The sequence below is a fragment of the Bacteroidales bacterium genome (assembly GCA_029210725.1).
GTDB lineage: Bacteria > Bacteroidota > Bacteroidia > Bacteroidales.
Window position 1 is genome coordinate 57672 of sequence record JARGFM010000007.1, and the last position, 85963, is coordinate 143634.

The 85963-nt window shown below is 51.1% G+C and carries 79 protein-coding genes and 1 tRNA gene (1 of these 80 running past the window's edge); 45 read left to right on the forward strand and 35 right to left on the reverse strand.

Annotation, left to right across the window (positions count from 1 at the left end; all coding sequences use genetic code 11):
• The 3 genes in view from P1P86_05500 to P1P86_05510 are tightly spaced (each overlapping or abutting the next) and all read left to right on the forward strand, a layout consistent with a single transcriptional unit that may run on beyond the window.
• Positions 1-894: the 3' portion of an alanine/glycine:cation symporter family protein gene (locus P1P86_05500; GenBank protein MDF1574629.1), read on the forward strand. 501 nt of this gene lie to the left of the window's left edge; 894 of the gene's 1395 nt are visible here — the last part of the coding sequence; the start codon falls outside the window, past its left edge; the stop codon is at positions 892-894.
• On the forward strand, positions 881-1519 hold the full coding sequence (locus P1P86_05505) for a glycosyltransferase family 39 protein (protein ID MDF1574630.1): 639 nt from the start codon (positions 881-883) through the stop codon (positions 1517-1519). The genes P1P86_05500 and P1P86_05505 overlap by 14 nt, the downstream gene beginning before the upstream one ends.
• Entirely contained in the window at positions 1516-1875 is a 360-nt protein-coding gene (locus P1P86_05510) for a hypothetical protein (protein MDF1574631.1), read from the forward strand. The genes P1P86_05505 and P1P86_05510 overlap by 4 nt, the downstream gene beginning before the upstream one ends.
• Here the strand turns inward: P1P86_05510 and P1P86_05515 are convergent.
• Positions 1872-3263, reverse strand: a complete 1392-nt coding sequence (locus P1P86_05515; GenBank protein MDF1574632.1) for a TlpA disulfide reductase family protein — start codon at positions 3261-3263, stop codon at positions 1872-1874. The two genes, P1P86_05510 and P1P86_05515, sit on opposite strands and share 4 nt — an antisense overlap.
• Positions 3264-3360: 97 nt before the next feature.
• On the opposite strand from P1P86_05515, the gene P1P86_05520 reads away from it, so the two are divergent.
• Positions 3361-4368 (forward strand): fatty acid desaturase, encoded by a 1008-nt coding sequence (locus P1P86_05520; protein ID MDF1574633.1) that lies wholly within the window; start codon positions 3361-3363, stop codon positions 4366-4368.
• Here P1P86_05520 and P1P86_05525 read toward each other — a convergent pair.
• Positions 4365-4910 carry a hypothetical protein gene (locus P1P86_05525; protein ID MDF1574634.1) on the reverse strand — a complete coding sequence of 182 codons (546 nt, stop codon included), beginning with the start codon at positions 4908-4910 and terminating at the stop codon, positions 4365-4367. The two genes, P1P86_05520 and P1P86_05525, sit on opposite strands and share 4 nt — an antisense overlap.
• Positions 4911-5020: 110 nt before the next feature.
• Here P1P86_05525 and P1P86_05530 point away from each other — a divergent pair, with 110 nt between their 5' ends.
• The 5 genes from P1P86_05530 to P1P86_05550 are packed head-to-tail and all read left to right on the forward strand — an operon-like array spanning position 5021 to position 11106.
• Positions 5021-5836 (forward strand): DUF1080 domain-containing protein, encoded by an 816-nt coding sequence (locus P1P86_05530; protein ID MDF1574635.1) that lies wholly within the window; start codon positions 5021-5023, stop codon positions 5834-5836.
• Positions 5837-5876: 40 nt separating this feature from the next.
• Positions 5877-6116 (forward strand): acyl carrier protein, encoded by a 240-nt coding sequence (gene acpP, locus P1P86_05535; protein MDF1574636.1) that lies wholly within the window; start codon positions 5877-5879, stop codon positions 6114-6116.
• 25 nt (positions 6117-6141) lie between these two features.
• The gene (locus P1P86_05540) at positions 6142-8286 is read left to right on the forward strand and encodes an acetate--CoA ligase family protein (protein MDF1574637.1); all 2145 of its coding nucleotides are present in this window, start codon (positions 6142-6144) and stop codon (positions 8284-8286) included.
• Positions 8287-8302: 16 nt separating this feature from the next.
• Positions 8303-9121: a glucosamine-6-phosphate deaminase gene (gene nagB / locus P1P86_05545; GenBank protein MDF1574638.1), complete on the forward strand. Its 819-nt coding sequence runs from the start codon at positions 8303-8305 to the stop codon at positions 9119-9121.
• Positions 9118-11106 (forward strand): DUF4954 family protein, encoded by a 1989-nt coding sequence (locus tag P1P86_05550; GenBank protein ID MDF1574639.1) that lies wholly within the window; start codon positions 9118-9120, stop codon positions 11104-11106. Before nagB ends, P1P86_05550 begins: the two co-directional genes overlap by 4 nt.
• Positions 11107-11172: 66 nt before the next feature.
• Here the strand turns inward: P1P86_05550 and P1P86_05555 are convergent, their stop codons facing one another.
• Positions 11173-12492, reverse strand: a complete 1320-nt coding sequence (locus tag P1P86_05555) for a hypothetical protein (GenBank protein MDF1574640.1) — start codon at positions 12490-12492, stop codon at positions 11173-11175.
• Between the two features lie 23 nt (positions 12493-12515).
• On the opposite strand from P1P86_05555, the gene P1P86_05560 reads away from it, so the two are divergent.
• Positions 12516-14402 carry a hypothetical protein gene (locus P1P86_05560; GenBank protein MDF1574641.1) on the forward strand — a complete coding sequence of 629 codons (1887 nt, stop codon included), beginning with the start codon at positions 12516-12518 and terminating at the stop codon, positions 14400-14402.
• 5 nt (positions 14403-14407) lie between these two features.
• Here the strand turns inward: P1P86_05560 and P1P86_05565 are convergent, their stop codons facing one another.
• Complete coding sequence (locus tag P1P86_05565; protein MDF1574642.1) at positions 14408-14869, reverse strand: hypothetical protein; 462 nt, start codon at positions 14867-14869, stop codon at positions 14408-14410.
• A 60-nt stretch (positions 14870-14929) separates the two neighbouring features.
• Between P1P86_05565 and P1P86_05570 the strand changes: the two genes are divergently transcribed.
• Positions 14930-15295 (forward strand): hypothetical protein, encoded by a 366-nt coding sequence (locus P1P86_05570; protein ID MDF1574643.1) that lies wholly within the window; start codon positions 14930-14932, stop codon positions 15293-15295.
• Positions 15296-15382: 87 nt separating this feature from the next.
• Here P1P86_05570 and P1P86_05575 read toward each other — a convergent pair whose 3' ends face one another.
• Complete coding sequence (locus P1P86_05575) at positions 15383-16243, reverse strand: DUF4382 domain-containing protein (GenBank protein ID MDF1574644.1); 861 nt, start codon at positions 16241-16243, stop codon at positions 15383-15385.
• Between the two features lie 188 nt (positions 16244-16431).
• Here P1P86_05575 and P1P86_05580 point away from each other — a divergent pair, with 188 nt between their 5' ends.
• Positions 16432-17244, forward strand: coding sequence for a hypothetical protein (locus P1P86_05580; GenBank protein MDF1574645.1), 813 nt, complete (start codon positions 16432-16434; stop codon positions 17242-17244).
• A 341-nt stretch (positions 17245-17585) separates the two neighbouring features.
• Here P1P86_05580 and P1P86_05585 read toward each other — a convergent pair.
• A tRNA-Val gene (locus tag P1P86_05585) sits at positions 17586-17660 on the reverse strand.
• 96 nt (positions 17661-17756) lie between these two features.
• Here P1P86_05585 and P1P86_05590 point away from each other — a divergent pair.
• Positions 17757-19472 (forward strand): amidase, encoded by a 1716-nt coding sequence (locus P1P86_05590; GenBank protein ID MDF1574646.1) that lies wholly within the window; start codon positions 17757-17759, stop codon positions 19470-19472.
• Here P1P86_05590 and P1P86_05595 read toward each other — a convergent pair.
• The 6 genes from P1P86_05595 to P1P86_05620 form a co-directional block, all read right to left on the reverse strand.
• A complete protein-coding gene (locus P1P86_05595; GenBank protein ID MDF1574647.1) occupies positions 19469-19957 on the reverse strand; it encodes a DoxX family protein in 489 nt (162 codons plus the stop codon). The genes P1P86_05590 and P1P86_05595 overlap by 4 nt on opposite strands.
• Positions 19958-19975: 18 nt before the next feature.
• Positions 19976-20731: a putative DNA-binding domain-containing protein gene (locus P1P86_05600; GenBank protein ID MDF1574648.1), complete on the reverse strand. Its 756-nt coding sequence runs from the start codon at positions 20729-20731 to the stop codon at positions 19976-19978.
• Positions 20718-21560, reverse strand: coding sequence for a DUF692 domain-containing protein (locus P1P86_05605; protein ID MDF1574649.1), 843 nt, complete (start codon positions 21558-21560; stop codon positions 20718-20720). Before P1P86_05605 ends, P1P86_05600 begins: the two co-directional genes overlap by 14 nt.
• A gap of 125 nt (positions 21561-21685) precedes the next feature.
• Positions 21686-22066: a hypothetical protein gene (locus P1P86_05610; GenBank protein ID MDF1574650.1), complete on the reverse strand. Its 381-nt coding sequence runs from the start codon at positions 22064-22066 to the stop codon at positions 21686-21688.
• A 97-nt stretch (positions 22067-22163) separates the two neighbouring features.
• Positions 22164-22472, reverse strand: a complete 309-nt coding sequence (locus P1P86_05615; GenBank protein ID MDF1574651.1) for a hypothetical protein — start codon at positions 22470-22472, stop codon at positions 22164-22166.
• Between the two features lies 1 nt (position 22473).
• A complete protein-coding gene (locus P1P86_05620; GenBank protein ID MDF1574652.1) occupies positions 22474-23064 on the reverse strand; it encodes a sigma-70 family RNA polymerase sigma factor in 591 nt (196 codons plus the stop codon).
• A gap of 77 nt (positions 23065-23141) precedes the next feature.
• Here P1P86_05620 and yedF point away from each other — a divergent pair, with 77 nt between their 5' ends.
• From yedF to P1P86_05640, 4 genes are read left to right on the forward strand one after another with little or no spacing between them, the layout of a single operon-like run.
• Complete coding sequence (gene yedF / locus P1P86_05625; GenBank protein ID MDF1574653.1) at positions 23142-23744, forward strand: sulfurtransferase-like selenium metabolism protein YedF; 603 nt, start codon at positions 23142-23144, stop codon at positions 23742-23744.
• Between the two features lie 10 nt (positions 23745-23754).
• Positions 23755-24801, forward strand: a complete 1047-nt coding sequence (gene selD, locus P1P86_05630) for a selenide, water dikinase SelD (protein MDF1574654.1) — start codon at positions 23755-23757, stop codon at positions 24799-24801.
• 28 nt (positions 24802-24829) lie between these two features.
• Positions 24830-25501 carry a hypothetical protein gene (locus P1P86_05635; protein ID MDF1574655.1) on the forward strand — a complete coding sequence of 224 codons (672 nt, stop codon included), beginning with the start codon at positions 24830-24832 and terminating at the stop codon, positions 25499-25501.
• Positions 25502-25510: 9 nt separating this feature from the next.
• Positions 25511-26659 carry a hypothetical protein gene (locus P1P86_05640; GenBank protein MDF1574656.1) on the forward strand — a complete coding sequence of 383 codons (1149 nt, stop codon included), beginning with the start codon at positions 25511-25513 and terminating at the stop codon, positions 26657-26659.
• On the opposite strand, the gene P1P86_05645 is transcribed toward P1P86_05640, so the two are convergent.
• Genes P1P86_05645 through P1P86_05655 form a run of 3 tightly spaced genes read right to left on the reverse strand, consistent with a single transcriptional unit; the run spans position 26656 to position 28894 of the window.
• Complete coding sequence (locus P1P86_05645) at positions 26656-27051, reverse strand: (deoxy)nucleoside triphosphate pyrophosphohydrolase (GenBank protein ID MDF1574657.1); 396 nt, start codon at positions 27049-27051, stop codon at positions 26656-26658. The two genes, P1P86_05640 and P1P86_05645, sit on opposite strands and share 4 nt — an antisense overlap.
• Positions 27052-27055: 4 nt before the next feature.
• Entirely contained in the window at positions 27056-27550 is a 495-nt protein-coding gene (locus tag P1P86_05650) for a histidine phosphatase family protein (protein ID MDF1574658.1), read from the reverse strand.
• A complete protein-coding gene (locus P1P86_05655; GenBank protein MDF1574659.1) occupies positions 27551-28894 on the reverse strand; it encodes a PhoH family protein in 1344 nt (447 codons plus the stop codon).
• Positions 28895-29049: 155 nt separating this feature from the next.
• On the opposite strand from P1P86_05655, the gene P1P86_05660 reads away from it, so the two are divergent.
• From P1P86_05660 to P1P86_05680, 5 genes are read left to right on the forward strand one after another with little or no spacing between them, the layout of a single operon-like run.
• A complete protein-coding gene (locus P1P86_05660; GenBank protein MDF1574660.1) occupies positions 29050-29580 on the forward strand; it encodes a nitroreductase family protein in 531 nt (176 codons plus the stop codon).
• Positions 29577-30878, forward strand: coding sequence for a bifunctional folylpolyglutamate synthase/dihydrofolate synthase (locus P1P86_05665; GenBank protein MDF1574661.1), 1302 nt, complete (start codon positions 29577-29579; stop codon positions 30876-30878). The genes P1P86_05660 and P1P86_05665 overlap by 4 nt, the downstream gene beginning before the upstream one ends.
• Positions 30879-30912: 34 nt before the next feature.
• The gene (locus P1P86_05670) at positions 30913-31710 is read left to right on the forward strand and encodes an inositol monophosphatase family protein (GenBank protein MDF1574662.1); all 798 of its coding nucleotides are present in this window, start codon (positions 30913-30915) and stop codon (positions 31708-31710) included.
• Positions 31707-32744 (forward strand): glycosyltransferase family 2 protein, encoded by a 1038-nt coding sequence (locus P1P86_05675; protein MDF1574663.1) that lies wholly within the window; start codon positions 31707-31709, stop codon positions 32742-32744. Before P1P86_05670 ends, P1P86_05675 begins: the two co-directional genes overlap by 4 nt.
• A 41-nt stretch (positions 32745-32785) precedes the next feature.
• Positions 32786-34501, forward strand: a complete 1716-nt coding sequence (locus tag P1P86_05680) for an AMP-binding protein (GenBank protein ID MDF1574664.1) — start codon at positions 32786-32788, stop codon at positions 34499-34501.
• Between the two features lie 6 nt (positions 34502-34507).
• Here the strand turns inward: P1P86_05680 and P1P86_05685 are convergent, their stop codons facing one another.
• The 4 genes from P1P86_05685 to P1P86_05700 form a co-directional block, all read right to left on the reverse strand.
• Entirely contained in the window at positions 34508-35179 is a 672-nt protein-coding gene (locus tag P1P86_05685; protein ID MDF1574665.1) for an inorganic pyrophosphatase, read from the reverse strand.
• A gap of 37 nt (positions 35180-35216) precedes the next feature.
• The gene (murF, locus tag P1P86_05690; GenBank protein MDF1574666.1) at positions 35217-36518 is read right to left on the reverse strand and encodes a UDP-N-acetylmuramoyl-tripeptide--D-alanyl-D-alanine ligase; all 1302 of its coding nucleotides are present in this window, start codon (positions 36516-36518) and stop codon (positions 35217-35219) included.
• A 72-nt stretch (positions 36519-36590) separates the two neighbouring features.
• Positions 36591-38075, reverse strand: a complete 1485-nt coding sequence (locus P1P86_05695) for an SUMF1/EgtB/PvdO family nonheme iron enzyme (GenBank protein ID MDF1574667.1) — start codon at positions 38073-38075, stop codon at positions 36591-36593.
• A 69-nt stretch (positions 38076-38144) separates the two neighbouring features.
• Complete coding sequence (locus P1P86_05700; GenBank protein MDF1574668.1) at positions 38145-39134, reverse strand: PorP/SprF family type IX secretion system membrane protein; 990 nt, start codon at positions 39132-39134, stop codon at positions 38145-38147.
• Between the two features lie 408 nt (positions 39135-39542).
• Here P1P86_05700 and porU point away from each other — a divergent pair, with 408 nt between their 5' ends.
• The 5 genes from porU to P1P86_05725 all read left to right on the forward strand — a co-directional run bounded on the left by porU (position 39543) and on the right by P1P86_05725 (position 45760).
• The gene (gene porU / locus P1P86_05705) at positions 39543-43088 is read left to right on the forward strand and encodes a type IX secretion system sortase PorU (protein MDF1574669.1); all 3546 of its coding nucleotides are present in this window, start codon (positions 39543-39545) and stop codon (positions 43086-43088) included.
• A gap of 124 nt (positions 43089-43212) precedes the next feature.
• Positions 43213-44451: a type IX secretion system outer membrane channel protein PorV gene (gene porV / locus P1P86_05710; protein MDF1574670.1), complete on the forward strand. Its 1239-nt coding sequence runs from the start codon at positions 43213-43215 to the stop codon at positions 44449-44451.
• Between the two features lie 10 nt (positions 44452-44461).
• A complete protein-coding gene (gene ispF, locus P1P86_05715) occupies positions 44462-44941 on the forward strand; it encodes a 2-C-methyl-D-erythritol 2,4-cyclodiphosphate synthase (protein ID MDF1574671.1) in 480 nt (159 codons plus the stop codon).
• 116 nt (positions 44942-45057) lie between these two features.
• The gene (locus P1P86_05720) at positions 45058-45426 is read left to right on the forward strand and encodes a CoA-binding protein (GenBank protein ID MDF1574672.1); all 369 of its coding nucleotides are present in this window, start codon (positions 45058-45060) and stop codon (positions 45424-45426) included.
• Complete coding sequence (locus tag P1P86_05725) at positions 45416-45760, forward strand: thioredoxin family protein (protein ID MDF1574673.1); 345 nt, start codon at positions 45416-45418, stop codon at positions 45758-45760. The genes P1P86_05720 and P1P86_05725 overlap by 11 nt, the downstream gene beginning before the upstream one ends.
• Here the strand turns inward: P1P86_05725 and P1P86_05730 are convergent.
• Together P1P86_05730 and P1P86_05735 are read right to left on the reverse strand one after the other, a co-directional pair.
• Positions 45739-47766 (reverse strand): urocanate hydratase, encoded by a 2028-nt coding sequence (locus P1P86_05730; GenBank protein MDF1574674.1) that lies wholly within the window; start codon positions 47764-47766, stop codon positions 45739-45741. The two genes, P1P86_05725 and P1P86_05730, sit on opposite strands and share 22 nt — an antisense overlap.
• A 212-nt stretch (positions 47767-47978) precedes the next feature.
• Complete coding sequence (locus P1P86_05735) at positions 47979-48374, reverse strand: DCC1-like thiol-disulfide oxidoreductase family protein (GenBank protein MDF1574675.1); 396 nt, start codon at positions 48372-48374, stop codon at positions 47979-47981.
• 135 nt (positions 48375-48509) lie between these two features.
• On the opposite strand from P1P86_05735, the gene P1P86_05740 reads away from it, so the two are divergent.
• The 4 genes from P1P86_05740 to P1P86_05755 are packed head-to-tail and all read left to right on the forward strand — an operon-like array spanning position 48510 to position 51463.
• Complete coding sequence (locus P1P86_05740) at positions 48510-49100, forward strand: LemA family protein (protein MDF1574676.1); 591 nt, start codon at positions 48510-48512, stop codon at positions 49098-49100.
• 17 nt (positions 49101-49117) lie between these two features.
• The gene (locus tag P1P86_05745; protein ID MDF1574677.1) at positions 49118-49564 is read left to right on the forward strand and encodes a TPM domain-containing protein; all 447 of its coding nucleotides are present in this window, start codon (positions 49118-49120) and stop codon (positions 49562-49564) included.
• 15 nt (positions 49565-49579) lie between these two features.
• Positions 49580-50374, forward strand: coding sequence for a TPM domain-containing protein (locus tag P1P86_05750; protein ID MDF1574678.1), 795 nt, complete (start codon positions 49580-49582; stop codon positions 50372-50374).
• A 21-nt stretch (positions 50375-50395) separates the two neighbouring features.
• Positions 50396-51463: a CapA family protein gene (locus P1P86_05755; protein ID MDF1574679.1), complete on the forward strand. Its 1068-nt coding sequence runs from the start codon at positions 50396-50398 to the stop codon at positions 51461-51463.
• A 13-nt stretch (positions 51464-51476) separates the two neighbouring features.
• On the opposite strand, the gene P1P86_05760 is transcribed toward P1P86_05755, so the two are convergent.
• The 7 genes from P1P86_05760 to P1P86_05790 form a co-directional block, all read right to left on the reverse strand.
• Entirely contained in the window at positions 51477-52235 is a 759-nt protein-coding gene (locus P1P86_05760) for a C4-type zinc ribbon domain-containing protein (GenBank protein ID MDF1574680.1), read from the reverse strand.
• Between the two features lie 3 nt (positions 52236-52238).
• Entirely contained in the window at positions 52239-53336 is a 1098-nt protein-coding gene (locus tag P1P86_05765; protein MDF1574681.1) for a Nif3-like dinuclear metal center hexameric protein, read from the reverse strand.
• Complete coding sequence (locus P1P86_05770; protein MDF1574682.1) at positions 53333-53662, reverse strand: MerR family transcriptional regulator; 330 nt, start codon at positions 53660-53662, stop codon at positions 53333-53335. Before P1P86_05770 ends, P1P86_05765 begins: the two co-directional genes overlap by 4 nt.
• A gap of 33 nt (positions 53663-53695) precedes the next feature.
• Positions 53696-54907 (reverse strand): CapA family protein, encoded by a 1212-nt coding sequence (locus P1P86_05775; protein MDF1574683.1) that lies wholly within the window; start codon positions 54905-54907, stop codon positions 53696-53698.
• Between the two features lie 15 nt (positions 54908-54922).
• Entirely contained in the window at positions 54923-55888 is a 966-nt protein-coding gene (locus P1P86_05780; GenBank protein ID MDF1574684.1) for a M23 family metallopeptidase, read from the reverse strand.
• Positions 55889-55916: 28 nt separating this feature from the next.
• On the reverse strand, positions 55917-56879 hold the full coding sequence (locus tag P1P86_05785; GenBank protein MDF1574685.1) for a M23 family metallopeptidase: 963 nt from the start codon (positions 56877-56879) through the stop codon (positions 55917-55919).
• Positions 56880-56978: 99 nt separating this feature from the next.
• On the reverse strand, positions 56979-57971 hold the full coding sequence (locus P1P86_05790) for a M23 family metallopeptidase (protein MDF1574686.1): 993 nt from the start codon (positions 57969-57971) through the stop codon (positions 56979-56981).
• 148 nt (positions 57972-58119) lie between these two features.
• On the opposite strand from P1P86_05790, the gene alaS reads away from it, so the two are divergent.
• A complete protein-coding gene (gene alaS, locus P1P86_05795; protein MDF1574687.1) occupies positions 58120-60750 on the forward strand; it encodes an alanine--tRNA ligase in 2631 nt (876 codons plus the stop codon).
• Positions 60751-60818: 68 nt separating this feature from the next.
• Here the strand turns inward: alaS and P1P86_05800 are convergent, their stop codons facing one another.
• Together P1P86_05800 and P1P86_05805 are read right to left on the reverse strand one after the other, a co-directional pair.
• Positions 60819-61760: a hypothetical protein gene (locus tag P1P86_05800; GenBank protein MDF1574688.1), complete on the reverse strand. Its 942-nt coding sequence runs from the start codon at positions 61758-61760 to the stop codon at positions 60819-60821.
• A gap of 307 nt (positions 61761-62067) precedes the next feature.
• Positions 62068-63531, reverse strand: coding sequence for a sodium:solute symporter (locus P1P86_05805; GenBank protein ID MDF1574689.1), 1464 nt, complete (start codon positions 63529-63531; stop codon positions 62068-62070).
• 57 nt (positions 63532-63588) lie between these two features.
• On the opposite strand from P1P86_05805, the gene recR reads away from it, so the two are divergent.
• The 8 genes from recR (at position 63589) to P1P86_05845 (ending at position 74907) form a co-directional block, all read left to right on the forward strand.
• Complete coding sequence (gene recR / locus P1P86_05810; protein ID MDF1574690.1) at positions 63589-64257, forward strand: recombination mediator RecR; 669 nt, start codon at positions 63589-63591, stop codon at positions 64255-64257.
• Positions 64247-65482 (forward strand): diaminopimelate decarboxylase, encoded by a 1236-nt coding sequence (gene lysA / locus P1P86_05815; GenBank protein MDF1574691.1) that lies wholly within the window; start codon positions 64247-64249, stop codon positions 65480-65482. The genes recR and lysA overlap by 11 nt, the downstream gene beginning before the upstream one ends.
• A gap of 9 nt (positions 65483-65491) precedes the next feature.
• A complete protein-coding gene (locus tag P1P86_05820; GenBank protein ID MDF1574692.1) occupies positions 65492-67471 on the forward strand; it encodes a glycosyltransferase in 1980 nt (659 codons plus the stop codon).
• A gap of 38 nt (positions 67472-67509) precedes the next feature.
• Entirely contained in the window at positions 67510-69672 is a 2163-nt protein-coding gene (locus P1P86_05825) for a hypothetical protein (GenBank protein ID MDF1574693.1), read from the forward strand.
• A 67-nt stretch (positions 69673-69739) separates the two neighbouring features.
• Positions 69740-71542 (forward strand): OmpA family protein, encoded by a 1803-nt coding sequence (locus P1P86_05830; protein MDF1574694.1) that lies wholly within the window; start codon positions 69740-69742, stop codon positions 71540-71542.
• Positions 71543-71560: 18 nt separating this feature from the next.
• Positions 71561-73030, forward strand: a complete 1470-nt coding sequence (locus P1P86_05835) for a tetratricopeptide repeat protein (GenBank protein ID MDF1574695.1) — start codon at positions 71561-71563, stop codon at positions 73028-73030.
• 1 nt (position 73031) lies between these two features.
• Positions 73032-73571, forward strand: coding sequence for a GNAT family protein (locus P1P86_05840; protein ID MDF1574696.1), 540 nt, complete (start codon positions 73032-73034; stop codon positions 73569-73571).
• Positions 73555-74907, forward strand: coding sequence for a polysaccharide deacetylase family protein (locus P1P86_05845; protein MDF1574697.1), 1353 nt, complete (start codon positions 73555-73557; stop codon positions 74905-74907). The genes P1P86_05840 and P1P86_05845 overlap by 17 nt, the downstream gene beginning before the upstream one ends.
• Here P1P86_05845 and P1P86_05850 read toward each other — a convergent pair.
• The gene (locus tag P1P86_05850; protein ID MDF1574698.1) at positions 74904-75353 is read right to left on the reverse strand and encodes a type I restriction enzyme HsdR N-terminal domain-containing protein; all 450 of its coding nucleotides are present in this window, start codon (positions 75351-75353) and stop codon (positions 74904-74906) included. The two genes, P1P86_05845 and P1P86_05850, sit on opposite strands and share 4 nt — an antisense overlap.
• Positions 75354-75433: 80 nt before the next feature.
• Here P1P86_05850 and P1P86_05855 point away from each other — a divergent pair, with 80 nt between their 5' ends.
• The 4 genes from P1P86_05855 to P1P86_05870 are packed head-to-tail and all read left to right on the forward strand — an operon-like array spanning position 75434 to position 78345.
• Positions 75434-76204, forward strand: a complete 771-nt coding sequence (locus P1P86_05855; GenBank protein MDF1574699.1) for an AMP nucleosidase — start codon at positions 75434-75436, stop codon at positions 76202-76204.
• 11 nt (positions 76205-76215) lie between these two features.
• The gene (gene holA, locus P1P86_05860; protein MDF1574700.1) at positions 76216-77220 is read left to right on the forward strand and encodes a DNA polymerase III subunit delta; all 1005 of its coding nucleotides are present in this window, start codon (positions 76216-76218) and stop codon (positions 77218-77220) included.
• Positions 77221-77230: 10 nt separating this feature from the next.
• On the forward strand, positions 77231-77848 hold the full coding sequence (locus tag P1P86_05865) for a rhomboid family intramembrane serine protease (protein ID MDF1574701.1): 618 nt from the start codon (positions 77231-77233) through the stop codon (positions 77846-77848).
• Entirely contained in the window at positions 77845-78345 is a 501-nt protein-coding gene (locus P1P86_05870) for an HAD family hydrolase (protein ID MDF1574702.1), read from the forward strand. Before P1P86_05865 ends, P1P86_05870 begins: the two co-directional genes overlap by 4 nt.
• Here P1P86_05870 and P1P86_05875 read toward each other — a convergent pair.
• Positions 78338-78925, reverse strand: a complete 588-nt coding sequence (locus tag P1P86_05875; GenBank protein MDF1574703.1) for a YqgE/AlgH family protein — start codon at positions 78923-78925, stop codon at positions 78338-78340. The genes P1P86_05870 and P1P86_05875 overlap by 8 nt on opposite strands.
• 100 nt (positions 78926-79025) lie before the next feature.
• On the opposite strand from P1P86_05875, the gene nhaC reads away from it, so the two are divergent.
• Complete coding sequence (nhaC, locus tag P1P86_05880) at positions 79026-80531, forward strand: Na+/H+ antiporter NhaC (GenBank protein MDF1574704.1); 1506 nt, start codon at positions 79026-79028, stop codon at positions 80529-80531.
• 242 nt (positions 80532-80773) lie between these two features.
• Here nhaC and P1P86_05885 read toward each other — a convergent pair whose 3' ends face one another.
• The 3 genes from P1P86_05885 to P1P86_05895 form a co-directional block, all read right to left on the reverse strand.
• Positions 80774-83182 carry a thiamine pyrophosphate-dependent enzyme gene (locus P1P86_05885; GenBank protein ID MDF1574705.1) on the reverse strand — a complete coding sequence of 803 codons (2409 nt, stop codon included), beginning with the start codon at positions 83180-83182 and terminating at the stop codon, positions 80774-80776.
• Between the two features lie 76 nt (positions 83183-83258).
• The gene (locus P1P86_05890; GenBank protein MDF1574706.1) at positions 83259-83429 is read right to left on the reverse strand and encodes a hypothetical protein; all 171 of its coding nucleotides are present in this window, start codon (positions 83427-83429) and stop codon (positions 83259-83261) included.
• 132 nt (positions 83430-83561) lie between these two features.
• Positions 83562-85550, reverse strand: a complete 1989-nt coding sequence (locus P1P86_05895) for a nucleoside-diphosphate sugar epimerase/dehydratase (protein MDF1574707.1) — start codon at positions 85548-85550, stop codon at positions 83562-83564.
• Positions 85551-85963: the final 413 nt, after the last annotated feature.

Here is an 85963-nt window from a genome sequence, read left to right on the forward strand (position 1 = left end):
CTGCCCATGTTCCAGGTGAACCAGCTGACCCAGGTAGTCAGGGATGTGGTTTTGATCCCCAATGCGGTGGCAGCGGGATTTACCTCTGATCTGATTTCGGGACTGATCGTGGCACTCCTGGTGGGCGTGGTGATTTTCGGGGGTATCAAACGGATCGGAAAGGTAAGCGGACGGATGGTGCCCCTCATGGTTGCCCTCTATGTGTTGCTGGTTCTCTATATTATCTTCTCCAATCCATCCCGTATTCTTCCCAGCTTTGCCCTGATATTCCGGGATGCCTTTAGTGCCCAGTCGGTACTGGGCGGATCGGTGGGGGCCCTGGTGATCACGGGGGTGAGACGGGCCGCCTTTTCGAATGAAGCGGGTATCGGGACAGCCCCCATGGCCCATGGTGCAGCCAAAACCAACGAACCGGTGCGCGAGGGACTGGTAGCCATGCTCGGACCCGTGGTCGATACCATCATTGTCTGCACCATGACCGCCCTGGCCCTGATTGTAACCGGTGTCTGGAATGCCGGCCAGTCGGACGGGATCACCATGACTGCCGATGCTTTTGAACAGGCCATGCCGGGGGTAGGCCCCTACCTGCTGACCATCTGTGTGGCCGTATTTTCAATCTCCACCATGCTCTCCTTTCCCTACTACGGAAGCAAATGCTTCTCCTTCATTTTCGGGGCAAAACACAGCTACATCTATAAGTGGTTTTATCTGGCCACCATTCCCCTGGGTGCTACGGCCACCCTGGGTACGGTGGTAGGTATTTTTGACGGCGCTTACGCCTTGATGGCCTTCCCCACCATGATCTCTGCCCTGTGGCTCTCCCCGCATGTACTCAGGGCTTCCAAAGACTATTTCAGACGACTGAAAAAAGAAAGCAGCCATGGAAAAAATTAAATCCTGGATAAGAGAATACCGGATAATCCTGCTTTTTGCCCTGGCCAAACTAATGGCGCATATACTTACAGCCACCAACTATGGCTTTCAGCGCGATGCCTACCTCTACATGGCCCAGGCAAAACACCTGGACTGGGGCTATTTCAGCACCCCTCCCCTGGTGGCTTTTGTGACCCGCCTTCACACCACCCTGAGGGGCGACAGCCTGCTTGCGGTCAGACTGCTGCCGGCACTGACCGGGATCGCCTCGCTCTTTATGGCCGGATGGCTGATCAAACAGCTGAGAGGAGGAGTTTTGGCCCAGGTCATCGGGCTAACAGCCATCTTACTCTCCCCTGCCTTTCTAAGGACCGCTTCCCTGCTGCAGCCGGTGGTTTTTAACCACCTCTTCTGGCTGCTTTCGGCCCTGGTGATTAGCAATGGAATATATGCCCTTCCGCTCAGTCTGCCGATTTACAAACCCGATCGCCTGGTGGAGTATGGGAAAAAGCAGGCTGAACTGGGACTTGACGTGATGTTTATGTGGGAGGACGGGAAAATCCATGAGCTTCCCCAGGATTTTGCCGATATGGTAGGCTGGGACAGAAGGTCTGGTCCTTTTATGAAGGCCTGGACGATTCCGTGAAAGCTGCAACCCTGGTTTACGGGGAGTCTTATGGCTATGCAGGGGCCATGGATTACTTCCGCCCGGAAGGAGGCTACCCGGAGGTATTCAGCCTTAACGATGCCTATATGGAATGGGTCCCCAGGGAACCCGAACTGGAATACATGATCTATGTGGGCTATTCGGACCGTCTTCCCCTGTACTTCCAGAAAATACAAAAGGTGGGTGAAGTGGAACATCCTTACTTCCGGGAGAGGGGCCTGCCCATCTGGTTCGGAAGTTTTCCCACGCCAAAACTTTTTTACGACTGGGAGGAGGCCTGGCAGGAAAGCCAGGGACGGTTCACCCGGGAAAAAAGCAGAGAATCAGAGCGCTAGGGGCTCAGCTTCCTGATGGCTCTTTGAAACTGCCGGAAGGTTCTGGGTCTGGCCAGAATGGTCTGTTCACTATCCAGCAGGAATAAACCCGGAGTGGCATAGATGTGGTAAGCGGACGGGACTTCCCCATTCCAGCCACGGGGCTCATGGACTGTGATCCACTGCGGATCGAGCTCATCCACAAAGCGCCTGAAATCAGCAGCAGAGCTGTCCAGGGATATGGCCACCACCTCCAGTCTAAGGCTGTTTTCAGTCAGGTACCAGTGATGCAACTCGGGCAGCATTTCCCGGCAGTGTTGACAGCTGCTGGCCCAGAACAGGACCAGCACATAGGAGGCAGAGAGGTCCGACAGGTCCTGGCTTTGCCCTTCTATATCCCGGATCTCAAAATCAGGGGCGGATGTTCCGGCAGCCATCTGTTTATCCGCCTCCATCCGGGCCTGGATCAGCTCCACCAGATCCGTTTCACAGGCCTCATCCAGGTAGTGATCCAACAGGTAGGCCTGCACCACATCCATATCCAGCATCTCAAATCCCTCCAACAAAAAATCCACCACAAAACTGCGAAGTTCCTCCTGTTCCGGTACATGGAGCATGATCTGGTCCACAGCCTTTATAAACTGTTCCTCCTGCTCCTCCTTCTCCAGTCTTAAATCCTTATAAAGAGACAGATAGTCGATCAGTTTAAAGGGATAGACCGGGGCCGTAAGCAGCTGGGGATCATCAATGGCTGCCTGGTCAAAAAAACACTGCTTCAGGGTGTCAATACGCTGTATATGTGACATCTCCCCGGGGATCACCGGCGCCCTGAAGGCATTCATGATCCGGACTGCATAAAGATCCGGGTAAAGCTCCGTAATGGAGTCCATATACCTGTTTCGATCGATTTGCAGAGAATCGTAGGCTCTTACGGCCGCCTTTTCGTCCTCCTCCTGACCAGTCCCGAAGGGGTATAAATCCCCATAGACATCCATCAACTGCGCTTCATACGCCAGTTCGAAGTCCAGAAACCCGGCGTAAACCTGGTTTTCCAGGGAAGCGTCAAAGTCTGGGACCGGACCCAGTTCCGTGGAGGCTGCCAGGATCTCCACATTTTCCCTGTTAAATATGAATTCTACAAATCTGTTCTGGCTCCTGACTTCACCGGCACGTTCGGTATAAATAATCCGGTATATGCCGGCAGGGGCCTCTTCCGAAAGCAGGAAATGGAACGATCCCATGCGGGTATCCACGCTGTCAAGCACCCGGAAACAGTCGCCATAGAAGGAGGCCAGCTCCACCTTTCCTGCTTCACAATTTTCAATAGTCCCCTGGATGAGCCAGGGCTGAGCCTGCAAGGGAGCCAGGCTTGCCAGGAGCAATCCGGAAAAAAACAAGAGCTGTCGCATTCTGTTCGTTTTCAGCATGAATTTAATAAAATGTATGCTGCTTTCTTTCTAAAAACAACGGCAAGAACTATTTATTAGTCTGAATTGTTTAATAATTATGGTAGAAATACAACGCAAAAATCCTGCCTGGATAGAGGTGATCAACAAATACAACCAGCCAGATCTTAAGAAGAGCCTCTGGCAGCTTATCAATTCCCTGGGGCCCTATATAATCCTTTGGATCGCCATGTACTACAGCCTGGCCATATCCTACCTGCTAACCCTGGGACTTGCTATTGTTGCTGCAGGATTCCTGGTCCGCATGTTTATTATTTTTCATGACTGTGGTCATGGCTCCTTTTTTCGCAGTACCAGGGCCAACCGGATTGTTGGAACCATCCTGGGCAGCCTGGTATTCACTCCCTATGACTACTGGCACCGCGAACATGAGATCCATCACAGAACGGTTGGCAACCTCGATAACAGAGGAAGCGGGGATGTCTGGACCCTGACCGTGGAGGAATACAACAAACTCCCGCCGGCAAAAAAACTGTTCTATCGCCTCTACAGGCACCCCGTCTTACTGATCGGGATCGCCCCCCTGTTTCTTTTTGTGATCTGGTTCCGGGTTCCCCGGAAAAGCATGAGCAGGGAGGGCCGCAGAAGTATACATGTGACCAACCTGATCTTACTGGTATACGGTTCCGCACTGATCCTGCTGATGGGCTGGAAAGCCTTTCTGATGATCCAGCTGCCGGTAATCTATATAGCTACCGTTGCCGGGGTCTGGCTCTTCTATGTACAACACCAGTATGAAGATGTGATCTGGAGCAGGCAGGAGGATTGGGATTATAAGAAAATGGCGCTGGAGGGCAGCTCCTATTTGAAGTTCCCCAGATTGTTGCAATGGTTTTCAGGAAATATCGGCTTTCACCATATTCATCACCTGAGCCCGAAGATTCCCAATTACAAGCTGGAAAGATGCCACAGGGAAAATCAGATGTTCCGGGAGATCAAGCCCGTGACTTTTGTACCCAGTCTGCGTACCATGGGCCTTCGGCTCTGGAACGAGAAGACGGGCCGGCTGATCAGCTTCAGGCAGCTGCGCAGGAAATCCCCGGCCTAAAACTGATAACGGATCCCCGTGTGAAGCAGCAAGGAAATGGGGATGGCACTTCCAAATACAGGTTCAACCCTGAAACCAAGGGGTATCCTGATATGATCTGTGGGCTCCAGTTCGTAACCTGCAGCCAGTACTAATCCCAATACCGTTCCTGAACCATCATTAAAGATATGAAAGCCCGGGCCCGCCTGCAGATACATGGACTCACCCAACATCCTTTTGAAACTCATCCCGATGTTGGTGGTCCATTCCGAACGCCAGCGGGAGCCTGAATAATACCCGTCCGTCCATCGGTATTCCCAGTAATAGAGACGGTTCGATCCAATTTCTCCCACAAGAAATAATCCGGGTTTCAGTTCATACTCAGCCACCGCCTTGATAATAACCCCGGTATTGTCCCACTCCTCCAGGGGACTGTAGTTGATGGCATCTTCTATGTCCACCATGGTATACCCCGCTCCGGCCACCAGACCTGCCGACCTGAACTGGGCGCCGGCCGCGGAGAGGGTAAGAAGACCGGCCAGAATAAATCCAACTCGTTTCATAATAAGCATATTGATTCCAGTAAATGTATGCAAATGGCGCAATTAAGTCAAGCTGGACTAATTGATACTCATTTCGTATCTTGCAACAAACAACCCTGAAAACTAAACTCATGAAAAAGATCTGTATACTCCTTTTCCTTCTTTCTGTTCTTTGTTCCTGCAAGCAGAATCCGGGCAACAACAAGGTGACTCAAAATGTCAAAGCTGCCGAAGCTCAGGAATGGATCCAGCTGTTTAACGGCCAGAACCTGGATGGCTGGGTCATTAAAATGACCAAACACCCCCTGGGTGAAAATTACAACAACACCTTCCGGGTGGAAGACGGGATGATGGTAACCCGCTACGACCAGTATGAATCCTTTGACGGGGAGTACGGACATATCTTTTATAAAACCCCTTACTCCCACTACAGGCTTCGCGTCGAATACCGGGTGGTGGGGGAACAGGTGCCCGGCGGAGCCGGATGGGCCATCAGGAACAGTGGGGTCATGTTTCATGCCCAGGCGCCCGAAAGCATGCTGGTGGACCAGGAGTTTCCGGTAAGTATAGAGGCACAGTTTCTCGGCGGACTGGGCGATGGTCCGCGGCCAACGGGTAATCTCTGCACCCCGGGGACCAATGTGGTAATTGATGGCCAGTTGATTACCGACCATTGTATCAACTCCGGCTCGGATACCTTTGACGGTGAAGAGTGGGTTTACTTTGAACTTATTGTCCATGGAGACAGCATTATTCACCATCTGGTGAACGGGGATACGGTGCTCAGCTATATGAAACCTCAGATTGGCGGCGGCAACGGTCCGGAAGATTATCCGGTTCCCTTGGGAACCTTGATCAGCTCCGGATATATCGCCCTGCAGGCCGAGAGCCACCCCTTCGATTTCAGGAAAGTGGAACTGCTTGACCTCTCACTTGTTCCGAATTGAAAGTTTTTATATCTTATCAGCTTACTTAAATTTTCTCATAATGGAAAGAAATGAAATCCTGACGCGCGTCAAGGACGTGGTAAGTAGTGTGCTAAATGTCGACAGTTCCGAGATCACCGAGAAATCCAACTTTATTTTCGACCTGGGAGCCGATTCCATGCAGAGTATTGAGCTGGTGGCCGGATTTGAGGAGGAATTTAATATCGAGATGGACCAGGACAAGGCACTTGAAGTTCAGAGTATTGACGATGCAGTAAATTTCATTGCCGGATATCTTTAATCAAACCGGACCCTGACCCAGCCCCATGGAAGATTTAAGACAACTGCGCCAGCAAAACCTGGAGACGATTTTTCATCCGAAATCGGTAGCCATTGTTGGAACGAATAAAGTAAAAGGTACCGTTCCGCACGACATCCTTGACAATATCCTGAAAGCTGACTTTAATGGTATTGTTTACCCTGTAAGCCCGGGAGAAAAGAGCATCAAAGGAATCAAAGCCTATAAATATGTGGTGGATATCCCCGACGATGTGGACCTGGCCATCCTGGTATTTCCAAGCTCGGTTTGCCATATGGCCCTGGAACAGTGCGGGCAGAAGGGCATCAAATCCGTGATCATCATCTCTGCAGGATACAAGGAGGTAGGTGAAGCGGGACTGAGAAGAGAGCAGCAGCTGGTAGAGATTGCCAGGAAATATGATATTTCCTTTATCGGCCCCAACTGCCTGGGAGTCATCAATACGGCTCCCGGCACCATGCTGAACGCCTCCTTTGCCAGAGAGATGCCGGAACAGGGCAATATCGGGTTCCTCTCCCAGAGCGGGGCTCTCTGCACGGCGGTGCTGGACTATGCCAGTGCCAAGCATATCGGTTTTTCCAAATTCATCAGTTTTGGGAACAAAGCGGATATCAGTGAGATAGACCTCCTGTACTACCTGATGAATGACGAAGAGACCAAAGTGATCCTGATGTACCTGGAGGAGGTCAGCGATGGCACTGCTTTGATGCAGGCAGCCCGCGATGTAATTGAGAAAAGCGGAAAACCCATTCTTGTGATTAAATCGGGACGGACCGACGAAGGGGCTTCAGCTGCCGCCTCTCACACAGGGTCCATGACCGGTAAGGATGAGGTCTGTGATGCAGCCTTTGAACAGGCCGGGATCATTCGTTGCAATAACATTGAAGAGATGTTTAATAAGGCCATTGCCTTTGCCTATCAGGCTCCCCCAGCTTCGGAAAAAGTAGCCATTATCACCAATGCAGGAGGACCGGGGGTACTGACCACCGATGCAGCGATCACCACCGGACTGAAACTGGCGAAGTTCTCTGAAAAGACCACTGCCATACTGAAAAAAGCTCTTCCGGCTACCGCAAACATCCATAACCCGGTGGATGTGATCGGAGATGCCCGTTCGGATCGCTATCTGGCGGCCATCCAGGCAGCCTTCGAAGATCCGGACGTAGCCGGTGTCTTTGTGATCCTGACCCCGCAGTCCATGACAGATATCGATGCCATTGCGGCGGATGTGGCCAGGATTGCACATGCTCAGACCAAGCCGATTTACACCTCCTTTATGGGTGAAAAGGATGTGGCCTCCGGAATCGACCTGCTTCAGAGGCACAGGATTCCTCACTATATCCTGCCCGAATCCATGTGCACTTCCTGCCAGGCCGTATATCATTTTCATAAGAATATAAAAACACAAGTGCGCCGGCTTTCCGCCCTGACAAATATTCAGGAAGATCTGGCCAGGAAGCTGATGGATAAAGTGCACTCCAATGGCAGGAGCTATATCCCGGAGGTGGAGAGCATTGAATTACTGAAAACCTACGGCCTGCCCGTTCCCCGGGGAAAACTGGCCACCTCAGCCAGTGAAGCAGTTAAGATTGCGGAAGAGATCGGATACCCGGTTGTTTTGAAGGTGGTCTCCGACGACATCGTCCATAAATCGGATGTGAAGGGAGTGGAACTCAACCTGGGCAATGCCGGCGAGCTCACAGCTGCCTGGGACAGAATTCACAAACAGGTGGAAAAAACCATGCCTGATGCCTCCATTAGCGGCCTGTATGTCGTCAGGATGATCACCGGAAGCGAGGAGATCATCCTGGGAATTAAAAGAGATCCTTCCTTCGGCCCCGTTCTGATGTTTGGACTGGGAGGGATCTTTGTGGAGATATTCCGCGATGTAAGCTTTGGCATTGCTCCCCTCAGCCGGGAGGAGGCCAGAAAAATGATAGAGCGGACCCGGGCCTTTAAGATCCTCAGAGGAACCAGGGGCAGGAATCCCAGAGATATTGAATCTATCGTGGATGCACTGCAGAGACTGGGACAACTGGCTCTGGACTTCCCTGAAATAGAGGAGCTGGATATTAATCCGCTTTTCGTTATGGATGAAGGACAGGGCAGTGTGATAGGCGATGCAAGAATGATACTGACTAAAAGCAATTAACTAAAACTGAAACACTATGAGAATTGTAATCAAAGACACCCGAAAGGAAACAGGAAAATGGACCGCCGACTATATATGGAAGAAGATCGAAGCATTTGGTCCCACGCCCGAAAAACCCTTTGTGCTGGGGCTTCCGACAGGTTCCTCTCCCAAGCCTGTTTACCAGGAGTGGATCAACATGTACAAAGCAGGCAAAATCTCCTTCAAAAACGTGGTAACCTTTAACATGGATGAGTATGTAAAAATCCCCGAGGACCACCCGGAGAGCTATCATTCCTTCATGTATGAAAATCTCTTTAATCATATTGACATTCCCGCTGAAAACATCCATATCCTGAATGGCAACGCGCCCGATCTGCAGAAGGAATGCAGGGAGTACGAAGAGAAGATAGAAAAATACGGAGGCATTGAACTGTTTCTCGGGGGGATCGGACCGGACGGGCACATTGCTTTCAACGAGCCGGGATCGTCCCTGGCTTCCCGTACCAGGGTAAAAACCCTCAGCTACGATACCATTCTGGCAAACTCCAGGTTCTTTGATAACGATATGTCAAAGGTTCCCACCCAGGCGCTGACCGTGGGGGTGGGTACCGTGATGGACGCCAGGGAGGTGGTCATCATCATTACCGGCTTCAATAAGGCCCGGGCGGTCCGGGAGGTGATTGAAGGCGGAGTGAGCCATATGTGGACCGTTTCCATGCTGCAGCTGCACCAGCATGCAGTGATCGCCATGGACGAACCTGCCACCATGGAGCTGCAGGTCGAATCTGTAAAATACTTCAAGGATATTGAAGAGATTGCCGGTGATAAAATGCCCAACCATAACCAAGAATGAGCTATCGTCCTTTAAACAATTCCGAAATAACAGCCCTTCAGAACCAGGGCTGTTTTTCTTCCGATTGGTCCAGGATTGAGGTGGCCGAACCCTTCTCTGTCGAATCCATATACCAGGTCCGGTTTATGGGGGCGGTCCGACTGGGAAGACTGGGTGGCCTCATTGAAACCAGTACGGGAGAGCATCTGAGCTCGGGTCTCTACCACTGTAAAATCGAAAACTGTGAGATCGGTAACGATGTCCTGATCGACAATGTACAGGTATTGAAGAACTACCGGATCATGGATCGGGTGATCATAGAGCATACACATTCCCTTTCTGTAAACGCTGCTTCCTCTTTCGGGAACGGATTTGAGATTGAAGTGCTCAACGAAGGCGGAGGAAGGGAATTGAAGATCTTTGACCGGCTCTCTTCCCAGCTGGCCTATATGCTGGTTTGCTACCGGCACGACACCGCTTTTATCGAAACGGTGAACAGCATGATTGATGCCTATGCAGCGGAGTGCCTTTCGGGGACCGGGACCATTGGAACCGGAACCAGGATCATCCATGCCGGCACCATCTCGGAAGTAAACATCGGGGAACACGCTTTGATCCACGGAGCCACTCTTCTGAAAAATGGCACCATCGCCTCCAAAGCAGAGGCTCCTGCCATCGTGGGAGAAAATGTGATCGCGAAAAACTTTATCCTGCTGTCCGGTTCCAAGGTTGATGGCGGAGCATTGATAGATAAGAGCTTTGTGGGACAGGGGGTGGAGATCGGCAAACAGTTTTCAGCCGAAAACAGCCTCTTTTTTGCAAATTCTGAAGCCTTTCACGGCGAGGCGGTCAGCATCTTTGGCGGGCCCTACACGGTCTCTCACCACAAATCCTCTCTCCTGATTGCCGGCATGTACTCCTTTTACAATGCAGGCAGCGGTACCAATCAGAGTAATCACATGTACAAACTGGGACCCGTGCATCAGGGCATCCTGGAGCGGGGCTCCAAAACCGGCTCCTTTGCCTACCTGCTCTGGCCCTGCCGCATTGGTGCATACTCGGTGGTAATGGGCAAGAACCTGGCCAGTTTCGATGCCAGTGATTTTCCCTTCTCGTATATCAACGTGGATCACGAAAGGAGCATCCTGACACCCGGGATGAATCTTTTTACGGTGGGAACCCGCCGGGACAGTGAAAAATGGCCCAAACGGGACAAGCGGAAGGATCCGGTGAAGTATGATCTGATCAATTTTGACTTCCTGAGTCCCTATATAATTGAGAAAGTCCTGGCTGCGCTGGACACTCTGGGTGAACTGTACGAGAAAGCGGCCAAGAAACAGGAGAGCGTTTTTTACAAAGGGATCCGGATCAAACGGCTGATGCTAAAATCGACCCGGAAGTTCTATGAAATGGCGGTAAACATCTTCCTGGGGAACCAGTTAATCCGGAAACTGGCCCTGGCCGCTGAGGCTCCTGACCTGGAAAGCATACAGAAACTGCTGGCACCCGGTCCGGGCCCCGTTCCGGAGAAATGGCTGGACCTCTCCGGGATGATCGCTTCGGAGCAGGCTGTTCAGCAACTGCTTGCGGATATCCAGTCGGACCGGGTGAATACCCTGGATAAGATCTCCACCGCCATGGAACATATACATGCGGCGTATGAGGACCAGGCCTGGACCTGGACCACCCGTATACTCGGAGAACGCTTTGGGGTGAATGTCGAACAGATTAACGCCGCTGAGCTCCTGAAGCTGGTGGAAAGCTGGGAGAGTGAAACCATCAAGCTGGACAAAATGATCCTGAACGATGCAGGCAAGGAGTTTGATAACAGCAGCAAGATCGGATTCGGACCGGACGGGGATGAGGAGGTGCGCGACCTGGACTTCGAAGCGGTCCGGGGAGTCCCCGACGAAAACAAGTTTATTATCGGTATCAGGGAGGAGATCAGGCAGACGGAGCGCAAAGCCGCTGTGCTGAAAGAGATGATTCAGGGACTGACGGATTAATTCCCTTCTGCCGGGTATCCCGGCAGTATGGAACGAAGTCCTGCTCTGATGGTGAATTCCTCTTTTCTACCTTCTTTTTGACGGTTCTGCAGACCGGCCGGGGGCTGACCTGGACGGCGCTGCTGAGCGTGTGGAGGGTTTTGTCGCAGCGGGCCTGCTCGGCTGGTATTGCGGTTTGCTGCGCTGGTATTGCTGCGACCTGGCCGCTCCCTGGCTTCTGGAGTTATATTCCCTGTTCAGAATGCTGGCCGGTGATGAAGCAGGCCGGGTATAACTACTGGTGGAGCTGTTCGCCGGCGAAGCTTGCTGCCTGGTGGCGGGCTGTTGACCCACCGGGGGCCTGACATTCTCAGGGGAAGTCCTGTTATCTCTCTGGATAGCACCACGTCCATTATTCACCCGGTTCCAGTCGTTCCCGTCCTTGCGGTAAACATTGCCCTGGCGATCGGTATAGACGTTGTTGGGGGTATTGGAGGGCCTGGCCACAGGCCTGCTTGAATAAGCGGCCGTTGAAACTCTGTTGCCCGTCCCTGGATCATAGACTTTGTTCCCGGTCCTTCTGACCCCCTGGGCCCGGTTATTATAGACATTGCTGGTCGGCCTTGCTCTGTAGGCATAAGGGGCGGGCCTGCCAGAGGAAGACCGGCTGCCCTCATAATATCCTGCCCGGTAGCCACTGGAATAGCTATGGCGGTATCCATAGTGATAACCGGACCTGTAACCGATGGGACCCCACCAGCCTCTGTACGGCGATCCCCATCCATAGGTCATCCAGTTGTAGGAGTATCCAAAGGAAAATCCCCACCCTGTGTACGGATTCCAAAAAGCCCGGTAGCCGTAGGTAAGCGGTCTGGAATAGTAACGAACCCCGTACCAGGGTCTGTAATAGTATCCTGTTCCGTAATAAACACAGCCCCTGTAGGCGTAGGAGTGGATGTAGCCTGGCGTATATCCCACATAAACCACCTCGGGCGTCGAATCGTAGATATAGACATACTTCACATTGTAAACCGGCGATTCCGGGGGAATCTCCTGAACCATGGCCGGAACCTCGGTACTAACCATCCACGGGCCCAGGGCAGAACCCGATTCAAACCAGATCGCGTTGTCGCAGCAATAATAGAGCTTGTCAATCTGGAGAACGGACTTATCCGTATTCACGGCATAATTCATCCGGGTATTCCCCACCTGCTCAAACCTGGGTTGTCCATCATAGTTCACATCCAGTCTGGCCTCCCAGCGATCCACCTCAGCAGTCTGGGGGATCTGGTTCTCCAGGATCGCCTCTTTTGCCTCCCTGGTGCCTGCAATACTGGAACGAACCGATCCCATATCCGAATCGGCTGGTATACTGGTAAATCCTTCCGGGATCTTATCGGGATCCACAAAGGTCCACGGTCCGTTTGTAAGTGAATTTGACCGGTACCATCTTCCTGATGCCAGGATATAGTATTCCTGTTAAGGGAGAGATCCTGAATCAAAAGGGAGCCGTGGTAGCCACCTTCGACACGGGCTATAAAGGGATGGGATCGATCCTCTTTGAACCGGTCCCGGGAGAATCCTACCAGATCAGGATACCTGGCTATCCCACTTTTCACCAGGACATTAAGGGAATCCGGGAAGAGGGGGTCAAGCTGGAGTTTTGTGAAACTTCGGAGGAGGAGCTGTTATTCCGCGTTGCCAGTAATTCCCGTTCAAACCTTGGAAAAAATTATCTTTTTGCCATTTTGCACCGTGGATCGGTGATTTTTCAAAAAAACTTTACTTTAAAGGAAGATGAATTTCCGGTCCGAGTTTCTCCTCTGGCCCTCCCGGCCGGTATTAACCGTTTTGTGTTGCTGGATGAGGCTCTGATTCCGGTATCGGAGCGCTTATATTTTTCAAACAAGCTGAATATCCATGAGATACAGATTGAGCCTGACCGGGAGACTTACAGCACCCGGAGTCCGGTCACCCTCCGCCTGAGCGCCATAGAGGACCCGGGAAGTGTGTCCTGGTCCAGTCTTTCCCTGAGTGTCGTAGCTTCAAATGCTGTAGATGATCAGAAAACGAATATGGATATCCGCTCCTGGCTGCTGATTAACTCGGAGCTGAAAGGTCACCTGGAATCACCTTCGGAGTTCTTTGAGGACGATCAGAAGCGAACTTCAGAGGAGAAACTGGAGCTACTGATGTTAACCCAGGGATGGAGCTCTTACCTTTGGAACTCCATACCACAGGAGGAGCTGCCCTTGGATATGGAAAAAACAGCCGGTATCACGTTGACCGGAAGCGTCCGGAAAGCCTTCAGCAAGAATCCGGTGGTGGACGGACTGGTATTTTGCCACCTCTTCAACAGCCAGGGATATTACAGCGAACAGACCTCCACGGATGAACAGGGAAGATTCTCCTTTCAGGGGCTCAATTTTCCTGATACGACCCGACTGTTTCTCCAGGGATATAACAGCAGGGGGAAGCTTTATACCGAGGTCTTCCTGGATCCGGTGAAGCAAAAGGAGGCAGCTGTTCATGATTCCTTTCTCCCCGTATCCAGGCAACCAGGTGATTTCCCGGTCAGGCTCTACCAGCAAAAGTATTATAACGAACAAGCGCTGCGTGAATACGCCTTTAAGACAGGCTCCATCCTGCTGGAAGAGGTCACTGTGAAAAACAGATTCACTCCCGTCAGTGACGGTCATTTCCGGCTATATGGAAAACCCAGGGACTCTTTTCTGATCACCGAAAAGGATTACCAGTATCATCATGTTTTTGACTTTCTTCAAGCCCATGTTGGCGGCATCGTAAACCCTACCATAAGCTTCACAGGGGCATCTTCAGGTTATCTCCTGTTATTGGATGGATTTCCTGCTGAACTAGATATGATTCAGTCCATCCCCATGAGTGATATAGATGTGATTGAATACGTCAACCACTTTAATGTTACCGCAACAGCTATGTATGGTAGCAGGGGCGCCAATGGCATCATCTCGGTATTTACAAAGAAAGGGGGTATCCATCTGGGAATGAAAACCTATGTCCAGGGCACCCTGGCCCGTCATATTATGGGATTCTCCTCCTATCGCGAATTCTATTCCCCGGTTTACACTCCCAGGAACAAAGATTCGGAACAACCCGACCGCCGGATCACTCTTTACTGGGACCCTGAAATTGAAATCACAGATGGAGAATTAACGGTCTCCTTCTTTACTTCTGATGATGAATCCGGCTATAGTATTATCATAGAGGGGATAAGCAGTACCGGGCAAATTTGCCTGGGAAGAGCCAGGTTCCGGGTAAGCAGTCTCTCTTCATTATAAGGACCTTATTCAAACACCAGTTCTGCGGAAGCACTGATCCAGTCCGGACTTCTTTTATCCCGGATCCGGACCATACAGCTCACCGGGTTTGCTATTTGTGATCCTGTAAGTATGAAATTGGAAGCCACCTGAGTATGCACATCCTCCATGCTCAGAGGGGAATCTCCCAGCAGATCGGCCTCATCCAGGATCACATTCCCATCTGCATCTTTTACCACCATGCTCAAACCCAGGAGAAGCTGCCCGGCATCCGCAGAAAAACCTTCCAGCCCTTCAAAGAGAAGATAGATATTCTCATTAAAAGCTGCCTTGCCATCCGTAATGGTATGCTCCCGTTGCTGAGAAAAAAGATAGATCTCCCTGGCGGTGACCTTCCCTCCGTTTACCTGGATCCGTTCATCCCTGATTATGGAGAAATCAAGCGTCGCTCTGAAGGTTCCATCCCCCTTTTTATCTTTAATGTTCACAAAAAGGGTCTGATTTTACCTCTGCTATTAGGAAGCTGTGTCCCGGAAAAAGCCTCTCCCATGGAGGGCGCCTGGAAACTGGCTTATGAATATGAAGTGAGCGGAGACCAGACCACTCTTTTGTTCCCGGGCGAATCCAGAGGCAGTGAAATTAAGATGTGGACAGGAGACAGATGGGCCCTGGTGGGTGTGTTTATAGAGGACTCCACGCTTACAGATAACTTTGGCGGAGGAAAGTTCACCCTGGATGGCACCGACTACCGGGAGATTGTGGAATATCACAGCGCCCCGGAATACCTGGGCCAGACCGTAAAACTATTTCTGGAAATCCGGAACGACACCCTGACTCAGATCTGGCCGGTGGATGAACAGGGAGTACCCGTTCAAAGTCACTATTACATGGAGAAATGGGTAAGATTTGATTAGCTGGCCCCTATCATCCAAAAGGGGCTGTACCTTATGATACAACCCCTTTGATAAAGATCCGTAAGTTTACGCTTGCTATTCCCCGGTTTACTCTTCAGGCTCTTCCAGCCTGGTAAGGGTAAAGTCCTGAACGGTGAGGTTTCCGGCTGTAATTTCCAGACCTTCTACACGGACCGTATCAAAACCCTCAAAAGTAGCCGATAAGGTATATAATCCAGCTGGCAGTCCGGGTATGGCATAATAGCCCTCCTCATCGCTATAGGCAGTGGTAATCACTTCTTCCTGCTCAATCCAGACCGAAGCATTATGAATAGCTGTGTCTGAATTTATTACCACTCCTGCAACCGTTCCTGCTGTAGTATTATTTACTGCCCTGATCACCGGTTTGAAATTAAAGCCTTTAATTCCTGCAGGCGACTGGGTGTTTCCTTTGAGTATAAAGGAACTGTCTACATTAAAATCCAGTAACACGTCCGTGCTTAATCCTCCCGCCACCTGCAAGGCAGGTTCCATGAAGATCTTAATCCCCGTCTGCGCGCCACTGGGTACCTTAAGGCTGTATTCCTGCCCCCCTGTGACTACGATGCCAGCCTGGTCGACGTAAAGCCGGATCAGATCATAATTACCCGGCTCAATTTCTATTTCAAGCAGATCGGCAGTAACCCCATTTCTCAACTCAAGAAGATTGAAGCTGGCCGTATCATTTTCAAACAGGGTAATAAAGGGATATTCCAGTTCTGTTCCTTCACTCAGCTTTCTGATTTCCACCTTTACGATATCCACCGTTGCGGCCTCCACCATATCAATGGGGAATGGCGCGTCGGTTAATTTAATGACCAGCTTACCGTTCTGATCACTAATACCGTCATTCTCCATATCCTGACATCCCGCAAAAAAGAGTATTCCCAGAATAGCAATAATTCCCGGTAAAAGCTTTCGTTTTTTCATATCTATCATTTTTAGGTTAATAAGAGCTTTAATAACGTTACCGCACGAGAGAACCGTTACCCTACCATAAAACTGTCTTTTTTTTCACTTAGAACAGAAAACACCTCTCTCCATCCGAACTTTCCGGGATACAAAGATATCCTGTCGTTTCTATTGGTCTTTTGGCCTGCGGGTCTTAACTTGCAGACATGAAGCCTGTTCCCATCCCCGGTAAAATCAGTCTCCTTCTGAATGACCGTGAATCCGGATCGATTGCCCTGCTCAAGCGCTTAATTGCCGCACTGGAGGAAGAAATGCATGGTCCGGATCTGAATGCGGAGGCTTTTGGCAATCTGCTGCTTCATATACGAGAAAAACTAAATCACTTTGCTGCCATTGATAATTTTCTGGCATCGCTGATTTTGCATGCCGGGCAGAAGGATGCCTTTCCCGGGGAAACCCTCAGGTATATCAAGGATTACCGCCTGTACTGGCAGGATAGTGCCGGGAAGATCGCAGAAAATTTTCTGAGACAATGCAACCCGGTCGGCCTCACCCTACTCACCCACAGTCACAGTGAAACAGTTATCTCTCTGCTAAAAAAACTGCATGTAAGGCAGATTCCGTTCCGGGTCCTTCAAACCCTTTCCTCTCCCGGGGAAGAAGGAAAAATATCGCATGAAAGAATGCTCCGGATGAAGCTCCGCGCCGATTTAATTGATGAGGCAAACATCACAGAGGCTGTCGGTCAAAGCGATCTTGTCCTGATGGCTTGTGATGCCCTCCTGTACAACGAATTCCTGAACAAGACCGGAACCCGCGCCATCCTCGAGCAGGCCAGGATACTCCGGAAACGCTCTTTTTTGGTCACAGAATCCAGAAAAAAAATCACCCGCCCGGACTGGCAACAAGAATGGACTGAGCAAGCCTTATTTGAGTGGGTACCCCTTAATCTGATAGACGGGATTGTTACTGAAACGGGTTTCTCTGCTTACTCTGCTGGGGGTATGAGAACCGGATAGTCTGTTTTCAATAAATCCGGATGTAACAAACTGATTGCTTTTCTCAGATTTGTTACATTTTCGTTTTAATCCAAAGTTTTTGATTCCGCTATAACAAATTGAATAACAACATTATAAAAGTAAATAAACAAATATGCAATTTTGACCTGTGTGTCAGATACTTGTTAAGATGTTGCAACTTTGTTATATGCCAAAAATCCGAAAAGAGGATATGCTCTTTTGTCAGATTTGATGGAACTCGTAGTCCATAAAGGCAGACTCCTTACAAGAATAAATTCCTGACGGACCCTCATAAAGCACAAAGCCCGTCCACTTGCATGGACAGGCTTTGTTTTGTGGAGTGGGGACTGCTGGATTCGAACCAGCGACCCCCTGCTTGTAAGGCAGGTGCTCTGAACCAGCTGAGCTAAGCCCCCTTTAGCGGCTGCAAATATAGATGATCTCGTTGAATTCCCAAAAAAATGAATTGCTTTTTTTGTATATTACAGCTGTTTAAGCCAAAACCTGTTGCTATGTCCGAACTTTGCCTGACTCACAGAGGGATACGAGTGTTCCTCCTCTCCGTTTTTGTACTGCTGACTGCTGCTTCCTGTCAAAATCACGGCCCTGAGAGGGGCGATGGACCTGAAGTTCTGGTGGAGATCGACTCCAGCTACCAGGCCATGAATCCCATGGACCTGCATTTCGATTCCCTGGAACAGGTGATGATTGATTCCGGGATGGCAGAACTGATCGATGCCTACCGGGCCATCAGGGCCTATGACCTTCCCAACACCACCCCGCCGGCCATCCAGTTTAATCCCCTGCCCTACGGCTTTCAGATTCCCCGGCCAACACCAAAGCTGACCTGGGACATTCCTGAAGGAGTGACCCGGCCCACCTGGGAAGCCGACCTGGCTTTCATGTCCATCCCCGAGCTGGCTTCTTTGCTGCGTTCCGGTGAAATATCATGCCTGGCCCTTACCGAGTTTTTCCTGAACCGGCTGAGGAAATTCGACCCGCAACTGCACTGTGTGCTTACACTTACAGAGGAATACGCCATTGAACAGGCAAAAAAGATGGATGCTGAACTGGCGGCAGGAAAAGACCGGGGGATCCTTCACGGCATCCCTTATGGTGCCAAGGACCTGTTTTCTTTCCCGGGATATCCCACCACCTGGGGAGCCGGGGCCTACAAGGAGCAAGTGCTGGATGAAACGGCAGGGATCATTCAGAAACTGGAAGAAGCCGGAGCTATCCTGGTGGCAAAAACCACCCTGGGAGCCCTGGCCATGGGGGATGTCTGGTTTGCCGACACCACCCGCAATCCCTGGAATCTGGAAGAGGGCTCCAGTGGTTCCTCTGCAGGTTCGGCTTCTGCAACGGCAGCCGGACTGCTGCCCTTTGCCATAGGAACGGAAACCTGGGGCTCCATTGTCTCACCTTCCACGCGCTGCGGCACCACCGGATTAAGGCCTACCTACGGCAGGGTGACCCGTTCCGGGGCCATGGCCCTGAGCTGGAGTATGGATAAGGTGGGGCCTGTCTGCCGGAGAGCTACCGACTGTGCCATTGTGTTTGATGCCATCCGGGGATTGGACCCGGCCGATAAGACCCTGCTGGATGCCGGGTTTACCTACCCGGGAAAGGTGGATCTCTCTGCTCTCAGGATCGGCTACTTCGAACGAGCTTTTGAGGAGGAATACGGGGTTTCCCGGTTTGATAAACAGACCCTCCGGGTGCTGAAAAAACTGGGGGCCGAGCTGATCCCGGTGGAACTGGAAAACGAGGAACTCCCCTATTATGCCCTGTCCATCATCCTGGAAGCCGAAGCTGCAGCCGCATTTGATGAGCTTACCCGATCCAACCGGGATACCCTGCTGGTGAGGCAGCACCGCTATGCCTGGCCCAATTTGTTCCGGACTGCCAGGTATATTCCTGCGGTTGAATACATACAGGCCAACCGGATCAGGCACGATCTGATCGAAGACTACCACAGGCGCCTGAAGGAGTTCGATGTGATAGTCACACCCTCCTTTCAGGGAGGGAACCAGCTGCTGGCCACCAACCTTACCGGTCACCCGGTGGTGGTCCTGCCCAATGGATTTAAAGATTCAGGTTCCCCCACCAGTATCTCCTTCCTGGGAAATCTGTTTGATGAGGGAACCATCCTTGCTGTGGCAGCTGCCTACCAGGAGGCCACCGGCTTCCATCTGAAACGGCCCGGGACCTTCAACAGGGCAGATTAGCCTTCAGTGACCATCTCTGGCTTAGCTTCTTGCTGTACAGGATGCTTCTGAGCCTGCTGTTTCCGTTCCAGAAGGAAATCCAGGCTGAACTTCCCTGATCCGTAAGCCACCAGGGCCAATAACATCAGGAAATAATACAAGGGGATCTCAAAGCCGTTATCGCCGGCAGCAAAGCCGTTGGAGATATGGGTGGTAAAAACCGCCACTACCATCACAAACATCAGGGGCAGTGCAATGATCCTGGTCCCAAGTCCCAGGGTCAGCAACACGATTCCCAGTACTTCGGTGGCCATGGCAAGAAAGGCACTGACCATAGGGAAAGGGTAGCTCATGCTTTCAAACCATTGGGCTACTCCTGAAAGGTTCTTTACTTTCATCATGGCCGGACTGAAAAAGCCGATGACCAGGATCAGGCGGAATAAAAGCAGCTGTAAATCGCGCAGCTTCTCCGCTCTTTCTACAAATTTTCTGTACAAAGTTCTCATTTTATGTATGTTAATTGATTAATTCCGAATAAATCCAAGAATCAGTTTACGCTTTAGCAGATCCTTGAGAAAGACCTCCAGTGCTTCGTCGAGGCATCTGCTGCTCTCAATACCTGAAACCAGGGAAATCTCATTTTTAATGAAGTTCAGGGGCACTTTCTCCTCATCCAGACGTGTAATAAGGTATACATTCAGGGCAGAAAGGGCCAGGAACTGTACATGGCCCGTATCTGGCATGCGGTACAGAAGGGCATAATACTCCCCTTCCATATCAAGGGCCTCCGCTGCCGGATGTGTATGTACCGGGTACCGGAGTTTCAGGATTTCATACTCGGGATTAAAAGCCAGGGGGTCCCTGAACAGGTCCCCCTCTTCCGTAAAATCCGGACAGGGCCTGTCCGGCATGGTATGAATCTCAATCTCCATCCACTCAAAATAGAGCAGATCATCCAGAAAAGGCAGGCCTGTCTTTTTCCCGGTCTCCCTGGCCGCATGGTACTGGCAGAACTCAAGGGGCAGCTTCCAAACCTGCGGGGTTTGAGGAATTCCTTCCGCGAAAAAATCCTGAACCAGCAGATTCCACGGCTCCTCACCCAGGGCGGCCATGGTGATCGGGAAAGCCGTACGGAGTGTGTCAGACACCACATTGGAAACAAGGCGGCGGTAATGATGAATCCTGCCGGGGGTAAGACCTGGCATTTTTGCTTCCACACCGGTCCTGCAGTATTCCCCCAGCTGCTCCTGTATCTGTATGGTCTCTTTACGCAGTGGCATGTTTCACCTCCCAGTGCCTGTTTAATATGGTCTTAATCCGGATGAGCTCGCCCTTAATCTGCTCCAGATCCTGAAAATTAAAATCCCTCTCCAGCAGGACAGGTACCGGATCCATCTTTTGGATAGTCCACTCGAAAAGCTCATAAACCGGGTCGATGATGGGCTGGCCATGCGTGTCGATAATCAGGTCGGGTTCCACCTGTTCATGGCCGGCCATATGGATATATGCGACCCGGTCCAGGGGGATGCCCCCGATATACTCCCGGGGATCGTAACGATGATTAAATGCATTGACAAACACATTGTTTACATCCAGCAGAAGCTTGCAACCGGCCCGTTCCACAATTTCGTTTACAAATTCGATTTCTGACATCTCGGCAGCTACCGGGGTGTAGTAGGATACATTCTCAATGGCCAGAGGCCTTTCCAGGTAATCCTGTACCCTGCGGATCCGGTCGACCACATGGTCGATGGCATCCCTGCGAAAAGGGATGGGCAGCAGGTCATAAAGGTGGGCATTCCGGCTTTTGGTATAGCTCAGATGTTCCGAATAGATACTTACCCGGTTATCATTCAGGAAGGCTTTCAGTTCACGGATAAACCTCCAGTCCAGTTCCTCCGGACTGCCCAGTGACAGGGAGAGGCCATGACAGGTAATGGGAAAACTTTCCACGGCCCGGTCCAGGACCCGTTTCCAGGCGCCTCCCATTCCCATCCAGTTCTCCGGCGCAAACTCCAGAAAATCCGGAGTAAGGATCCTGCTGTCCAGAATCTCCTCAGCAATATCCCTTCGGAGTCCCAATCCTACTTTAACTCTCTTGCCTTCCATCTTCTGATATTTTTAAAGAGGAACCCCGGAAAATCCGGGGTTCCTTCCGTTCCGGCTCAACCAAATTGATAACAAGCTACTCTGATCAATCCACTAACCCTGCCGGTCCGAACTCCTGGTTCCAATTATTTTTTTTCACTTTTCTTTTTAGTTGACTTCTTCTCACCTTCTCCACATTTACCTTCTCCGCATTTGGCCTCGGTGCTTTTTGATTCAGTGGCTTTTTCCGAGGTGGACTCACTCTTTTTAGCGTCCGCTTTCTTATCGCCTTCGCCGCACTTTCCTTCGCCGCATTTCAGTTCTCCGAACTTTACCGCAGAGGCTTCCAATGGATTTACCTGCATGCTGTTCATATCGATCAGGTGACTGCGGACCTGTGCACCGGAACCCAGGTGATTATAGGCCAGGATATCAGCACCAAAGGAAGGTGAAGCCGCCAGGCCGGTGGTCAATAAAGCTCCCGCAAGCATAGTAGCGGATTTTAAGATCTTTTTGTCTGTTTTCATGATATTACGAATTTTGATTAATATTGAATCTGGGAGTTTTGACGAGGGCGGGAAGATATCCTTACAAGAATTCTGAAGGATGCCGGAATTTTAACACCTATTTAGCATTTAACCTGCGGCCTATCTCCCGGCCGATTCTGGAGCCGGCTTCCGCCGAGAGATGGTGGGTGCACGACTGCTCGCTGCAATGATCACGGTATACTTTCATGCTGAGATTTAGCTCACCAATCTGATGGGCATACTTCCTGCAGAGATGACAGGTCAGCAGGTGCATGTTTAACTGCCACCATTGCTTTAGGCTCAGGCGCCGGTCTTCGCGTAAGGAGATCAGAAAACTCGACTGGTCGCAGGCGATCATCCGCTTACTCATATATACCATTATTCTGTAGCCAGGTCCCTTTTTCATATCACTTCAACCAGTTTTTTTCCAGACAATCTCTCATTTTCAGCCTCGCCCGGTGGAGCATAACCCATAAGTTAGACGGAGTGATCCCAAGCTCCTTACAGATGCTGTCCGACTCCTCCTCATCGATCATCTTCATGCTGAAAGCAAGAGCCAGTTGCGGTTGTAAATGCTCCATGCAGAGCCTGATGTATTCCATAAGTTCGGCCTGCTCCAGCTCTCCTTCCGGTAAGAGCGAGTGCGAATGGGGGCCCCTGCCCTCCAGCCAGTGTCCCCTGAAAGGTTCTTCACTGCGGTAGAAGTCCCCGTCAAAAACGGTTTGTTCATGCTCCCCGAAAGAGCTCTCCCTGGAAGAATACTTTTTTCTGTAGGTATCAACGATCTTCCTTCTGAGAATGGAGGTAAGCCAGGTTCTTTCGGTACTCTCCCCCCTGAACTGCTCCTGCGCTTTCAGTCCTGCCAGAAAAGTCTCCTGAACCAGATCCTCTGCTTTACCGTCATCATTGACCCTGACAATGGCATAGTTATACAGATAGTCCCCGTATTTTTCAAGCCAGCGATTTGGATCCAGTTTATGATCTTTCGCCTTGGACATGCATGATACCTTAGAAAGAAGCCCTTACAAGATAGAAAAATATACCTTGATTCATGCGGATTGTGTATTTTTGCGGAATGAAAATACTAGATACCACAGGACTGCTTTGCCCACAACCCCTCATTTTGCTTAAGGAGGCACTGATGGAACTGGAAGAGGGTGAACAGCTGCAGGTGGAGACCGACAACAAAACCTCGCTGAAAAACCTGCTCAGCTATCTGAAGGACCAGGGTGTGGAGCCTGAAGTAAGCACGAAAGGTAAAGTACATACCCTGGTTGCTGTAAAACCGGAAGAGGATCTGACCGCCTCCGATCCCGCCCTCTACTGCAGCACAGAACGGCCCGCCGCTTATGTGGTATGCATTAAAGGCGAGCTGATGGGTGAGGGCGATCCCGAACTGGGGAGGCTGCTGATGGAGACCTTTGTAAATAACCTGAAATTGCAGGAGAAACTACCCTCCCATGTGGTACTTTATAACTCGGGAGTAAAACTGGCCATGAAACAATCGCCCGTGTGCAGCTCCCTGACCGAACTGGAGGAACTGGGGACCCGCATTATGCTGTGCGGCACCTGCATCGACCACTATGGCTTGCAATATGATATCGCCGTGGGAATGATCTCCAACATGGTGGTCATTACCGAAACTCTGGCTTCGGCCGGACATGTCCTTACTCCCTGAGTCCGGGTAAATGAATAAGAAATTCGATCTGTTGTCCACTATCGAGTATGGTGGTTGCTCCGCAAAACTGCCGGCCGGCCTGCTGTCGCAGGTCTTACGTGAACTGCCGCTTGCTGCAGATCCCCGGCTGCTGGTGGATGTGGATACCCACGACGATGCCGGGGTCTACCAGATCAACGGGGAGACAGCCCTGATCTTTACGACGGATTTCTTTCCGCCCATCTGTTCGGACGGATATGAATTCGGGGAGATTGCAGCAGCCAATTCCCTTTCGGATGTATATGCCATGGGCGGAACACCTCTTATAGCACTGAACCTGATGATGTTTTCATCGGAAAAAATTCCTCTGGAGGTATTTGGAGAAATTCTTAAAGGCGGGAATGACAAGGTGAGAGAAGCGGGAGCCCTGATCGTGGGCGGACATACCATCGACGACCACCCTCCCAAGTATGGGCTGGCAGTAGTGGGAACAGTGCATCCCGACCGTCTGATCACCAATGCCGGGGCCCGGCCCAACGATCTGCTTGTGCTGACAAAATCCATTGGGACCGGGGCGCTGGTTTCCGGGGAGAAGAACGGGCTTTGCAGTACAGGCGATTACAGGCGGGCCCTGAAGCAGATGAAACATCTGAACAGGGAGGGAGCAAGCCTGGCTGTGAAATACGGGATACGAAGCATGACTGATATCACCGGATTTGGACTGGCAGGACATGCCCTGAAGATGGCAGAAGCCAGCAAAGTGAGCTTCCGGATAAAAAGCACTCAAATTCCCCTGCTCCCGGGAGCTTACCAGGTATATGAAAAGGGCAGCATACCGGGAGCAACTTTCAGGAACCTGGAATTTACCGGACAGCAGCTCCATTGCCTGCGCGGGGTGGATTATAATCTGAAGATGCTGGTTCACGATGCGCAGACTTCGGGCGGACTTCTTATGTCGGTGAATCCCGATCATGCCACAGCCCTTGTCGGGGAGTTAAAGCAGATCGACCCGGGGCTTAAGGCTGCAGTGATCGGTGAAGTTTTACCCGAAAGTCCCCGCCGCATTTACCTGGAATAATTCAAAGCGTTTTTTATACCTTTAAAGCATGAACAGGCACCGTTCCTACAGTATGATATACAGGCTGCAGCGTATTATCCTGCTGGTTTTTTATACCACCACCTGCATGGCCCTCGCCATACTCCTGGCCCTTCTGGTCATGAAACTTTTGCCCGGTCAGCCTTTCGCCCTGGTGATCACCCTGCTGATCTACATCATCCTGGTGATCATCGCAGGATCTATGATCCATGTGATCAGCTACATACCTTTTAATCTTTCCACCGCATTCGATCCCATAAAAAACGACATAGCCTCAGGCCGCATAGCCAGTTTGGAGGAGCTCGCAGAACGCATTACCCGCTTTACCGTGGAGTTTTACAATTTCTCCTTTCTCGACATCTCTCATGCCTTTCTGGAGACCGAAAAGAGTGGTGTGATCGGATTTGAGAATAACAACCAGGTGGATAAAGTGCTCAGAGACCAGGGGATACTTCATCAAAGCAAAGTGCTGGAGGAAATCAGCCCGGCTGGCAAAATTTCCCTTCCGGAACGGGACTACCATCTCTATATCCTGCCCCTCCGGATGGGAGAAACCTGGCTGGGATATATGGCCTTACTCTCCGAAAAACGAATCAGCCGCTTTTTCCTGCGCTTTCTGGAGGAATACGAAGAGAACTTTCTTGACGATCAGATTTTGCATCTGGTCAAATTAAAAAAATAGCCGGGAAAGATGCTCTTATCACTCCTGTATATCTCCATCAGCTGTCTCATCATCTGGCGCTCATCAAACGGCTTTGAGCTTGCTTCTGACTTTCTGGGCAGAAAAATGCCCCTGGGCATCAAAGGAGCTACCATCAATGCCGTAGCCAGTTCTATGCCCGAGTTTCTGACCACCATTTTCTTCCTGTTCTACCTGCGGGATGCGGAAGGATTTTCGGGCGGACTTGGCGTCAGTTCGGGAAGTGCCCTGTTTAACCTTCTGATTATTCCTGCCCTGGTGGTACTGATGCTTTTCAGTGGCGAAAAGCGGAATAGAATTGAATTAAACAAGAAAGTGCTCCTTCGTGAAGGGAGTGTACTTCTTATCACACAACTCATCTTTGTCAGTTTTCTCTTCACCGGGGAGCTGCTGGGCAGGCACGGACTGGTCCTGGTCCTGGTCTACCTGTTGTACCTGGGAATGCTCTATGTCATATACAGAAAGCGCCCGAAGACCACGCAAAATTATGTAAGGCCCCTCTCAGCCCCGAAAAAGAACATCCTGCGCACCCTGCTTTCCCTGGATATGATCGCGCTGGTGTTAAATGGCAGGAGGATCACTCCCCTGAGGGCATGGATGCTGCTGGGAGTCAGCACGCTGGTAATGACCTTCGGGACCTGGCTGCTGGTCTATGGAACCGATCTGTTCGGCGAAGCCACCCACATCCCGCTGATCTTCGTGGCCGTGGTCCTTTCGGCGGCAGCCACATCGGTGCCCGACACCATTATTTCCGTCAAAGATGCCCGGAAGGGAAATTACGATGATGCAGTGAGCAATGCCCTGGGCAGTAATATTTTCGATATTGCGTTTGCACTGGGCTTTCCCCTGCTTCTGTACAATTTGATCTACTCGGAAAGTATAACACTTAAACAGGATCTTCTAGCCTTTACCCAGGAAGTATGGGTCTTTCTGCTCCTCGCCACCTTTCTGGCCCTGGCCATTATGCTGACCGGAAAAAGTTTTACCAGGGTAAAAGCTTACTTCCTGCTGGGCATCTACCTGATATTCCTTTTATTTGTAGGGACCCAGGTAAATGAAGAATTGCGCCAGGGCATCGGGGGGCCCGTTGGTCAGTTTCTGAAGAATGTGGCCAACTGGATCGGACAAGTGCTCAACTAGTGGTAACGATTCAGCGATTCAAGGACCTCCATATCTGCCTCCAGCCAGTCGATCTGTTTCAGTTCTGAGCGATGCACCCAGCGGTATGAACGGTGTTCCGAAAGGCTTATATCTCCCTGCCTGATGGTACAGACAAAGGGGATCAGTTTAATACGCATGTGACCGTAGTTATGGAGAACGGAAGGAAGCAGTTGCCTTACCGTAATTTCCACCCCGAGTTCCTCACTGATCTCCCTGATAATACAGGTCTCCGGAGTCTCTCCTGCTTTCATTTTCCCTCCGGGGAACTCCCATTTCAGAGGGTGAGGCATCTCCGGACTTCGCTGTGTGACAAGAACCATTTCCCCGTCCATAATGATAGCACAGCTAACTTCTGTCAGCGGCTTCACCATCCCCCTATCTTCTTTTAGGGTAGTCCACATGGGCCTCTCTGACATCTCTTCTTCCAATTCCGCTCCAGCTCTCCGAATCCAGCGTCACCACCACCACCCCCGCAGTAGTAAGGTTGTCCAGGGGGGATGCCAGAAACTGATTGGCAAACAGGGTGAATGAGGGATTGTGACCAAAAACAGCCAGCTTCCTGATCTCCGGAGGGACACCCGCTATGACCTGCTCTATCTCCCCGGTGCCGGCCGAATACAGGGATTCATGAATCTGTAGGCTGCCGGGCGCGAGCTCCCAGACCTTTGACATAAGCAGGGCCGTATTCAGGGCCCTGCTGGCCGGACTGCTCAGGATCAGCTCAGGCACCAGATTCAGTGCCAGCAGTCGTGCTGCCATCTCCCCGGCATTCCGGGTTCCACGAGATGCAAGGGGACGGTCGATATCGGCCAGGCCCTCATGGTCCCAGCTCGACTTTCCATGCCGTATGATAAATAGTTTCCGTTCCATCTATAACAGATTACTGGCCAGATCGGCCAGGTAGCTCCTTTCTCCTTTAACCAGGTGAACATGGGCAAAAATATCCTGTCCCTTCATGCGATCGGCCAGATAGGTGAGCCCGTTGGATTTAGTATCCAGGTAGGGTGAATCGATTTGTTGTATATCCCCGGTGAAGACCATTTTTGTTCCCTCTCCTGCCCGGGTAATAATGGTCTTAACCTCATGGGGAGTCAGATTCTGGGCCTCATCCACAATAAAGAAGACCCTGGACAGGCTTCGGCCCCGGATATAGGCCAACGGGGTTATCAACAGCTTCTCGGTCTGCAACATTTCTTCGATGCGACTGTATTCTTTGCTCTGAAGCTTAAACTTCTGCTTGATCACCGAGAGGTTATCAAAGAGGGGTTGCATATAAGGACCGATTTTTTCACCTACATCCCCGGGAAGGTAACCGATATCGCGGTTACCAAGCGGAACAATCGGCCTGGCCAGGAAGATCTGCGTATACATTTTCCGCTGGTGTATGGCTGCTGCAAGAGCAAGCAGGGTTTTCCCCGTGCCCGCTTTCCCTGTCAGGGCAACCAGTTGTACTTCAGGCCGGAGAAGCGCATCCAGGGCGAAAGTCTGCTCCGCGTTACGCGGATCAATGCCATAAGTCCTGGTCTTCTCCACACGGTTCACCATTTTATTAAAGGGATCGTAATGCCCCAATCCACTTTTGGAATTGTTCTTAAAGATAAAATACTGGTGAGCCAGGGGTTGCTTTGTGAGACCGAAACGCTTCACCGGAACACCCTCCGTGGACTCATACATATCGGAGATTACCGTGTCGTCGCTTACCTCGCTTGATTTTACATTCTCGAAAATATCATCGATATTCTGCACCATATCGTTGTGATAGTCCTGTGCCATGATCCCCAGCGATTTGGCCTTCATTCTCAGGTTGATATCCTTGGTGATCAGGATCACGGGCCTGGCCGATCCGTTCTTCTGGTGCAGGTAATCGGCGATGGCCAGTATCCGGTGGTCGGGTGTGTTTTCGGGGAAGGAAGCGGTAAGCTGACCGGAGGGTTTCTGGCCGGTGCAGATACTCAGTTTACCCTTTCCCCTGCCCAGCGATAATCCGCCGTTAAACAGTTTATCCCCACTGAGTTTATCCAGCTCCCTGGTAAATTCCCGGGCATGAAAATTGATAATATCGTTGCCCTTTTTAAAGCGGTCCAACTCCTCCAGAACTGTAATGGGTACTACGATATCGTGCTCATCGAAGTTATGGATGCATTTGTAGTCGTGGAGCAGGACGTTGGTATCCAGAACGAAGATTTTACGAATTTTTTTCTCAGCAGTTGCCATATTTCCCCTCTCATTACACTAACTTTACTTCAGTTGAGATTCATCTGAAGTTATTATTGTATCTGGCTTCAAAAATAGGTTTTTTTGCCCCTGCCGGGGCATCAAATTATTCACATTGAACCAAGTTTTACACACAGTTATGAACCGCTGCTGAGATGGAAAAACTGGACTATATACTGGATAGAAGAAGCATCCGCCGCTTTACCGGCAGGAAGATTGAAAGAAGTGAGATAAAAGCCCTTCTTACTGCTGCTATGTATGCCCCTTCGGCCGTCAACAGGCAACCCTGGCATTTTGTGGTCATCGATGAGCCCCGCCTGATGGAAAAGATCATGGAGATCCACCCCCATGCCCGCATGCTGCAAAGCGCTTCCCATGCCCTGGTGGTCTGCGGCGACGAGCAGCTGCAGCACGACGACGGATACGGGGTGGTAGACTGCGGTGCAGCCACTCAAAACATCCTGCTGGCGGCCCATACACTGGGCCTGGGTGCATGCTGGGTGGGACTTCATCCCAGGGAAGAGAGAAAGCGGTCTTTCTCCAGGCTGCTGCAACTTCCCTCCCATGTCTTCCCCTTTGCCATGGTTGCCCTGGGATATCCGGAAGAACAAAAACCAAGGCCGGAACGTTTTCATGCTGAAAAAGTAAAATACAACAGCTGGGACTCAGCCTATTTCCAGGAATGACCTACCAGGAAGCCATAGAATTTCTTTTCACTTCCCTGCCCATGTATCAGCGACTGGGCAAAGCGGCCTATAAAGACAATCTGGACAACACCCATAAACTGGATCAGGCCCTGGGGCATCCTCACCTTTCCTATCCCACCATCCACGTGGCAGGAACAAATGGCAAGGGATCGGTGAGCCATATGATCGCATCGGTCCTGCAGGCTTCCGGGTTAAAAACCGGTCTCTACACTTCGCCCCACCTGCTTGATTTCAGGGAGCGGATCCGGATCAACGGCCGGTGCATTCCCGAAAATGAGGTCACCGGCTTTGTCTCGGTGAACCAGGAGACCATCCGGAAGATCGAACCCTCCTTCTTTGAGATGACCGTAGCCATGGCTTTTGACTATTTCGCCAGGGAGCAGGTGGATGTGGCAGTGATCGAGACCGGACTGGGCGGCAGGCTGGACTCCACCAATATCATTACACCCGTCCTTTCCGTGATCACCAATATCTCCATGGATCATACAGAATTCCTGGGAACTCATCCCACCTCCATCGCCAGGGAAAAAGGGGGGATCATCAAGGAAAAAGTGCCGCTGATCATTGGGCGGGCCGAGTCGCCCACAGAGGAGGTATTGCTCTCCATGGCCAGGGAACGGAAGGCGGAGGTTACCTGTGCCAACCGGATCTACGAACCGCGGTTCAGGACTCTGAATAAGGATGGCAGCATGCAGCTCCGGATCGGAAAACCCATCAATGCCAGCCTGAGAACCATTAGCTGCGATCTGACCGGCGAGTACCAGCAGGAGAATATTATCACCGCACTTACAGCCCTCGAACGGCTACAGAAGCTGGACTGGAAGATCAGCGAAGCTCATTACCGGGAAGGATTCGCCTCGGTCACAAGCTCGACAGGGATCAAAGGCAGGTGGCAAACCATAGGCTACAACCCCAGAACAATCTGCGATACAGCTCATAACGTGGACGGAATCGCAACGGTGATCCGGCAGATCAAAGAGCTCCCGTGGCTCAGGCTCCATATGGTCTGGGGCATGGTTAGCGGTAAAGATCTGGATATGATTCTCCCCCTCCTCCCCGAAGAAGCTACCTACTATTTCACTCCTTCCTCCGTGCCAAGGTCCATGGATGCCCTGGAGCTCTCCCGGCGGGCACGGGAATTTGGTCTGAAAGGAAATCACTATTCAAAGGTGACAGAGGCCTTCGGAGCCGCGAAAACAGCGGCCGGCGTCAATGATTTGATCTTCATCGGGGGAAGTACCTTCGTGGTGGCGGACCTGCTGTTAATGAAAATTTAACTTACTTTGCCTCGCAAATCAGTGGGTGAGTCCTATGCCATATAAAGAGATATGCTTCAGTGCCATGGAGGCGGTCAAAAAGGCAGCTGCCTATGTCAGGGAGCAGCACGAAAACCGGGCGGATCTGACCATTGAAGTGAAGGGAAGACAGAATTTTGTCACTGAAGTGGATAAAAAGGCCGAAGAGATCCTGGTATCGGAACTTTCGGATTTGCTGCCCGAGGCGGGATTCATCGCCGAAGAAGGGACGGCCAGCAGGCAGGGGGACAGGTACAACTGGGTGATCGACCCCGTCGATGGTACCACCAACTTTATTCATGGCGTTTTCCCTTTTGCCATAAGCTTGGGACTCACCGAGTACGGGGAAGTGGTAGCCGGGATCATTTACGAATTTGGCCTGGATGAATTCTTTTATGCCTGGAAAAACGGAGGAGCCTGGCTCAATGGATCCCCGGTCCGGGTAAGTGCGGTGGACCTGGTGGATCAGGCGCTTATAGCCACAGGTTTCCCCTATACCAATTTCAAGTACCTGGAGCAATTTATGCGGAGCATGGAGCACTTCATGAAAAACTCTCACGGGCTCCGGCGACTGGGTTCCGCGGCCACGGACATGGCCTATGTGGCCTGTGGCCGTTACGACGCTTTCTACGAGTACGGGCTCCATCCCTGGGATGTGGCCGCCGGCATCCTCCTGGTCAAAGAAGCCGGCGGGGTGGCCTCCGACTTCACGGGCCAGGGGGATCCGCTGTTCGGGGAACATCTTGTTTGCAGCAACCAAAAGATATTCAAAGAGTTCCAGTCGGTCATCCAGAAAATTATGCTGTCGCCATGAAATTAGTATCCATTGTTATCCTGAACTGGAACGGAAAAAGATACCTGGAACAGTTTTTACCGGCTCTGGTGCAGCATTCTTCTTATCCCGGGGCCGAGATCGTTGTGGCCGATAATGGTTCGGACGACGGCTCCCTCTCCTTCCTGAACAAAGAGTATCCCGCCATCCGGATCATCGAACTGGGGAAGAACTTCGGATTCAGCGGGGGATATAACCGGGCGCTGGAGCAGGTCGATGCCAGCTACGTGCTTCTGCTGAACTCCGATATTGAGGTCACCGAAGGCTGGCTGGAACCATTGCTGGAGCAGATGCAAGGGGATTCGTCCGTGGCAGCCTGTACCCCCAAGATCCTGGATTTCAAACGAAAAACCTTTTTTGAATACGCCGGCGCTGCAGGCGGGTATCTGGACAGGTACGGCTACCCCTTCTGCCGGGGACGCATCTTCGACCACCTGGAGGAGGACCGTGGCCAGTATAACCATGCCAGCGATATATTCTGGGGGTCCGGTGCCTGCCTGATGATCCGGACAAATCTGTACAGAGAATCGGGGGGACTGGATGAACAGTTTTTTGCCCATATGGAGGAGATCGATCTCTGCTGGAGGCTCCAGCGGATGGGGTACCGGATCCGTTTTGTTCCCTCCTCCCGCGTATACCACGTGGGCGGAGCCACCCTTCAGCGGGAAAATCCTTTCAAAACCTTCCTCAATTTCAGAAATAACCTGCTTCTGCTCTATAAAAACCTTCCCGCCCAGGGCCGGGGCAGAACGCTTTTTATCAGGATGGTCCTGGATGGCATTTCGGCCCTCCGCTTCCTGTTCCGGGGAGCATTCAAAGACTTCGGGGCCGTAGTTCGGGCTCATCTGGCCTTTTATGGGATGAAATCTTCCTATAAAGGGATGAAAAACAAGAACAAATACAAGGAAAATCGCGTTATTGTTAGCGGAATCTATCCGGGTAGCATCGTGCTGGACTTTTTCCTGAAAAACAAAAGAAAATTTAGTGATCTGGACCAGCAGTTCAGATCCCTTTAACCTGCAGAACTGCTTCCAGATAAAACGAATAAAATGACTTGATGGACGCTTATAAAAAATACATACCGGAAGAAGTTACCAATCTTCCCCTGATGCTGAAAAACAGTGTAAAACTCTATCCGTCCCGTCCGGCCCTGACCAGCGTGGATGGCACCTCCTATAGCTATGAGGAGCTGGACGTCGCGTCTCAGCATGTGGCCGTGATGTTGAAAAGCGCCGGTGTCAGCAATGGTGACAACGTGGCTATCCTGGCCGAGAACAATCCCCACTGGGGAATCGCCTATTTTGGCACCCTGATCTGCGGGGCAACCACCGTGCCCATCCTTCCCGATTTCCAGGCCTCCGAAGTGCGTCCCATCCTGGAGCATGCCGCGGTAAAAACAGTGTTTATTTCCGGAAAACTGATCTCCCGGCTGAACGAGGGACTGCCTCCGACCGTGGAGATGGTGATTAATACGGACGATTTTCAGCTGCTGAGTATTCAGAAAGGGGTGGTTTCAGATGCTTCAGGAAAACCGGGTAAATTAAAAAAACTGAAGGAAGAGACCAGGATTTCAGCAGGACAGAAAGGCTTTTATGAGGCTGAAGGAGAGGCGCTGGCATCCATCATCTATACTTCGGGAACTACCGGGCGCTCCAAGGGAGTGATGCTGACCCACACCAATATTCTGAGCAACGCGGTGCAATCGGGCACCGTCCACCAGGTGGTGTACGAGGATCGCTTTCTCTCCGTACTGCCGCTGGCACATACCTATGAATGTACCATTGGCATGATGGTTCCGCTGCTCAACGGAGCTTTGGTCCAATACATCGACAAGGCCCCTACCGCTGCCGTGCTGGGTCCGGTATTGAAAAAGCTGAAACCGACCACCATGCTGACGGTTCCGTTGATTATTGAAAAAATTTACCGCTCCACCATCAAACCCAAACTTACCAAGTCGGCCCCCATGCGCCTGCTTATGAAATTCGGGCCCACCCGGAAGTTGCTCTCCAGAGCGGCCGCCTCCAAGCTAATGGCTTTCTTTGGCGGAGAGCTGCGTTTCTTTGGCGTAGGGGGCGCTCCCCTGGCTCCTGACGTGGAAAAGTTCCTTCTGGAAGGTGGTTTTCCCTATGCCATCGGCTACGGACTTACCGAAACATCGCCCTTGGTGGCGGGATTTAGTCCCGCCAATGCGGTCTTCCATTCGGTCGGGAAAGCGATGGAAGGGGTGACTGTCCGGATTGAAAATCCCGATCCTGTTACCAAAGAGGGTGAAATTGTGGTACGTGGCTCCAATGTTATGAAGGGCTACTATAAGGATGAAGAGAAGACCCGCGAAGTATTCACAAAGGATGGATATTTCCGCACGGGCGATCTGGGCATCATCGATAGCAAGGGTATTATCTATATCAAGGGACGTTCCAAAAATATGATCCTGGGCCCCAATGGCGAGAATATCTATCCGGAGGAGATCGAAGCGGTACTCAACAGCAGGGAGATTGTCAGTGAATCACTGGTTATGGAATACAAAGGAAAACTGACAGCCAGGGTGCACCTGAAGATGGATGCACTTGAGGAGCAGCTTCATCACCTGAAAGAGAATGCGGGTGAATTTCAGAAGCAACTTCAGAAAAAAGTCGACGAGGTGCTGAACGAGCTGAGGAACCATGTCAACCAGCATGTAGCCCGAAACTCAAAACTGCACATGATCATACAGCAGGTGAAACCCTTCGAAAAGACTGCCACTCAAAAGATCAAAAGATTCCTTTACAAATAGAACTTTCTATACCGTTGAGAGCAGATTATCGAGGTTTTCAAAGCGGGTCTGATAATCGTCCATGGATCGCCGAATCAGATCCATGGCCTCTTCCCTCCCATAGACGTGGGTAATCTCCACGTCGGCAGGATTACCCGGCAGGTCCTTATAGGTTAGAAAATAGTGTCTGAGCCTGTTGACCACCTTTGGAGGCAGATCCGATACATCCCGGTAATCCTCGTAAAGTGCATCGTTATTCATCACGGCGATTAACTTGTCATCGGCCTGGTTATTGTCGATCATCCGGAATCCGCCTATGGGGCGGGCCCTGACCAGGATATCCCCGTGAGAGATCTGTTTTTCGGTCAGCACACAGATATCCAGGGGATCCGAATCGCCCACAATCATCTCATTCCCGGTCTTTTCCCGGCTAAGCTCTGCCACCCGCTCACCACTGAAGGTCTGTGGAATAAAGCCATAGAGGGCAGGAACAGAATTGGAGTATTTCTGGGGCCGGTCGATTTTCAGATAGCCCGAGACCTTGTCCACCTCATACTTTACCGTATCGGTGGGTACCATTTCAATAAAGCTTATCACAAGCTCGGGGGCATCCGGCCCGATCTCCACTCCGTGCCAGGGATGACTCTTGTAACGCAGTCCCATCAGCTTTCCGATGGGATCCATCAATTTGTTCGCCATAATAGTATTTGTTTGCCTGCCATGCAAGCCTCGTTCCTTATTCGGTAAGCAGTGATCTCAAAGCTTCCAGTTCCATAACCCGGCTCCCTTTTAGCAGGATATGATATCCTTCGGGTCTCTCCTGCCTGAGACTTTCCTCCAGTTCACTTCTCCTGCGAAAAACAGACAGCTTGCCGGAAGGTTCACCCGCTTCGTAAAAATTTGGTCCCACCAGCAACACCCGGTCCACCTTCAGGGTAGCAATCCACCTCAGCAAATCCTGGTGTTCGGACAGGGAGGCCTCACCCAGCTCAGCCATATCTCCCAGGATGAGCATCACCGGAGAGGTGGCAAACTCCAGCAGCCCCCCGATGGCCTCCCTCATGCTGCTGGGATTTGCATTGTAGGAATCCAGAATCACCTGGTTTCGCCCCCCTTCAAGCATCTGGGATCTTTGATTTTCAGGGATATAAGCCGAAATGGAATCTGCAATGGCAGCTCCCGGGATTCCAAAATATAAACCGGTACCTGCTGCATAAAGGATGTTCTGCAGGTTGTAAGCCCCCACCAGCCGGGTAGAGAAGGAGTAGATCTGATCCCCGATCACCAGTTCCACTTCCAGAAAGGGGTTCTGCTTCACCAGCTTCACCTCCACAGGCAACTCTCCGCCTGGAGCAATCACTCTGCGCTTCACACCCATCTCCTCCGCCCGGCGGATCAGGTCCTTGTCTCCACCATCGATAATGGCATCCCCCCCGTGTCCGGCCAGGTAGGAATAGAGCTCACTCTTGGCATCAAGAACCCCCTGCAGGGAACCAAAGCCCTCCAGATGCGCCTTGCCCACATTGGTAATCAATCCGACATCCGGAGCTGCAATCCTGGCCAGTTGTGCAATCTCTCCCGGATGATTGGCCCCCATCTCCACAATGGCCAGCTCCTCCCTGTCCAGTGTAAGCAGTGTAAGCGGCACACCGATATGATTATTCAGATTACCCCGGGTGGCTATCAGGCTATAGCCCTTCGACAGCACGGAAGCCAGGAGCTCCTTCGTTGTTGTTTTCCCGTTGCTGCCTGTAATGGCTACCAAGCGGGGTGCACGATGCTTTCGATGGTACCAGGCCAGTTTCTGAAGCTCCAGAAGAACAGATGGCACCAGCAAAACCCGGTCCGATCCTTCTAAATCATCCCGCTCCGTGACGGCCAGCCTGCACCCCTTACTCAGTGCCTCTTTCACAAAAATATTCCCGTCAAACTGCTCCCCCCGGAGTGCAAAGAAGATAGATCCTTCGGGATTCCTGCGAGTATCGGTACATATACCCGTGGATTCAAGAAACGCCTTATAAATGTTCTCTGTGGACATCTTGTTGTGATCATAAAAACGGGGGCTGCTTTTCGAAAAAACAGCCCCCGGATCTCTTTGATTCAAGTATCTTTAAAACCCTGTTGGCGTTCCCACGCGGATCATGGCGCACCGGAATCCAAGATCATCTCTGGATTCTGTTTCTACCAGGAAGCGGCGCTCGCCGGGACTCAACCAGTAGGCCCTGTCTCTCCACGATCCTCCTTTATATACCCGGGTCTGGTCGTTCAGCAAGGACATTCTCTCCGATTCCGTATTGACGTACATGCTGCTTGAACCATCGTATTCTGCCTGACTTCTCTCCCCCTGCTCAAATACCGATTCCTTGTCTCCGTCCCTGTAGTTCCGGTAATCTGATTTACGGTAGTTCATACGTCCCTGGAGGTCTGCCTCTTCAACGGGCTCCCTTTGTATATGTCCAAGACTGTCAATCATGGGAGATCCGTTGGCATCCAGAGCTAGCTGATCGAACTGATTTCCTCTGTAGGGCCTGAAATCCGAAACATCCTGGGAGGAGAGCGGACGATATACATCCTGAACCCATTCATTTACGTTCCCTGCCATACAGTAGAGCCCGTAATCATTGGGCCAGTAAGACTTCACCGGAACGGTGATAGAACCTCCGTCGTTCAGGCTTCCTGCTATACCCATCATATCTCCCTTGCCCCGAACGAAATTTGCTCGCATTTTTCCCATATCCCTGGGATTATCATTCCTCAGGTTATGTCCGTTCCATGGGTAGGTTCTGCGCTCCCAGAGCAGTTCATCCACGGTGTTCCCGACAAGTCCAAGGGCGGCATACTCCCACTCTGCCTCGGTTGGCAGCCGGTACCTGGGAAGCAGGATTCCATCTTCCATATTGATCAGCCTCGACTCCACGTTGGGATTCAGGCTGGGCTGGGGATTAATGATATTGGGAGTGTAGAGCCCATAAATATAGGCCTCCGTATTAAAGTTCCTTTCATCCTGCTGGTCGGTCGATAACTCAATATGACCCATATCCACCAGGAGCATTTCATTGACCCGGTCGGTCCTCCAGATGCAGTAATCCTGTGCCTGGAGCCAGTTAACCCCCACCACCGGATACTCATTAAATGAAGGATGGCGATAGTAGTACTCCACGTAGGGCTCATTAAAAGCCATGGGATCGCGCCATACCAGCGTATCGGGCATGGCAGCTCTTACTACCTGGGGATTATTCATCCCGAAAACACGACTTAACCAGTTAACATACTCCCTGTAATCCACATTGCGTACTTCTGTGATATCAATGTAAAAGGAACTTATAGTCACCCTGCGGGGCATATTGTTCCATTCAAACAACACATCATCCTGGGTCTTGCCCATGGTAAAAGTACCTCCTTCAATGAGGGTCAGGCCCGGGCCAGTCTCTTGTTCTGCGGCAGTTTTAACCTCGAATCCTCCGTTTTCCGGATCATTATAATCCCATCCGGTGGTTGTCGAGACATTGCCTGATGAGGTCAGATCCTTTCCTCCACATCCCCAAAGCATCAGTGCAATTAGCAATACAGGGAACAGTCTCATCATCATTTTCATGGCTTCTTGTTTTTCAATTATAACTTTACTACAAATTAACTTTCAAAAAAAAACTTCTAACAAAACTAACTAAATTTTAGGACATTTTATTGCCCTGTGTTTCGTCGATTTGTTAAGGTTTTCAAATATAACCACCATCGATAATTCATGCGCCCCAAGCGCCGGAATATGCAAATCGGGTGGTGAGAGTTTGGCATCATAACTGTACCGGATCCTGAATTGTCCGTTACCATAGCCTGCAGAGAAGATTACGGTGCCATAAGAGAACAGAAGGTCCTGCCTGAACCAGGCACCTAAAACAAGCCCCCTGTAAAGTACTTCCAATCCATAATTCAATTGTTGATAAATATCCTGTTGAATGAAAACCAGGTTGGGTGACAGCTCCAATATTTCTTTCCCCAATCGTCTTTCATATACCGGAATCAGAGCTCCGAAATGAGCCGTATATCTTCTCGACAACCTGGTGTTTGGATCCTCTGAAGGAGAGGAATAGGGCTCCAGAAGATGATGAACAGCCACGCCTCCGAAAAAACTCTTGTAAAAAGCACCAAAACCCAGGGCAAAATCCGGAAATAATTTTGAATACGGGGTAAGTATCGTGGTTCCTGCTCCGCTCAGATCCGAAGGCAGCACCAGATCTGTGGGATCCATGTTCCTCTGCCCCACCGAAGCCTGAAATCCTCCGCTAACCATCAGAGCAGAAGAGACTCGAAGGTGATAGGCATAAATGGCATCCAGCGAAAGCGTATTGAATACTCCACCTCCCTGACGGTCGTTGTTCAGATGGACTCCGACCCCGCCCTGCAGGGCTTCTATATATTTATCAAAGGATGCATGGTAGGTCACATAGGGATTGGTGGCTCCCGGCCATTGATTCCGGTATCCCAGATACACTTTTGCAGGTCCCTCTACCCCTGCCATGGCAGGATTCATATAAAGTGGATTGGCATAGAATTGCGAAAAAGCAGGATCCTGAGAATCGGCATCGGTGTAGAGCATGATCAGGATTCCTGCCATCCATATCCATAAACCTTGTTCTTCTGCAACCTTTCTCACCATTAATCTGTTATAAACTACAGGACTCAAATTTCCTTATGATCTTCCATTCTATCATGCTTTCAAAACATACATCCGGCCTGCTATCTTGTAAGGTTCATATACTATCAACGTCAGAATCACCGTTTAAATACATATTTTAGCAGCTGTTTGCACTTTTTTATGAGAAAACTCTTTTTCCTCATACTTTTTCACCCTGTAATCCTGCTCTATTCTCAGTCTGAAACTATTAATATTCAGTGGAATAGAGAGGATGCTTCCCCAAGCTTTCCCTTTGCATTATACGAGGAATGTGAGAATACGTTACCATATTTCACAAGAAAAATCAATTGGACTGCCCCGGGAATGCTTCCAAAGGTTGATATAAGGGTTGAGAAAACCACTAAAATAGAGGAAACGATCCTCGGCCAAATGGATATATCCCATCTGACCGAGCGTCCGCTGCTGGAGTATTCCCTGGTCAGGGAAGCCGGGTTTCCCCGGGTAATTATAAAGGTACTGCCATTTGTGAGGATGGCCGACGGTAGCGTGCACCGGGTCGACTCTTTTGAGATCGATCTGGAGCAGGAAGCTGCCCTGGCACCTCTGAAGAGTGCCAGGGCCGGAAGCTGGGCAGAACACTCCCTGCTGGCCTCGGGCAGGTGGTTCCGGGTTTCGGTCGGGGAAAGCGGCATTCATAAATTAAGCTATGAACAGCTCCTGGAAATAGGGCTCGACAATCCCGCCTCGGTCAGGGTATTTGGTTCTGGTGCCAGTTTGCTTCCGGAGCAGTATTCGCTGGGCTGCACAGACGACCTGGAAGCGGTTCCCCTCCATATCCACAAAGGGACGGATGGGATATTCGGACCCGGCGATCATATTCTCTTCTACGCTACAGGGCCTGTGCACTGGCAGTATGATGAAATGAGCGGCATGTACCTGCACCACCTGCACAGCTATTCCCGGAAAGGTCATTATTTCCTGACCGACAGCCAGGGAGCCTCTGCTCCTCCCGAAGATGCTGAACTGAGTACCGGCGCATCCACCCATACAGTAAGCTCCTATGATTACCGTGATTATCACGAAGAAGAGACCTATAACCTGATTCAATCGGGCAGAGAGTGGTACGGTGATGTATTCAGTGTAAACCTTTCCGGGCTTTATCCCTTTCACCTGGAAGGAAGGATGGAAGGGGAGCCGGTCCGCATCCGGACCGTTGCCGCTGCCCGGTCGGGGGTCAGCTCCACCTTTTCCATCAGCGCACACAATGAATTACTGGGAACCATTTCCGTGAGCGGTACAAACCTGAGTCATTATACTTCCACCTATGCCTATGAATCGGCCGGAACCTTCAGCTATCTGCCCGAATGGGATGAGCTGGACGTGAAAGTAAGCTACAACCGTCCCGATTCCAACTCGGAGGGCTGGCTGAACTCCATCTGCATCAATGGCCGGTCGGAGCTGTCATTCTCAGGCAGTCAGCTTGCCTTCAGAGACTCCCGGAGCGCCGGGCCCGGAAATATCAGTCAGTTCCTGCTGGACGAAGCCACAGAAGACATCCTCATCTGGGAGATCACCGATCCGCAGCACCCGAAAAACATTGGCTATGCCCTGGAGGGCTCTGTGGCCCGGTTTACCATGGAAACCAATGATCACAGAGAATTTATTGCTTTCAGGCCGGAGGGAAATTATCCGGTCCCTGACTTTACAGGTGACGGGCTGGGACTGTTGGGAAACCAGGACCTCCACGGATTGAGTCACCCGGAAATGGTCATTCTTACACCGGAGCTGTTTCTTGAAGAGGCAAACAGGCTTGCCATGTTCCGCAGGGATAACGACGGGATGGAGGTGGCGGTAGTCACACAGCAGCAGGTATTCAATGAGTTCTCATCAGGAACGCCCGATGTGACGGCCATACGTAATTTCATGAAGATGTTTTACGACCGTTCCGGAGCGACGGGCAACAGCTGCCGTTATCTCCTCCTGCTGGGCGACGGATCCTATGACAACCGTGGCAGTGATGAGAAACAGTACAACACCAACCTGATTCTCACCTACCAGTCGGAAGAGTCCCTCTCCCCCACCGGCTCTTATGTTTCCGATGATTACTTTGGACTGCTCGATACCGATGAACGGATGTATGACGGACTCCTGGACATAGGGATCGGACGTCTCCCGGCATCTGACCGGGAAGAGGCCGCCGCCCTGGTGGATAAAATCATAGCCTATGGGGATCCCGACAGGCAGGGGAGCTGGAGAAACCAGCTCTGCTTTATCGGAGACGATGAAGATTCCAACATCCATATGCGGCAGGCCGATGAGCTGGCCACCTATGTAAACGATCGATACTCCGCCTATAACATCCAGAAGATTTATCTGGATGCCTATCCCCAGGAGGAGCTCTCCACCGGTCCCAGTTATCCGGAAGTAACCCGGGCCGTGAACGACCAGGTACACCGGGGAGCGCTGATCATCAACTATACCGGGCATGGGGGAACCCAGGGGCTGGCCCATGAGAAGATCCTTACCTCCAATGACATTCGTGACTGGAAGAATAAAAAGATGCTGCCCCTGTTTATGACTGCCACCTGCGAATTCAGCAGGTATGACCAGTACAACCGGGCCGAAGATCTGGAGATCACTTCGGGAGGCGAACAAATACTCCACAACACGGAGGGCGGCGGAATCGGATTGTTTACGACCACCCGGCTGGTTTACTCCGGACCCAACCACGCGCTGAATGAACGCTTCTATGAAGTGGTGTTTGAGAAAAATGCGGACCAGCAGAACTACCGGCTGGGCGATATCATTGTTTATAGTAAGAACAACACCGGGGCGGGGATCAACAAACGTAACTTTACCCTGCTGGGAGATCCCTCCCTGCGACTCAGCTATCCCGGGAACAGGGTCTTAACCGACTCCATCAATGGCTCTCCGGTATCCATGGAGATCGACACCCTGTCCGCCCTGCAGTGGGTAAGCATTGCGGGTCACCTGGAAAGCCAGGACAGTCTCCTTTTATCCGGTTTTGAGGGCAAGATCTACCCAAGAATATTTGATAAGGAGAGAAGCATAGAGACCCTTTCCAACGACGGCGGACCGGTGTTTACCTTCAGCGCCCGGAACAATATCCTTTACAGCGGAGAAGCCACGGTGAGCCAGGGCCGTTTCAACTTCGGGTTCTACATGCCCAAGGATATCAACTATGCATACGGACCGGGGAAGATCTCCTACTACAGCACGAACCAGGAGATCGACGCCCACGGATCCTTCGAAGATTTCAGCGTGGGAGGAATCAGCAGCGGCCATGTCACGGATAGTGAGCCCCCTGTCGTCGATCTTTTTTTGAATGACTCCTTTTTTATATCCGGAGGGATCACCGACCCCGATCCGCTTCTGCTGGCTTATGTTTCAGACAGCTACGGGATCAATACCACCGGGAACGGCATCGGTCACGACCTGACAGCCACCCTGGATGATGATCGTATCTCCTCGGTTATCCTTAATGAATTTTACCAGGCAAATACCAACAGCTACAATTCAGGGATCGTCAGCTACCCCTACAGCAATCTGGAGCCTGGAAAGCATACGGTCACTTTGAAAATCTGGGACATCCATAATAACTCCACCGAAAAGAGCATCGATTTTATGGTGGTGGACTCGGAGGAGATGCTCATGGAGCAGATTTACAACTACCCCAACCCCTTTTTCGACCGTACCTGGTTCAGTATCGCCCATAACCGGCCCGACAGCCAGCTCAGGCTGGTGCTGAGCATCTACAGTCTCTCCGGGGAGATGGTCCGGCTTATCGATATGCAGGTCAACTCCCCGGGTTACCGGCTGGAACCGCTGATGTGGGATGGTACCTCCTCCGGGGGAACGGAGATGGGAGGTGGTGTTTATATCTACCGGGCGACACTGAGCACGGAAGAAGGAGAAGTAGCAAGCTCTTCCGGAAAACTGATTATTGCACGTTAAAGCCAGAAAAATAATGCCAGCAACAAATAATAAAACAAGCCGGATTACGTACTAATAAACATGGGCCCGATACCCGTGTACAACATTTATGATTATGCTATATTTGCAGACAGATACCTTAAAGATGGGATTAAAAATAAAAGCAGCGTCGATAGCGCTTGCAGGCGCTTTGTTTATACTGTTTAACACGAATATATCAGCACAGATAACCACCGGTGAACTTGGAGGGGCCGAACCCGTGCTCAATGCCATTCAGACGGCCGTACCCTTTCTGACCATTGCTCCCGACTCCCGGTCCGGAGCCATGGGAGATGTGGGAGCCGCCACCACCCCGGATGTCAATTCTCAACACTGGAACATAGGGAAATACGCCTTCGTCGACAGCAAAGGGGGCTTTGCCATCTCCTATACCCCCTGGCTGCGGAACCTGATCCCCGATATTAACCTGGCTTACCTGACCGGCTTCTTCCGGGTGGATGAACAGCAGGTGATCAGTACCTCGCTGCGCTATTTTTCCCTGGGAAATATCACCTTTACCAATATTGACGGGAGTTTCGCCGGACAGCACAATCCCAACGAATTTGCCGTGGATGCCGGGTATTCCAGGCTCTTTACCGATAACTTTTCCGGGGGGATCGCCTTTCGCTTTATCCGCTCCGATCTCACCAGCGGTCAGCAGACCTCGGACGGACAGGCCACCCGGGCAGGGATCTCCTTTGCAGCAGACCTGGGATTCTACTATCAGAACCAGGTGAATATAGGCAGCAGCGACGGGGAGTGGGCTGCGGGGATCAGCCTGACCAATATGGGAACCCCGATCTCCTACTCGGTGGATGCCGATAAAACCCCCATTCCCACTAACATGCGGATCGGCGGACGATTCAGCTACAACATTGACGAATACAATACCATCTCCTTTAACATGGACCTGAATAAGCTGCTGGTCCCCTCCCCTCCGGCATTTAACGATTCCATATACGCGGAAACCGGTGAGCTGGTGGTGGAACGGGGAAAAGAAACCCCGGGCTCCACCGTACTTGGGATGGTTCAGTCCTTTTACGACGCTCCGGGAGTACTCCGCAACAACGGCAACTACAGTACCCTGGTCGAGGAGTTGAATGAAATTTCCTACAGTGCCGGTGTGGAATACTGGTACCGGAGCCAGTTTGCCCTCCGGACAGGCTACTTTCACGAGCACTCCACCAAAGGGAACCGGAAATACTTCACTCTGGGTGTGGGCCTGCAGCTTAATGTGTTCGCCCTCGATTTTGCCTACCTGGTGCCGACCAACGGACAGAACAGTCCGCTGGCCAATACCCTCCGCTTTACGCTGAGCTTTAACTTTGCGGACCTGGACCTATAAACACAGAGTCATGAATTTCCGGGTTGGTTTCGGATATGATGTACATCGTCTGGAGAAGGGGATCCCCTTCTGGCTGGGAGGAGTTCAGATTGAACATGATAAAGGATCCGTGGGCCACTCCGATGCCGATGTTTTGCTCCATGCCATTTGTGATGCCATCCTGGGGGCAGCGGCCCTGGGGGATATAGGAACTCATTTCCCCGATACCGATCCGGCTTACAAGGGAATTGCCAGTTCCAGGCTGCTGCGTAAAACCGGAGAACTTCTGGCCTCCAGGGGATTCGCCATCGGAAATATCGACAGTACCATCTGTCTGCAGGTCCCAAAAGTAAAGCCCTATATTCCCCGAATGCAAAAGGAAATTGCGAGACAGCTCGGCCTTCAGGAGAGCCAGGTATCCGTCAAGGCCACCACCGAGGAGAAGCTGGGATTCACCGGAAGCGAAGAAGGGGTTTCGGCCTATGCGGTGGTGCTGATCCACATCCCCTGACCGGCCGGTACCAGCCTGCTTACCGCCTGTTAATAATGGTTCCAAATTATCTGTTTCCCTGTTTCCCGATTGCGCGGGATTGGCTATCTTTGTCGGATTAAAATCAACAAGTCATTTTGTCAGTATCAAAAAAAACAGTGGTTCTGGGTGCCAGTCCCAATCCGGTCAGGTTTTCACATAAGGCTGTAAAAAGCCTGTTGCGGCACGACCAGGAAGTGGTGGCCGTGGGCTTCCGGGAGGGTCTGATCGTGGATCAGGAAATCCTGGTGGGCCAGCCACCTGTTGAAGGGGTTCACACGGTATCCGTCTACATTGGCTCGTCGAGGCAGGCCGACTACTATGATTATATCATTTCCCTGAAACCCAAACGGGTGATTTTTAATCCGGGAACAGTCAATCCGGAGTTTATGGCCCGCCTGAAAAGGGAAGGGATCGAACCGGTGGCCGAGTGCATGCTGGTTTTGCTTAACGAGGATGAGTATTAATATGGAAGCCATTTACCATCTCCGGGAGCTGCAGGATAAGATTGCAGATCAGAAAGGGGTCTTGATTTATTTCTCCAGCGAGGCCTGCTCAGTTTGCAAGGTGCTCAGGCCCAAAGTGAAAGAGCTCCTGAAAAAGCACTTTCCCCGGATGACGGCCCTCTATGTGGATATCGAAAAGAGCCCGGTAATCTCCGGTCAGTTCAGGGTTTTTACCATTCCCACCATCCTGATATATTTTGACGGGAAAGAGCAGGTCCGCTACAGCAGGAACATCAGCATGCAACAGCTGGAACAATCTCTTTCCAGGCCCTATCAACTGGTTTTTGAAGATTGATCAGTCTCTTCCAGCAGCTTCTCGTCCACCAGGTTTGGCAGAGTAACCTGTAACAGCGGAGTGCGTTCCATCTCCCTTTTGATAGCCCGGATCGCTCCTTCATTTCTGGCCCAGCTTCTTCTGGCAATACCGTTGTTCACATCCCAGTGAAGCATGCCATCCAGCCTGCGGTCCGCCTCGGGTGTCCCATCCAGTAAGATCCCAAATCCACCGTTGATAACCTCCCCCCAGCCTACTCCGCCTCCATTGTGCAGGGAAACCCAGGTAGCTCCCCGGAAGGCATCCCCGATCACATTCTGAACAGCCATATCGGCGGTAAAAGCCGAACCGTCGTAAATGTTGGAAGTCTCCCGGTAAGGAGAATCCGTGCCTGAAACATCGTGATGATCTCGTCCCAGGACTACCGGTCCCGAGATCTCCCCCTCCCGGATGGCGCGGTTGAATGCTTTTGCGATGGCAATTCGTCCCTGACTGTCGGCATAAAGGATCCGGGCCTGGGAGCCCACCACCAGGCGATGACCCTCGGCCTCCCTGATCCAGTGCAGATTGTCCTCCATCTGAGTGCGGATCTCATCGGGAGCCTCCACTGCCAGCTGCTCCAGCACCCCGGCCGCAATACGGTCGCTAAGCGCCAGATCCCGGGGGTCCGACGAGGTGCAGACCCACCTGAAAGGGCCAAATCCATAGTCAAAGAAAAGCGGTCCCATGATGGCCTGTACATAGGACTGGTAGCGGTAGCTTCCATCCTCCCTGAATACATCGGCCCCGGCCCTCCCCGACTCCAGCAAAAAGGCATTTCCGTAGTCCCAGAAGTACATGCCCTTTTTCACCAAGCCGTTAACCGCCCTGACATGCCTCCGAAGCGACTTATATACCTCCTCTTTAAAGCGTCCTGGTTCCCCGGCCATCATCCGGTTTGCCTCATCAAAATCCATTCCAGCCGGATAGTATCCACCGGCAAAGGGATTGTGCAGGGAGGTCTGGTCGGATCCCAGTTCCACCGGAATATTTTCTTCCAGAAAATACTCCAGCAGGTCCACCACATTCCCCTGATAGGCCAGGGAAACTGCCTCCTTCTTTTGCCGTGCCTTCTTCACTCTTTTTGCCAGAAGATCCAGATCCGTAAAAACCTCATCCACCCAGCCCTGGGAAAAACGCATGGCTGTAGCCCTGGGGTTCACTTCTGCCACCACACATATCCCCCCCGCAATCACGGTGGCTTTAGGCTGTGCACCCGACATCCCGCCCAGTCCTGAGCTCACAAAAACCTTTCCCCTCAGACTTCCATCTCCCCCTTTTAACATAAGCCTGGCCGCATTCATGACTGTAATGGTCGTTCCATGAACGATGCCCTGGGGCCCGATATACATAAAAGAGCCGGCGGTCATCTGGCCATACTGGGATACCCCCAGAGCATTCATCCGCTCGTACTCATCCTGTCCCGAATAATTGGGGATTACCATCCCGTTGGTCACCACCACCCTGGGGGCTTCCCGGTGCGAAGGGAAGAGCCCCATGGGATGTCCGGAATAAAGCACCAGGGTCTGTTCGTCGCTCATTTCCGCCAGGTACTTCATGACAAGACGGTACTGGGCCCAGTTCTGAAAGACCGCTCCGTTGCCTCCGTAAGTGATCAGCTCGTCGGGATGTTGAGCCACCCTGGGATCCAGGTTGTTATTCAGCATCATCATAATGGCTCCTGCCTGCCTGGATCTCCAGGGATAAGCTTCCAGGTTCCGGGCCGAAATAGCATAGGCAGGTTTGTAACGGTACATGTAAATCCTTCCATAGCGCTCCAGTTCCTCTGAAAACTCCCTGACCAGGAGAGCATGCTGCTGCCCGGGAATATACCGGAGGGCGTTGCGCAATGCCAGCTTCTTCTCCCCGGCTGTTAGAATATTTTTTCTTTTGGGGGCATGATTCAGACCGGGACCGGGCCCTTGCTCCGGCGGCAGCTGTGCGGGGATCCCTTCCAGAACTGCAGCCTTGAATTCATCACTGTTCATCTCCTTTAGTTTCATGGTAGAATTGATTCTCCTCGCAGCAAGCTGCGAGGAATCATCGATTAATTGTTTATTTTAAATGTGCTCGCTTACCCCGCAGCAGAGCTACGGGGAATGCGCTCGCGCAATTCAAAAGTACAAAATTCGAAATCCTGTCCGGCCGGTAAAACGGGGTTTTACAACAGGTGTTTCAGGCATAGCCTGGCAGGAAGTCTTCAGGACCGGGGGATATAACAGCTGGCTTCCTCCCCGAACCAGGCTTTTCTGTTCCTGGCAAGCAGCCTGTAAACCGCATCTCTGATCAAAGGGGGGACCAGAAAGAAAATTCCCAGCATGGGCCAGGGAAAACGCAGATAAAGCGCGATCCTCAGAATGGCCCCCGAGCGTTCGTACTTTTTCCCGTTCATGATCAGAAGAAGCGTATCACTCCGATGGCCGCTCCCCCGGGGCTTATCGGGATCTCCCTCCGGGTTCCCCACCGGCGGAACAGGCAGCAGCTGCAAGGGAACAAAAGAGAAACGTTTCCGTGGATCATTCCGGATGATCCATCGGACCGACCTGCTGCAGAGCCTGCAATAGCCATCATAATATACCGTCCGGCCCTCCTTCATAAACAAATAACAAGTGTGCCGGTCAAAGGTTGTTTTAATCGATTTTTCACCGATATTTTACCTTTCCCGGAAGCTATCGCGGGACATTGTATATATTTACTCTTTCTAAACTGCAAACGATAAATACAGATTCATATGAAAAAGAAGAACAGAACCTGGCTTATTATTGGCATTGTTGTTGTAATTGCCATTCTCTGGGGAGTACAGAAATACAACGGATTCGTGGTCCTGGAAGAGGGTGTAACCGGTCAGTGGGCCAACGTGGAGAATGTCTACCAGCGCCGGGGCGACCTGATCCCTAACCTGGTCAATACCGTCAGGGGCTATGCCGATTTTGAACAGGAGACCCTTACGCAGGTTATTGAGGCACGTGCCAAAGCCACCAGTGTGACTATCGATCCGGGCAACCTGAGCCCGGAATCACTGGCTTCCTTTCAGCAGGCCCAGGATGGATTGAGTTCTGCCCTGTCCAGGCTGCTGGTTACCATTGAACGCTATCCCGATCTGAAGGCCAATCAGAATTTCATGGATCTTCAGAAACAGCTTGAAGGTACCGAGAACCGGATTGCCGTAGAGCGGAGAAAATTTAATGAGATCACCCGGGGCTTCAACACCGCTGTCCGGAGATTTCCCGCCAGTGTGGTCGCCGGGATCACCGGTTTTGATCAAAAAGGATATTTTGAAGCTGTGGAAGGCAGCGAAACTGCTCCGGTGGTGGAGTTTTAGCGATCATGCAGGGAACTATGAATGCGGTAAATTTTTTTTCCAAAGAGGAGAAAGAGCTGATCAAATCGGCTGTGAAAAAGGCCGAGCAAAACACTTCCGGGGAGATCCGGGTTCATCTGGACACGCGCTGCAGGGAGGATGTGATGGACCGGGCAGCCTGGTGGTTTAAAAAACTGTCCATGCACCTGACAGAGCAGCGCAACGGAGTGCTTTTCTACCTGGCTGTAAAAGACCGGAAATTTGCCATCCTGGGCGATGCCGGGATCAATGCGGTCACACCCGGCCACTTCTGGGACAAGATCAAGGAGAAGATGGCGGAACATTTTTCCGAAGGGGATTTTTCGGGAGGACTCCAGGAAGGCATCCTGATGGCCGGGCAAGCCCTGAAAGAGAAGTTCCCATACCAGGACGGGGATGTGAATGAGTTGACGGACGAAATATCTTTTGGAGGAGATGATAAATAAATTAAAAAATTACTTGTGAAAAAGACTCTGATTATTACCCTCTCTCTCCTTTTTGTCCTGCCCCTGTGGAGCAGTGCACAGGAAGAGCTTCCGGTACCGCCGGCTCCCCAGTCGTGGGTAAACGACTTTGCCGGAGTATTTAACAGCACCGAGGCTGCTTCCCTGGAGCGAAAACTGGGTGAATTTGAATTCCGCTCCTCCACACAGATATTCATCGTCACCCTGGACGACAACGGGGGCTATTCCGCCTCCGATCTGGCCCCGAGGATCGGGGAGCAGTGGGGCATCGGCCAGCAGGGCCGTGATAACGGCCTGCTGGTATTGATGGATATGCAGAAAAATGATGTTTTTATCTCCACCGGCTATGGCCTGGAAGAGTATATCCCCGATATCACTGCCTCGCGGATCGTCCAGAATGAAATGATTCCCAATTTTAAAAACGGGGACTTCTATGTGGGTATCGATGCAGCTACCGATGTCATGATCTCCCTGCTGGATGGTAAATTCACTGCCGATCAGTACAGGAAACAGAGCTCATCGGGCGGCTCCACCATCGGTGGAATCATCTTTATGATCATCCTCTTTTCCATCATATTCGGAGGCAGGAGAAGAAGTGCGGGCATGGGGCGCAGCAACCTGCCCTTGTGGCTGGCCCTTGGAATGCTGTCAGGCGGCCGGCACTCAGGCAGCTTTGGAAACTTTTCGTCCGGCGGGGGCGGATTTGGAGGCGGAGGCGAAGGCGGATTTGGAGGCTTCTCCGGGGGCGGCGGCGGCTCCTTTGGTGGAGGGGGTGCCGGCGGAAGCTGGTAAGTTTTTGCTATATTAATCCCCGTGAAAAGAAGCTTCCTTATGCTGGCCGGGCTAATTCTCTGCCTGGCTGCCCTGGCACAACAAGAGCAGCTGAAGCTGGTCTTTACTGGCGATATCATGGGTCATGACAGCCAGATAGCCTCCGCCCTGGCCACCGGTGAACCTGCTTATGATTATAAGCCCTGTTTTCAATATCTCAGGTCCTACCTGCAGGAGGCCGACCTGGTGATCGGGAACCTGGAGGTCACTTTTGCCGGAGAGCCTTTTACCGGCTATCCGGCCTTTTCCAGTCCGGATGAACTGGCTGAGGCCCTGAAATGGGCGGGTTTTGATATCCTGGTAAATGCCAACAACCATGCCCTGGACAGGGGAAGAAAGGGACTGGTAAGGACCCTGGAGGTGCTCGACAGGCAGGAGATCATCCAGACCGGCACCTTTCCCGATACCGCTTCCCGTTCCTCCTTCTATCCCCTGATCGTCGAGAAGAAAGGGATCCGGATCGCTTTGCTCAACTACACTTACGGGACCAACGGGATCAGGGACCAGCCCCCCGCCGTGGTGAACCGCATCGACAAAGTCCAGATCAGGAAAGATCTTCAGAAAGCCCGGAGTGCTCAACCCGATTTTATTCTGGCGATCATGCACTGGGGCCAGGAGTACCAGCTTACCCAGAACAGGGAGCAGGAGGAGCTGGCTGCCTTCCTCTTTCAACACGGGGCCCATGCGGCTATCGGTTCACACCCCCATGTGGTCCAGCCCATCCGGGGTGAAGGAGCCGGGAACCTGGTGGTCTATTCCCTGGGGAACCTGATATCCAACCAGCGCAGCAGGTACCGCGATGGAGGCATCATCTTCGAGATGGTGATATCAAAAGAACCACAGGAAGTCAGCAGCTTTGCCTACCTTCCCGTATGGGTCTGGAAACCGCAAACAAAAAAAGGCACCGGCTTTACGCTGGTGCCTGCTAATCTTGATCCTGCTTCCCCGGACCTTCCCGATATGCCTGCGAAAGACCGGGCTGACATGGAGCTGTTTCTGGAAGATACCCGTTCCCGCCTCTCAGGCTGCAGGGAGGTAATCACTCCATAGAGGACTGCCGAAGCTAGCCGGTATCCCCGGAGTCTACCAGAATTCGCCCGCAGTATTCACAAACAATAATCTTTTTCTTGGAAGCGATATCCAGTTGACGCTGCGGAGGTATCTTATTAAAACAACCGCCACAGGCATCCCTTTCAACCGGCACAACAGCCAGACCATTCCGGGCATTCCCCCTGATCTTCTTGTAGGCCGTTAGCAAACGCTCCTCGATAATACTCTCCAGTTCGGCGGATTTTTTCTCCATCACACTCTCCTCCTTCTGGGTCTCATCGATGATATCATCCAGTTCTTTCTTCTTATTCTCCAGATCCAGTTTGCGTCCTTCCAGCACCTCGGTCGACTCGGCGATGATTCCCTTTTTTTCATCAATCTGGACGGTAAACTCCCGAATACGCTTTTCTGCCAGTTCAATTTCAAGAGTCTGGAATTCAATCTCTTTGGACAGGGAGTCGTATTCCCGGTTGTTCCTTACATTGTTCTGCTGCTCCTGGTATTTCTTAATAAGCTCCTGGGACTTGGCAATCTCCTGCTTCTTCCCGCTGATGGATCTCTGCAGTCCATCAATATCATCCTCATATTTGGAAACCCTGGTTTGCAGTCCCTCAATTTCATCCTCCAGATCCTGTACCTCCAGGGGCAACTCACCGCGCAGGATTCTGATTCTGTCTATGGCAGTATCGACCAGCTGCAGGTCATATAAGGCTTTTAATTTCTCTGCAACTGTCATCTCAACGACCTCTGCATCTTTTTTTGCTTTCGCCATTTACTAAAAATATTTAATTGGATTTTTTTCAGTTTCCGATAAACGGACTGCAAATTTAGGGAATTTTTTTCTAAGTAGATCATAAAAAAGCTCCCGTGTAAACTGCTCACCTTCAAAATGACCGATATCCATCACCACGATCTTTCCATCAGCTTCCAAAAACTGATGGTATTTCATATCGCCTGTCACAAAAACATCCGCCCCGACTGCTTTAGCCTTTCCCAGCAGAAAACTGCCCGATCCTCCGCAAAGCGCCACCTTTTTCACCCCTTTTCCCAGAAGCTTGCTGTGCCTGACAACACTGGCCCGGCACCGGTCTTTCAGAAATCCCAGGAAGGCCTCCTCATCCATGGGATGCTCCAGTCTGCCGATCATCCCCATGCCCCTCCGGGGATCCTTGTTTTCCAGGGGATAAAGATCATAGGCCACCTCTTCGTAGGGGTGGGAAGAGCTCATGGCCCTGACCACCGCGGAAGCCAGTTCAGCCGGAACAATGGTCTCCAGTCTGGTTTCTGCTTCCTGGTGAAAAACCCCGCTTTCTCCGGCAAAGGGATGGCTTCCCTCCCCCCCCCTGAAGGTTCCGGTGCCCTCGAGATTGAAGCTGCAGTGGTCGTAGGCTCCTATTTCTCCCGCTCCGGCATCAAACATAGCCTGACGAACCCGTTCCAACTGTGCATGGGGAACAAAGACCACCAGCTTTTTCAGGGCTCCCCCGACCGGATCCAGAATCTCCTGATCCACCAGCCCCAGCCGGTTTGCCAGTGCGCTGTTCACTCCTCCCCTGATGGCATCAAAGTTGGTATGGCCGCTGTAGATCGCTATCTCTTTTTGAATGGCCAGTTTCACAATCCGTTCGGGCATGGAAGAGCCTGTCACAGATTTCAGTCCACCGAAAATGACCGGATGATGCGAAACCACCAGGTTTAATCCCAGTTTTTCCGCTTCGAGCACCAGCTCCTCGCTTACATCCAGAGCTACCAGAATCCCGCTTACCTTCATGCCCGGATCACCTACCTGCAATCCTGAATTATCGTATGATTCCTGCAGCGAGAGTGGCGCCAGGCCCTCCAGGTAAGCGGTAATCTCTCTGAGTGTGATCATGTAACCAGGTCAGTGAGCATGTCCTTGATTTGTTCCAGGGACCTGATGATTTCAAAATTATGTTCCGTATCCTCCTTATTCTCTTTCATCTTCTTACTGGCCCCTTTAAGGGTCATTCCTTTCTCCTTCACCAGGTGGTAGATAATATGAAAATTTTCAATATCCTTCTTTGTAAAAAGCCGGTTGCCCTTCTTATTCTTTTTTGGCTTAATGATATCAAATTCCTTCTCCCAGAACCTGATCAGGGAAGTGTTGACATCAAACATTTTCGCCACCTCCCCGATGGAGTAATAAAGCTTTTCCACTCTGGCTTCCTTATAAGGCATGGGACACTGGTTTTCAGTTAAACAGAGTTCAATTTAATCATTTTTCCAGAGAATTCCATCACTGTCCACCACCAGCTCCTGTTCAGGAAAATCAGCTTCGCTCAGCTCCCTGAGTCTTGCCAGAGCCCTGGCAGACGGATCAATTCTTGGTCCACCCTCTCCAGGCTGGTAGATGGAGACCACCTCTCCCTGCAGAAATCCACCCTCCCGGTCCACAGTGACCTTTATAATGGGGGCGATTCCGTTGGGCCCGCTGAGGTTAAATCGCCTGTAGGTGGCAAAATTCCCGAGGCTGTAACAAATCAAACGGTCTTTGTAGAGCTCCACCGCCCTGGTCACATGCGGTCCGTGCCCGAATACCACATCGGCACCCGCATCCACCACCCGGTGTGCAAAGTGGTATACACTGCCCCGGTTGTACCCCAGGTACTCCTCGTCACCCCGTACCACATGCTGGTGATCTTTTCCCTCCGCGCCTCCGTGAAAAGAGATAATCACCACATCGGCCAGAGAATCCAGCATGGCTGTAATTTCAGCGGCCCTGTCATAATCCTTCAGGTCCATGGTGCCCTTGTTGGGAGCAAAAGCAGCAAATCCATATACGACCCCCTCCTTTTCAAACAGGGTCCATGGATAACCTACAAATCCGGCAAAAGCAAGGCCTGCCGAATCAAGCAATGCGGCGGTGGATGCTCTGCCCGCCGGTCCGAAATCGTTCACATGATTATTAGCCACACTCAGCACATCATAGCCCGCATGCACGATACAGGATAAGAAGTGTTCCGGCATCCGGAACACATAGCACTGACTCAGGTTCCTGCATTTTTTCGGGCTGCCTCCCTGTGGACAGAATACCCCCTCCAGGTTTCCGAAAAGCAGGTCGCCCGACTGAAGAACTTCATGCACCGGCCTGAGAATGGGGCTGCAGTCGGCTCCCGGGGGAAGATAACTCTCTGATGGATAGTTTGTCCCCAGCATAATATCCCCTGTTCCGATAATGGTCAGGGAGCCCTCGCGGAGCGAGTCTTCCAGGTAGAGATAACTCCAGAGCATGGAATCGCTCAGGGCCGGGGCAGCAAGTTCCGGGGGAATGGTATCGGCCAGAGACTCTTCTTCAGGGTGAAGGGCCAGACTGTCCTGAATCCAGTAATCCGGGGTGGGACGGGGAAGAAAGACCGGCCCGGGCTTTTGCGCCTGCAGGGTGAACACCAGTAAGACCATTAAACCTGCAAACACCAGCCTCATAGCCTGTACCCTGTATCAGTTAATATCAAAGGAGGGATCAGCCTGGGAGAGCATGTCAATCATTTTCTCAAACTCTTTGGCCGAAAGATCGTTGGTATAATAGTTAATCGGATCCACCGGGCGTCCGTTCACATGAACCTCGTAATGGAGATGGGGCGACTTGGAGAGCCCTGTGCTCCCTACCCTGGCAATTACCTCACCCCGCTTAACCTTCTGTCCGACCTCCACGAGAACTTCATCGCAGTGACCATAGACGGTGCGGAATCCAAATCCATGATCAATCAATACCTTTTTCCCGAAGCCGCCTGCCCGGTACCCCGCCTGGAGCACCTCTCCGTCTGCAGTGGCATAGATATTGGTTCCCCTCGGCGCAGTCAGATCGATGCCTTCATGGGGCCTGACCACCTTCAGTATGGGATGCATTCGTGTTCCGAAAGAAGATCCGAAGCGAACCAGATCCTTCATCCCGATAGGCTGAATTGCCGGTCGCGCTGCCATCCACTCCTCCTTGTCCCAGGCCAGGTCAATGACTTCATCAAAGGAGGTGGACTGCATCACCAGCTTACGCTCGATCTGATCTATGTTCATATAGGTCTCCCGGAGAAGATCTTCATATTTTTGCTGCTCCAGCCAACTGTATTTTTCCGATCCCCCCACACCCACGCTCCGGATAGCCCAGGGCCGGACCTCAAAATATACCCGGTAAATATGGTCGTCATTAAAAGCCATTTGATCAAGTTTTTGCTCATAACTTGCAAAATCCCTGTTCATCAGGCTTAGTTCATAGGTGATTTTCTGCTGCTTGGCCTCCAGGTTTTCTGTTCGGGGAGAGCTTATAAAAAAGTCCCTGAAAAACAGAAATGCTGCAGATATAGAGAGAGTTAACCCTAAAAAAACCAGGAAACGCACAAATTTTTGCCTCTGGCTGAATTCGATCTTCTGGTAGCTTAGTGTTTGAGGGTTAAACCGGAATCTCTCCATACGGAACGCAATATACCAAAAAAGTGTATTAATCAAAAGACTGGCCCGACATCATCGAAATAACGATCGCCCGGTCATATTTTTCCGGGGTCAGATCCAGAAAAAAGTAGTTAATGGGATTCATGGGCTCACCATTCAGATGTACTTCATAATGAAGGTGGGGGGCCACGCTCAGTCCCGAATCGCCCACTGTTCCGATCTGATCGCCCCGCTTTACCCGGGCCCCCTGCCTCACCATCAATTCGTCCAGACAGGCATAGAAGGTGCTGTAGCCAAAGTCGTGTTCAATCCGTATCTGGTTTCCAAGTCCGCGTTCTGAGCGGACAGCCGACTCTACCTGGCCATCCGCAGCAGCAAATACAGGAGTCCCCACCGGGGCAGAAAAATCGATCCCGTTGTGCATCTTGAAAATCTTATAGATGGGATGGATGCGATTACCAAATCCTGAGGCGATGAGGGTCAGGTCCTGATTCTCGATGGGCTGAATGGCCGGAATGAAAGGAAGCATCTCCAACTGCTTCTCTCCCCTGATCATCAGGATATCGTACTGCGTTTTGCTTTGTTTCAGATGAAGCATCAGGGAATCCAGTTTCCGGGCCGAATGGTGAACAATCTCTTTATCCGGGGTCTTCAGCAGTTTCTGATAGTCCAGGCCTGTAAGCTGGTTACCGGCTGTCTGTACAGGTTCTGTTTCGAAGATCACCCGGTAAATATCCTTGTCAATCTGCTCCACTTCCTGGATGACCGTATCCACCATCTGCTTTCTCTCACTGAGTGCCTCATACTGTTCCAGGAGCATTTCGTTCTCTCTCCGGATCTGCCGCTCCCTTGGAGTATCAAAAAAGAGTGAATAGACTACATTCAGGAGCACGGCAATCACCACTATGGCTGCCATATAGATAACAAAACGCCATATACGGGCTCCCAGACTGTCATCCAGCTTCCTGTAATCCAGATTTTCCGGGTTGAATTTAAACTTCGAATGCTCCATTCACACGTCTCAGTCAAACAATTGAGTGCAAAAATAGGAAATATTTCCGGCTCAGGGGTACTAATTCCGGATCGAGGTACTAATTCCGGCTCAGGGGTATTATTTCTGGCTCAGCGCCAGGGAGTGATATGCGTTGTCCGGAGCTCCTGCATTGGAAGCCAGGAGGGAATACTCATCCCTGGAGAGATTTTCGTAGAAGAAATAAGTGGGATTTACTGCCCTGCCGTCCTTCCGGATTTCGTAATGAAGGTGCGGACCGGTCGATCGTCCGGTACAGCCCAGGGTCCCGATAACTTCACCCCGCTTCAGTTCCTGCCCTGGTTTCACAAAGATGTCATCCAGATGCGCATAACGGGAAGTATATCCGTAACCATGATCTATAAGCACTTCTTTCCCGTATCCGTACAGGCTCATCTTTGCAAATACGACCGTTCCGGCTCCGCTGCTGTGAATATCAAGTCCGGTGGGACCTGCCAGGTCAATTCCATGATGTGCTGTGCGCTGACCGGTGAAGGGATCGTTCCGGTATCCGTAGCTGGAAGTAAGCCAGTAAGGATCTGCAGGTGAAATGGGGTTGATCGATGGTCTGCATGCCAGAAAATGCTGCTTCTCCACAGCCTCCTCCAGGATCGCATTCAGACTGGAGTTCTGGATTCTTACCTTGTTTGAGATCTTATCGATTCGCTGCGAAACGTCCAGGACCATCCCTGGTTCCCTCAGGTTTCTCAGGTGCTGATCACGAAGCGCCCCCCCCGTACCCACCCCGCGGATGGAATTAGGAATCGGATCCAGGCTCAGAATGGCCCTGTAGAAGCGGTCGTCCCTGTTTTGCAGGTCGGCCAGTTGAGCTTCCACCTCCTTCAACTCCGAATTCAGAGCAGCATATTCGGCCCTTAAAGTGTTATTTTCTTGTTCATAAATAATCTGACGGGGAGTAGGGTATATCCTCTCAAAACCAAATCTCATCAAAATCGCGATGGAAATAAGTCCGAATGAAAAAAGACCCAGGTAGCGGATACGCTGTTTTTGCGTTAATTTAACTCGCTCATAACGAAGTGTTTCCAGATTTATATAATACTTCTTACCAAACATCCGCTAGCTTATGGGGGCTAAAAATAGACAATGACAGTTAATTACCCAAATATTCGTCAAAAAAGTTATTTTTTGTTCATAACACGGTTTTATTTACGAAATTTGCGCCCCAGGGTTACCTTTTTAATCAACAAACTCAAAATATTCAATGACATCGCAGGAGATCAGACAGGCATTTTTGGATTTTTTTAAGGAGAAAGAACACCAGATTCTGCCCTCCGCCCCCATGGTTCTGAAGAACGATCCAACGCTGATGTTTACCAATGCGGGGATGAACCAGTTCAAGGACTATTTCCTGGGAACCCGCAAGCCCTCCTTCCAAAGGGTATGCGACACCCAAAAATGCCTGCGGGTAGCCGGCAAGCACAACGACCTGGAGGAGGTAGGTCACGATACCTATCATCATACCATGTTTGAGATGCTGGGCAACTGGTCCTTTGGGGACTATTTCAAAAAAGAAGCCATTGGCTGGGCCTGGGAGTTTCTTACCGAACGTATGAAGCTGAAGAGCGACCGTATCTTCGTCACTGTATTCGAAGGCGATCCCCTGGACGGGGTCGATCGCGATCAGGAAGCCTTTGATTACTGGAGGGAGCTGCTTCCTTCCAATCGGATTCTGAATGGCTCCAAGAAAGATAACTTCTGGGAGATGGGCGATACCGGACCCTGCGGACCCTGTTCCGAGATTCATCTGGACCTGCGCGATGAAGCAGACCGGAAAAAGGTGCCGGGCGTGGAACTGGTCAACCGCAACCATCCCCTGGTAATCGAGATCTGGAACCTGGTTTTCATCCAGTTCAACCGGAAAGCCGGCGGAGAGCTGGAGAACCTCCCTGAAAAGCACGTCGACACCGGGATGGGCTTTGAAAGGCTCTGCATGGCCATCCAGCAAAAAAAATCCAATTACGATACCGACCTCTTTCAGGCTCTTATCGGGGAGATCGCCAGGCTCTCCGGCACTCCGTACGGTTCGGATCCATCCTCCGATGTGGCCATGCGGGTGGTGGCCGACCACCTGAGGGCCATTTCCTTCTCCATTGCCGATGGCCAGCTTCCCTCGAACAACAAGGCAGGTTACGTAATCCGCCGGATCCTGCGCAGGGCCGTCCGTTACGGCTTTACCTATCTGGGGCAGAAGGAAGCCTTTATGCACACCCTGATCCCCACCCTGGTTCAAACTATGGGGAAGGCTTTCCCTGAGCTGGACGCCCAGCAAGAGCTGATCATGCGTGTTATCAGAGAGGAGGAACTCTCCTTTCTCTCCACCCTGGAAACCGGCATAGGCCTTCTGGACCGGCTCGTGGAGACAGCAAAGGCCGGACAGAGCAATATCATTCATGGAAAAGAGGCCTTTACACTCTACGACACCTTTGGATTTCCGCTGGATCTGACCCAGCTGATCCTCAGCGAGAAGGGTATGAAAGTAAACCTGGAGGAATTCCAGGTCGAAATGGAGAAACAGAAAAGCCGTTCCAGGAAAGCGGCCGAAACAGAGTCGGGCGACTGGACGATACTTCTGGAGGATAAAAACGAAGAGTTCGTGGGCTATGACCGGCTTTCCACAGAGGTGAAAATCAGCCGCTACCGCAAGGTGCTTGTCCAGAAGAAGGAACAATACCACCTGGTTTTTAACATCACCCCTTTTTATGCCGAAAGCGGCGGACAGGTGGGCGACCGGGGATTCATCGAAAATGAAAGGGAGAAGGTGGAGATCATCGATACCCGGAAGGAAAATGAACTGATCATTCATGTGAGCAAAAAGCTGCCGGAAGATCCGGCAGCCAGCTTTATCGCTAAAGTTGACCTGGCTCGCAGAACCCGGGTGGCCAACAATCATACGGCCACCCACCTGATGCACCATGCGCTCAGGGAGGTCCTGGGCGAACATGTGGAGCAGAAAGGCTCCCTGGTCGAACCGGATTACCTTCGTTTTGATTTCAGCCATTTTCAAAAGGTGAGTGATGAGGAACTCCGCAGGGTGGAGCATCTGGTCAACCGGATGATCCGCCAAAACAGCAGCATGGAGGAGCATCGGGCGGTTCCCAAAAGTAAAGCAGAGGAGATGGGGGCCCTGGCACTCTTTGGCGAAAAATACGGGGATGCCGTCCGGGTCATTAAATTCGGGGAATCGGTGGAACTCTGTGGAGGAACCCATGTGGCTGCCACCGGACAGATCGGGATCTTCCGGATCTTCCGGGAATCCTCCGTTGCTGCCGGCATCCGGCGCATCGAGGCCTTTACCGGCGAGGCGGCTGAACGCTACCTGGACGAACATGTGGAGATCGTCAGGCAGATCGCTGAAAATTTTGAGAATCAGAAGGACGTGGTCAGGGCAGTCAGATCTGTACTCAGTGAGCACGGCGAACTGGTCAGACAGGTGGGTAAATTCCAGAAAAACATGCTGGGTATCCTCGCCAGGAACCTGGAAGACCGCAGGAAACGAATCGGGGATATTTCCCTGGTCACCTCCCGGGTCGAGCTGGACAACCCGGGTCTTCTGCGCGACCTGGCCTTCCAGGTGCGCTCCAGGCACCCCGGGATATGCCTGATCCTGGGTGCGGAAATTGACGGAAAGGCGCACCTGGCCTTTATGCTTTCTGAGGTGGCCACAGAGTCCTACGGTCTGAATGCCTCCACCCTGATCCGGGAGGTGGCCGGAGAGATCCGGGGCGGTGGCGGCGGTCAGCCCTTTTTTGCCACCGCCGGAGGGAAAAATCCCTCAGGAATCGATAAGGCCCTGAGCCGGGCTGATAAAATTATCAGGGAAGCTGTCGGGTAAAAATAAGAGATGACCCCACGATGAGGCCATCTCCGTAAAACTATATAAATCCTTAATGCTCATGCATATTAATCATCAGTGAATGTAGAAGCATCGAATGTAAATTCGTTTTCACAAATATTATTTTCATAGTGCCAATCAACTTTGTAAGCGGGACAAGAATTTTCATCTAACTCAGACTCATCCCCCACAAATACACTGGCCGAAAAGATTTTATCATCATTCATTGTAATTGTAATAGCTCCATCAACTACCGTAATTTCACCTACTCCACCAAGGTCTACAGGAACACCATCGGTATCCTCATAAATACTGTACCCTAATCCATTACACCAACCGGCGTTTTCATGAGGGAATATTGAACCTTTACTTAATGCATAGGATTCCTCTCCACAATCATCACCTGTATAATACCATACTTTCACACCAAATATTTCATCCTCAGGCTCTTCAAGATCACAAGGCACAAAACAGAAGGTCAGGTTGCTGACCATGTGCTTGTCGCCCGGTGCAGCAAGTCCTCCGTCAAAAGTGGTGCCTCCATCATAGAAATAGACATTGGCTGCATTGGAACCCTTCACGATCACCGCTCCTACCTTATAGAATTCCCCATTGATCTCCAAGCACCCATCGATGGAGAATGCGATGTGGATACCATCAACGCTTACATTCAGGCCAGACGGAAAACTGGAGGCAAAACCCTCAGCATCATCATCCCAATCCACCTTGTCGCCACAGAGATAATCAACTCCACATTCAGCGTCCGGGGCAAAATAATCAAAGACCTCAATACAGGTCCTGTTTCCGCCCTTGTTCTCTCCGGGGATGACCTGAGGAATAACTTCCTGATCCAGACTCGTAGGAATGTTATCTCCTATATCTACGACTACTTTTGAAGCATTGGCAGCTTTAAGTGCATCGATCCCCAGATCTTGTTTGTCTTGCTTTTCGCAGGAAACCATGACTAAAGCCATAATTAATCCTGCCATAATGTACAATAGTTTTCTCATAGCATTTCCATTTTAGTTAGACCTTAAGTAATATACATAAAAATAGACTTTATGCATAAGATTATCAATGCATAACAGGTCCTATTTGATTAATCCTTAAAATTCATAGACAGGCGCATAAATTCTAACTCTAAATCAGATTCCTGAAAATAAGTTCGGTTCCTTTTTTGATTAATCTAAAACCTAAGCTGACAAACAAAGAGGAATTAAGGTCAAAAGTATTTTGCAAAAGGCTTAACACCAAGTCATCCCTTACCTGAAGATGTCAAAACCCCTTTATGTTGTCAATAAGTCTGGTTGTTTGTCCTCAGCGGCCTGATTGTTTTGTGGTTTTCCTGCTGGTCAGTAACAATGCCCCGAACATAATGGCACCGTTCACTATCAGCAGTTCAAAGCCAAACTGGTAAGCCCGGAAGAGCTGCTCCGAATAGTGACTCAGCAGGAAGGAAAACAGGGGCGACAGAATGGCGAGCAGGGGAACCAGCCGGTCTCGTACCTGCAGGCGGGTGAACAGACCAAAGGCATACAAGCCCAGCAGGGGGCCGTAAGTATATCCGGCCACCCGGAAAATGGCCGAGATCACACTTTCGTCGTTGATGGCCCGGAACAGCATGATCACCAGCCCGAGAATCACTGAGATGGCCAGATGCACCGTCCGGCGTGTGCGCGTCAGCTTCCCGTCCTCCCACTTCTGTGCCTCCAGGATATCCACGGTAAATGAGGTGGTCAGGGCAGTCAGGGCCGAGTCGGCACTGGAGTAGGCCGCGGCAACCAGTCCCACGATAAAGAAAACCCCTACCACCTGGGGCAGGTAACCTCCGGTGGCCACCACGGGGAAGAAATGATCGGTGGTTTCAGGTATGGCCATCCCGCTGAACTGTGCAAACTGGATCAGGACCGCCCCCAGAAAGAGAAAGACCAGGTTCACCGGAACCAGCGAGATACTCATCAGGTACATGTTCTTTTTGGCTTCCCGGATATTCCTGCAGCTCAGGTTCTTCTGCATCATATCCTGATCCAGTCCGGTCATTACGATGGTGATAAAGGCACCGCTCAGAAAGTGCTTGAAAAAATGGTTCTCCCTGTGCCAGTCATCAAGGATCCAGATCTTTGCATCCCCTCCGGCCACCACCCGCCCGATCATCTCTCCCAGTGAAAGGTCCATATGGCGGGTGATCAGCAGAATGGAGACCACCACGGCAGTCAGCATGCTGAAGGTCTGCAGGGTATCGGTCCAGATAATGGTCTTGATCCCCCCGCGAAAGGTGTACAGCCAGATCAGGCCGATGGTCACCATCACCGTCACATAAAAGGGGATGTTCCAGGTATCAAATACGGTGAGCTGGAGGACGCTGGCAACCAGGAAGAGGCGAAAGGAGGCCCCTATAATACGCGAGAGCAGGAAAAAAGAGGCCCCGGTCTTATAAGAGGACCTGCCAAAACGCTTCTCCAGGTAGCTGTAAATACTGGTCAGCTGCAAACGGTAATAAAGCGGCATCAGCAGGTTGGCTATCACTGCATAACCCAGCAGGTAACCCAGCACCATCTGCATATAAGAAAACTGGCTGTCGGCCACCCATCCCGGTACAGAAATAAAGGTCACTCCCGAAAGGGATGCCCCGATCATGCCGAAGGCCACCACATACCAGGGAGATTTGCGTTCGCCCAGGAAAAAGGCGTCGTTCCCGGCTCCCCTTCCCGAAAACCAGGAGATGATCAGCAGCAGCAGAAAGTAGGCAAGGATGATGGATATGATCAGTGTGGCTGACAAGGTGCGATGGGCGATTGGGCTAAGATGTGTGGCAAAATTGAATAAAATCGCACGAAGATGAAAATTATATATGCTATTTTTGAGGCATCTATGCAAAACTATTCGTCAAAACTACTGGAAGAAGCGGTAGATGAGTTTGCCACACTCCCGGGGATCGGAAGAAAAACCGCCCTCAGGCTCGTACTGCACCTGCTAAAGCAGGATGACAAAGATGTGGAGCATTTTGGTCGTACCATCCTCCGGATGAAGGAGGAGATTCTCACCTGCAGGGAGTGCCACAATATTTCGGACAGCGAAGTATGTTACATCTGTTCAGATCCTTACCGGGACAAACAGACCATCTGCGTGGTAGAATCGATCCGCGATGTAATGTCCATTGAGAATACCCAGCAGTTTACCGGGGTCTACCACGTGCTGGGGGGGATCATCTCCCCCATGGATGGCATTGGTCCGGCCGATCTGACCATTGATTCGCTGGAGCAGAAAGTAAAATCGGGCGGACGCAAAGAGGTCATTCTGGCCCTCAGCACCACCATGGAAGGCGATACGACCAATTTTTATATTTACCGCAGGCTCCAGGAATACCCGCTTACGATCACCACGCTGGCCAGAGGGCTGGCCATCGGAGATGACCTGGAATATGCCGATGAGGTGACCCTGGGGCGTTCCCTCCTGAACCGGACCTCCTTTGAGGAGACCTTTAAACACAGCAAACATGGAACTTAAGAAGAACCAGTATACCATAGGGGGGCTATCTGTTACCGGACTGGCAGAAAAGTACGGATCACCCCTCTACATCTATGATACGGAGGTAATGATCCGGCAGTACAAGCGGATCACAGGCGCTTTTTCCGGGACCAGGGTAAAGATCAATTACGCCTGTAAGGCGCTGACCAATATTAACGTGCTGAAACTATTCCGGGGACTGGGATCGGGGCTCGATGCTGTCTCCGTGCAGGAGGTTAGCCTGGGACTGAGAGCCGGATTTGCACCACAGGATATTCTTTACACCCCCAACTGCGTTTCCATTGAGGAGATCGAAGAAGCGGTGGAACTGGGAGTGCGGATCAATATCGATAACATAGCCATCCTGGAGGAGTTCGGGAACAGGCATGGTGCCAGTATTCCCATATGTGTCCGCATCAATCCCCATGTTCTTGGCGGGGGCCACAATAAAATCTCTACGGGTCATATTGACTCTAAGTTCGGCATCTCCATCTACCAGATACCCCATGTGCACCGTATTGTGGAGACAAATCACATGAAGGTGGAAGGGATCCATATGCACACAGGCTCGGACATTCTCGACATGGAGACCTTCCTGAGAGCCTCAGAGATCATGTTCGAGACCGCCGGGGAGTTCAGGGAACTCGAGTATGTCGATTTTGGGAGCGGATTCAAGGTGCCCTACAAGGCCGACGATGTATACACGGACGTGGAGGCCCTGGGGCAGGATTTGAGCAAACGCTTCAACCGCTTCTGCAAGGAGTACGGGAAAGAGCTTACCCTGGTCTTTGAACCGGGAAAATTCCTGGTCAGTGAGGCAGGCTATTTTGTAGCCCGCGTCAATGTGATCAAGCAAACCACCTCCACGGTATTTGCAGGGCTTGATACCGGCCTCAACCACTTTATCCGGCCCATGTTTTATGATGCCTATCATGAAATTATCAATGTAAGCAAACCGGGAGGGAAAACCAGGATATACACGGTGGTGGGATATATCTGTGAGACCGATACCTTCGGATGGAACCGTAAGATCAGTGAGGCCGCCGAGGGAGACTACCTGCTCTTTAAGAATGCCGGTGCGTACTGTTATGCCATGGCATCCAACTACAACTCCAGGTTCCGGCCTGCGGAAATAATGGTGCATCAGGGGAAGGACCACCTGATCAGGGAAAGAGAGGATATGGAGGACCTGCTCCGTAAGCAGCTCGAGATCGATACCCTGTAAAAGACTAACATGGATCTTTCGGTCATCATCGTCAACTACAATGTGAAGCACTTCCTTGAACAGTGCCTCCATTCGGTACACCAGGCTGTCAAAAGACTGGAAAAGGGGGAGGCCCGGGCAGAGGTTTTCGTGGTGGATAACAATTCGGTGGATGGCTCCGCAGGCGAAGTCCGGCAAAAATTTCCCTGGGTGCATCTGATCGAAAACCGTGAAAATGCAGGCTTCTCAAAGGCCAATAATCAGGCCATCTCCCTGTCGTCGGGCCGTTATATCCTGCTTTTGAATCCGGATACCGTGGTGGAGGAGGACACTTTTACCAAATGCATCGGTTTTATGGATTCCCATCCCGGTGCAGGTGCCCTGGGTGTAAAAATGATCGATGGGAAGGGGGCATTTCTCCCCGAGTCAAAACGCGCCCTTCCCACACCACGGGTCTCCTTTTACAAAATGTCCGGACTTGCGCGCCTTTTCCCCAGGTCCAGGCGTTTTGGCTTATACCACCTGGGCCATCTCGACAAGGACCGTACCCATGTGGTGGATGTTCTGGCAGGTGCCTTTATGTTTTTGCGGAAAGAGACCCTGGAGAAAACAGGAACCCTGGATGAGTCCTTCTTCATGTACGGGGAAGATATAGATCTCTCCTACCGGATTACAAAAGCAGGATATAAGAACTACTATTTCCCGGAAACGACCATCATCCATTACAAAGGTGAGAGTACCAAAAAAGGGAGTCTGAATTACGTGCTGATGTTTTACCAGGCCATGATCATCTTCGCCGGTAAGCACTTTAGTTCAAAAAGGGCAAAGACCTTCAGCCGGCTGATCAATATGGCCATCTACTTCCGGGCAGCCCTTTCCCTGGGGAAGCGTTTTCTCAGCCGTATCTACAGACCCGTTCTGGACGGAACCTGCATATTCCTGGGCTACCTCTTTGTACTCCCTTTCTGGGAACAGGTCAGATTTAATACTGCAGGCTATTATCCCCCCCAGTTCCTCCGGGTCGTGGTGCCTGCCTATATCCTGATCTGGCTGCTCTCCCTCTACTATTCGGGAGGGTATGACAAACCGCTGCGCCCGGGCTCCTTCTTTAAAGGACACCTGGTGGGCACCCTCATCATTCTGGTGATTTATGCCCTGCTGCCCCTGGACTGGAGGTTCTCCCGGGCCCTGATCTTCCTGGGTTCCTTATGGGCCATCCTGGGAACCATGGGCCTCCGCTTGCTTCTGCACCTGGCGGGAAGCAGCGATTACCAGATCGATCTGAACAGGCAAAAAGGTCTGCTTATCGTGGGACTGGAAGAAGAGGCCGTAAGAGTAAGCGGCCTGTTAAAGGAAACCCAGGCGCGTCCCCATATCATTGGCTTTGTCGCCCCCGGTTCAGATACCCCCGGAGGAACAGAGAGTGCCAACTATATCGGTCAGATCGACCAACTGGATGAAATCCTTGCCATTCACCGTGTAGATGAGATCGTGTTTTGCTCCAAAGACCTTCCCTCCAGGAGTATTATCAGGATCATGACACGGCTCATAGGGAGTTCTGTGGATTTTAAGATTGCGCCGCCGGAGAGCCTGTCGATCATCGGCAGCAACTCCATCAATACTTCGGGCGATCTCTACACTATTCCATTCAATTCCATCGGGAAAGAATCGAACCGGCGAAGCAAAAGGCTTTTTGATGTGGCATCCTCGCTCCTGCTTCTGCTCACTTTCCCCCTTTGGATCCTCTTTGTGGAGGGGCACTTCAACAGTGTGGGGAATACCCTGTGGGTTCTTCTGGGATTCCGGACCTGGGTGGGATACCTTCCTTCGGGGCACCCGGATCAACCGGACCTGCCCCCGCTTAAAAAAGGAATTCTGAATCCGGGTGTCCACTACCCTCCCGGATCACTGAGCCCGGAACGGATAAACGAAATCAATATCGTCTATTCCAAAGATTACCGTCTCACTACCGACCTGTTAATAATCACACGGAGTTTCAGAAAGATATGAAGCGATTTTTTGATTAATTTTATTAAAATTGCTTCTGCATGAAAAGAATTCTGTTATTATCCCTCCTGATCATATTTGCTGTTCCGGCCCTGGTTTTTGCACAAAGAGATTCGATTCGTGACATTTTCCTGGATGCCGAGTCCTGGTTCCTTTTCGAAGAGTACGAGGAAGCTCTTCCCCTGTTCGAATCTCTTCTGGAATCTGATCCGGGTAACGAAAATCTCAAATACAAAATCGGAATATGCCTCATGAACGATCCTTATCAAAAGGACAGGACCATCCAGTACCTGCTGGATGCCAGCGATAACATCAATCCGGATTATAAAGAGAACAGTTATAAAGAGCGTACCGCCCCTCCCGATGTACTCTACTTCCTGGCGAATGCCTACCAGGTGAACGAGCTGCTTAACCGGGCCATCGACACCTATCAGGAATTCCTGAAGATCATGGACAATTCCGTGTACGATGAAGAATTGGTCCTGTCGCAGATTCAATCCTGTAAAAATGCACAGAGACTTCTAAACATGCCGGTGGATATTGATCTGATGCTGCTGGATTCTTTGATCAACACCCCCTATTCCGATATTCGTCCGGTCGTTTCGGGCGATGGAACTAAAATGGCCTTTGTGACCAAATTGCCCTTTTATGATGCAGCCTTCTATACGGAAAAAAGAGAGGATGGCTGGTCCTATCCCCAGATTATTACGCAAACCCTGGGCTTTGACGAGGATGTTTATCCGGTGGCCCTTTCCTGGGATGGAAGTGAAATGATCCTCTATTACGATGACGATTACATCGGGAACCTCTATTACAGCAGATTCGAGGATGGCATGTGGCTGCCGGCCACCATCATGGATGAAAACATCTCCACCAAATACTGGGAATCTCACGCCAGTTTCAGCCAGGACGGCAAGACCCTTTATTTCACCAGTAACCGGAAAGGAGGTTTTGGCGGCCTGGATATCTATCAGTCTGAACTTCAGGACGACGGGAAATGGGGCCTTCCGGTGAACCTGGGCCCCACCATAAACAGCCCCTATAACGAGGAGTGCCCCTATATCAGCGAAGATGGCCAGACACTCTATTTTAGCTCCTACGGCCACTTCAACATGGGCGGGTACGACATCTTTTTCTCCAGGAAAAAAGGGGATGGCAGCTGGTCTGAGCCTGTAAATATGGGCTACCCCGTCAATACCACCGATGACGACCTCTATTTCCAGCCGGTCAATAAGGGCCATTCAGCCTATTACGCGGTCTACAGCCCCAGGGGAATCGGACTCCATGATATCTATTACATGAACATCTATTCGGTGGACAATCCACGATTCTATTCCGTTTCAGGCACTCTCCGAACGGAAAACGGCAGGATTGATTCTACCCGCACGGCCATTTATGTCATAGATACCGGCAGCAGAGATACGCTTATATACAGCTCGCCGGCCAAAGATGGCAGCTTTGCATTTTCCCTGAAGCAGGGTATTTATGAGCTGCATTTCACAGGGGAAGGGTATGAAGAACTGATCAGGCCCCTCCGGATCACTGCCGGGTCGGAAAAAAGCGGGATTGTCCTGGAAGACAATATTGAACTGGCATACATGGTGGAAGAGCCCTTGCTCTTTGAAGGCGAGGACAGTAAAATCAAACTCAGGGAAACCCTTTACAGGGGAGAGACAGAGCATCCCCTGAGCATCCCTCTCACTGTTCCAAGAGGCAGTACTCTGCTAATCAGGACCTACCAGGATTCCACTTTGGTTCGTACGGATACGCTGCTTACGGATAAACGCAGAACCGATCTGCAGATCCTTCCATTGCCGGGCAGCAGTGAGATCGAACTGGAGCTAAGCGATCAGGACGGGAACATACACCGGAACCGCTTCTCTGTGGTGGCTGTGGAACCGCTGCCTGCTGAAGCTGAGCAGGAAATACCGGCCGGGCTTGAAGACTTGGAAGCCGGGCCTCAGACGGTCGAAAAGCTACAGACAGAAGAAGAGCTTCAGACAGAAGAAGAGCTTCAGACAGAAGCCGGGCCTCAGACGGTCGAAGAGCTTCAGCCGGCAGAGGAGCCTGGCGGCGGAGATACCCGGGGCCGTAAATTATCCTGGCCGATACTGGCATTGCTTGCCGCAACCGGTGCAGGACTGATCTGGTTTATCCTTGCCTGGTGGAGGCGTCGTGAAAGGAAGGAAAAGCAGGGAGATTAGCCGCGGGCATTATTGTACTGTCGATTAAATTTTTAAATTTGTAATATTCACGCTAAATCTGCCCGATATGAGAAGACTTTACCTGTTCACCTCCTTCTGTCTTCTGTCTGCAATGATCCTGGCCCAGAACATTAAGGTTGACTTTAACGATGGTGAATTCTTTCTGGCTGAGGAGGACTATGAAGAAGCCCTGTACGCGTTTGGGAAAGTATATAACAAAGGGTATCAGGATAACGCCTATATCAACTATCGAATGGGATTATGCCTGCTGAATATACCGGGACGGAAAACAGAATCGATCCCCTACCTGGAAAAAGCGGAAGAAAGCATTTCCACCCAGGTAAAGGAGGGAAAATTTGGAGAGAAGGATGCCCCTCCGGCAGCTCTGCTCTACCTGGCTAATGCCTACAGGATCAATATGGAGATTGACAAAGCCATTGAAAAGTTTAATGCATTTGCCAAATATATCGATCCCAAAGACCTCACTCTTCAGGCTTACGTGGACCAGCAAATCGTTTCCTGCGGGCATGCGCTGGTGGGAACGGCCAGTCCGGTGGAGTATAAAACCGGGAACCTGGGACAGTTGCAGGAGACTCACACATCGAGATACAATATGTTGCTGTCAGGCGATCTCCGAACTGTGGCTTTTATGGGAAAAAACCCCTTCTACAACGGGGTGTATGTGGCTGTAAAAAACGGGGATGTATGGGGCAAACCAAATAATATTACTCCTTCCATTGCCTCTGACGGGAATATGGATGTGGTGGGACTCTCCAACGACGGGAAGCAAATGCTGCTGGCTGTCAGGGATGAGTTTACCAGTAATATTTATACCTCCGTCTATGAAAACGATCGCTGGAACCCGGCTTTCTCCCTGGGGAAACCCATTAATTCCAGGTATTATGAAGCACATGCGGCTCTGTCGCCCGACGGGAAATCAATCTATTTTTCAAGTAACCGGAAAGAGTCCTCAGGCGGAATGGATATCTTCCGCAGTGATTTGCAGGAAGATGGCACCTGGGGAGAACCGGTTAACCTGGGACCGGGTATCAATACCGTCCTGAATGAAGATGTTCCGGTAGTGAGTCCCGATGGGAAAAGGCTGTATTTCAGTTCCCAGGGACACAGTACCATGGGAGGATTTGATGTATTCTATACGGAGATAAACGATGATGGAAATTTTCCTGAATTACCGGTCAACCTGGGTTACCCCCTGAATACTTCCGACGATGACTTCCCCTATGCACCCGGGGGAGTGGAGGAAGAGAATCACTCGCTTTTGTTTGCACAGGGAAAATTGTCCGGCTACGATCTCTTTAAATTTGAAATGATCGGACGCAATGACATCCCTGTGGCGGTGAGCCTGGACGAGGAGGAAGAGGTGGAAGAGGCCGTGGTGGAAGAGGTGGCCGCAGTGGAGGTACCCGTGGAGCAGGCTGAAGCGGTTCCGGAGAAGTATTACCTGAGGCCCATCTATTTTGATTTTGACAGTTATACGCTTTCCAGGGAGAGCAGGTCCAGGCTGGATATCCTTTCCTCCATTATGGAGCGGCACCCCTCACTGCAAATCGAGATTACCGGGCACACCGATGCCAAAGGGAGCTTCGAATACAACCAGCGCCTCTCGGTTAATCGTGCCATGACTGTTTATAAGTACTTAATACTTAACGGAATATCAAATGAACGAATGTCCGCCGTCGGGATGAGTGAGCGTGAGCATGTGGCCCGGAATACCACCAGGGATGAAAGAGATGCACCCGATGGCAGGATGCTGAACCGCAGGGTTGAATTCAGGGTCAGCGTCACAGAGGATGTGATTCTTGAAATGGAAAAAGTGGAGATCCCCGACCACTTAAAACTGGATGAGTAGTTTCATAAGCCTTTGATTATGAAGAGACAACTGTCCTTTTTTATATTATTGTGTGTGTGGACCCTTTCCCTGCAGGCCCAGTCGGCAGAAGAAAATTTCTATGATGCCATTTTCTTCTTTGAGGAGGACGAGGATTACCAGGAAGCCGCCTACCTGTTTTATCAGGTTCTCAGCATGGAGCCCGATAATGCCAACGTTAAATACCTGCTTGGCAGGTGTTACATAAACATCGAAGGTTCTGAACACAGGGCAATCCCCTTCCTTCAACAATCTACACGGGATATAAACCTGAAATACAAAGACAAAAAGTTTTCAGAAAAAAGAGCGCCGCATCACGCCTGGTTCTACCTGGCAGAGGCCTATAGCAAAACCAATCAGATGGATGAAGCGCTCGACGCCCTCAACAAGTTCAAGGATCTGAAGGAATTTGACAGGAAATATAACTACCGGATTACTGAAGAGGCCGTACTGGCCGTAGAGAGGGCCAAGATCATCAAAGATGCCGAGATCCCTTTAAGGGCTCTGTATTTCAATGAACCCATCAATAGCCCCAGCGATGACTACAACGGGGTGATTTCCGGGGATGGCCGGGTCATGGTCTGGGCCAACAGCAAGACTTTTTATGAGGCCATATATATGTCTGTCCGGGCAAACAACCAGTGGGGCATTCCTGTGTTGATCACCCCCCAGGTCGTTTCAGATGGAGATTTGTTTCCCACCGGGCTTTCTTTCGACGGAACCAGTCTGCTGCTTATTAAAACAAATAAAAGAGGCAATAAGGATATCTGGATCAGCCAGTTCAATGGGAATACCTGGAGTCCGGCCGGCCCCATAGAAGGAGAGATAAACTCGAACGGCAACGAGGACCATGCCTCGTTCAGTCCGGATGGCAGGTACATCTATCTTTCGAGTGACCGGCGAGGCGGAGAAGGAGGCCTGGACCTGTGGGTTTCCGAGAGGCTTGGTAATGGTGAATGGGGAGAACCCCGGAACATGGGGGATCAGATCAATACAGATATGGATGAAAGTTCCGTCTTTGTCTCACCCGATGGCCAACGGCTCATCTTTGCCTCCAAAGGACATTTTAATATGGGCGGTTATGATATATTCAGGTGTGAACTGGAAGGAAACAATATCTGGTCACAACCCACCAATATCGGCTATCCCCTGAATACGACCGGCGATAACACCTTCTACGTGCCCATCAACAGCGGGCTGCAGGCACTCTATACCCGCTTTACCAATGAGGGCATCGGAAAACGGGACCTGTGGTATGTGGAGATTCTGGATATGGAAAGTTTTGTGAGTAACGATCTTACCCTGGCCGAGGATCCTCCCGGGATCAGTCAGAAGGATTTTGCCATCATCCTGGTGAACAATGAGACCGGTGAGGAGATCGAGGTTCTTTACGATTCCGCCACCGACTCCTTCAAGGCCCTGACCGGTGAAAAATCAAGCTACCGGGTGATTTCCTATAAGCAAAAATAAAATGCCTGTCCTGGAGAATCATAGCATCTCTCTCAGGGCTCCTGAGCCTGAGGATCTGGATCTTCTGTATATCTGGGAGAACGACCCCGACATCTGGCAGGTAAGCGGTACCCTGGCCCCTTTCTCCAGGTATGTACTGAAACAGTATCTGGAGCATTCCGGGAAAGATATTTTCCAGGCAAAACAACTCAGGTTGATCATCCAGCTAAAAAGCAAGCGCCGGCCGGTGGGAGCCATTGACCTGTTCGACTTTGATCCGCACCACCACCGGGCCGGGGTCGGGATCCTGATTGCAGAACCCTCCGACAGAAGAAAGGGCTATGCCAGGGAGGCTCTTCAGACCATGGTGGAATACGGCTTCCAGGTACTCCACCTTCATCAGCTTTACTGCCACATCGCTGCAGGGAACAGCGCCAGCATCAAACTGTTTAAAGAAGCAGGATTCGTGGAGACGGGAAGAAAGAAAGAATGGCTCTTCGATGGCTCCGCGTATGAAGATGAGCTTCTTTTACAAAAGCTGCATAATGAACCGGCCGGTTAATGACAAAGAGATTCATTACCTGCTCGCGCATCTGGATAAGCTTTATGAAGGGGTCCGGATAGAAACTTATCTGTCTTACAAGGTCCGGTCAGAATACAACTCCCTGCTTATACCCCCATCAGATCAAGCCCTGGATCCGGGCCGTGTCGTTTATATTTCTGAAATCCCCGTCCTGTTTCCCTGTTCGGACCGGAAGCACTGGTATTCCGTTCAGGGGAAACAGATCCTGTTCCACCACGACCTGTTAAAATCGGCCTTCTACCTGCTATCAGGATTCCAGGAGTACCATGCATCGGAAAGGGATGCAGAGGGACGATTCCCCTGGAAATTTTCCATTCAATACCGGCTGGGCATCACAAAAATTCCGGTGGTGAATTACTATTTTGAAGTGCTCCTGGAAGCCTTTGAGAAATTCTGCACCCTGAATGGCTTGAATTTTAAGAAAAAAACCGGAGGTGGTCCGGTGCTGTTTCTTTCCCATGATGTGGACAGGATAAAAAAATACTCTTTACGCAACCTGGTCTATACGGGAATGCAAATCCTTCGACTCAGGCCTGATTCAAGCCCTTTGAGTACGCAGGTTAAAAAGCTGAAAGAGCATATGCAGGGCCTGCTCTCCGGCGGTAAAGATCCATACTGGAACTTTGAGGAGATGTGCGATCTTGAAAGCAGCCTGAATATTACTTCCACCTGGTTTTTTTTGGAGAAGGGGTCGGGAAAAAACTCCCTGTACCGGTTCAGGGATAAAAAAATCAGGGCCCTGATTGCTTACCTTTCCGGCAGAGGTCACGAGATTGGCCTGCATGCTACCCTGGAAAGCAGCGAAGATCAGGCATCCATGAATGGTAGTGTTCAGCGGCTTCAGGCAGTAAGCAGCAGTACGGTCAGAGGGGTCCGGCAACATTTCTTAAAATACCGGCATCCTCTTACACCTGCCATCCAGATACAGGCAGGTCTGGAGTATGATGCCAGCCTCGGTTTTGCGGAGCAGCCTGGCTTCAGAAATTCCTTTGCCCATCCATTCAGACTGTATGACTTTGAAAATCAAGAGCCCATGAATATCTGGCAGCTCCCTTTGTGTGTTATGGAACTGACCCTGTTGCAATATATGAATGTCCCTCCCGCTTCGCTTCCCGAAACAATCCGCCCCATTCTTTCAGAGCTCAGCAGGTTTCAGGGGGTTTTTTCATTATTATGGCATAATTGCCGCCTGGACGAAAACACTCATCCCGGTATCTGGATCGTTTACCGGAATTTGTTAGAGGAGATTATGCAGGCCGGGTATCATTCATTAAGCGGTCAGGAAATTCTCGATTCACTCGTAAATGCCCGCTAAATATCCTTATAAGCCGGGATTTCACTAAGAAATCTGATCTGCCCGGTTTCAAAATCGATCAGGCAACAAAAGTGCTTTAACCCATTGGTAACGATCAGGTAGCTCACCCGGAAGGCCAGGTTGTAACGGGCCACCTGATCGAAGGTGGCCTGATTAATGCTAACCTCCGGTGCCTTGACCTCCACCAGCAGGGCGGGATGTCCGGCTGGTTTGTGCACCAGAATGTCACATCTGCGGGAGAGTTTATTCACTTTCAGGGCATACTCGGTCATCAGAAGCGAGGCCGGGAATCCCTTTTCCTCCACCAGGTAGCGGGCAAATCTCTGCCGCACCTCCTCTTCGGGAGTGAGTTTCACGTAACGTTTTCTATAAACATCCAGCACCATCAGGCTCCCGTCCTCCTTCCTGTACCGGAAATCATATGCCGGAAGATTCAGTTTTCGCATGAAATGGCTTATCTTCGCAAGAAGTTACAAGGTAAGAAAGATCGGACGAAAACCAGGGATGGTCCCGGAAATTGAGACCCATGAAGACAAAAAAGGAAATCACTGAGAACTGGCTGCCCCGCTATACGGGAATACCCGCCGGGGAATTGGGCAGGCATATATTGTTAACCAATTTCAAGGGCTATCTCGATATGTTCTGTGAGATGGGTAATACCGGGGTGGTCGACAGTAAAGTGGCCATGCCTGCGGCTACCTTTAACGGCATAACCATGATCAATTTCGGAATGGGAAGTGCCAATGCTGCCACGGTAATGGATCTCTTAGCGGCTGCCCCTCCGAAAGCGGTTCTTTTCCTGGGGAAGTGCGGGGGATTAAAAAAGAAGAATTCCCTGGGCGATTTTATCCTGCCTATTGCAGCCATAAGGGGTGAGGGAACCTCCGATGACTATATGCCCCACGAGGTACCTGCCCTTCCTGCCTTTACCCTGCAAAGGGCCGTTTCCACCACGATCCGGAACCTGGGGATGGACTACTGGACCGGAACGGTATACTCCACCAACCGCAGGGTTTGGGAACACGATAGCAAATTTAAAAAGTACCTGAGAAAGGTCCGAAGTATGGCTATTGATATGGAGACTGCGACCCTGTTTACGGTCGGATTCGCCAACGGAATCCCCACAGGAGCGCTGCTCCTGGTCTCTGATCAACCCATGATCCCGGAGGGGGTAAAGACCCGGGAGAGCGACCGCATGGTTACGGAAAATTATGCCAGGATGCACCTGGAGATAGGAATTGAATCCCTGCATGAGATCATTGACCACCGGGAATCTGTAAAACACCTCCGATTTTAGAAAGCATGGGAATGACTTACGAGCAGCTGATCGGCGACCTGAAGAACAAAGCTTACAGACCCGTCTATTTCCTGTGGGGGGATGAACCCTATTTTATAGACCTGGCCACTTCCTTTATTACCGGGAAGGTATTAAGCGAAGCAGAACAGAGCTTTAATCAGACCATCCTGTATGGAAAAGAATCTGAGGCAGGTCAGGTTTCGGATCTGGCACGCAGGTTCCCCATGATGGCCTCCCACCAGGTAGTAGTGCTGAAAGAAGCCCAGGAAATGAAAAGCTTTGGCGACCTGATCCACTATATAGAGAAACCCCAGCCCTCCACCCTGCTGGTGATCAACTATAAATATAAAAAACCCGATAAGCGACAGAAGATCTTCAAGCTCCTGGAGAAGGAAGCCGTGTGCTTCGAGTCCAAAAAGTTATATGATAACCAGGTTCCCGGCTGGATCGCCGCTTATGCCTCCGGGCGGAAGTTCCGCATGGAGCCCAGGGCAGCTGCCCTGCTGGCCGAATTCCTGGGAAGCGACCTGTCGAAAATTGCCAACGAAGTGGAGAAACTGATCGTGGCCATAGGTAAAGATGAACGGAACATCACCCCTGCCCTGGTGGAGAAACATATCGGTTTCAGTAAGGATTTCAACCAGTTTGAATTGCAAAATGCACTGGCCGACAGGAATGCACTTAAAGCCAACCGGATCATCAACTACTTTGCCGAAAATCCGCGGAAATATCCCATTCCCCTGACCATCGTTTCGCTCTACTACTTCTTTTCCAAATTGCTCCTGTTTCATTACACCAAAGATAAATCGAAACAAAACCTGGCTTCCGTGCTGAAGGTCAATCCTTTTTTTGTAAAGGATTACGAAATGGCTGCCAGACGCTACCCGGCTGCCAGGCTGGTGGAAATTATCTCTCTGCTGCGTATTTACGACATGCGCTCCAAAGGTTATGAGGGTAATACCACCCCGGAAGGGGAGCTGACCCGCGAGCTGGTCTTTAAGATACTTCACACCTAATCCCCTGCCTGTGATTACCCTGATCATTGTAATCCTTTCCATACTTGTTTCGGTGCTTGCCTTCAGAAGAAGGGAAATGTTTTACCGTCTGGACCTCTCCCCCGCCCGCGTGGTGCATCATAAAGAGTACTACCGGATCTTCACCCACGCCTTCCTTCATGCCGACTATTTTCATCTGGGGATCAATATGCTGGTGCTGTATTCCTTCGGGACCTATATCGAAGAGGTATTTTCACAACTGGAGGAGGCCGGACTGATCTTCTCAGGGCCCTTTTTCTTTGTATTTCTCTATGTGGCCGGCATCTCCCTGGCTTCTGTCGCCACCATCACCAGGTACCGGAATGTGGAAGGATACAGTGCTGTAGGAGCCTCCGGGGCTGTTTCGGCCATTGTCTTCACTTATATCTTCTTTGCCCCGCTGCAGAAAATCTATTTCTATATGGTGCTCCCCATACCGGGCATCCTGTTCGGAGTTCTTTACCTGGCTTACTCCAGTTACATGAGCAGGCGAAACAGCGATAACATCAACCACTCGGCCCACTTCTGGGGAGCGGTGGTGGGCTTTGTATTCCCCATCCTCCTGGAGCCTTCCCTGTTCCTGGTATTTCTTGAAAAACTGTTCCCATGAAAAAAAAAGCGATCTTCCTGGACCGGGACGGAACCATCAATAACAATGCTCAGCACTATTACATCTGGCGCAGGGAAGATCTGCAGCTCAACCCCGGGGTCATTGAGACACTCAGGGAGCTGCAGGCAAGGGGATATATGCTGATCGTGATCAGCAACCAGGGAGGAATCAGTAAAGGCGAGTACAGTGCCGCAGACGTGGAGGCCCTGCATGAATATCTCCGCGGTATGCTGGAACAAAAGGGGGTGCATCTGGATGAGATCTGCTATTGTCCGCATCACCCGGATCAGGAAGCCTGCCTGTGCCGGAAACCAAAGGCCCTGATGATTGAAAAAGCCCTGGCTCGCTTCCGGATCGACCGGGCTGCCTCCTGGATGATCGGGGATAGCCGGCGGGATGTTGAAGCAGGGAAAGCAGCCGGTTTGCGCACTATTCGGATTGAATCCAACAGTGACCTGCGGGAGATCCTTGAAACCGTGGACCGGGGAACTAATTGAGGCCGGGGTCCTCGGGGAAATTGGCCCAGGCGCGGTATTTATTGTTGTAACTGGCCATGGTGTTTTTCCAGAATTCAGGGTCTTCCGCCTGCATCACCAGCCTGGGAGGTATTTTTCCGACCAGCCAGGCGTGCTCCTGCATCTCCCCGTCCAGCTGTTCCGGCGACCAGCCGGCATAACCCAGGAAAAATCTTAATTCATGAGGTTTAACAGCCCCCTCGGCAATCAGCTCTTTAATCAGGTCGAAGTCACCTCCCCAGAAGATGCCGTCGGCCACCAGTACACTGTCGGGGACCCGGGCACCCAGGGTATGTATATAGTGGACCGTATTAGAACTCACCGGACCGCCCATGGAAATGGTAAAGCCGGACTCCGGGAAATCATCCACAATCTCATTGATGCTTACCCCGATGGGCTTGTTTAAGACAAAACCCAGCGAACCCTCCTCGTTATTTTCGGTGAGATAGACCACCGAGCGGCGAAAATAATTATCCCCCAGGAAGGGCTCAGAAATCAGGATATTTCCCTTCTCTGCAACGTTTTCGTTTACAATATGGAAAAAATCAATATTCAGCTCCATAATACGATCCGTGCCAGAAGAACAAGTTACACCATTTTTATGTGAAATAAAACGAAGATGCCAGAAAAATAGTATCTTGGCCCCTTATGCCAGATTGCCCATGAATCCTACTGAACCCAGGAAACCCAGTCTGCTTCAAGCCCTGATCCCCATCCTTGTATTGATTGGCCTGCTGGTCCTGAATGTGAACTATTTCGGAGACCATACCCTGGACGGGGCCAACCAGTTTGCACTGATCCTGGCTTCGGCGGTGGCGGGAATTGTAGCCATCAGCCTGGGAGTAAAATGGGCCCATATCCGGGAGAGTATGGTCCGCAGCATCAGCTCGGCCATGCCTTCCATCCTGATCCTGCTGATGATCGGCGCACTTGCAGGAACCTGGCTCCTGAGTGGCGTGATTCCCACACTGATCTATTACGGGCTGCAGGTGTTTCATCCGAAGATTTTTCTCTTTGCCACCGTGATTATTGCAGGGATGGTATCGCTGGCCACCGGCTCCTCCTGGTCGACCGTAGCTACCATCGGGATCGCCCTGATCGGAGTGGGCCAGGCACTGGGCATCAGCCAGGGAATTATAGCCGGAGCAGTGATCTCGGGAGCCTATTTCGGGGATAAAATGTCCCCCCTGTCCGATACCACCAACCTGGCTCCTGCCATGGCCGGAACCGATTTGTTCACCCATATCCGGTATATGACCATTACCACCGTGCCGGCCATGAGTCTGACTCTGATCATCTTCCTGGTGATCGGGTTCACCTATAAATTTGATGCCACCCCGGGCGACATAGAGCAGGTGCTGGAGGCGATTGGCTCCAAGTTTCACGTCAGCCCCTGGCTGATGCTTGTGCCGGCATTTCTGATCTTCATCATTGTTAAAAAGATTCCTCCCCTGCCCGCCCTGCTTGCCGGCTCACTGATCGGGGGGGCCTTTGCCATTATCTTCCAGCCTCACCTGGTACGCGAAGTGGCACTGGGACTCGACGGAACCACCACTTCCCTGTTTAAATCGTCCTATCTCTCGGTGATGCAGGCAGTTTTTGGGGATATTGCCATCACCACTCCCAATGAGATGGTCAATGAACTGCTGAGCAGCACCGGGATGCGGGGAATGCTCAACACCATCTGGCTTATTCTCTCTGCGATGGTGTTCGGAGGGACCATGGAATCGGCCGGACTGCTGGTAAAAATCACGAACACGGTCATTCGCTGGGCCCACTCCACCGGTTCGCTGGTCACCACCACCATTGCCACCAGCATCTTCTTTAATATCACCGCATCGGACCAGTATATTGCCATTGTGGTGCCCGGACGCATGTTTGCAGAATCTTACAGGAAGAGGGGCCTGAAGCCGGAGGTGCTCAGCCGGACCCTCGAGGACGGGGGTACCATCACTTCGGTCCTGGTACCCTGGAACACTTGTGGCGCCACGCAATCAAGGGTGCTGGGTGTTCCCACCATGGAGTATGTCCCTTACGCTTTTTTTAATATCCTGAGCCCGCTCTTCAGCATCCTCTTTGCCTATCTGAATTACAAGATCAGGCATATCGGGGAGGATGAGCCGGGAGAACAGAAAAGCATCACCGAAGAAGAACGAAAAGACGTCTGAGAAAAAAAGAAGGGACTGCCCTGGTCTGGCACAGTCCCTTCCGGATTATACTTGGTTTTACGCTTAAAACCAGCAGAAATTTACAAAGAATTTTGCTTATCTGCCTAATATTCTGTGTGGTATATGACGAATGAAGCTTTTAGGCTTACCAGCGTAAACTCCGGGTTTCACCCTCCTGAATTTTAAAATTCCGACTTTCATCCTAGCCAGGGAGCCATCCGGAAAAAGAATTACCCCCCTGGTCAGTAGATGGCCCTGAATTTTTCAGGATTCGACTCATGCATGATCCCGTAAACCGCTTCAAAGAGATCCTCTGCATTTGGATTGGAAAAATAGTCCCCATCGGAACTGTAGGCCGGCCGGTGTTCCCGGGCAGTGACCGTGGCCGGCAGGGCATCCAGGTGATAATAGGCTTTCTGCTCCTCCAGAACCTTCTGCAGCATATAGGCTGTAGCTCCGCCCGGAACATCTTCATCAAAGAACAGGATGCGCCCGGTCTTCTTCACCGACTCAACGATCCGGTGATCCAGGTCAAAGGGAAGCAGGGTCTGTACATCGATCAGCTCCATATGTATATCGAATTCCGCCAGCTGTTCTGCCGCCTTCTCTGCAATCCTAACACATGCTCCATAGCTGACTACCGTGATATCACTCCCTTCCCGGATGCGTTCGGGGACTCCCAGGGGTACACGAAATGCCCCCATGTTACGGGGGCGGTCCTCCCTTAGTCCGTAAACTTTCAGGGGCTCGATGACCAGGGCCGGATCATCTCCCTGCAGCAGGGTATTATACATGCCTGCGGCCTGGGTCATATTCCTGGGCACACAGACATACACCCCCCGGATGGAGTTGATGACCATGCTCAGCGGGGAGCCCGAATGCCAGATCCCCTCCAGCCGGTGTCCGCGGGTACGGATAATCAGGGGGGCAATCTGGGCCCCTTTGGTCCGCCAGTGCAGCGTGGCCAGGTCGTCGCTTATGGTCTCCAAAGCAAAGAGGATATAATCAAAATACTGGATCTCGGCAATGGGACGCAGGCCCCGGAGCGCCAAGCCCACCCCCTGTCCCACAATGGTGGTCTCCCGGAGACCGGTGTCGGTCACGCGCCACTCCCCGTATTTCAGCTGCAGCCCTTCCAGGCTCTTATTGACATCCCCGATTTTTCCGGCATCCTCTCCAAAAATGACGATACGGGGATCTGAAGCCAGCAGTGCATCGAAATTATCTCTCAGAATCTCTCTGCCGGTGATCCGCTCCGGATCCTTGTCATATTCAGGCTTTACCGGCTTTACCTTCAGAGGTGAGCGGTCGGTCTCCGAATAGAGATGAGAGCTGTAGCGCTTCCTGTTCTCCTCCTGGTATGATTCCAGCCAGGTGGAGATGGAGTCCTGCAGCTCCTGGCGTACCGGGCAATCGGTGCAGAGGTGACGCATAATCCGCTTGGCCGTGCCCTGTATATCGCGCCGGACGGGGTACACGATCCGCTTCAGGTCGCGGCTCAGGATCCCCAGTTTATCCACCCCCTCCCGGGAACAGTCGCAAGTCCTGTTACCGATGATATCCAGCAACTCTTCGCGCTCCCCGGCGATGGGTTCCATATAGTTCTTCCAGGCCGTATCCCGGGCCTCCCGGGCCTCCTTCACCGCCTCTTCCTTGATTTGCTTCAACTCTTCCGCCGGGGCCAGTCCGCTCTCCAGCATCCACTGTTCCATCTTCAGCAAGGGATCGTGGGCCGCTTCCCACTCCAGCCGTTCGCCCGACTTGTAACGTTCATGGCTCCCCGAGGTGGAGTGGCCCATGGGCTGTACCATTTCATCCACATGAAAAAGGACCGGGATTTGTTCTTCCCGGCAACGGGCCACCCCTTCTGCAAAAAGACGGATCATCTCCGGGTAGTCCCAGCCCCTGACCCTGTAGATGAGAATACCATTGCTTCCCTCCTCCTTCCGGAATCCCTCCAGAGCACGGGAAACACTCGACTTCACTATCTGCTTGTCGCGGGTCACTGAGATTCCGTATCCATCGTCCCACACGGCCATCGCCACCGGTATCTGAAGCACGGCTGCCGCATTCATGGCCTCAAAAAAATGGCCTTCTGCGGTGGCAGCATCGCCAATGGTTCCGAAGGCCACTTCGTTTCCGCCCTTTGAAAACCGGGTCATTCCGGCCAGTTCGGGGTTCATCCTGAAGAGTTTGGAGGCATAAGCCAATCCAACCAGACGGGGCATCTGTCCCGCCGTAGGAGAGAGATCCGCGCAGCTGTTCTTCATCTCGGAAAGCCTGTTCCAGCTTCCGTCTTCATTAATGCTGCGGCTGGCAAAATGATTATTAAAATTCCTGCCTGCACTGCCCGGGTTGGCAGTTTCATCGGTATGACCATATACCTGGTAAAAGAACTGCTCGGCATTGGTGATGCCCGTAGCCATCATAAAGGTATGATCCCGGTAGTAACCCGAACGCCAGTCCCCCTCCCTGAAATTGCGGGCCAGGGCTATCTGTGCCAGTTCCTTTCCATCGCCGAAGATCCCGAATTTGGCCTTCCCGGAGAGCACTTCCCGGCGTGCCAATAGGGCAATCTCCCTGCTCAGGCGGGCCAGCCTGAAATCGGCCAGAAGCTCCTCCCTGCTCAATCCAACAGAAATATCAGACATATCGGGTAGTTTATTATCTTTGTAGGGATATTATTACTCATTCAGACAAGTTAATTTCTTTATTGTTCAGATGTTTTTAAAGATCCTGATTATAACCGTCCTTCTCCTCAGCCTCTCCATGACAGGAATGATGCTGAATATACTGATCAAAAAGAAGGGAAAGTTCCCTGAATACAGGGTAGGCCACAACCGTGCCATGCACCGGAAAGGCATTTCCTGTGTCAAACACGATGAGATCCGCTGTCATAACAAGCGGCTGAAAGAGAGCGAAGGTTGTGCAGGCTGTTCCTGAGCCGGGAGGTGGTCGCCTAACAGATATACATGGATTCCGGCTGCAGGCCTGGTCAGAAATTCATCATAAAGCGGAGCTACCTGGCGATCAGTCAGGATAGACTTCCATCTTCACGGAATCCAGCAAATCCGGATCCAGATTTTTGTCGTCCTCAGAAGCCAGATACTTGCTGTTGCTGGATTGGTACTCGGGTACTATGGATTTCAACTTATAAACCAACTCTTTATCCGTCAGCCTTTCACACGACTGGAGCAAAGATACGATCTTGGCCAGGGTTGCCTCATGGTCAAACTCGGCCACTTCAGCAATCCTCACCTTCTTGTTATAAGTGGGGAGTGTCTTCTCCTGGTTCGTCAGAAGCTCTTCATAGAGTTTCTCTCCTGGACGCAGCCCGGTGTATTCGATCTTAATATCCTTATCGGGTTCGAAACCGGAGAGTTTGATCATCTGGCGGGCCAGATCCGCAATCTTCACCGGTTCTCCCATATCAAAGACAAAGATTTCACCGCCCGATCCCATGAAACCCGCCTCCAGAACAAGTTGACAGGCTTCGGGAATGGTCATGAAATAGCGGGTAATCTCGGGATGGGTTACGGTGACCGGTCCGCCCTCCTCGATCTGCTTCCTGAAAATCGGTATAACCGAACCATTGGACCCCAGGACATTTCCAAAGCGGGTAATTACAAACTGGGTCTTGTTGCCTTCTATATTCGACCTGGATCGCAGGATCTGCTCACAGGTACGTTTGGAGGCCCCCATCACATTGGTGGGATTTACGGCCTTATCGGTAGAGACCATAACAAATTTCTCAACCCCGTACTTCACGGCCAGGTTGGTCATAATGGTGGTGCCCCCCACATTGACCCTGACTGCTTCATAAGGATTCTGCTCCATCAGGGGAACATGCTTATAGGCAGCGGCATGAAATACAAACTCGGGCCTGTTCTCTCTGAATATCTGGTCCATCCTGGAAGGATCGGTTACATCGGCCAGGATGGTGCGTACCGGAGCATGGGCGAAATGCTCAAGGAGCTCTCCTTCCAGATGAAACATGGGCGTTTCGGCATTATCGACAAGAATCAGCCTGCCCACATTAAAACGGGTCAGTTGCCTGACTAATTCAGAACCAATGGATCCGGCCGCACCGGTCACCAATATGGTTTTGTCACGCAATCCATCTGCGATTCTCTTCATATTCAGTTGGATCGGATCCCTGCTGAGCAGGTCCTGTACTTTGATCTTTTTCAGCTGTTTCACCTCGAAAGAGCCGTTAAGCCAGTCCGAGACCACCGGAATCTGCAAAACCTCCAGTCCCTGGTCCACCGCCTCGCGATAGATATCCCTTTTTCTGTTTGATTCAATATCATTGATGGCAAAGATCATGGTTTTCACCTTGTTCTTCTCCAGGAAGCTGGTGGTCAGTTTCTCCGGACTGAATACCGGAATTCCCTCCAAATTTTTACGCTGCAATTTCTTATCCTCATCCAGAAAAGCTATAATATTAAAATCATTTTCCGTGTCACTGCCAATTACCCTATTCACAATAACGCCCATAGCTCCTGCCCCATAAATCACCACATTTCTTTTATTTACAGGCCTTACAGCAACCATCTCATAAAACATCTTAATCGATATTCTGGAGATAAACAGAAAAGCATTTAGAGTTACATAATGAATCAACAGTATCGACTTGGGAATTATAAAGACTATTTCCCAATCTTTGTTATCTCCAATAAAAGCTACAACCATAAATACGACCAAAGCCGAAGTAGTCGATAATAGAACATTAAAAATATCCCGAATGGTGGTATGACGGATAAGCCCTGCAAAGGATTTAAACAAGAATTCAAATCCATTATAGACAGCAATTACAAGAAGTGATTGCCTCAAAGCAATACTCATTGTAAAATCACTCAATTCAAAATTATGCCTTAAAACATAGGAGAAGAGGAAGGTAAGAAAGACTGCACTTCCGTCGAAAGCAAATACCATCCACCGTGGCAGTGAATGTTTCCTGAAAAAGGCTCTTGATTTGCCGCTTACGAAATTAAAAATATCAGTATACAGGTTTTTCATTAAAATCCAGGTTCACTAATTAGATTCTTCAACATCTCTAAACTTCACCAACAAGAATTACTTATCGAATTTATGAAATTCAGGGCCTATTTTTAGTTCCTTAAAGCCATATTTGACCAACACGGCTCTGGGTGTGATTTATAAGAAAATCAGGGACTTAAAATAAGCCTATCTTGCATATATACCGTATTAAAGAATGCGGCTCATTCACCTACTGAATGTGTATGTTTATATATAATATTTATGGATTCATCAAAATCAAGCCCACTGGACGTAAATTCTTACTGAGTAACTAATCAGTCTATTCTCAAAAATAGGTGGTTATAAACAATTTTTCGCGGTTTTACACAGATTTAACTGTGATGCATCTGTGGATTTCTCAGATTCAGTGGATATCAACAAAATCAGGTTGT

Bases quoted from the DNA above. Each gene is read 5' to 3' on its own strand.
- P1P86_05505 (MDF1574630.1), top strand. From the start codon at position 881: ATGGAAAAAATTAAATCCTGGATAAGAGAATACCGGATAATCCTGCTT.
- P1P86_05515 (MDF1574632.1), bottom strand. From the start codon at position 3,263: ATGCGACAGCTCTTGTTTTTTTCCGGATTGCTCCTGGCAAGCCTGGCT.
- P1P86_05520 (MDF1574633.1), top strand. From the start codon at position 3,361: ATGGTAGAAATACAACGCAAAAATCCTGCCTGGATAGAGGTGATCAAC.
- P1P86_05525 (MDF1574634.1), bottom strand. From the start codon at position 4,910: ATGAAACGAGTTGGATTTATTCTGGCCGGTCTTCTTACCCTCTCCGCG.
- P1P86_05530 (MDF1574635.1), top strand. From the start codon at position 5,021: ATGAAAAAGATCTGTATACTCCTTTTCCTTCTTTCTGTTCTTTGTTCC.
- acpP (MDF1574636.1), top strand. From the start codon at position 5,877: ATGGAAAGAAATGAAATCCTGACGCGCGTCAAGGACGTGGTAAGTAGT.
- P1P86_05540 (MDF1574637.1), top strand. From the start codon at position 6,142: ATGGAAGATTTAAGACAACTGCGCCAGCAAAACCTGGAGACGATTTTT.
- nagB (MDF1574638.1), top strand. From the start codon at position 8,303: ATGAGAATTGTAATCAAAGACACCCGAAAGGAAACAGGAAAATGGACC.
- P1P86_05550 (MDF1574639.1), top strand. From the start codon at position 9,118: ATGAGCTATCGTCCTTTAAACAATTCCGAAATAACAGCCCTTCAGAAC.
- P1P86_05570 (MDF1574643.1), top strand. From the start codon at position 14,930: ATGGAGGGCGCCTGGAAACTGGCTTATGAATATGAAGTGAGCGGAGAC.
- P1P86_05575 (MDF1574644.1), bottom strand. From the start codon at position 16,243: ATGAAAAAACGAAAGCTTTTACCGGGAATTATTGCTATTCTGGGAATA.
- P1P86_05580 (MDF1574645.1), top strand. From the start codon at position 16,432: ATGAAGCCTGTTCCCATCCCCGGTAAAATCAGTCTCCTTCTGAATGAC.
- P1P86_05590 (MDF1574646.1), top strand. From the start codon at position 17,757: ATGTCCGAACTTTGCCTGACTCACAGAGGGATACGAGTGTTCCTCCTC.
- P1P86_05595 (MDF1574647.1), bottom strand. From the start codon at position 19,957: ATGAGAACTTTGTACAGAAAATTTGTAGAAAGAGCGGAGAAGCTGCGC.
- P1P86_05600 (MDF1574648.1), bottom strand. From the start codon at position 20,731: ATGCCACTGCGTAAAGAGACCATACAGATACAGGAGCAGCTGGGGGAA.
- P1P86_05605 (MDF1574649.1), bottom strand. From the start codon at position 21,560: ATGGAAGGCAAGAGAGTTAAAGTAGGATTGGGACTCCGAAGGGATATT.
- P1P86_05610 (MDF1574650.1), bottom strand. From the start codon at position 22,066: ATGAAAACAGACAAAAAGATCTTAAAATCCGCTACTATGCTTGCGGGA.
- P1P86_05615 (MDF1574651.1), bottom strand. From the start codon at position 22,472: ATGAAAAAGGGACCTGGCTACAGAATAATGGTATATATGAGTAAGCGG.
- P1P86_05620 (MDF1574652.1), bottom strand. From the start codon at position 23,064: ATGTCCAAGGCGAAAGATCATAAACTGGATCCAAATCGCTGGCTTGAA.
- yedF (MDF1574653.1), top strand. From the start codon at position 23,142: ATGAAAATACTAGATACCACAGGACTGCTTTGCCCACAACCCCTCATT.
- selD (MDF1574654.1), top strand. From the start codon at position 23,755: ATGAATAAGAAATTCGATCTGTTGTCCACTATCGAGTATGGTGGTTGC.
- P1P86_05635 (MDF1574655.1), top strand. From the start codon at position 24,830: ATGAACAGGCACCGTTCCTACAGTATGATATACAGGCTGCAGCGTATT.
- P1P86_05640 (MDF1574656.1), top strand. From the start codon at position 25,511: ATGCTCTTATCACTCCTGTATATCTCCATCAGCTGTCTCATCATCTGG.
- P1P86_05645 (MDF1574657.1), bottom strand. From the start codon at position 27,051: ATGGTGAAGCCGCTGACAGAAGTTAGCTGTGCTATCATTATGGACGGG.
- P1P86_05650 (MDF1574658.1), bottom strand. From the start codon at position 27,550: ATGGAACGGAAACTATTTATCATACGGCATGGAAAGTCGAGCTGGGAC.
- P1P86_05655 (MDF1574659.1), bottom strand. From the start codon at position 28,894: ATGGCAACTGCTGAGAAAAAAATTCGTAAAATCTTCGTTCTGGATACC.
- P1P86_05660 (MDF1574660.1), top strand. From the start codon at position 29,050: ATGGAAAAACTGGACTATATACTGGATAGAAGAAGCATCCGCCGCTTT.
- P1P86_05665 (MDF1574661.1), top strand. From the start codon at position 29,577: ATGACCTACCAGGAAGCCATAGAATTTCTTTTCACTTCCCTGCCCATG.
- P1P86_05670 (MDF1574662.1), top strand. From the start codon at position 30,913: ATGCCATATAAAGAGATATGCTTCAGTGCCATGGAGGCGGTCAAAAAG.
- P1P86_05675 (MDF1574663.1), top strand. From the start codon at position 31,707: ATGAAATTAGTATCCATTGTTATCCTGAACTGGAACGGAAAAAGATAC.
- P1P86_05680 (MDF1574664.1), top strand. From the start codon at position 32,786: ATGGACGCTTATAAAAAATACATACCGGAAGAAGTTACCAATCTTCCC.
- P1P86_05685 (MDF1574665.1), bottom strand. From the start codon at position 35,179: ATGGCGAACAAATTGATGGATCCCATCGGAAAGCTGATGGGACTGCGT.
- murF (MDF1574666.1), bottom strand. From the start codon at position 36,518: ATGTCCACAGAGAACATTTATAAGGCGTTTCTTGAATCCACGGGTATA.
- P1P86_05695 (MDF1574667.1), bottom strand. From the start codon at position 38,075: ATGAAAATGATGATGAGACTGTTCCCTGTATTGCTAATTGCACTGATG.
- P1P86_05700 (MDF1574668.1), bottom strand. From the start codon at position 39,134: ATGGTGAGAAAGGTTGCAGAAGAACAAGGTTTATGGATATGGATGGCA.
- porU (MDF1574669.1), top strand. From the start codon at position 39,543: ATGGATATATCCCATCTGACCGAGCGTCCGCTGCTGGAGTATTCCCTG.
- porV (MDF1574670.1), top strand. From the start codon at position 43,213: ATGGGATTAAAAATAAAAGCAGCGTCGATAGCGCTTGCAGGCGCTTTG.
- ispF (MDF1574671.1), top strand. From the start codon at position 44,462: ATGAATTTCCGGGTTGGTTTCGGATATGATGTACATCGTCTGGAGAAG.
- P1P86_05725 (MDF1574673.1), top strand. From the start codon at position 45,416: ATGAGTATTAATATGGAAGCCATTTACCATCTCCGGGAGCTGCAGGAT.
- P1P86_05730 (MDF1574674.1), bottom strand. From the start codon at position 47,766: ATGAACAGTGATGAATTCAAGGCTGCAGTTCTGGAAGGGATCCCCGCA.
- P1P86_05735 (MDF1574675.1), bottom strand. From the start codon at position 48,374: ATGAAGGAGGGCCGGACGGTATATTATGATGGCTATTGCAGGCTCTGC.
- P1P86_05740 (MDF1574676.1), top strand. From the start codon at position 48,510: ATGAAAAAGAAGAACAGAACCTGGCTTATTATTGGCATTGTTGTTGTA.
- P1P86_05745 (MDF1574677.1), top strand. From the start codon at position 49,118: ATGAATGCGGTAAATTTTTTTTCCAAAGAGGAGAAAGAGCTGATCAAA.
- P1P86_05760 (MDF1574680.1), bottom strand. From the start codon at position 52,235: ATGGCGAAAGCAAAAAAAGATGCAGAGGTCGTTGAGATGACAGTTGCA.
- P1P86_05765 (MDF1574681.1), bottom strand. From the start codon at position 53,336: ATGATCACACTCAGAGAGATTACCGCTTACCTGGAGGGCCTGGCGCCA.
- P1P86_05770 (MDF1574682.1), bottom strand. From the start codon at position 53,662: ATGCCTTATAAGGAAGCCAGAGTGGAAAAGCTTTATTACTCCATCGGG.
- P1P86_05775 (MDF1574683.1), bottom strand. From the start codon at position 54,907: ATGAGGCTGGTGTTTGCAGGTTTAATGGTCTTACTGGTGTTCACCCTG.
- P1P86_05780 (MDF1574684.1), bottom strand. From the start codon at position 55,888: ATGGAGAGATTCCGGTTTAACCCTCAAACACTAAGCTACCAGAAGATC.
- P1P86_05785 (MDF1574685.1), bottom strand. From the start codon at position 56,879: ATGGAGCATTCGAAGTTTAAATTCAACCCGGAAAATCTGGATTACAGG.
- P1P86_05790 (MDF1574686.1), bottom strand. From the start codon at position 57,971: ATGTTTGGTAAGAAGTATTATATAAATCTGGAAACACTTCGTTATGAG.
- alaS (MDF1574687.1), top strand. From the start codon at position 58,120: ATGACATCGCAGGAGATCAGACAGGCATTTTTGGATTTTTTTAAGGAG.
- P1P86_05800 (MDF1574688.1), bottom strand. From the start codon at position 61,760: ATGAGAAAACTATTGTACATTATGGCAGGATTAATTATGGCTTTAGTC.
- recR (MDF1574690.1), top strand. From the start codon at position 63,589: ATGAAAATTATATATGCTATTTTTGAGGCATCTATGCAAAACTATTCG.
- lysA (MDF1574691.1), top strand. From the start codon at position 64,247: ATGGAACTTAAGAAGAACCAGTATACCATAGGGGGGCTATCTGTTACC.
- P1P86_05820 (MDF1574692.1), top strand. From the start codon at position 65,492: ATGGATCTTTCGGTCATCATCGTCAACTACAATGTGAAGCACTTCCTT.
- P1P86_05825 (MDF1574693.1), top strand. From the start codon at position 67,510: ATGAAAAGAATTCTGTTATTATCCCTCCTGATCATATTTGCTGTTCCG.
- P1P86_05830 (MDF1574694.1), top strand. From the start codon at position 69,740: ATGAGAAGACTTTACCTGTTCACCTCCTTCTGTCTTCTGTCTGCAATG.
- P1P86_05835 (MDF1574695.1), top strand. From the start codon at position 71,561: ATGAAGAGACAACTGTCCTTTTTTATATTATTGTGTGTGTGGACCCTT.
- P1P86_05840 (MDF1574696.1), top strand. From the start codon at position 73,032: ATGCCTGTCCTGGAGAATCATAGCATCTCTCTCAGGGCTCCTGAGCCT.
- P1P86_05845 (MDF1574697.1), top strand. From the start codon at position 73,555: ATGAACCGGCCGGTTAATGACAAAGAGATTCATTACCTGCTCGCGCAT.
- P1P86_05850 (MDF1574698.1), bottom strand. From the start codon at position 75,353: ATGCGAAAACTGAATCTTCCGGCATATGATTTCCGGTACAGGAAGGAG.
- P1P86_05855 (MDF1574699.1), top strand. From the start codon at position 75,434: ATGAAGACAAAAAAGGAAATCACTGAGAACTGGCTGCCCCGCTATACG.
- holA (MDF1574700.1), top strand. From the start codon at position 76,216: ATGACTTACGAGCAGCTGATCGGCGACCTGAAGAACAAAGCTTACAGA.
- P1P86_05870 (MDF1574702.1), top strand. From the start codon at position 77,845: ATGAAAAAAAAAGCGATCTTCCTGGACCGGGACGGAACCATCAATAAC.
- P1P86_05875 (MDF1574703.1), bottom strand. From the start codon at position 78,925: ATGGAGCTGAATATTGATTTTTTCCATATTGTAAACGAAAACGTTGCA.
- nhaC (MDF1574704.1), top strand. From the start codon at position 79,026: ATGAATCCTACTGAACCCAGGAAACCCAGTCTGCTTCAAGCCCTGATC.
- P1P86_05885 (MDF1574705.1), bottom strand. From the start codon at position 83,182: ATGTCTGATATTTCTGTTGGATTGAGCAGGGAGGAGCTTCTGGCCGAT.
- P1P86_05890 (MDF1574706.1), bottom strand. From the start codon at position 83,429: ATGACAGCGGATCTCATCGTGTTTGACACAGGAAATGCCTTTCCGGTG.
- P1P86_05895 (MDF1574707.1), bottom strand. From the start codon at position 85,550: ATGAAAAACCTGTATACTGATATTTTTAATTTCGTAAGCGGCAAATCA.